98 protein-coding genes and 4 tRNA genes (1 of these 102 running past the window's edge) are annotated in these 115343 nt (G+C 73.5%); 57 read left to right on the top strand and 45 right to left on the bottom strand.

Features of this window, described 5'->3' with window-relative positions; genetic code table 11:
• Positions 1–69: 69 nt before the first annotated feature.
• Positions 70–143 (bottom strand) — tRNA-Met (locus tag ABZ721_RS19700).
• A gap of 74 nt (positions 144–217) precedes the next feature.
• On the bottom strand, positions 218–880 hold the full coding sequence (locus ABZ721_RS19705; RefSeq protein WP_358789908.1) for a nitroreductase family protein: 663 nt from the start codon (positions 878–880) through the stop codon (positions 218–220).
• 400 nt (positions 881–1280) lie between these two features.
• On the opposite strand from ABZ721_RS19705, the gene ABZ721_RS19710 reads away from it, so the two are divergent.
• The 5 genes from ABZ721_RS19710 to ABZ721_RS19730 all read left to right on the top strand — a co-directional run bounded on the left by ABZ721_RS19710 (position 1281) and on the right by ABZ721_RS19730 (position 6799).
• Positions 1281–2918, top strand: a complete 1638-nt coding sequence (locus tag ABZ721_RS19710) for an ABC-F family ATP-binding cassette domain-containing protein (RefSeq protein ID WP_358789909.1) — start codon at positions 1281–1283, stop codon at positions 2916–2918.
• A 43-nt stretch (positions 2919–2961) separates the two neighbouring features.
• Entirely contained in the window at positions 2962–3903 is a 942-nt protein-coding gene (locus ABZ721_RS19715; RefSeq protein ID WP_358789910.1) for a pseudouridine-5'-phosphate glycosidase, read from the top strand.
• Positions 3900–4793, top strand: coding sequence for a PfkB family carbohydrate kinase (locus tag ABZ721_RS19720; RefSeq protein WP_358789911.1), 894 nt, complete (start codon positions 3900–3902; stop codon positions 4791–4793). The genes ABZ721_RS19715 and ABZ721_RS19720 overlap by 4 nt, the downstream gene beginning before the upstream one ends.
• A gap of 111 nt (positions 4794–4904) precedes the next feature.
• Complete coding sequence (locus tag ABZ721_RS19725; protein WP_358789912.1) at positions 4905–5870, top strand: aldo/keto reductase; 966 nt, start codon at positions 4905–4907, stop codon at positions 5868–5870.
• A gap of 137 nt (positions 5871–6007) precedes the next feature.
• Entirely contained in the window at positions 6008–6799 is a 792-nt protein-coding gene (locus ABZ721_RS19730; RefSeq protein WP_358789913.1) for a VOC family protein, read from the top strand.
• 13 nt (positions 6800–6812) lie between these two features.
• On the opposite strand, the gene ABZ721_RS19735 is transcribed toward ABZ721_RS19730, so the two are convergent.
• The gene (locus ABZ721_RS19735; protein ID WP_358789914.1) at positions 6813–7313 is read right to left on the bottom strand and encodes a hypothetical protein; all 501 of its coding nucleotides are present in this window, start codon (positions 7311–7313) and stop codon (positions 6813–6815) included.
• 195 nt (positions 7314–7508) lie between these two features.
• On the opposite strand from ABZ721_RS19735, the gene ABZ721_RS19740 reads away from it, so the two are divergent.
• Positions 7509–8429, top strand: coding sequence for an aminoglycoside phosphotransferase (locus ABZ721_RS19740; protein ID WP_358789915.1), 921 nt, complete (start codon positions 7509–7511; stop codon positions 8427–8429).
• On the opposite strand, the gene ABZ721_RS19745 is transcribed toward ABZ721_RS19740, so the two are convergent.
• Positions 8391–8478, bottom strand: a tRNA-Leu gene (locus ABZ721_RS19745). The genes ABZ721_RS19740 and ABZ721_RS19745 overlap by 39 nt on opposite strands.
• 125 nt (positions 8479–8603) lie before the next feature.
• Here ABZ721_RS19745 and ABZ721_RS19750 point away from each other — a divergent pair.
• Complete coding sequence (locus tag ABZ721_RS19750; RefSeq protein WP_358789916.1) at positions 8604–9929, top strand: DUF2254 domain-containing protein; 1326 nt, start codon at positions 8604–8606, stop codon at positions 9927–9929.
• A 37-nt stretch (positions 9930–9966) separates the two neighbouring features.
• On the opposite strand, the gene ABZ721_RS19755 is transcribed toward ABZ721_RS19750, so the two are convergent.
• Both ABZ721_RS19755 and ABZ721_RS19760 read right to left on the bottom strand, forming a co-directional pair.
• Positions 9967–11505 (bottom strand): aldehyde dehydrogenase family protein, encoded by a 1539-nt coding sequence (locus ABZ721_RS19755; RefSeq protein ID WP_358789917.1) that lies wholly within the window; start codon positions 11503–11505, stop codon positions 9967–9969.
• 430 nt (positions 11506–11935) lie between these two features.
• On the bottom strand, positions 11936–12274 hold the full coding sequence (locus ABZ721_RS19760) for a chorismate mutase (RefSeq protein ID WP_358789918.1): 339 nt from the start codon (positions 12272–12274) through the stop codon (positions 11936–11938).
• A 115-nt stretch (positions 12275–12389) separates the two neighbouring features.
• Here ABZ721_RS19760 and fdhD point away from each other — a divergent pair, with 115 nt between their 5' ends.
• Complete coding sequence (fdhD, locus tag ABZ721_RS19765) at positions 12390–13238, top strand: formate dehydrogenase accessory sulfurtransferase FdhD (protein WP_358789919.1); 849 nt, start codon at positions 12390–12392, stop codon at positions 13236–13238.
• A 64-nt stretch (positions 13239–13302) separates the two neighbouring features.
• Positions 13303–14169, top strand: a complete 867-nt coding sequence (locus ABZ721_RS19770) for a thioesterase family protein (RefSeq protein ID WP_358789920.1) — start codon at positions 13303–13305, stop codon at positions 14167–14169.
• Positions 14170–14178: 9 nt separating this feature from the next.
• Here the strand turns inward: ABZ721_RS19770 and ABZ721_RS19775 are convergent, their stop codons facing one another.
• A complete protein-coding gene (locus ABZ721_RS19775; RefSeq protein ID WP_358789921.1) occupies positions 14179–15156 on the bottom strand; it encodes an Lrp/AsnC family transcriptional regulator in 978 nt (325 codons plus the stop codon).
• A 148-nt stretch (positions 15157–15304) separates the two neighbouring features.
• Between ABZ721_RS19775 and ABZ721_RS19780 the strand changes: the two genes are divergently transcribed.
• The 6 genes from ABZ721_RS19780 (at position 15305) to ABZ721_RS19805 (ending at position 24892) form a co-directional block, all read left to right on the top strand.
• Positions 15305–16885 (top strand): MFS transporter, encoded by a 1581-nt coding sequence (locus ABZ721_RS19780; RefSeq protein WP_358789922.1) that lies wholly within the window; start codon positions 15305–15307, stop codon positions 16883–16885.
• A gap of 216 nt (positions 16886–17101) precedes the next feature.
• Complete coding sequence (locus tag ABZ721_RS19785; RefSeq protein ID WP_358789923.1) at positions 17102–18925, top strand: long-chain fatty acid--CoA ligase; 1824 nt, start codon at positions 17102–17104, stop codon at positions 18923–18925.
• A 127-nt stretch (positions 18926–19052) separates the two neighbouring features.
• Positions 19053–20309, top strand: a complete 1257-nt coding sequence (locus ABZ721_RS19790) for an ABC transporter substrate-binding protein (protein ID WP_358789924.1) — start codon at positions 19053–19055, stop codon at positions 20307–20309.
• A 57-nt stretch (positions 20310–20366) separates the two neighbouring features.
• Positions 20367–23162 (top strand): ATP-binding cassette domain-containing protein, encoded by a 2796-nt coding sequence (locus tag ABZ721_RS19795; protein ID WP_358789925.1) that lies wholly within the window; start codon positions 20367–20369, stop codon positions 23160–23162.
• A complete protein-coding gene (locus ABZ721_RS19800; protein WP_358789926.1) occupies positions 23159–23932 on the top strand; it encodes an ABC transporter ATP-binding protein in 774 nt (257 codons plus the stop codon). The genes ABZ721_RS19795 and ABZ721_RS19800 overlap by 4 nt, the downstream gene beginning before the upstream one ends.
• A 174-nt stretch (positions 23933–24106) precedes the next feature.
• Entirely contained in the window at positions 24107–24892 is a 786-nt protein-coding gene (locus ABZ721_RS19805; protein WP_358790027.1) for an aldo/keto reductase, read from the top strand.
• A 73-nt stretch (positions 24893–24965) separates the two neighbouring features.
• On the opposite strand, the gene ABZ721_RS19810 is transcribed toward ABZ721_RS19805, so the two are convergent.
• The 4 genes from ABZ721_RS19810 to sph form a co-directional block, all read right to left on the bottom strand.
• Complete coding sequence (locus tag ABZ721_RS19810; protein ID WP_358789927.1) at positions 24966–25670, bottom strand: hypothetical protein; 705 nt, start codon at positions 25668–25670, stop codon at positions 24966–24968.
• Positions 25671–25778: 108 nt separating this feature from the next.
• The gene (locus ABZ721_RS19815) at positions 25779–27590 is read right to left on the bottom strand and encodes a hypothetical protein (RefSeq protein WP_358789928.1); all 1812 of its coding nucleotides are present in this window, start codon (positions 27588–27590) and stop codon (positions 25779–25781) included.
• Between the two features lie 10 nt (positions 27591–27600).
• Positions 27601–28662, bottom strand: a complete 1062-nt coding sequence (locus tag ABZ721_RS19820; protein ID WP_358789929.1) for a MoxR family ATPase — start codon at positions 28660–28662, stop codon at positions 27601–27603.
• A 128-nt stretch (positions 28663–28790) separates the two neighbouring features.
• A complete protein-coding gene (gene sph, locus ABZ721_RS19825; protein WP_358789930.1) occupies positions 28791–29789 on the bottom strand; it encodes a sphingomyelin phosphodiesterase in 999 nt (332 codons plus the stop codon).
• Positions 29790–29916: 127 nt separating this feature from the next.
• Here sph and ABZ721_RS19830 point away from each other — a divergent pair, with 127 nt between their 5' ends.
• The 11 genes from ABZ721_RS19830 to ABZ721_RS19880 all read left to right on the top strand — a co-directional run bounded on the left by ABZ721_RS19830 (position 29917) and on the right by ABZ721_RS19880 (position 39087).
• Positions 29917–30756: a hypothetical protein gene (locus ABZ721_RS19830; protein ID WP_358789931.1), complete on the top strand. Its 840-nt coding sequence runs from the start codon at positions 29917–29919 to the stop codon at positions 30754–30756.
• 151 nt (positions 30757–30907) lie between these two features.
• Positions 30908–31603, top strand: coding sequence for a triacylglycerol lipase (locus ABZ721_RS19835; protein WP_358789932.1), 696 nt, complete (start codon positions 30908–30910; stop codon positions 31601–31603).
• A 22-nt stretch (positions 31604–31625) separates the two neighbouring features.
• Entirely contained in the window at positions 31626–32357 is a 732-nt protein-coding gene (locus ABZ721_RS19840) for a class I SAM-dependent methyltransferase (RefSeq protein ID WP_358789933.1), read from the top strand.
• Between the two features lie 91 nt (positions 32358–32448).
• Positions 32449–33477, top strand: a complete 1029-nt coding sequence (locus ABZ721_RS19845) for a hypothetical protein (protein ID WP_358789934.1) — start codon at positions 32449–32451, stop codon at positions 33475–33477.
• Positions 33478–33574: 97 nt separating this feature from the next.
• Complete coding sequence (locus ABZ721_RS19850; protein WP_358790028.1) at positions 33575–34765, top strand: histidine kinase; 1191 nt, start codon at positions 33575–33577, stop codon at positions 34763–34765.
• Complete coding sequence (locus tag ABZ721_RS19855; RefSeq protein ID WP_358789935.1) at positions 34762–35409, top strand: response regulator transcription factor; 648 nt, start codon at positions 34762–34764, stop codon at positions 35407–35409. Before ABZ721_RS19850 ends, ABZ721_RS19855 begins: the two co-directional genes overlap by 4 nt.
• Positions 35410–35497: 88 nt before the next feature.
• A complete protein-coding gene (locus ABZ721_RS19860; protein WP_358789936.1) occupies positions 35498–36001 on the top strand; it encodes a GNAT family N-acetyltransferase in 504 nt (167 codons plus the stop codon).
• A 49-nt stretch (positions 36002–36050) separates the two neighbouring features.
• Complete coding sequence (locus ABZ721_RS19865) at positions 36051–36641, top strand: TetR/AcrR family transcriptional regulator (protein ID WP_358789937.1); 591 nt, start codon at positions 36051–36053, stop codon at positions 36639–36641.
• A gap of 89 nt (positions 36642–36730) precedes the next feature.
• Complete coding sequence (locus ABZ721_RS19870) at positions 36731–38191, top strand: MFS transporter (protein ID WP_358789938.1); 1461 nt, start codon at positions 36731–36733, stop codon at positions 38189–38191.
• The gene (locus ABZ721_RS19875) at positions 38188–38949 is read left to right on the top strand and encodes a glucose 1-dehydrogenase (RefSeq protein ID WP_358789939.1); all 762 of its coding nucleotides are present in this window, start codon (positions 38188–38190) and stop codon (positions 38947–38949) included. Before ABZ721_RS19870 ends, ABZ721_RS19875 begins: the two co-directional genes overlap by 4 nt.
• Positions 38950–38984: 35 nt before the next feature.
• Positions 38985–39087: transfer RNA gene (locus ABZ721_RS19880), tRNA-Arg, on the top strand.
• A 213-nt stretch (positions 39088–39300) separates the two neighbouring features.
• On the opposite strand, the gene ABZ721_RS19885 is transcribed toward ABZ721_RS19880, so the two are convergent.
• A tRNA-Trp gene (locus ABZ721_RS19885) sits at positions 39301–39374 on the bottom strand.
• Complete coding sequence (locus tag ABZ721_RS19890) at positions 39365–41455, bottom strand: phage holin family protein (protein WP_358790029.1); 2091 nt, start codon at positions 41453–41455, stop codon at positions 39365–39367. The genes ABZ721_RS19885 and ABZ721_RS19890 overlap by 10 nt, the downstream gene beginning before the upstream one ends.
• 242 nt (positions 41456–41697) lie before the next feature.
• Here ABZ721_RS19890 and ABZ721_RS19895 point away from each other — a divergent pair, with 242 nt between their 5' ends.
• Both ABZ721_RS19895 and ABZ721_RS19900 read left to right on the top strand, forming a co-directional pair.
• The gene (locus ABZ721_RS19895; protein WP_358789940.1) at positions 41698–42471 is read left to right on the top strand and encodes an MBL fold metallo-hydrolase; all 774 of its coding nucleotides are present in this window, start codon (positions 41698–41700) and stop codon (positions 42469–42471) included.
• Complete coding sequence (locus ABZ721_RS19900; protein ID WP_358789941.1) at positions 42468–43124, top strand: VTT domain-containing protein; 657 nt, start codon at positions 42468–42470, stop codon at positions 43122–43124. Before ABZ721_RS19895 ends, ABZ721_RS19900 begins: the two co-directional genes overlap by 4 nt.
• 69 nt (positions 43125–43193) lie before the next feature.
• Here ABZ721_RS19900 and ABZ721_RS19905 read toward each other — a convergent pair whose 3' ends face one another.
• From ABZ721_RS19905 to ABZ721_RS19915, 3 genes are all read right to left on the bottom strand, one after another.
• The gene (locus ABZ721_RS19905; RefSeq protein ID WP_358789942.1) at positions 43194–44207 is read right to left on the bottom strand and encodes an MBL fold metallo-hydrolase; all 1014 of its coding nucleotides are present in this window, start codon (positions 44205–44207) and stop codon (positions 43194–43196) included.
• A gap of 73 nt (positions 44208–44280) precedes the next feature.
• Entirely contained in the window at positions 44281–45453 is a 1173-nt protein-coding gene (locus tag ABZ721_RS19910) for a pyridoxal phosphate-dependent aminotransferase (protein WP_358789943.1), read from the bottom strand.
• A 173-nt stretch (positions 45454–45626) separates the two neighbouring features.
• The gene (locus ABZ721_RS19915; RefSeq protein ID WP_358789944.1) at positions 45627–46286 is read right to left on the bottom strand and encodes an HAD family hydrolase; all 660 of its coding nucleotides are present in this window, start codon (positions 46284–46286) and stop codon (positions 45627–45629) included.
• Positions 46287–46346: 60 nt separating this feature from the next.
• Here ABZ721_RS19915 and ABZ721_RS19920 point away from each other — a divergent pair, with 60 nt between their 5' ends.
• Positions 46347–47834, top strand: coding sequence for a phosphatase PAP2 family protein (locus tag ABZ721_RS19920; RefSeq protein ID WP_358789945.1), 1488 nt, complete (start codon positions 46347–46349; stop codon positions 47832–47834).
• A 76-nt stretch (positions 47835–47910) separates the two neighbouring features.
• Here ABZ721_RS19920 and ABZ721_RS19925 read toward each other — a convergent pair whose 3' ends face one another.
• Positions 47911–48363, bottom strand: a complete 453-nt coding sequence (locus ABZ721_RS19925) for an SseB family protein (protein WP_358789946.1) — start codon at positions 48361–48363, stop codon at positions 47911–47913.
• Positions 48364–48479: 116 nt separating this feature from the next.
• Between ABZ721_RS19925 and ABZ721_RS19930 the strand changes: the two genes are divergently transcribed.
• Entirely contained in the window at positions 48480–49082 is a 603-nt protein-coding gene (locus ABZ721_RS19930; protein WP_358789947.1) for a GNAT family protein, read from the top strand.
• 21 nt (positions 49083–49103) lie between these two features.
• Here ABZ721_RS19930 and ABZ721_RS19935 read toward each other — a convergent pair whose 3' ends face one another.
• On the bottom strand, positions 49104–50171 hold the full coding sequence (locus ABZ721_RS19935; protein ID WP_358789948.1) for an RNA ligase (ATP): 1068 nt from the start codon (positions 50169–50171) through the stop codon (positions 49104–49106).
• 136 nt (positions 50172–50307) lie between these two features.
• Here ABZ721_RS19935 and ABZ721_RS19940 point away from each other — a divergent pair, with 136 nt between their 5' ends.
• Positions 50308–51324 carry a 2-dehydropantoate 2-reductase N-terminal domain-containing protein gene (locus tag ABZ721_RS19940; protein ID WP_358789949.1) on the top strand — a complete coding sequence of 339 codons (1017 nt, stop codon included), beginning with the start codon at positions 50308–50310 and terminating at the stop codon, positions 51322–51324.
• Between the two features lies 1 nt (position 51325).
• Here ABZ721_RS19940 and ABZ721_RS19945 read toward each other — a convergent pair whose 3' ends face one another.
• Entirely contained in the window at positions 51326–53380 is a 2055-nt protein-coding gene (locus ABZ721_RS19945) for a DUF5107 domain-containing protein (RefSeq protein ID WP_358789950.1), read from the bottom strand.
• Positions 53381–53668: 288 nt separating this feature from the next.
• On the opposite strand from ABZ721_RS19945, the gene ABZ721_RS19950 reads away from it, so the two are divergent.
• A complete protein-coding gene (locus ABZ721_RS19950) occupies positions 53669–54082 on the top strand; it encodes an ankyrin repeat domain-containing protein (RefSeq protein ID WP_358789951.1) in 414 nt (137 codons plus the stop codon).
• Positions 54083–54151: 69 nt separating this feature from the next.
• Here ABZ721_RS19950 and alc read toward each other — a convergent pair whose 3' ends face one another.
• From alc to ABZ721_RS19970, 4 genes are all read right to left on the bottom strand, one after another.
• Positions 54152–55288, bottom strand: a complete 1137-nt coding sequence (alc, locus tag ABZ721_RS19955; protein ID WP_358789952.1) for an allantoicase — start codon at positions 55286–55288, stop codon at positions 54152–54154.
• 64 nt (positions 55289–55352) lie between these two features.
• Complete coding sequence (locus ABZ721_RS19960; RefSeq protein WP_358789953.1) at positions 55353–56300, bottom strand: LysR family transcriptional regulator; 948 nt, start codon at positions 56298–56300, stop codon at positions 55353–55355.
• A gap of 97 nt (positions 56301–56397) precedes the next feature.
• Positions 56398–57804: a DEAD/DEAH box helicase gene (locus tag ABZ721_RS19965; RefSeq protein WP_358789954.1), complete on the bottom strand. Its 1407-nt coding sequence runs from the start codon at positions 57802–57804 to the stop codon at positions 56398–56400.
• 158 nt (positions 57805–57962) lie between these two features.
• Entirely contained in the window at positions 57963–58166 is a 204-nt protein-coding gene (locus ABZ721_RS19970; RefSeq protein WP_069779708.1) for a cold-shock protein, read from the bottom strand.
• 333 nt (positions 58167–58499) lie between these two features.
• Here ABZ721_RS19970 and ABZ721_RS19975 point away from each other — a divergent pair, with 333 nt between their 5' ends.
• Positions 58500–59537 (top strand): alpha/beta hydrolase-fold protein, encoded by a 1038-nt coding sequence (locus ABZ721_RS19975; RefSeq protein WP_358789955.1) that lies wholly within the window; start codon positions 58500–58502, stop codon positions 59535–59537.
• 3 nt (positions 59538–59540) lie between these two features.
• Here ABZ721_RS19975 and ABZ721_RS19980 read toward each other — a convergent pair whose 3' ends face one another.
• A complete protein-coding gene (locus tag ABZ721_RS19980) occupies positions 59541–60503 on the bottom strand; it encodes a helix-turn-helix domain-containing protein (RefSeq protein ID WP_358789956.1) in 963 nt (320 codons plus the stop codon).
• Positions 60504–60600: 97 nt separating this feature from the next.
• Here ABZ721_RS19980 and ABZ721_RS19985 point away from each other — a divergent pair, with 97 nt between their 5' ends.
• Positions 60601–64833 (top strand): S8 family serine peptidase, encoded by a 4233-nt coding sequence (locus ABZ721_RS19985; RefSeq protein ID WP_358789957.1) that lies wholly within the window; start codon positions 60601–60603, stop codon positions 64831–64833.
• Positions 64834–64945: 112 nt separating this feature from the next.
• Here the strand turns inward: ABZ721_RS19985 and ligD are convergent, their stop codons facing one another.
• Entirely contained in the window at positions 64946–65956 is a 1011-nt protein-coding gene (gene ligD / locus ABZ721_RS19990; RefSeq protein ID WP_358789958.1) for a non-homologous end-joining DNA ligase, read from the bottom strand.
• Positions 65957–66049: 93 nt separating this feature from the next.
• Here ligD and ABZ721_RS19995 point away from each other — a divergent pair, with 93 nt between their 5' ends.
• Complete coding sequence (locus ABZ721_RS19995) at positions 66050–67117, top strand: ATP-dependent DNA ligase (RefSeq protein WP_358789959.1); 1068 nt, start codon at positions 66050–66052, stop codon at positions 67115–67117.
• A 15-nt stretch (positions 67118–67132) separates the two neighbouring features.
• Here the strand turns inward: ABZ721_RS19995 and ABZ721_RS20000 are convergent, their stop codons facing one another.
• Positions 67133–67930: an exodeoxyribonuclease III gene (locus ABZ721_RS20000; RefSeq protein ID WP_358789960.1), complete on the bottom strand. Its 798-nt coding sequence runs from the start codon at positions 67928–67930 to the stop codon at positions 67133–67135.
• Between the two features lie 156 nt (positions 67931–68086).
• On the opposite strand from ABZ721_RS20000, the gene ABZ721_RS20005 reads away from it, so the two are divergent.
• Positions 68087–68584, top strand: a complete 498-nt coding sequence (locus ABZ721_RS20005; RefSeq protein WP_358789961.1) for a GNAT family N-acetyltransferase — start codon at positions 68087–68089, stop codon at positions 68582–68584.
• 9 nt (positions 68585–68593) lie between these two features.
• On the opposite strand, the gene ABZ721_RS20010 is transcribed toward ABZ721_RS20005, so the two are convergent.
• From ABZ721_RS20010 to ABZ721_RS20020, 3 genes are all read right to left on the bottom strand, one after another.
• Positions 68594–68830 carry a DUF1049 domain-containing protein gene (locus ABZ721_RS20010; RefSeq protein WP_358789962.1) on the bottom strand — a complete coding sequence of 79 codons (237 nt, stop codon included), beginning with the start codon at positions 68828–68830 and terminating at the stop codon, positions 68594–68596.
• Between the two features lie 6 nt (positions 68831–68836).
• Entirely contained in the window at positions 68837–69817 is a 981-nt protein-coding gene (locus ABZ721_RS20015; RefSeq protein ID WP_358789963.1) for a helix-turn-helix transcriptional regulator, read from the bottom strand.
• An 82-nt stretch (positions 69818–69899) separates the two neighbouring features.
• Entirely contained in the window at positions 69900–70397 is a 498-nt protein-coding gene (locus ABZ721_RS20020) for a hypothetical protein (RefSeq protein ID WP_358789964.1), read from the bottom strand.
• 123 nt (positions 70398–70520) lie between these two features.
• Here ABZ721_RS20020 and ABZ721_RS20025 point away from each other — a divergent pair, with 123 nt between their 5' ends.
• The gene (locus ABZ721_RS20025) at positions 70521–71045 is read left to right on the top strand and encodes a DinB family protein (protein WP_358789965.1); all 525 of its coding nucleotides are present in this window, start codon (positions 70521–70523) and stop codon (positions 71043–71045) included.
• Here ABZ721_RS20025 and ABZ721_RS20030 read toward each other — a convergent pair.
• Positions 71032–72411: a glycosyltransferase family 87 protein gene (locus ABZ721_RS20030; protein ID WP_358789966.1), complete on the bottom strand. Its 1380-nt coding sequence runs from the start codon at positions 72409–72411 to the stop codon at positions 71032–71034. The genes ABZ721_RS20025 and ABZ721_RS20030 overlap by 14 nt on opposite strands.
• Before the next feature lie 114 nt (positions 72412–72525).
• On the opposite strand from ABZ721_RS20030, the gene ABZ721_RS20035 reads away from it, so the two are divergent.
• From ABZ721_RS20035 to ABZ721_RS20045, 3 genes are all read left to right on the top strand, one after another.
• Positions 72526–73755 (top strand): molybdopterin-dependent oxidoreductase, encoded by a 1230-nt coding sequence (locus ABZ721_RS20035; RefSeq protein WP_358789967.1) that lies wholly within the window; start codon positions 72526–72528, stop codon positions 73753–73755.
• Positions 73752–74171: a hypothetical protein gene (locus ABZ721_RS20040; RefSeq protein ID WP_358789968.1), complete on the top strand. Its 420-nt coding sequence runs from the start codon at positions 73752–73754 to the stop codon at positions 74169–74171. The genes ABZ721_RS20035 and ABZ721_RS20040 overlap by 4 nt, the downstream gene beginning before the upstream one ends.
• Before the next feature lie 80 nt (positions 74172–74251).
• Positions 74252–75121 carry an alpha/beta hydrolase gene (locus tag ABZ721_RS20045; protein ID WP_358789969.1) on the top strand — a complete coding sequence of 290 codons (870 nt, stop codon included), beginning with the start codon at positions 74252–74254 and terminating at the stop codon, positions 75119–75121.
• 22 nt (positions 75122–75143) lie between these two features.
• Here ABZ721_RS20045 and ABZ721_RS20050 read toward each other — a convergent pair whose 3' ends face one another.
• Genes ABZ721_RS20050 through ABZ721_RS20060 form a run of 3 tightly spaced genes read right to left on the bottom strand, consistent with a single transcriptional unit; the run spans position 75144 to position 77223 of the window.
• Positions 75144–75833, bottom strand: a complete 690-nt coding sequence (locus tag ABZ721_RS20050; protein ID WP_358789970.1) for a methyltransferase domain-containing protein — start codon at positions 75831–75833, stop codon at positions 75144–75146.
• Complete coding sequence (locus tag ABZ721_RS20055; RefSeq protein WP_358789971.1) at positions 75830–76513, bottom strand: DUF2064 domain-containing protein; 684 nt, start codon at positions 76511–76513, stop codon at positions 75830–75832. The genes ABZ721_RS20050 and ABZ721_RS20055 overlap by 4 nt, the downstream gene beginning before the upstream one ends.
• A complete protein-coding gene (locus ABZ721_RS20060) occupies positions 76510–77223 on the bottom strand; it encodes a glycosyltransferase family 2 protein (RefSeq protein WP_358789972.1) in 714 nt (237 codons plus the stop codon). The genes ABZ721_RS20055 and ABZ721_RS20060 overlap by 4 nt, the downstream gene beginning before the upstream one ends.
• A gap of 114 nt (positions 77224–77337) precedes the next feature.
• On the opposite strand from ABZ721_RS20060, the gene ABZ721_RS20065 reads away from it, so the two are divergent.
• Positions 77338–78090, top strand: a complete 753-nt coding sequence (locus ABZ721_RS20065; RefSeq protein WP_358789973.1) for a response regulator transcription factor — start codon at positions 77338–77340, stop codon at positions 78088–78090.
• The gene (locus tag ABZ721_RS20070; protein WP_358789974.1) at positions 78083–79195 is read left to right on the top strand and encodes a HAMP domain-containing sensor histidine kinase; all 1113 of its coding nucleotides are present in this window, start codon (positions 78083–78085) and stop codon (positions 79193–79195) included. The genes ABZ721_RS20065 and ABZ721_RS20070 overlap by 8 nt, the downstream gene beginning before the upstream one ends.
• 42 nt (positions 79196–79237) lie before the next feature.
• Here the strand turns inward: ABZ721_RS20070 and ABZ721_RS20075 are convergent, their stop codons facing one another.
• The 7 genes from ABZ721_RS20075 to ABZ721_RS20105 form a co-directional block, all read right to left on the bottom strand.
• Positions 79238–80317, bottom strand: coding sequence for an NAD-dependent epimerase/dehydratase family protein (locus tag ABZ721_RS20075; RefSeq protein WP_358789975.1), 1080 nt, complete (start codon positions 80315–80317; stop codon positions 79238–79240).
• A gap of 52 nt (positions 80318–80369) precedes the next feature.
• Positions 80370–81320 carry an LD-carboxypeptidase gene (locus tag ABZ721_RS20080; protein WP_358789976.1) on the bottom strand — a complete coding sequence of 317 codons (951 nt, stop codon included), beginning with the start codon at positions 81318–81320 and terminating at the stop codon, positions 80370–80372.
• Complete coding sequence (locus tag ABZ721_RS20085; protein ID WP_358789977.1) at positions 81317–83293, bottom strand: prolyl oligopeptidase family serine peptidase; 1977 nt, start codon at positions 83291–83293, stop codon at positions 81317–81319. Before ABZ721_RS20085 ends, ABZ721_RS20080 begins: the two co-directional genes overlap by 4 nt.
• Positions 83290–84648, bottom strand: coding sequence for a M20/M25/M40 family metallo-hydrolase (locus ABZ721_RS20090; protein WP_358789978.1), 1359 nt, complete (start codon positions 84646–84648; stop codon positions 83290–83292). The genes ABZ721_RS20085 and ABZ721_RS20090 overlap by 4 nt, the downstream gene beginning before the upstream one ends.
• Positions 84641–85474, bottom strand: coding sequence for a M55 family metallopeptidase (locus tag ABZ721_RS20095; protein ID WP_358789979.1), 834 nt, complete (start codon positions 85472–85474; stop codon positions 84641–84643). Before ABZ721_RS20095 ends, ABZ721_RS20090 begins: the two co-directional genes overlap by 8 nt.
• Positions 85475–85535: 61 nt before the next feature.
• Positions 85536–86285: a class I SAM-dependent methyltransferase gene (locus ABZ721_RS20100; protein WP_358789980.1), complete on the bottom strand. Its 750-nt coding sequence runs from the start codon at positions 86283–86285 to the stop codon at positions 85536–85538.
• Between the two features lie 121 nt (positions 86286–86406).
• Positions 86407–88866: a SpoIIE family protein phosphatase gene (locus tag ABZ721_RS20105; protein WP_358789981.1), complete on the bottom strand. Its 2460-nt coding sequence runs from the start codon at positions 88864–88866 to the stop codon at positions 86407–86409.
• Between the two features lie 281 nt (positions 88867–89147).
• Between ABZ721_RS20105 and ABZ721_RS20110 the strand changes: the two genes are divergently transcribed.
• Positions 89148–90800 carry an MFS transporter gene (locus ABZ721_RS20110; protein ID WP_358789982.1) on the top strand — a complete coding sequence of 551 codons (1653 nt, stop codon included), beginning with the start codon at positions 89148–89150 and terminating at the stop codon, positions 90798–90800.
• Between the two features lie 124 nt (positions 90801–90924).
• On the opposite strand, the gene ABZ721_RS20115 is transcribed toward ABZ721_RS20110, so the two are convergent.
• Positions 90925–93369: an MFS transporter gene (locus ABZ721_RS20115; RefSeq protein ID WP_358789983.1), complete on the bottom strand. Its 2445-nt coding sequence runs from the start codon at positions 93367–93369 to the stop codon at positions 90925–90927.
• A gap of 142 nt (positions 93370–93511) precedes the next feature.
• On the bottom strand, positions 93512–93961 hold the full coding sequence (locus ABZ721_RS20120; RefSeq protein WP_358789984.1) for an SRPBCC family protein: 450 nt from the start codon (positions 93959–93961) through the stop codon (positions 93512–93514).
• 102 nt (positions 93962–94063) lie between these two features.
• Between ABZ721_RS20120 and ABZ721_RS20125 the strand changes: the two genes are divergently transcribed.
• Together ABZ721_RS20125 and ABZ721_RS20130 are read left to right on the top strand one after the other, a co-directional pair.
• Entirely contained in the window at positions 94064–95089 is a 1026-nt protein-coding gene (locus ABZ721_RS20125) for an Rv2578c family radical SAM protein (RefSeq protein WP_358789985.1), read from the top strand.
• A 10-nt stretch (positions 95090–95099) separates the two neighbouring features.
• Positions 95100–95669, top strand: coding sequence for a GNAT family N-acetyltransferase (locus tag ABZ721_RS20130; protein ID WP_358789986.1), 570 nt, complete (start codon positions 95100–95102; stop codon positions 95667–95669).
• On the opposite strand, the gene ABZ721_RS20135 is transcribed toward ABZ721_RS20130, so the two are convergent.
• Positions 95594–96160 (bottom strand): adenylosuccinate lyase, encoded by a 567-nt coding sequence (locus ABZ721_RS20135; RefSeq protein WP_358789987.1) that lies wholly within the window; start codon positions 96158–96160, stop codon positions 95594–95596. The genes ABZ721_RS20130 and ABZ721_RS20135 overlap by 76 nt on opposite strands.
• 361 nt (positions 96161–96521) lie before the next feature.
• Here ABZ721_RS20135 and ABZ721_RS20140 point away from each other — a divergent pair, with 361 nt between their 5' ends.
• The 10 genes from ABZ721_RS20140 to ABZ721_RS20185 all read left to right on the top strand — a co-directional run bounded on the left by ABZ721_RS20140 (position 96522) and on the right by ABZ721_RS20185 (position 112018).
• Positions 96522–98336: a 3-hydroxybutyryl-CoA dehydrogenase gene (locus ABZ721_RS20140; protein ID WP_358789988.1), complete on the top strand. Its 1815-nt coding sequence runs from the start codon at positions 96522–96524 to the stop codon at positions 98334–98336.
• A 97-nt stretch (positions 98337–98433) separates the two neighbouring features.
• The gene (locus ABZ721_RS20145) at positions 98434–99246 is read left to right on the top strand and encodes a TetR family transcriptional regulator (RefSeq protein ID WP_358789989.1); all 813 of its coding nucleotides are present in this window, start codon (positions 98434–98436) and stop codon (positions 99244–99246) included.
• Positions 99247–99665: 419 nt separating this feature from the next.
• Positions 99666–101012 carry a crotonyl-CoA carboxylase/reductase gene (gene ccrA, locus ABZ721_RS20150; protein WP_358789990.1) on the top strand — a complete coding sequence of 449 codons (1347 nt, stop codon included), beginning with the start codon at positions 99666–99668 and terminating at the stop codon, positions 101010–101012.
• On the top strand, positions 101012–103009 hold the full coding sequence (locus ABZ721_RS20155) for a protein meaA (protein ID WP_358789991.1): 1998 nt from the start codon (positions 101012–101014) through the stop codon (positions 103007–103009). Before ccrA ends, ABZ721_RS20155 begins: the two co-directional genes overlap by 1 nt.
• A 2-nt stretch (positions 103010–103011) precedes the next feature.
• Positions 103012–103518, top strand: a complete 507-nt coding sequence (locus tag ABZ721_RS20160; protein WP_358790030.1) for a MaoC family dehydratase — start codon at positions 103012–103014, stop codon at positions 103516–103518.
• Between the two features lies 1 nt (position 103519).
• Positions 103520–104740, top strand: coding sequence for an acyl-CoA dehydrogenase family protein (locus ABZ721_RS20165; protein ID WP_358789992.1), 1221 nt, complete (start codon positions 103520–103522; stop codon positions 104738–104740).
• Positions 104741–104910: 170 nt separating this feature from the next.
• Positions 104911–105558 carry a phosphatidylserine decarboxylase gene (locus tag ABZ721_RS20170; protein ID WP_138355546.1) on the top strand — a complete coding sequence of 216 codons (648 nt, stop codon included), beginning with the start codon at positions 104911–104913 and terminating at the stop codon, positions 105556–105558.
• The gene (pssA, locus tag ABZ721_RS20175) at positions 105545–106387 is read left to right on the top strand and encodes a CDP-diacylglycerol--serine O-phosphatidyltransferase (protein ID WP_358789993.1); all 843 of its coding nucleotides are present in this window, start codon (positions 105545–105547) and stop codon (positions 106385–106387) included. The genes ABZ721_RS20170 and pssA overlap by 14 nt, the downstream gene beginning before the upstream one ends.
• A gap of 200 nt (positions 106388–106587) precedes the next feature.
• Complete coding sequence (locus ABZ721_RS20180; protein ID WP_358789994.1) at positions 106588–111246, top strand: RHS repeat-associated core domain-containing protein; 4659 nt, start codon at positions 106588–106590, stop codon at positions 111244–111246.
• A gap of 28 nt (positions 111247–111274) precedes the next feature.
• Positions 111275–112018 carry a hypothetical protein gene (locus ABZ721_RS20185; RefSeq protein ID WP_358789995.1) on the top strand — a complete coding sequence of 248 codons (744 nt, stop codon included), beginning with the start codon at positions 111275–111277 and terminating at the stop codon, positions 112016–112018.
• A gap of 105 nt (positions 112019–112123) precedes the next feature.
• On the opposite strand, the gene ABZ721_RS20190 is transcribed toward ABZ721_RS20185, so the two are convergent.
• The gene (locus tag ABZ721_RS20190; protein ID WP_358789996.1) at positions 112124–113281 is read right to left on the bottom strand and encodes a glycerate kinase; all 1158 of its coding nucleotides are present in this window, start codon (positions 113279–113281) and stop codon (positions 112124–112126) included.
• Positions 113282–113533: 252 nt separating this feature from the next.
• Between ABZ721_RS20190 and ABZ721_RS20195 the strand changes: the two genes are divergently transcribed.
• A complete protein-coding gene (locus ABZ721_RS20195; RefSeq protein WP_358789997.1) occupies positions 113534–114061 on the top strand; it encodes an N-acetyltransferase in 528 nt (175 codons plus the stop codon).
• Positions 114062–114071: 10 nt separating this feature from the next.
• Positions 114072–114629: an NUDIX hydrolase gene (locus ABZ721_RS20200; protein ID WP_358789998.1), complete on the top strand. Its 558-nt coding sequence runs from the start codon at positions 114072–114074 to the stop codon at positions 114627–114629.
• 59 nt (positions 114630–114688) lie between these two features.
• Here ABZ721_RS20200 and ABZ721_RS20205 read toward each other — a convergent pair whose 3' ends face one another.
• Positions 114689–115343 carry the 3' portion of a gamma-glutamyltransferase gene (locus ABZ721_RS20205; protein WP_358789999.1) on the bottom strand. Its footprint extends 1109 nt past the window's final position, so only the last 655 of its 1764 coding nucleotides appear in the window; its start codon lies off the right edge, out of view; its stop codon occupies positions 114689–114691.

Raw genomic sequence — 115343 nt, forward strand, 5'->3', positions numbered from 1 at the left:
TATAGGCGTGGCGGCGGCACTGAGATTCGGGCGTGCAGTGGGTGGGCCCCTGGGGGCCCGCCGTACAAGTAGCGGGGACAGGATTTGAACCTGCGACCTCTGGGTTATGAGCCCAGCGAGCTACCGAGCTGCTCCACCCCGCGTCGGTAAACCCAACCCTACGCGGTGGGGGACGCAGGACCAAATCAATACCGGGGCGTCCCGGCGGACCGGCGGCTCAGAGCCGGACCACGACCTGGTCGAGCTCCTTGCGGTGGATGTCGGGGACCCGGGCGTCCTCCGCCGGGTAGCCGACCGGGATGACGTACGAGGCGCGCTCCTCGGGAGGGCGGTCGCAGACGTCGTTCAGGAAGCGCATCGGGCTCGGGGTGTGGGTGAGGGTGGCCAGGCCCGCCTGGTGGAGCGAGGCCAGCAGCAGGCCGACGGCGATCCCCACCGACTCCTTGGTGTAGTACGGCCGCGGCGACTGCGGGCCCTTGTGCACCTCGAAGACGACGATGACGGCCGGCGCGCTCTCCAGGAACGGTTTGTGCCAGTCGGTGCCGATCGGAGCGAGCGCCGCCAGCCACTCCTCGGAGGCCCGGCGCTCGTAGAACTCGCGCTCCTCGGCCTCGGCCGCCTCGCGCAGGACCCGTTTGCGCTCCGGGTCGGTGAGCACGACGAACCGCCAGGGCTGCACGTTCGCCCCGCTCGGGGCGGTGGCCGCGGTGCGGATCGCCCATTCGACGACGCCCTGCGGAATGGGTCGGGAGGAGAAGTCCCGCACGGTCCGCCGGCTCGCCATGACCTCGTGGAAGGCCCTGCTGCGCGCCTCCGCCTCGTGGGCGGGGACCGTGTGGGGGTGGAGCGGCACCGTCGGGTAAGCGGAGTCGTCAACCATGCCCACACCTCAGCACATCACCCGCCACTGCGGAAGACGGCCTCGCGACGCAGCCGGCAGGGGGCTGGGCAGGAGCCGGCCGGGGGTCGGGCGAGGGCCGGGCAGGGGGCGGGCGAGGGCCGGGCAGGGGGCTCGATAAACGCGTTGCACGCCCGCAGCCGCAGGCGTACCGTCGTTCTCGGCCCTGTTGTCGTCGATCGGAGTAGGCCGTTGCTGGTGTGAGGTCATGAGACACCGCGCCCGTGGGTATGCCCGCGTGGCCCGAGTGCGACCTCGGCAGTGACCCGCCTCCCGTTCCGCCAGGGCGTCACCACCCAGCCATCTCCCCTTCGGGGTCGAGCCTCGTCGCGTTCCGGTGTCTCCGCAGTTGCCGTCCCATCACAGCAACCAGGAGGCCTCCATGGCATTCTCACCCCCTTCGGTCATCTGCACCCGCCTCTCCTTCGCCTGGCCCGACGGCACCGCCGTGCTCGACGACTTCGACTTCGCCGCCGGCCCCGGCCGCACCGGCCTGATCGGGCTCAACGGCTCGGGCAAGTCGACGCTGCTGCGGCTCATCGCCGGTGAACTGCGCCCGCTCGACGGCCAGGTGAAGGTCACCGGCGAGGTCGGCTACCTGCCGCAGAACGTCTCGCTCGACACGTCCGTCCGGGTCGACACAGCGCTGGGCATCGACGCGACCCGCGCCGCCCTGCACGCGATCGAGGACGGCGACGCGAGCGAGGAGCACTTCGCCACGGTCGGCGACGACTGGGACGTGGAGGAGCGCGCCCGCGCCACTCTCGACCAGCTCGGCCTCGGCCACATCACCCTGGACCGCACCATCGGCGAGGTCTCGGGCGGCGAGTCGGTCCTGCTGCGGCTGGCGGCCCTGCTGCTGCGCCGGCCCGACGTCCTGCTGCTCGACGAACCGACCAACAACCTGGACCTGGAGGCCCGGCAGCGCCTGCACGACGCGGTCGCGTCCTGGTCCGGGCTGCTGCTCGTGGTCAGCCACGACCGCGAGCTGCTGGAGCTGGTCGACCGGATCGCCGAGCTGCGCGGCGGCGAGACGCACTGGTACGGCGGGAACTTCTCGGCGTACGAGGAGGCGCTCGCCGTCGAGCAGGAGGCTGCCGAGCGGATGGTGCGGGCGGCCGGGACCGATGTGCGCCGGCAGAAGCGCGAGCTGACCGAGGCCCGGGTCAAGCTGGCCCGCAGGGCCCGCTACGGCCAGAAGATGTTCGACACCAAGCGCGAGCCGAAGATCGTGATGAACCAGCGCAGGCGCGACGCGCAGGTCTCGGCCGGCAAGCACCGCAACCTGCACACCGAGAAACTGGAGGAGGCGAAGGAGCGTCTGGACGAGGCCGTCGAGGCGGTCAGGGACGATGACGAGATCCGGATCGACCTGCCGCACACCGCCGTTCCCGCCGGCAGGACCGTACTGACCGTGCACGGGCTGGAGGCCCGCTACGGTGCCCGCGCCGAGCTGGAGGTGCGCGGCCCGGAGCGGATCGCGCTGCTGGGCCGCAACGGGGCGGGAAAGTCCACCCTGTTGCGGACGATCGCCGGGCAGATCGAGCCGGTGGCGGGCGAGGCGGTGGCGCACGTGCCGATGCGGTACCTGCCGCAGCGGCTCGACCTGCTCGACGACGAGCTGACGGTCGCGGGCAACGTCGCCCGCTTCGCGCCCGCCGCGACCGACAACCAGATCAGGGCGCGGTTGGCCCGCTTCCTCTTCCGGGGCGGGCGCGCGGACCAGCGGGTCGGCACGCTCTCGGGCGGCGAACGGTTCCGCGCGTCGCTCGCCGCGCTGATGCTCGCCGACCCCGCCCCGCAGCTGCTGATGCTCGACGAGCCGACGAACAACCTGGACCTGGCCAGCGTGCGCAGCCTCACCGCGGCCCTGGCCTCGTACCAGGGGGCGTTGATCGTGGCCGGCCACGACCTGCCGTTCCTGCGCGGTATCGGCATCACCCGCTGGGTGCGGCTGGACGGCGAGCTGACGGGCATCGATCCGCCCGCCACGGGCGCGGAATCGGAGAGGGAGGTGTGAGCCGAAGGGTTTGGGAACGCCGGCGGTCCGACAGGAATGAGAGATGGACCCTCGTACAGTCGTTCCTCCTTCGCTCTCCCTTGCGCTCTCCGACGAGGTGCGGGAGGCACTCGACCGGCGTGCGCCGGTGGTGGCCCTCGAATCGACGATCATCTCCCACGGCCTCCCGCGGCCCCGCAACCTGCGGGTGGCCGTGGAGCTGGAGGAGATCGTCCGCGCCGCGGGCGCCGTCCCGGCGACCGTCGCCGTCCTGGACGGGACCGCGCACATCGGGCTCGGCAAGGACCAGCTGGAGCGGGTGGCGAGCGACCAGGAGCTGCGCAAACTCGGCTACCGCGACCTCGCGCCGGCCCTGGCCACCGGTGCGAGCGGCGCGACGACGGTCTCCGGCACGGCGTTCCTGGCCGCCCGTGCCGGGATCCGGGTCTTCGCCACCGGCGGGCTGGGCGGGGTGCACCGCGACTGGGTCAGCCACCAGGACGAGTCCGCGGACCTGCGGCTGCTCGCCCGTACCCGCATCACGGTCGTCTGCGCGGGCGTGAAGTCGATCCTCGACGTACCGGCCACCCTGCAGCGGCTGGAGACCCTCGGCGTCGGCGTCGTCGGCTACCGCACCCGCACCTTCCCCGGCTTCTACCTGACGACGTCCGGCGAGCCGCTGGACTGGACGGTGCGGGAGCCCTCCGAGGTCGCCGCTGTCATGAGCGCCCAGGACGCGCTCGGCGGTCCGGGCGCCGCGCTGATCGTGGCCAACCCGGTGCCCGAGGCGCAGCAGCTCGACCCCGAGCTGCACCACCGCGTGCTCGACGCCGCCCACGCGGCGGCCCGCACCGCCGGGGTCACCGGGCAGGCGATCACGCCGTTCCTGCTCGCGTACTTCGCCGAGCACACCGGCGGCGCCTCCCTGGAGGCGAACCTGGCGGCGGTGCGGGGCAACGTCGAGCTCGCCTCCGCGATAGCCGCGCACTGGTCACGGTCCGCGTGACCGGGGCCGGTGCGGCCCTGCTGGTCATCGGGGACGTGGTCACCGACATCGTGGCCCTGCACCGCAAGCCGCTCGCGGCCGACACCGACACCTCCGCCCGGATCGCGGTCAGGCCCGGCGGCTCCGGCGCCAACACCGCCGCCTGGGCGGCCCGTTCGGGCGCCGACGTGCGGCTGCTGGCCCGCGCCGGGGCGGACTCCGCCGAGTGGCACCGCGACGTCCTGCGGCGCTGCGGGGTACGGCCGCATCTGCGCGTCGACCCGTCGCTGCCGACCGCCGTCGTCATCGCCCTGGTCGACGCGGCCGCGGAGCGCACGCTGGTCACCGACAGCGGCGCGAGCGTCCGGCTCGGCCCGGCGGACTGGGACCCGGCGCTGCTCGACGGAGCCGGCCGGCTGCACCTGTCCGGCTACCTGTTCTTCAACGAACCCGGCCGCGGGCTCGCCGCGCTCGCCATGGCCGAGGCCCGCGCCGCGCGGATCCCGGTGAGCGTCGACCCCGCCTCCACCGGCTTCATCCAGCAGCTCGGCGTCCGCCCCTTCCTGGACGCCGCCGCGGGCGCGGACCTACTGCTGCCGAACCTCGCCGAGGCCCGGCTGCTGACCGGCCTCGCCGACCCCGTGCGCGCCGCCGAGCGGTTGAGCGCCGCCCACGGCGTGGCGGTGGTGAAGCTGGGCGGCGCCGGGGCGCTGGTGGCGGAGCGCGGCACGCTCACCGCCCGCGTGCCCGGGGTCGCGGCCGACGCCGTCGACACCACGGGCGCCGGCGACGCCTTCGCCGGCGGCTTCCTGGCGGCGCGGCTCGCGGGCGCCGACCTGGCCGAGGCCGCCGCGGCGGGGTGCCGGACGGGCGCGACGGCGGTCGCCACCGTCGGCGGGCGGCCCGAATAATCGCGAGCCCCGCCCGCCGCGATACGGCAGGGTGATCATCGTCGGCGATCGCGCGGCGAACCGGTCGTCCGCCGGCGGCCGACTCCACAGCCATCCGAAGGAGCAGCGTCCATGCGCACCACCACTCTCGGCAGCAAGGGCCCCGAAGTCGGCGTCGTCGGACTCGGCTGCATGGGCATGACGCATGCCTACGACCCGAGCGGCCGGGACGACACGGTGTCCGTCGACGTCATCCGCCGCGCCCTGGACCTGGGGGTGACGCTGATCGACACCGCCGACGCCTACGGCCCCCACACCAACGAGGAGCTGGTCGGCCGCGCGCTGGCGGGCCGCCACCGGGAGCGCGCCGTCCTGGCCACCAAAGTGGGCCTGGTCGTGACCGGCACGGACGAGGGACGGCCGGTCTACGGGCGCGACGGACGCCCTGAGCACGTCAGGGCGTCGATCGACGCGAGCCTGCGCCGGCTGGGCACCGATCACGTCGACCTGTACCAGCTGCACCGCATCGACACCGAGGTCCCGGTCGAGGAGACCTGGGGCGCCCTCGCGGAGGCGGTGGCCGCGGGCAAGGCCCGCCGCATCGGCCTGTCCGAGGCGACGGTCGAGGAGATAGCGCGGGCGCACGCCGTCCACCCGGTCGCCTCCGTCCAGTCGGAGCTGTCGCTGTGGACCCGCGACGCGCTGGCGGACGTCCTGCCGTACTGCGAGCGCGAGGGCATCGCCTTCCTGCCCTTCTCCCCGCTGGGCCGCGGCTTCCTCGCCGGCCGCTTCGCCTCCTACGACGACCTGCCCGCCGACGACATGCGCCGCAACCTCCCCCGCTTCCAGCGGGAGGCCCTGGCCGCCAACCTCGCCATGGTCGGCACGGTCCGCACCATCGCCGAGCGCACCGGCTCCACCCCCGCCCAGGTCGCCCTCGCCTGGGTCCTCGCCCAGGGCCGCTACGTCGTCCCCATCCCGGGCACCAAGACCCCGAAGTACCTCGACGACAACGCGGGCGCCGCCGACCTCACCCTCTCCCCCGCCGACCTCACCGAACTGAACAACCTCCCGGCAGCCACGGGCACCCGCTACTGAACGTGCCGGGACGGTCGGAAGCGGGCACTTCCGTGCGTCCGATGGCGCTCCCGGCGGAGCGCGAGCAAGGTGGTCCGTAGAGGGGTTCACTCCCGCGCGGGCGCGCGCTCGCGCGGACCACCGCTGGGAGACGCACGATGTCCGAAGTCACCGCTCCTTATGAACCGGGTACACCATGCTGGGTCGACCTGATGGTTCCGGACCAGCAGGCCGCCCTGGACTTCTACCGTGACCTCTTCGGCTGGCAGGGCGAGATCGGCGCCGAGGAGTTCGGCGGCTACTCGATCTGCACGCTGAGAGGCAAGCCGGTCGCGGGGATCATGCAGGCGACGCCGATGGGCGACCAGCCCGCACCGCCACCGAACTGGACCACCTACTTCTGTACGGCGGACGCCGACGCCACGCAGGCCGCGATCACCGCGAACGGCGGCACCCTGATCGCACCCGCGATGGACGTCGGCGACACCGGCCGGATGCTGGTCGCCGTGGACCCGCAGGGCGCGGTCTTCGGGGCGTGGCAGCCGAAGGAGTTCGCCGGCGCCGAGATCGTCAACGAGCCCGGAGCGCTGGTCTGGAACCAGCTCAGCACCTCGGACCCGAAGGGCGCCGGCGTCTTCTACCAGGCGGTACTGGGCCTGGAGGCCGCCCCGATGCCGGAGATGCCGGAATTCACCGGCCTCCAGGTCAAGGGCCGCACCATCGGCGGCGTGCAGGGCATGGAGAACCTGCCGGAAGGCGTCCCGCCGCACTGGCTGGTGAACTTCTGCGTGGACGACGTCGACAGCACGACCGACGCACTGGTGCGCGCCGGCGGCTCGGTGATGGCGCCGCCCTTCGACATGGACAAGGTCGGCCGGATGGCAGTCCTCCAGGACCCGCAGGGCGCCGTCTTCGCCATCGTCGCCACCAACGAACCCGTCAGGCCCTGACCCACCGACCGCGCTACTCGGGCGCGGTCGCCGGCCGCAGTGCGCCGTCACGCACGTCCGCCCGCGCGTGACGGCGCAGCGGCACCCGGTGACCGGTGAGAGTCGGATGGGGCAGCGCCAGGAACCAGGCGACGGCGCCGTGGTCGAGGCCACGGATCTCAGCGGCCCGCCGGCAGTCGCACAGATCGTCCAGACCGACCACCCAGCGCGGCCGGGCGACGGCGGTGACGGCCTGCGCCCACGGCCGCGAGTCGGCGACGTCGTCGGCGTCGTCGGCGTGCAGGACGACGAGCCGCCGGGGTGAGATGACCGCGGAGAGCGTGTGGGTGATGGTGCTGCCCTCGGGCAGGAGCGCCACCGGTTCGCCGTCGAGATGGATGATGCCGACGAGTTCGATGTGCGGAATCCCGTGCCGCACCACCGCCAGCCGTCCGACCACGGACCGGGCCAGCACCTCCCGGCACTCCGATTCGGTCAGTTGCCCCTGCTCATGACGCCGTTCGGTGCCGATCATGCCTCGCCCCCCGGCAGAGCCTGAAGATCCCCACCGAGGTCCAGGGCCGGGACAACGCCCCCCACACCGGCAGAACCACAGCCACCGATATGAGGCGCCTTTTCACTTTCGTACGCCCCCAGCAACCTGGCAACCCACCGCCGGCTGCGGTAATGGAGGTGCGCTGGGTCAGGTGGGGTCGGCAGGATGGGTGGGGTGAGTGAGCTGCCGAATCGTGCGACGCCGTCCCGTGCCGTCCTCGATGCGTTCGGGGTGACGGGCACTCCCGTCCCGCTCGCCGGCGGGCAGGGGCAGAGCGTTCTCGTGGGTGGCTGGGTGTTCAAGCCGGCCGAGGGGGACGCGGACGAGATCGAGTGGGCTGCCGCCCTGTCCGAAAGGCTGCGGGCCGGTGCCGGGTTTCGGGTGCCTCCGCCGCTGCGGGCGCTCGACGGGCGGTGTGCGGTGGGCGGTTGGGCGGCGGGCAGGTTCCTCGGCGGTGAGCCTGGTCCGCGGGGGCGCTGGGCGGAGGTGCTGGCCGCCGGTCGGGCCTTTCATGCCGCGCTGCGGCAGGAGCCTCGGCCGGACTTCCTCGGTCGGCGGACCCACCCGTGGGCGGTGGCCGACCGCGTCGCCTGGGGCGAGCAGCACGTCGAGGTGATCGACGACCTCGCCGAACCGTACTCGGCGCTGCTGGAGCTGCGGCGCCCCGTGCGGCAGGACGCGGCGCAGCTCATCCACGGCGACCTCACCGGCAACGTACTCTTCACCGCGGACGACGCGCCCGCCGTGATCGACTTCTCGCCGTACTGGCGGCCCGCGGCGTTCGCCGAGGCCATCGTCATCGCCGACGGCCTGCTGTGGTTCGACCTTCCGCCCGGCCTGCTGAGAAGCGGCGACGACCATCCCGACTGGCAGCAGCTGCTGATCCGCGCACTGATCTTCCGGCTCGTCGCGCACAGCGAGAACGCGGGCCCGTCCGGACGGGCGCAGCCCGGCGAGCCGGAACGCTGTCGCCGGGCGACCGGAATCGTGATGCGGGGGACCGTACAACGCACGACGGTGCCGGCCGAAGATCGGCCGACACCGTCGGTTGAGCCATGGTGTCCGAGGGGGGACTTGAACCCCCACGCCCGATAAAGGGCACTAGCACCTCAAGCTAGCGCGTCTGCCATTCCGCCACCCGGACAGGGTGTGTGCCGAGGTTTCCCGCGGCGACATGGACAACGATACCAAGGAATCGGAGTGGTTCTCACCTGCATATGGGTGCCGGTTTTGGGGGGTGTGAGGGCGTAGGGTCCGGGTGTGAGCGATATGTCACCTTCGGTTACACGGCGTGAGAGTCGCAGGCCACGGGCGTTGTCGCCGTTGCGCGAGCATCTGCGGGATACGTTCTGGTTCGCGCCCGCCGTGGGGTTGGTCGGGGCGCTGCTGCTGGCGGTGGGTGTCGGCGGGCTGGACACCTGGCTGGTCGGGGCGCTGCAGGACGAGGGCGACTACGACTCCGTCACGTCGCTGATCAAGATCTCCGAGGACGCCAAGTCGGTCGTGACGACGGTCGGCTCGGCGATGCTGACGTTCATCGGGGTCGTCTTCAGCATCTCGCTGGTCGCGCTGCAGATGGCGAGCGGCCAGTTCTCGCCGCGGGTGGTGCGGCTGTACGTGCGCAGCCGGATCACCAAGGCGACGTTCGCGGTGTTCCTCGCGACGTTCCTGTTCTCGCTGGTGGGCCAGGCGGCGTACGACGGGGAGCAGGATCCGAAGCTGGTCACGAGCGTGCCGGTGTTCACGCTGCTGACCGCGGTGCTGCTGGTGATGATCAGCCTGGCGCTGTTCGTGGCGTATGTGAACGCCACGATCCGGCTCATGCGGATCGGCTACGTCATCGACCGGATCACCCGGGAGTCCTTCCAGGTGCTGGGGACGCATCCGCTGCGGTCCCCGGAGGCGGCGCTGCGGTTGCCAGCAGAGGTCTCGGTGATCACGCACCAGGGGCGGGCGGGGGTGCTGCGGGACGTGAACATCGCGCGGCTGGTGCGCATCGCGCGGCGGAGCGGGACGGTGCTGCGGCTGGTGCCGCGGATCGGGGACTTCGTGGTGCCGGGGACACCGCTGCTGACGGTGCACGGCCCGGGTGACAGAAGACTGCCGGTGCGGCTGCTGAGGTCCACGGTGTCGGTCGCGGTGGAGCGGACGTTCCACCAGGACCTGGGGTTCGGGCTGCGGCAGCTGGCGGACATCGGGCTGCGGGCGCTGTCGCCCGCCGTCAACGATCCGACAACGGCCGTGCAGTGCCTGGACCGGATCGTGCAGTTCCTCGCGGCGGTGGCGGACCGGCCGCTGGGCGCGGTGCACCACACCGACCGCTCGGGGGCGGTGCGGCTGGTGCAGGATCTGCCGTCCTGGAGCGACCTGGTGGATCTGGGGTTCACCGAGATCCGGCTGTGCGCGACGACCAGCCCGCAGGTCACCCGGCGGTTGCTGGCCGGGCTCGGCGACCTGCTGTCGCTCGTCCCGCCGGACCGGCGCCGGCCGCTGGAGCGGCACCGCGCGCTGGTCGAGCAGGCCGTGCAGCTGGCGGTGCCCGACGCGGCGGACCGCGAGTTCGCGCTGCTCGCCGACCACCAGGGGATCGGGTGACCGGCCCGGGCGCACCAGCGCCCGGGCCGGCCGGGGCTCAGCTGGGCTGCAGCCGGTAGTCCGGGAAGTTGCCGGGCAGCCGCTCGTCGGCCGGCCCCTGCGTGACGGAGCGGACCAGCAGTTCGCCGCCGACGAAGGCACCGCGCCAGGAGGCGCCGAAGCCGCCGAAGAGCTCCTCGCGGTCACCGCGCGAACGCGGCTTGTTGTGGCCGACCTTGAAGGCCCGGATCTGCGGGGAGAGCCGGGCGAAGGTCTCCTGGTCGTCGGTGGCCAGGGTCGCCACCAGCGCGCCGTTGCTGGCGTTCATGGCGGCCAGCAGCTCGGCCTCGGTGTCGACCAGGACGAGGGTGTCGACCGGGCCGAACGGCTCCGCGTGGTGCAGCGGCGACGTCGAGGGCGGGTTGAGCAGGGTGACCGGCGGCAGGTACGCGGAGGTGTCCTGGCCGGGCAGGAACCGCCCCTGGGTGATGGACCCGTGGTGCAGCGGGACCGCGCCCCGGCTGATCGCCTCGGAGACCAGGTCGCCGAGCTCCTTGGCCTTGGCCGCGTTGATCAGCGGCCCGAAGTCCAGCTCGGGCAGGTCGTCGTCGGGGTGCTCGACGGCCAGCGGGTGGCCGAAGGTGACGGCCTGGACGCCCGGCAGGTACGCGGTCAGGAACTGGTCGAACGTCTCGCGCTGCACGACGAACCGCGGGTAGGCGGTGCAGCGCTGCTTCGCGTAGTCGAAGGTCTTGCGGATGTGGCCGGTCAGGGTGGGCCAGTCGGTGTAGTTCCACACGCCCCAGGCGTTGAGGCCCTCCTGCTCCAGGATGTGCCGCTTGCCGAGGTCGGCGACGGAGGCGGCGACCCGCCCGCCCGCGTCACGGCCGCCGACGAAGGAGACCGCGCCGATCTCCGGGGCCCGGACCAGCGCCTCGGACAGCTCGCCGCCGCTGCCGCTGACCAGCGTGACGGGCAGGCCCTCACGGGCGGCCAGCGCGGTGGCGAGGGTCAGGCAGGCGAGGCCGCCGTCGGTGGGGGTCTTGGCGATGACGGCGTTGCCGGCGAGCGCCTGCACCAGCATGGCGTGGACCAGCACGCTCATCGGGTAGTTCCAGCTGGCGATGTTGCTGACGGGTCCGGGCAGCGGGGTACGGCCCTCGACCATCCGGTCGATCTCGTCGACGTACCAGCGCACGCCGTCGATGGCCCGGTCCACGTCCGCCTGGGCGAGCCGCCAGGGCTTGCCGATCTCCCAGACGAGCAGCAGCGCGAGCAGTTCACGGTGCTCGGTCAGCGCGTCCAGGGTGGCGCTCACCCGCGCCTTGCGGTCGGCGAGCGGCACCTCCCGCCACGCGCGGTGCTGGTCCAGCGAGGCCCGTACCGCGAGGTGGGCGCTGGCCGCGTCCAGCCGCGGGAGCGCGGCGAGGGGGGAGCCGTCGACGGGCGAGGTGGTCGGCAGCAGCCGGCCGTCCGCCTGCCAGCGGCCGTTCCAGTAGTTGAGTACGCGATCGTCGTGGAAAGCCTCCGGGGCGACCTCGACGCAACGCTGCCAGGCGTCGGACCAGGCCGTGCCGGGCTTGAGGATGAGGGTCATCAGTTCTCCGCTCGTTCGGGGCGGATCTCGCGCAGAACACCACCGCGCGTGTCGACGAGGCCGCGCACCACATCGGTATGGGGCGACCCTTGGTTGTCACGGAGCCGGATCAGACACGCCCGTAGATCGTCGGCGGGATCACCGAGAGCCGCACAGTCCTCGTGGTGCACCAGCTGGATTTCACTGGTCCCGCCTAGAATCTGACTCAAGCGCAGCGCGTGGAGGCGTCGCCATTGACGCATTCGCCCGCATTGCGGTGACATGGGCGGCGCCAGGCCGCAGTCCGGACATCGTCGGGACGCCCGGGCGGGCGTCCATGGCGCGACCCTAGCGACACGCGTTCCGAGAAGCTGCAACTTCGGGGTGAGTGGGGTGAACGCCACACCCGCGACGGTGAACGACGTCGGCGTCAGGGCGTCAGGCGTCGGCGTCAGGCGTCGGCGGAGCGGCCCGCGATCACTTTGTGGTGGCGCACGACCTCGCCGATGATGAAGTTCAGCATCTTCTCCGCGAAGGCCGGATCCAACCGCGCGTCCTCGGCCAGCTTCCGCAGCCGGGTGATCTGGGCGGCCTCGCGGGCCGGGTCGGCGGGCGGCAGGTCGTGCGCCGCCTTCAGCTCGCCCACCTGCTGGGTGCACTTGAACCGCTCGGCGAGCAGGTGCACCAGGGCAGCGTCCAGATTGTCGATGCTGCCGCGCAGGTACAGCAGTCGCGCTCTGACGTCCTCGTCCGCGATGAAGGTGCCCGAGGCGTTCGGCTGCTCGCTCATGTCTGCTCTCGCTCGGAATCGAGGATTTGGTTGCCCTCTACAGTCTACTGAAGACGACCTTCGCGGAAGACCGCGTCCGGTCAGCCAGTACGTACAGAACCGGGACTGATCAGCTATGGGACGGATCACCGAGCGCCGCCGCGTACTCCGCGTCAGGGACGGGGCGGCCGAGCACCGTGCCGACACCCTGGTGGCGGAGGAGCCACTGGAGATCCGGCTGAACGGCAAGGCGCTGGCCATCACCATGCGCACCCCCGGCGACGACTTCGCCCTCGCCGTGGGCTTCCTGGCGAGCGAGGGCGTCATCGGGCGCGCCGACCAGATCGCCAACATCGTGTACTGCGCGGGAGCGGTGGCGGACGGGTCCAACACCTACAACATCGTCGACGTCCGGCTGGCCGAGGGCGTCACCGTCCCCGACATCACGCTGGAGCGGAACGTCTACACCACGTCCTCGTGCGGCCTGTGCGGCAAGGCGAGCCTGGACGCGGTGCGCACCAACGCCCTGTGGAAGATCACCGACACTCCCCCGGTCCGGGTCGGCACGGATCTGCTGGCCGTCCTGCCCGACCGGCTCAGGGCGGCCCAGCAGGTCTTCGAGCGGACCGGCGGGCTGCACGCGGCCGCGCTGTTCACCACCGACGGCGAACTGGTGGACATCCGCGAGGACGTCGGCCGGCACAACGCCGTCGACAAGCTCGTCGGCCGGGCGCTGCAGCAGGACCTGCTGCCGCTGTCGGACCTGGTCCTGCTGGTCTCCGGACGCGCGTCCTTCGAGTTGGCGCAGAAGGCGGTGATGGCCGGGATCCCGGTGCTGGCCGCGGTCTCCGCCCCGTCGTCGCTGGCGGTGGACCTGGCGGACGAGGCCGGGCTGACCCTCGTCGGGTTCCTGCGCGGCACCTCCATGAACGTGTACGCGGGCGAGCACCGGATCGTCCTGCGGGGCGCGGGCGACGACGGGTGAACCGCGCCGCGTCCGGCGGACAGGCCCTACGCTGCGCGGTGTGACAGACCGGGGAACTGATCAGGTGTACGCATTCGACCGCGGGACCGCCGTGGCGGCGCGGGCCGGCGAGCCGTCCGTCTTCGACGCGGCGATCGACGGCGGCTGGCAGATCGGCAAGGGCATCAACGGCGGCCTGCTGCTGGCGCTCGCCGCCCGCGCGCTGGCCGCCGAACTCGGCGGCGGGCCGGACGGGCACACCGACCCGTTCTCCATCAGCGCCTACTACCTGTCCGCGTCGACCGCCGGTCCGGTGGAGCTGCGCACCGAGACCCTGCGGCGCGGCCGCTCCGTCTCGACGGGCGCGGTCTCGCTGCTGCAGGGCGGTGAGGAGCGGCTGCGGGCCCTCGCCACGTACGGCGACCTCGGCGACCACGCCGCCGGTGACGTCCGCACCACCGCCGCTCCCCCGGACCTCCCGCCGCCCGACCAGTGCGTCGGCGCGGAACTGACCTTTCCCTCCTCCGTCGCGGAGGCGGGGCTGCTCAGCCGGATCGACCTGCGGCTGGACCCGGCCACCGTCGGCTGGGCGTCGGGCGCGCCGTCCGGCCGGGGCCTCGTGCAGGGCTGGCTGCGGATGCCGGACGGCCGCGAGCCCGACCCGCTGCTGCTGCTCCTGGCGGCGGACGTGCTGCCCCCGGCCAGCTTCGACCTGGGCATCCTCGGCTGGGCCCCCACCTTGGAACTGACCGTGCACGTGCGCGCGAAGCCCGCTCCCGGCTGGCTGCGCGTCGTCCACTCGACCCGCAACTTCGCCGACGGCTACCTGGAGGAGGACGCCGAAGTGTGGGACTCCTCCGGCCGGTTGGTCGCCCAGTCCCGCCAGCTCGCCCGCGTCCGCGTCCGCGCCCGGAAGGACCGGAACGACCCGAAGGACCGGAAGGAGGCGTAGGGCGGCGGGTCAGCGGCGGCGCTCCTCGTACGCCAGGCTCTTGATGCGGCGGAGCGTCGGCGCGGTCTCGACGTGCTGGACGCCGTCCAGGGCGCCGATCCGCTCGCTGAGGTAGCGGTAGAGGTCGGCGGTGTCGCGGCACAGGACGACGGCGAAGATGTTCGACGGGCCGGTGGTGGCGCAGGCGAAGGCGACCTCGCCGTGCTCCGCGAGCGCCCGGCCGACGGCGGACAGGGCCGAGGGGCGCACGGTCAGCCAGAGCACGGCGTGCGCCAGGTAGCCGATCTGGTCCGCTTCGAACTGGACGTCGATGAAGAGCGCGCCGCTGCGCCGCAGTTGTTCGAGCCGCCGCTTGGCGGCCGACTCCGACAGGCCGGTGAGCTGCTGCAGTTCCGGGTAGGTGGCCCGGCCGTCCCGCCCCAGCGCGTCGATCAGCCGCTCGTCCTCGGCGTCGAGGGTGAGCGGCCCGGTGAACGGGTCCACGGGGGGCGGGGTGAGGGCCTCGACCTCGGCGGCGGTCAGCCCCTCGCCCTTGGCGAACCAGCCCAGCGGTCCGCCGTAGAAGGTGTGCAGCAGGCACAGCGCGCTGATCTCCAGGATCCGCGGCGTGCGCGGGAGCTTGCCGAGCAGCAGGGCCGTGTGGTCGTCGCGGGTGCGGGGCTCCGCGACGCAGAGCACTTCCGTGCCGCCCGAGGTCAGCCCGATCCACTTGGTGTCGGGCCGGCGGGCGAGCGCCCTGGCGATGGGGTCCGCCGCGTCGGGCGCGCAGCGCAGCCGCAGCAGCCAGCTGGTGCGGCCGAGCCGGGCGGCGTCGGCCACCCCGAGCACGCGCAGCCCGCCGTCGGCGTACAGCCTGCGGAAGCGCCGGGCGACCGTCTGGTCGGACACCCCGAGGACCGCGGCGATCCGGCTGAAGGGGGCCCGTCCGTCGAGTTGCAGCGCTTGGAGCAGCCTGAGGTCCAGCTCGTCGAAGGAAGGAGATTCCACCGCTCAAGCCCTCCTTGATGTCGAAAAGAGACGCTGGGTGCACCGTGACTGGTGGATACGTCCGCCACTGTCGATCGTAGGGCGGGTCACGGGGTCACCGGGCACCGGGCCGGGGAACCGAAGCGACCGAAGAGAACGAGGGATCACGATGCGCAAGTGGGGACCGCTGGTCGCGGTCTGTCTGGGTACGTTCATGCTGCTGCTCGACGTCACGATCGTGATCGTCGCCCTGCCCGACATCACCAGCTCGCTCGGCGCGTCCCTGTCGGACCTGCAATGGGTCATCGACATCTACGCGCTGGCGCTCGCCGCCCTGCTGATCGGCGCCGGTTCCGCGGCGGACGTGGTCGGCCGGCGCAAGATGTACGTCGCGGGCACGGTCGTGTTCGCGGGCGCCTCGCTCGCCTGCGGCCTGGCGCCGAACACCACGGTGCTGGTCGCGATGCGCGCGGTGCAGGGGATCGGCGCGGCCGCGATGTTCGCGACCACCCTGTCCCTGCTGGCCGCCGTCTACCAGGGCAAGGACCGGTCGGTGGCGCTCGGCGTGTGGGGCGCGGTCAGCGGCGGGGCGGCCGCGCTGGGCCCGATCGCGGGCGGCCTGCTCACCCAGGGGATCGACTGGCGCTGGATCTTCTTCGTCAACCTGCCGGTCAGCCTGGTCGCGGTGTGGCTGACGCTCAAGGTGGTCCCCGAGTCGCGGCGCGAGGGCGCCGGGCACCGCATCGACTGGGCGGGCACGGCCACCTTCACGCTCTTCGCGGGCCTGGCCACCTACGCGGCGATCCGGGCCGACGCGGTCGGCTGGGGCTCCGGGCGCACGGTCGTCACGCTGGCCGCCGCGGTACTGGCCCTCGGGCTGTTCGTCGCGGTCGAGCGCCGGTCGTCCCATCCCCTGCTCGACCTGGGCCTGTTCCGCAACGCCTCCTTCGTCGGGGTGATGATCGGCGCGCTGGCGCTGAACGCGGCCGCGTTCGGGTTCCTGCCGTACACCTCCCTGTGGCTGCAGACGCTGCTGGGCCTGAGCCCGGTCGTCGGCGGGCTGGTGCTGGTCCCGCTGGCGGCGGCCGGCTTCGTCACGGCGGCGCTCGGCGGCCGGTTCCTGCACGGCGCGCCGTACCGGCTGGTGATCGGGATCGGGCTGGTGCTGATCGGGCTGGGCGCGTTCGGGCAGAGCCTGCTGGACGCAGGCTCGGGGTGGGCCTCGCTGACCGCCGGGCTGCTGGTGGCCGGCGTCGGGGTCGGACTCGTCAACCCGGCGGTGGCGGGCGCGGCCCTCGCCTCCGTGCCGCCGCACCGCGCGGGCATGGCCAGCGGCGCGGTCAACACCTTCCGCCAGCTCGGGTACGCGCTCGGCGTGGCGGTCTTCGGCACCATCGTCGCCTCGCGGATGGAGACGTCGCTGAGCGGTACGGTGCCCGACGCGCACGGCACGGCGCGGGCGCTGGCCGGCGGCGGCGCGCAGGGCGTGCTGGGCCACACCCCGGAGGACCGGCGGGGGACGGTGGACCACGCGCTGCACGCGGCGTTCGCGTCCGGGCTGAACACGGCGGCCGTGGTGGCCGGCGTCGTCGCGGTGCTGGCGGGCATCGCCGTCCTGCTCCTCGTGCGGACCCCGGCGGCCCGGCCGGTGCTGCCCGCCCCGGCGGGCGCGGGCAGCGCCTCGGACGCCTCCTCGGGGCGGGGTTCGGGGGCCGTTCCCGTGGCCGCTCCCGCTGTAGAGCGGCGGTAACCGGTTGGCGCAGATTTGGTGGAGATCGGCTGGGCCGGACAACCTTCGGGGGTCCGGCCCTCGCCCGTACTCCCTTGCGGCTACCGGGAACCAGTGCCCTACCAGCACAAACGTCCGATACTACTGGTGCGTACCAACCCCTCCCGCCCCGTCGGCCGATCGGGTAGCTTACGGGCCGCCCGCCGGACAGAGGCCCCGGCGGCTCGAGGAGCACCAGTGCGCGAGTTCACCGTCCCCCCGATGGCCACGGCGCCCCAGGTCGGTGGACTGGCGGACGCGGTGTTCAACAACGCCGCGGACCACCCGGACCAGGTGGTGCTCGGCCGCCGGACGGACGGCCACTGGCACGACGTGACGGCGCTGGAGTTCCGCGACGAGGTGGTCGCCGTCGCGAAGGGCCTGCTCGCCAACGGGGTGCGCTTCGGCGACCGCGTCGGGATCATGTCGCGCACCCGCTACGAGTGGACCGTCTTCGACTTCGCGCTGTGGACGATCGGCGCCCAACCGGTCCCCGTGTACCCGACCTCCTCCCTCGACCAGGTGCGCTGGATGCTGCACGACTCGGGCGCGGTCGCCTGCGTCGTGGAGCACGAGGACCACGCGATGACGATCGGCGCCGCCGTCGACGAGCTGCCCCGGCTGAGCCGGCTGTGGCAGCTCGACGCGGGGTGCGTCGCGGAGCTGGCCGCGGCCGGCGCCCACATCGGCGACGAGGTGATCGACCGGCACCGGCTCGCGGTCACCCCGGACGCGACGGCCACCGTCATCTACACCTCGGGCACCACCGGCCGGCCCAAGGGCTGCGTCCTGAGCCACGGCAACTTCATGGCCGAGACGGACAACGTGGTGGCCCGCTGGGAGCCGGTCTTCGCCAACAAGCCCGGCGAGGAGCCGTCCACGCTGCTCTTCCTGCCGCTCGCGCACGTCTTCGGGCGGATGGTCGAGGTGGCGTGCGTCCGGCACCGGATCCGGCTCGGGCACCAGCCGAGCATGACCGCCGCCGACCTCATCCCCGACCTGGCCGTCTTCCGGCCGACGTTCGTGCTGGCCGTGCCGTACGTCTTCGAGAAGGTCTTCCAGGCGGCCCGCCGCACGGCGGAGGCGGCCGGGAAGCTCGGCCCGTTCGACAAGTCGGTGGAGATCGCGGTGCGGTACGCGGAGGCGATCGAGGCCAAGGCGTTCGGCACCGGGCACGGCCCCGGCGCCGCCCTGCGGATGCAGCACCAGATCTACGACAAGCTCGTCTACAGCAAGGTGCGCGACGCCCTCGGCGGCCGGGTGCGGCACGCGATCTCCGGCGGCTCGGCGATGGAGCGGCGGCTCGGGCTGTTCTTCAGCGGCGCGGGAGTGACGATCTACGAGGGGTACGGACTCACCGAGACCACCGCCGCCGCCACCGCCAACCCGCCGGAGCAGACCCGCTTCGGCACGGTCGGGCTCCCGGTGCCCGGCACCACCGTGCACATCGCGGAGGACGGCGAGATCTGGCTCAACGGCGGCCAGGTCTTCCAGGGGTACCTCAACAACCCGAAGGCCACCGCCGAGGTGCTCGGCGACGGCTGGCTGGCGACCGGCGACCTCGGCGCGCTCGACGGCGAGGGCTATCTGACGATCACCGGCCGCAAGAAGGAGATCCTGGTCACCAGCGGCGGCAAGAGCGTCTCGCCGAGTGTGCTGGAGGACCGGGTGCGGTCCCATCCGCTGATCGCGCAGTGCGTCGCGGTCGGCAACAACCGGCCGTTCATCGCCGCCCTGGTGACGCTGGACCCGGAGGCCGTCGGGCACTGGCTGACCATGCGCGGCAAGCCGAAGCTGCCGGACGAGGAACTGGTGCACGACCCGGACCTGGAGACCGAGATCCGGCGGGCGGTGGTCGCGGCCAACACCCTGGTCTCGCAGGCCGAGTCGATCCGCACGTTCCGGATCCTGGCCGCCCAGTTCTCCGAGGAGCGCGGACTGCTGACGCCGTCGCTGAAGCTCAAGCGCCGGGCGATCGAGAAGGCGTTCCCGGAGGAGATCGAGGCGCTCTACCGGGGCTGACCGCCGCCCGGGGCGAGGGGGCAGCTCGCATCTGATGGATCGTCACATGATGCGGGAATATTTATTGACGGACCGTCAGGTCCACCGCAGAATGCAGGAACTCATCCGGCTCCGGAGGGATCCTGACGTGTCGCGACCGATCCGCTTCCTCGCCGCAGCCGCGGCCTCGCTGCTGCTCGCCACCGCCTGCAACTCCGCCTCCACCAGCACCTCCCCGGAGGGCAAGGCCGGTGCGTCCGCCCGCGGGGTCACCGACGACTCGGTCACGGTCGGCGGCATCGTCTCCAAGACCTCGTCGAGCGGGTACAGCAAGGCCGACACCGACCTCGGGGCCAAGGCCCGCTTCCAGCGCGCCAACGACGAGGGCGGCGTCAACGGACGGAGGATCGACTACCTGGGCGCGGAGGACGACGGGCAGGACCCCAGCCGCAACCTGGCCGCCGCCCGCAAGCTCGTCCAGCAGGACAAGGTCTTCTCGGTCGTGCCGATGAGCTCGGTCACCTTCTCCGGCGCCGACTTCCTCAAGCAGCAGAACGTGCCGGTCTTCGGCTGGGGCACCCTGCCGGCCTTCTGCGGCCCCGCCACCACCTACGGCTTCAACGGCTGCCTGGTCCCCAGTCCCGGCGGCACCATCACCCAGTCCTGGCCCGAGGGCCTGGCCCAGGCGCTCGGCGGTGCCAAGGGACGCAGCGTCGCGCTGATCGCCGCCGACAGCGACGCCGGCAAGTTCGGCATCAGGACGTACACCCAGGGCTTCACGGCCGCCGGGTTCAAGGTGACGTACGCGAAGGCCTCGGTCCCGGCCGCCGCCGCGCCCAGCGACTGGTCCGCGTACACCGGAGAGATCCTGAGGAGCAACGGCGGCAAGGCGCCCGACGCGGTCGTCTCCGTCATGCAGACCCCGCAGAACATCGGCCTGTTCACCGCCCTCAAGCGCGCCGGGTTCCGCGGCGCGCTCTCCGACCCCACCGACTACGACCCCGGGCTGCTCGCCAAGGCCACCACCGCGCAGGCGCTCGACGGCGTCTACGTCCTGGTGCAGTTCGAGCCCTTCGAGTCGACGAGCCCGGCCATCGCGCAGTTCCTCAAGGACGTGCGCAAGGTCGGCGGCGCCGGCGTGCGCCCCAACCTCCACATGATGACCGGCTACCTGTCGGCCGACCTCTTCCTGGCCATCGCGAGGAAGACGGGCCGCGACCTGACCACCGCCACCTTCCAGAAGGCCGCCGACACGTTCTCGGACACCGGCAGCCCGGCGGGCGACCGGAGCTTCCCCAAGGGGCACACCCAGGGCTTCGGCTGCGGCAGCCTCGTGCGGCTCACGGGCGGGACGTACCAGGTCGCGGTGCCGTTCACGTGCTACCCCGCCATCCCCTTCAGATAGCCCCGCCCGGCAGGGGCGTCGTCGGACCGGCACGAGCGACCGCGGAAGGCAGTGGCCATGGGAGACCTGCTGGGCTTTGTCCTGAGCGGCCTGGTGTCGGGGGCGCTCTACGCGCTGCTGGCGACCGGGCTCGTCCTGTCGTACTCCGCCTCGGGCCTGTTCAACTTCGCGCACGGCGCGACCGCGTACCTGTGCGCGCTCGGCTACTACGAACTGCACTCCGGCTTCGGCCGGCCGGCCGTCCCGACGGCGCTGCTGCTGGTCGTGGTCGTCGCGCCGGCCACCGGGTGGGCGCTGGACCGGGCGATGTTCCGGAAGCTGGCGAAGGCCGGGGAGACCGCGCAGATCGTGGCGACCATCGGCCTGCTGGTCGCGCTCCCGGCGGCCGGGCTGTGGGCGGTGGAGTTGCTGCGGGACGCGGGGGTCTCCGTGCAGCCGGCCGAGAACCAGTTCGGGCTGCCCGGCGTCGGGCCGAGCCCGGCGGTGTCCTGGCAGCTCATGGACGGGGTGGGCGTCGACTCCGACCAGCTGATCACCTGGGTCACCACGGCCGTCGTCGCCCTCGGCCTGTGGCTGCTGCTCCGGCACACCACCCTCGGCCTGCGGCTGCGCGCGGCCGTCGACAACCGGTCGCTGACCGAACTGCGCGGGATCAGCGCCGACCGGCTGTCGTCGATCGCCTGGATGCTCTCCTCGGCGCTGGCGGGGCTGGCCGGGGTGCTCGCCACCCCGCTGCTCGGGCTGTCCGCGCACGACTACACGCTCTTCCTCTTCGTCTCCGCGACCGCGGCCGTCCTCGGCCGCTTCGCGTCGATCCCGCTGGCGTTCGCGGGCGGCCTCGCGCTCGGCGTGCTGCAGAACCTGGCCGCCGGCTACGCCTCCTTCGCGGACCGGATCACCGGGTTCCGTACCGCCGTTCCGTTCTTCCTCCTCTTCGCGGGGCTGCTGCTGATGGCCCGCAGGCAGCGCGCGGCGGGCACGGCGGCGGCGGACGTGACCACGCCCGACTACCTGGCGGGCGCGTCCTGGGCGCGGCGCTGGGGGCCGTGGGCGGCGGCCGCGGCCCTGCTCGCCACCGCCTTCTACACCGTCACCACGCCGTTCTGGAGCGGCCTGCTCACGCAGGGGCTGGCGATCTCCCTGGTCTTCGTCTCGTTCACCCTGGTCACCGGCCTCGGCGCGATGGTGAGTCTCGCGCAGGCCACGTTCGTGACCGGTGCCGCGCTGGTGGCCGGGCTGCTGATGAGCCACGGCTGGCCGTTCGTCGCGGCGGCGGCGGTCGGGACGTGCGCGGCGGCGGTGCTGGGCGCGCTGGTGGCGCTGCCCGCGCTGCGGCTGGGCGGGCGCAGCCTCGCCCTCGCCACCCTCGCGTTGGCGTTCCTCGCCGACCAGGTGCTGTTCCAGCTGGGGTGGCTGCGCAACGGCGACGCGGGCTGGTCGATCCCGCGCCCCGTTCTGGGGCCGGTCGACCTGGCCGACGACCGGGCGATGGGCGTCGCCCTGATCGTGCTGCTGTGCGCGGTCGTCGCGGCGATCGGCGCGCTGCGCACCTCGGCGACCGGCCGGGCGATCCTCGCGGTGCGGTCGGCGCCCGCCGCCGCGATGGCGTCGGGGGTCTCGGTGGTCCGGACGAAGCTGGTGCTCTTCGCCCTGTCGGCGGGGCTCGCGGGCTTCGGCGGCGTCATGTACGCCTCCTACAACACCCGGATCACCGCGACCGACTTCACCGCGCTGACCGGCCTGGTCTGGCTCGCGGTGGTCGTCGCCGCGGGGTTGCGCAGGCCGCAGTTCGCGGTGGTCGCCGGGCTGGTCTTCGCGGTCGTCCCGCACCTCTTCCAGAGCTACGTCACCGACTCCGCGCACCTGCCGGTCATCCTCTTCGGCCTGGCCGGACTCGCCCTCGCCAACGACCCGGACGGCTACTGCGCGGCGGTCTCCGTCCGGCTGCGCAGGCGGCGGGCGGAGCGGGCGGCACGGACGGAGCGTCAGGCGCGGGCGGAAGGCGGAGCCGCGGTGGTCCGGACCGTGCCGGACGTGCCCCGGCCCGCGGCCGCGCAGCGCGCCCCGCTGGCCCCGGTCCCCGCCGCCGGCGAGCCGCCCGCGCTGGAACTGCGCGGCGTGCACGCGGGATACGACGGCGGCTCCGTGCTGCGCGGGGTGGACCTGACCGTCAGGGCCGGGGAGATCCTGGCGCTGCTGGGCCCCAACGGCGCGGGCAAGAGCACCCTGTGCCGGGTCGCCGCCGGCCTCCTCGCCCCCGCGCACGGCACGGTGTGGACGCACGGCCGGGACGGCACCCGCGACGGCCCGGTGCGGCGGTCCCGCGACGGCGTGCTGCTCGCCCCCGAGGGCCGGGGGATCTTCCCGGCGCTGACCATCGAGGAGAACCTGGCGCTGTACCTGCCCGACCGGGCCGCGCGCGGACACGTCTACACACGCTTCCCGCAGCTCGCGGCGCGGCGCACGGTCCTGGCCGGGTCGCTGTCGGGCGGCGAGCAGCAGATGCTGGCGCTGGCCCCGCTGCTGCAGCGCCCGCCGAAGGTCCTGGTCGCCGACGAACCGTCGCTGGGGCTGGCCCCGCGCGTCGTCGACGAGGTCTTCGCCGTCCTCACCGAACTGCGCGCGGCGGGCACGGCGCTGCTGCTCGTCGAGGAGAAGGCGGCCGAGGTGCTCGGCCTCGCCGACACCGTCGCGTACCTGTCGTCCGGGCACGTGTCGTGGTGCGGCCCGCGCGCGGAGGTGGAGACCGACCGGCTCACCGAGGCGTACCTCGGCATCGCGGCGTCGGGCACGGGCCGGAAGGGTGCGGGCCGGGAGGGTGCGGACGTCGAGGGGGAGGTGGTCCAGCCGTGACCGGTGAGGTGCTGCGGGCGGACGGGATCGGCGTGCGGTTCGGCGGCGTCCGCGCCCTGGACGGGGTGGGCCTCGGCGTCCGGGAGGGCGAGGTCTGCGGGCTCATCGGCCCGAACGGCGCGGGCAAGACCACGTTCTTCGACGCCGTCTCCGGCATCCGCCGCCCCGACGAGGGCCGGGTGCTGCTCGACGGCCGGGACATCACCGGCCGCTCCCCCGTCTGGCGCGCCCGGCACGGGCTGCGCCGCACGTTCCAGCGCCAGCAGCTGTTCGGGCAGCTCACGGTCGCCGACAACCTCGTCGTCGCCCAGGAGTGGGACGGCGGAGGAGGCGGCCTCGCGGCCGATCTGGTGGCGGCCCCGTCCCGCCGGTCGCGGGAGCGGGCCCGCCGCTCACGGGCGGAGGCGGTGCTGCGCCAGTGCGGCCTGTACGACCTGCGCTCGGCCTACGCCGGAACGCTGCCGGTCGGCCAGGCCCGGATGGTCGAGGTCGCCCGCGCGCTGGCGGACCCGCCACGGGTGCTGCTGCTGGACGAGCCCGCGTCGGGGATGTCCGGCGAGGAGCGCGAGCAGCTCGCCGGCGTCGTGCGGCGGCTCGCCGCGCAGGAGGGCTGCGCGGTGCTGCTCGTCGAGCACAACGTGGCCTTCGTGATGGAGCTGTGCGCCCGGGTCGTCGTCCTGGACCTCGGCACGGTGCTCGCGCAGGGCACCCCCGCCGAGGTGCGGGCCGATCCGGCGGTACGCGACGCGTATCTGGGGACGACGGCCTGACCTCGGGCCTTCCCGGGCCTCCCCGGACACCCGGACGATCCGGAAACGTTTCCGGCGAGTGGGAATGGCGCATCCAGGGAGATGGTTGGAACAGAAATCCCCTGTACGTCAACGTTAGGATCGCCGCTCGTGAGCAGCAAGGTCCCCTTCATCACCCTCAACAACGGCGTCCGGATGCCGCAGCTCGGTTTCGGCGTGTGGCAGGTGCCGGACGACGAGGCGACAGCCGCAGTCTCCACCGCGCTGGAGGCCGGGTACCGCAGCATCGACACCGCCGCGATCTACGGCAACGAGGAGGGCACCGGCAAGGCGCTCGCCGCCTCCGGCGTGCCGCGCGAGGACCTCTTCGTCACGACGAAGCTGTGGAACTCCGAGCAGGGCTTCGACAAGACCCTCGCCGCCTTCGACGCGTCGCTGGCCAAGCTGGGCCTCGACCACGTCGACCTGTACCTGATCCACTGGCCGACGCCCGCCCGGGACCTGTACGCCGACACCTGGCGCGCCCTGGAGAAGATCTACGCGGACGGCCGCGCCAAGGCCATCGGCGTCTCCAACTTCAACCCGGAGCACCTGCGCCGCGTCCTCGCCGAGGGTTCGGTCGTCCCGGCCGTCAACCAGGTCGAGCTGCACCCGGACTTCGCCCAGGCGCCGCTGCGCGCCTTCCACGCCGAGCACGGCATCGCCACCGAGGCGTGGTCGCCGCTGGGCCAGGGCAAGGGCCTGCTGGACGAGCCGGTCATCGGCACCATCGCGGAGCGGCACGGCCGCACCCCCGCCCAGGTCGTGCTGCGCTGGCACCTCCAGCTCGGCAACGTCGTGATCCCCAAGTCCGTGACGCCGTCCCGGATCAGGGAGAACATCGACGTCTTCGACTTCGAGCTGTCCGACGCCGACCTGACGGAGCTGGCCGGCCTGGACGCGGGCAACCGCATCGGCTCGGACCCCGCGTCGGTCAACTGACCGCACGGCGTGACGGCATGACGCGTGACAGCACGGCGGCGGCATCCGCGGGACGGGTGCCGCCGCCGTCCTGTCACCCGCTGTCGAGAGTGAACGTCTGCCCCGCCCGGTAGGACCGGACGGTCGGCGACTCCCCCGCGCGCACCAGGTGGACGCGGCCCAGGCCGGACACCGCGCAGCGCGGGCCGTCCACCGTGAGCAGCGTGTTCTCGTCGATGGCGACGCCCACGGCGACATCGCCGCGGGCCACCGTCTCGACCAGGCGCGCCAGCGTCCCCCACTGGGCGGCGTGCGCCTCCACGGTGCACGGGACGAGGCCGAGCCCCGGCCGCAGGGTGATCTCGTCGAGGTCCTCGGCGGTCTCCTCCGGGCAGACAGGGATGCCGTCCGCCCGCCAGCCGCCGACCAGCGCCAGGTCCGCGGCGACGGCCGCGCCCGCCGAGAATCCCGCGTACGGGACCGGGGGCAGCCGGCGCGCGTGCGGGGCCAGCACGTCGCCGTAGGCGGGGGTCAGGCCGCCGCAGACCAGCAGCGCTGCCGCCGCGTCGAACGCGGCCGGGTCCAGCTCGCCGCCGGGCGGCACCAGGACGGGGTACGGCCGGCAGGGCGCCACGGCCCGCAGGGCCGCCTCGTACCGCCCGAAGTCCGCCGCCCCGACGCCCTCGTCGATCAGCAGGCAGGCCACGGCCGGGTCAGGCCCTGCCGCGGCGAGGAACGGCCCGTACACCAGGGACGCGGCCGCTTCGTCCCAGCCGCCGCCGATCAGATACGTCTCCATGCCGGCCGAGTCTGCCGCCCCGGCCCCCGGACCGCACCACTTTTCCCGGCCCGTGCGGCCACCTGTTCGCCCGTCCGGTCGCCCCTCCGTGCGCCCGCCCGGCGGCTGTCAGACCATCCGGAAGACCGGGCCCTTCGGCGTGAACGGCAGCACCGCGCCGCGCGGTACGAGGTAGGCGTGCTCGCGGCGCGGGCGCAGCACATCGCACTCGGCGTCGGTGATGATCAGGACCGGTGCGCCCGGCGGGAAGTCGTCCGCGCGGTGCAGCAGGTCCAGCGCGGGCTGGAGCACGGTGCCGCCGCGCCCGTGGACGCGGACCCGGCCGGCGATGTCCGCGACCGGGACGTACCCCGCGTCGTGCGCCGCCGCGTCGCACATGACGACGCGGGCGGCGGGCACGTCGCGGGCCGCGGCGTACGACGCGATGGCGCCCAGCGCCTTGCCGATCAGCGTGGTGCTCATCGACCCCGACGTGTCGAGGACGACCCCGAAGGTGCAGCGGGCCACCTCCTCGGGCGGGAAGTACCGCCCGGCGCGCGGGATGTCGGGCGTGGAGGACTGGCGCCGGGAGGGCCGGGCGTAGGAGCGGACCGGTTCGGGGCGGGGCACGTACTCGTCGAACCAGCGCGCGAGTTGGGCGTCCCAGGCCAGCGGCGGGTGGCTGAGCGCGTTGATCTCCTCCACGAGCCCGGCCGGCAGCAGCCCGCGCTCGCGCGCCGAGTGCAGGTCGAGGCCGCTCATCAGTCCCCGCCGGTAGAACTCGTCGAGGTCCACCCACTCGGCCGGCCGCGCGGGCCGGGGCAGCGGCTCGCCGAGGATGTCCCCCTTGCCCTTGCCGCGCAGCGTCGCCAGCCGCCGCATCCGGCGCAGGTCGGTGGCGATGCGGTCGTAGACCTCCTCGGCGGACAGGCCCGCCAGTTCGGGGTCGTGCAGCAGCCCGGCGGGCATCTCCCCGACGTTCATCTCGATCAGCCAGGCGTTGATGACGTAGTCGGCGGCGACGTTGAACAGGTACCGGTCGCGACCGCCGCAGCGCTCGCCGTGCCGCAGGGCGGCGTGCAGCATCTCGTGGCCGAGGATGAAGCGCCACTCCTCGTCCGCGTGCCGGATCAGCGGGTTGACGTAGATCTCGGCCGCCTCCGGGCTGACGGCGGCGACGGCGATGCCGTGCGCCCGGGCGAGTTCGGCGTCCGCGACGAGCGTCATGCCCGCGGCGATCCCGCCGAGCAGCGGGTACGACGACACGAACCAGTTGAGCGCGCGCTCCCAGGGCCGCTGCTCGATCCGGGCTCCGGTGAGGGTGTCGCGCCGGCCGCCCGCGACGTCCATCGCGGCCGAGACCGTACGGGTCAGGGCGTGCGCGAGGGCGTTGCTCCAGTCCGGCAGGGCGCCGCGCCAGGTGATCCACTCGGTGAGCACCTGGTCGGACTCGCCGGGGCCCGCGGTGCCGCAGTCGGCGTAGGCGGGCGGGATGCCGTCGCGGCGGAAGCGCTCGGCGAGCTTGTCCTCGTCGCCGTCCGGCCAGGTGCGCGGCAGATGGTCCGGCGCCTCGCCGACGGGCATGGTGGCCAGGAAGCGGTTGACGACGACGCAGCGCGCGGTGCGGTCGAAGACGTCGGGCTGCTCGCGCGGCCCGGTGGCGGCCGGCACATGGCCGAAGCCCAGGTGGAGCAGGCCGTGCGCGAGGGCCCAGGCCCACGTGGCGGGGTCCGCGCGGCGGTACGGGTGGGCGTGCACCGTGCCGTTGGAGGTGACCACCGTCAGGCCGTGCTCGGGGCGGAGGTCGCAGTCGGGCAGGCGGCAGAACGCCGCGTCGAGGGCGGACAGCGCGGGGTGCGCGGACACGATCGCGCACCCTTTCAGGTACGCCGCCTCGGCCAGCTCCCGCTGCTTGTCCGGGCGTTTGGCGCGGGCCTTCACCGGCGGGCCCTCATCGGCGCGCCTCGACCAGCCGCGGCATGTCGCGGGCGGCCTCGACGAGGAACCAGGCGGGCAGCACGGGGTTGCCGTCGAGGTCGTCCGCGATGACGGTCTGGGCGACCTCGACGGAGATCTCCGCGAGCTGCACGAGCAGCGCCTTGGAGCGGAAGGCCGTCTGCCGCACGGCCTCGGAGGCGTGCTCCTTGCGGTCCGGCAGCTCCTTGGCGAGCCGGCCGCGGAAGGCGTCGGCGAGGTAGTAGAGCAGGTCGCGGTCCTCCAGCCGGCGCGGCCAGGGGGCGTCGCCCTTGAGGATCGCGTCGATGCCGTAGGCGTTGCGGACGATCTTCGCGTAGCCGCAGAAGGAGACGGCGTGCGCGGGGGTCAGCGTCCCGTGCGTGATCACCTTGAGGGTGCCCTCGTCGAGCGTCGGGCCGAAGGAGTGCAGCGCGTCGGAGAGCATGTGCCACGAGCGCGGGGTGGAGAACGGCTCCTCGGTCTTCGGCGCCTTCGACCACAGGTGGTCGGGCCGGTCGGTGAGGTACTCCGTCACCCACGGGTGGATGCCGTTCTCGCCCGCCCACACCAGCCAGTCCTTCGCGGAGGCCTGCAGATGGACGTGGGTGAGGCGGTTGACGAGCGCGGAGGCGATGGGGCGGGCGAGCGCGTTGTCGGTGGAGCGGTTGCCCGCCCCGATGACGATGGAGCCCGCGGGCAGCTCGTAGGAGCCGATCCGGCGGTCCAGGATCAGCGAGTAGAACGCCTTCTGGACGTCGGGCGTCGCGGCGTTGAGCTCGTCGAGGAACAGGCAGTACGGCTCGTCGCGCGCGATGGCCTCGGGCGGGCAGAAGCGGGTGCGCCCGTCGTGGATCTGCGGGACGCCGATCAGGTCCTCGGGGGCCAGCTGCGTGCCCAGCAGCGACACGCACTCCAGGCCGAGCGACTCGGCGAAGGCCCTGACCAGAGAGGACTTGCCGATCCCGGGCGCGCCCCAGAGGAACACCGGACGCACGGTGGCGAGCCCGAGCAGCAGCTCGGGTATCCGGGTGGGCGTGACGGTGATGGCGGACTGCATGCTGCGGGCTCTCCGGGGGGTGGGTGGTGCGGCAGGTGTTCGGTCACCCAGCGTGACGGTCGGGGAAGGACCGCACAACTGGTTTTCCCGCTGCCGCACCCGCCCCGCGGTGCCCTCGGAGCCGTGGACTACACGTCGCCCGCGACCAGCGGGTAGTGGTCGGAGTAGTCGGTGTACGAGTACGTCGTGCCCCAGCTGGAGACCGACCACTTCGGGGAGTGCTCGTCGACGACGCGGTTGTTCCAGTGGGCCGGGCGGGCGTGGCCGTTGCGCAGCAGCGCGTGGTCCAGCCGCTGCGCCGGGTCGTCCGGGTAGCGGTCCCGGGCCACGGAGTTGGTGACGGGGTCGAAGCCGGCGGCCGGCCCGGGGTCGGCGTCGGGGGCCGCCGCGTCGAGGTCCGTGAGCAGGCCCGGGTACTCGGCGCCGTGCGCGTCGACGTTGAGGTCGCCGGCGATGACGACGGGTTCGGCGGCGGGGATGGCGCGGGCGTCGAGGAAGGCGTCGATCTCCCGGTCCTGGCCGCGCCGGATGCTCGCGGCCTCGCCCGCTCCGCAGGAGGAGTCGTCGGCCTGGGTGTGGGTGCCGACGATGTGCACGCGGGTGCCGTTCACGTTCAGGACGACGTACACGAAGCCCTTGTTGGAGTAGTTGTCGGCGCCGCACCCGTCCGCGTAGACGTGCTGCACCTTCTCCAGGATGGGCCACTTGCTGGCGACGGCGACCCCGCCGTCCTCCGGCGTCCAGGAGCTGTACGCCCCCTCGGTGCGGTCCCAGCCGCTGGTGGAGCGGCCGAGGACCGGCGTCTGGTACGGGTAGCGGCTCCTGACGTTGCCGAGCAGCCGGTCGGAGGCCGCGTTGTCGAACGCCTCCTGGAAGACGACGACATCGGCGTTCCGCACGTAGCCCGCGTCGGCGATCAGGTCGGCGCGCTGCAGCTGCCCCCAGTTCGGGTACAGGTTCCGCGACAGCATCATCACGTTGCTGGTCACCAGTCTGATCTGCGGAACCTGCGAGGCCTGCGCGCTCCGCACCGCGAACGCGGGCGTGGCTGCCGTGGCGGTGGTGGTGGCGGCGGTGCCGAGCAGGAGCACGGCGGCACAGGCGGTGGCGGCTCGGGCAAGTCTCACGGAACACTCCCGGTGAACGTGGGTGGAGAAGCAGCGGAAGCCTAGGGGGACTTGGTTACCGAAGGGTAGATACGTGCGCACATCCCGTCTACGATCTGCCCCCTGATGTCAATCTGACGGAGGATCAGTGACCACCAAGCCGCTTCGGGCCGTCGCCGCACTGGCCGGTGCCATCGCCCTCACCGCCGCCGCCACCGCGTCGGCCGCGTCCGCCGCCTCACCAGGGGGCTGGACCGAGTCCGGGACTTCGTACACCGGCTCCCTGACCGGCGGTGAGGGAGTCGCCAGCCGCGCCGACGGCTCGCTGCTCTACCGGGGCCTCGGATCGATCCCGCTCGCCCTGCGCGTCAAGGGCTGGAACCACATCGGCGACCCGGACATCGCCCAGGGCCACGTCTTCGACGCCTACCAGGGCGGCGACGGCGCGACGTCGAAGATGTACGCCGTCACCACGCCCGGCGGGCAGCGCTACGAGTACGTCCACCCGCTCGACCCCGGCGAGGCGCTCAACAACTCCTTCGCCGCCGTCTCCCCCGACGCCCAGTGGCTGGTCTCCGGCGAATGGGGCTCCCGCGACCGCCTCCAGGTCTTCCCCGCCCCCCTGCTCAACCCCGCCACCCCGCGCACCGGCGGCACGCTCCCGCAGGCCGGGCAGCTCACCTTGGACCGCGCGGTCGACAACATCCAGGGCTGCGACTTCGTCTCCGCCACCCGCCTGGTGTGCGTCTCCGACAACGACGCCAAGGACCTGCTGCAGATCGACCTCCCGCACGCCCTGGACGGCACCGCCGTCACCGGCCAGGTGACGACGCTGCTCCCATTGCCGAAGCGCAGCATCTGCTCGGGCACCTTCGAATCCGAGGGCATCGACTTCGACCCGCGCTCCGGGACGCTGCGCGCGGAGGTCGTCCAGCCGGGCGTCTGCGTGGTCTCCACGACGGTCTACTCCTACGCCCCCACCACGTAGGCAACGGCCGCGGCCCCGGCTGCGGCCCCGGCTGCGGCTCCGGCCGCGGCTCCGGCCGCGGTCCCGGCCGCGGTCCCGGCCGCGGTCCCGGTCGCGGTCCCGGCCACAGCCCCGGCACCGTCCCGTCCCCCCACTCCGTAGGAGGCAGTCCATGCGTCGCAGATCGACCGTGCTCCTGTCCGTGCTCGGCGCCCTGGCCCTGCTGCTCGGCGCGGCGCCCGCGTCGCCGGCCGCCCAGTCCGCCGGACCGCCCGCGCACCATCCGGTGATCTTCGTGCACGGCTACAACGCCGACCCCGGCGTGTGGGGCGGGATGACCGCCGACTTCAAGGCCGCCGGTTACACCGACGGCGAGTTGTTCAGCTGGGGCTACGACACCCACCAGTCGGTCAACGAGGTACTGGCCGGCCGCTTCGCCGCCTACGTCGACACCGTGCTGAGCAGCACCGGCGCCTCCCAGGTCGACCTGGTCGCGCACTCCTTCGGCAGCCTCGTCACCCGCTGGTACGTCGCGTTCCGCGGCGGCACGGCCACCGTCGACCACTGGGTCTCGCTCGGCGGCCCGAACCACGGCACCTACACCGCGTGGGCCTGCGCGCTCTGGGACCAGGCGTGCCGCGACATGACGCCCGGCTCGTACGTGCAGAAGCAGTTGGCGGCCGGGGACGAGACGCCGGGAGCCGTCGCGTACGCGACGTTCTGGTCGGAGTGCGACGAGGTCGTCAACCCGGACAGCAGCGTCGCGCTCAGTGGCGCCGTCAACACGGACGCCGGGTGCCTCGCCCACAATGACCTGCTGGGGGACGGCGCGGTATCGCAGGGAGTACGCGATTTCCTCGCCGGGTGATGACTCCCCGTAGGCTGCCGGTGTGCTGAACTACGACGTAGAAGCCGAACGGTACGACGCGACCCGTGGAGGCGTCCCCCGGGCGGAAGCCGCGGCCCGCGCCGTGCTCGACCTCGTGCCGGAAGGGGCCCGCACCCTGCTCGACGTCGGGTGCGGGACCGGTCTGGTGACCGAGCGGCTCGCCCGGCCGGGACTGCGGGTCCTCGGTGTCGACGCGTCGGCCGGCATGGCGTCGGTGGCCGCGGGCCGGGTCGGGCCCACGGTGGTGCTCGGCGACAGCAGGCGGCTGCCGTTCGCCACCGGCTCCCTGGACGCGGTCTGCGCCGTCTGGCTGCTGCACCTGCTGCCGGACGCGGCGGAGGTGGTCGCCGAGTGCGCGCGGGTGCTGCGGCCCGGCGGGGTGTTCGTCACCACCGTCGACAAGGACGCCGCGCACGCGGTGGACAGCGACGTCGACGCGCTGCTCGCCCCGCATGTCATCCCGGACGCCTACGACGAGGCCGCGGCCGTCGTCGGCTGGGCGGCGGGCCACGGGCTGCGCCCCGGGGCGGAGACCTCGTTCACCGGCCACGGCCAGGGCCGGTCACCGGCGCTGACGGTCGAGAAGATCCGCGCCGGGTACTTCGCCTCGGCCCTGGAGTTCAGCCCGCGCCAGGCGCAGGGTGTCATCGAGGGCCTGGGCGCGCTGCCGGACCAGCACACCCCGCGCGCCGACCCGGTCTACCGGCTGCTCACCCTGGACAAGGACGCCTGACGCTCCGCCGGGCGGGCATCCCCCGCACCGGGGATGCGGATCGTCCCACGGCCGGACGTGGCGGGCACGGGCGGCCGGGAGCGTGGACGGTATGGAAACCACCGTGCCCGCCCACCGCCCCGCGCCCGCCGCCGAGTCGCCGCGGACCCCGACCGCCCGCCGCGTGCTGCGGGCGGTGGCCGTCGCCGCCTGCGTCCCCTATCTGACGCTCAAGATCGCCTGGCTCTCCGGCAGCACCGTCGGCATCCCGCCCGGCAGTTCGCTGCGCGACCTCCTGCACGACCCCGCCTTCTACGCCGTCAACGTGCTGACCGTCGTGATGGACGTCGCCGTGGTCGTGCTCGCCGTCGCGCTGACCCGCCCGTGGGGCCGGCGCCTGCCGGCCTGGCCGCTGGTCCTGCCCGGCTGGATCGCGACGGGGCTGATCGCACCGATCCTCGTCGGCTTCCCGCTGGTGACCGCCGTCTCCCTGCTCACCGGCGGCCGGAGCACACCGGCCGCGGATCCGTGGCTGGACGAGTGGGTGTTCGGTGTCGTCTACACCGGGTTCGGCGTCCAGGGGCTGGCCCTGGGCACCCTGTTCACGCTCTACGCGAAGGACCGCTGGGGCGCGCTGCTGCGCGGCAGCGTCGCGGACCTCGCCGCGAGCCCCACCCGCCCCGTCCTGCGGATCACGGCGGTGGCGGCGGCCGTGGCCGCGCTGCTGCCCGTCGTCCTGCACACCGTCTGGGCCTGCGGCGGAAGCGTCGGCCTCAGCGCCGCGCGCGCCGCGGAACACACCGGCGGCACCGCCGTCGTCGAGGCCGACACCGCAGCGTTCACGGCGCTGGCGGCCGTCGGCATCCTGCTGGCCGCCTTCGGCCGGGGCACGATCCGGCTGGCGGTCCCGCTGGCGCTCGGCTGGACCGGCGGCGCGGCTACGGCGGCCTGGGGCGGGTGGATGCTGATGGCCGGGGCCGTCGCGCCCGACAGCACCGGAGATCCGGCGACGTCCCCGCTGATGGACCTGACCTACGCTGTCCAGATGCTCCTCGGGATGCTCGTCCTCGTCGCCGGCGCCCACCTGCTCGCCGAACGCGCCGCGACCGGCACCGCGGCGGGCGCCCTGCGGCGTGGCTGACCCGGCGCGGGGCGCGCTCCGCCGGTCCTGGGACGCGCTGTTGGGGCGGCGGGCGCGGCTCCGGTGGGTCCATCTGATCCTCGGCGGCGCGCTGCTGATGCCGTTCTACCTGCTGATGAACACCGCGCTGAACGTCGTCGCGCACGCCGACGAGGGCAGCGGCCACTGGATCGCCCAGCAGTTCGGCGCCTTCGCCCTCGCCCTGCCGCTCGCCGCGCTCGTCGCCGCCGCCTTCCCGCTCGTCCGCGATCTGGAGGGGTCGGCGGCGCGGGCGCTGGGCGCCGGCCCCGAGGGCGGGCCCACGCCCTCGCAGGACCGGACGGGGGCGGCGCGGGTCCGGACCGCCGGCTGGTTCGTGCTGCACGTCGGGCTCGGCGGGGTCGTCAGCGGGATGACCCTGGCCGTCCCGCCGGCTGCCGTGGTGCTGCTGGCGCTGCCGTTCTCCGCGCGGCTGCGCGCGACCGAACTGCCCTGGGCCCGCCCGCTCGGCGTGGGCCACCACGCCCTGACGCCCTTCGTCGGCGTGGCCCTGATCGCCCTGCTCGTCCTGGTCGCCCAGGGCGCGGCGCAGGTGCTGGCGCGCTGCGCGACCGGGTTGCTCGGGCCGACCCCCGCCGACCGGCTGGCCGCCGCCGAGCAGCGCACCGTACGGCTGGCGCTGCGCAACCGGCTGGCCCGCGAGCTGCACGACTCGGTCGGGCACGCGCTCAGCGCGGTGACCCTGCAGGCCGGTGCCGCCCGCAGGGTGCTGGACCGCGATCCGGAGTTCGCCCGGCAGGCGCTGGCCGCCATCGAGGAGACCACCCGGCGCGCGGTCGCGGAACTCGACGACGTGCTGGGCCTGCTGCGCGAGGACGGCGACGGCTCGACCGCTCCCCCGGGCCCCACCCTCGACGGCTCCGACGGCCAGGACGGCCTCGCCGCCCTGCTCGACCGGACGCGGGCGGCGGGCGTCCCGCTGGACGCGTCCGTCGACGGTGACCTCGGTGCGGTGCCGCCGGTGGTCTCCCGCGAGGCGTACCGGATCGTGCAGGAGGGCCTCAGCAACGCGCTGCGGCACGCGGGCCAGGTCCCGGTCGGACTGCGGATCACCGTGAAGGACGACGAGTTGGAGATCGAGATGGTCAACCCCATCGCGGTGCCGCCCGCGCGCCGGGCGGGCGGCGGACGCGGCCTGGTCGGCGTCGAGGAGCGGACGGCCGCGCTGCGCGGCCGGTTCGAGGCCGGAACCGACGGCCCGCGGTGGCGGCTGCGGGTCGCCCTGCCACTGGGGGCGGGGACCCGATGAAGCTGCGGATCGTCCTGGCCGACGACGAGCGGATGGTGCGCACGGCGCTGCGCGCGATCCTGGAGAACGAACCGGACCTGGAGGTCGTCGGCGAGGCCGCCACCGGCGCCGAGGCCGTCCCGCTGGTGCGCGAACTGCGGCCGGACGTCGTCCTGATGGACGTCCGCATGCCGGAGATCGACGGCATCCGCGCCACCGAGCAGCTGGTGCGCACCATGGCGGAGCCGCCGCACATCGTCGTCGTGACGACGTTCGAGAACGACGCCTACGTCTACGAGGCGCTGCGCGCCGGGGCCTCCGGCTTCCTACTCAAGCGCGCCGGGGCCGACCAGCTCGTCGACGCCGTGCGGCTGGTGGCCCGCGGCGACTGCCTGCTCTTCCCGGCGGCCGTGCGCACGCTCGCCGCCCGCTACGCGCCGGCCGACCCCTCGCGGGCGCTGCGCGACCGCCTCACCGAGCGCGAGGCGGAGGTGCTGCGCCTGATGGCGACGGGCCTTTCCAACGCGGAGATCGCCGGCCGGCTCGGCCTCGGATCCGAGACCGTCAAGACCCACGTCGCCCGCGTCCTGGCCAAACTCGGCGCCCGGGACCGCACCCAGGCCGTGATCGCCGCCTACGAGTGCGGCTTCGTCGTCCCTGGTTGAGGGGGCGGAGCGGGCGCAGGCGTCGGTCCGGTAACGACCCGGTCTCGATTCGGGGAACCAATGGCCGCCATTCTGCGTCATATTCAGCATGAATGATCTTCCTGTACGGATACGCCCTGCTGAGATGGACGACCTGGACGCGGTCGTGAGCATCCACACGGCGGCGTGCGCCGCGGCGCACCGCGAGGGCTCCGCTCCCGCCGAGGAGCTGGAGGCGCCGGGCGGTCTGCTCGCGCGGTTCAACGGATGGGCGCGGGCCATCCAGTTGCCCGGGAAGACGACCCTGATCGCCGAGGCCGACGGCGAGGTGGTCGGCGTGCTCTCCATGGAGTCGGACGCGCCCGGCACCGCGCTGGAGCTGTCGCAGATCCACGTGCGGCCCGGCCAGTGGCGGCGGGGCATCGGCGGCCGGCTGCACGCGGCGTACGTGCAGTCCCTGCGGGAGACCGGCGTGCTCACCGGGCTCGCGGGGGTATGGGAGCACAACGACCGGGCGCGGGCGTTCTACGCGGGGCTCGGGTGGCGGCCGGTCGGGACGGTGGAGACGGGCGGGGACGGGCTGCGCCGGCTGCGGCTGCGCCTCGAAGTCTGAGCCGGATCTTTCTTGACTGACCGTTCTCGATACAGGTAGCGTCATTCGCGTGGCCAGGACCAAGGAGTTCGATCCGGACGCCGCGCTGCAGTCGGCCCTCGAGCTGTTCTGGCGGCGCGGCTACGAGGCGACGTCGATGGCCGACCTCGTCGAGCACCTCGGCATCGCCCGCGCCAGCATCTACGGGACGTTCGGCAGCAAGCACGGGCTGTACGTCAGGGCGCTGGAGCGGTACGGGGAGCTCTGCGATCCGGCCCTGATGGAGGAACTGTCGCAGCCGGGACCCGCGCTGCCCGCCGTCCGCTCCGTCGTGACGCGCTTCGCGGAGGAGTCCGCCTGCGACGACCTGCGACGCGGCTGCTTCATCACCAACACCGCCGTCGAGCTGGCGCCGCACGACCAGGCCGCCGCGCGGCGCGTCGAGGCCAGCTGGGACTGGCTGGAGACGGCGCTCGCCTCGGCCCTCACCCGCGCGCGGGCCCAGGGGGAGCTGCCCGAGGGGCGCGATCCGCGGGCGCTGGCCCGGCTGCTGCTCGTCCTCATGCAGGGCATGCGGGTGGTCGGCAAGGCCGGCCAGGACCCGGCCCGCGTCAGGGACGCGGCAGCCCAGACCCTCTCCCTCCTGGACCTTCCCGACTAGGACCGCCGCCCCGACCCTCGGGCGGTCTTCCGTCTGCCCTTATTCGAGAATGATCGATCCAATATCAAGCCGGAAGGGCGCTGGGGGACATGTCGTCGAAGAACGGCTTCGCGCTGCTCGGAACCATCCAGGCCACCCTCATCTTCACCATCATGATCCTCATGGTGCCGCTCCCCCGGATCGCCCGGGAGTTCGGCCTCGACCCGTCCGGACTCCTGCTCCTGAGCACCGCGTACGGGCTCTCCTTCAGCGGACTGCTGCTCCTGGGCGGCCGGCTGGCCGACCGGCACGGCGGACGCCGGATGCTGACGGTCGGCCTGTCGGTCTTCGCCGCCGCCTCGGTGGCGGGCGCCCTGGCGCCCGGCGCCACCTCGCTGACGGCCTTCCGGTTCGTCCAGGGCCTCGGGGCCGCGCTGACCGCCCCGGCCGCGATGGCCCTGGTACGCCGGCTGTTCCCGACCCCCGCCGGCCATGACCGGGCCATGGCGACCTGGGGCGGCCTCTCGGTCCTCGGCGCGACCGCCGGAGGCCTGTTCTCCGGAGCCGTGACCACGTGGATCTCCTGGCGGGGCACGTTCCTCGTACCGGTGCTCGTCGCCCTGGCCGGGCTCGTCCTCGCCCCCCGGCTGCTGCCCGCCGACCCGCGCCGACCCGGTGCGCCACCGCCGCTGGACGTGGGCGGGGCCGTGACGGCGACCGCCGGGGTCACCGCGGCCGGCTACGGCCTGGTGGCCACCGGGGAACGCCCCTGGTCGTCGGCCGCCGTACTCGTCCCGCTGACCGCGGGCGTGCTGCTGCTCGCCGCGTTCGCGCTCGTCGAACGCCGGGCCCGCGAGCCGCTGCTGCCGCCCGGCTTCCTGCGCGACACCCGGCGGGCCACCGCGCTCGCGGCCATCATGGTGACCGCGGCGGGCACCGCCCTCACCTTCTACCTGCTCTCCCTGTACCTCCAGCAGGTGCGCGGCTGGTCGCCGCTGCGGACCTCCGCCGCCTTCGTTCCGTACGCCGCCGCCCTCGTCGGCTCCGGACGCGCCGCAGGACCGCTCATCGGGCGGTTCGGAGCCCGCGCCGTCACCGCGGGCGGCCTGGCAGTCGGGGCCGCCGGGCTGCTGCTGCTCGCCGGCCTCGACCCGCGGACCCCGTACGCCACGGGCCTGCTGCCCGGACTGCTCCTGCTGCCCGCCGGAGCGGGCGGGGCGTTCGCCGGCGCCACCGTGCTCGCCACCGCCGGAGTGCCGCGCCGACGGGCGGGGTTGGCGGCGGGCGTCATGAACACCGCCATGGAACTGGGGCCGACCGTCGGCCTCGCGGGGCTGATGTCCGTCGCCGCCATCCCCTCCACGCCCGTCGCCGGGTACGCGGCCGCCTTCGCCGCCGTCGGCGTCGGCTACGCGCTCACCGCCGCCGTCGCCGCGCTCGCCCTGCGACCGCGCCCCGACCCGGCCCCAGCCACCGCACCGAGCGCACCGAGCGCACCCGCTGCATCCGCTGCTCCCACCGCACCCACCGCACCCACCGCACCCACCACCATCAAGGAGTTGTCGTCATGACCGCACGCTTCACCGGCAGGACCGTCCTCGTCACCGGCGCCGGATCCGGTATCGGCCGGGGCATCGCCCTCGCCTTCGCCCGGGAGGGCGCCAGGGTCGCCGTCGCCGGGCGCACGGCGGAACCGCTGAAGGAGACGGTCGCGCTCATCGAGGCGGCGGGCGGCGAAGCCGTCGCCCTCACCGCCGACATCACGCGCTCGCAGGACGTGCGGCGGCTGGTCCAGGACACGGTGGCGCGCTTCGGCGGCCTCGACGTCGCCGTCAACAACGTCGGTGTCCTGACGACTCCGGCGCCGGTCGCCGACCTCTCCGAGGACGACTGGCGGTCGGGGCTCGACACCAACCTCACCGGCACCTGGCTCTCGATGAAGCACGAGATCACCCACATGCGCGCCCACGGCGGCGGCGCGATCGTCAACGTCGCCTCCAACCTCGGCGCCCACAGCCGCCGCCCGAACCTGGGCGCGTACGCGGCCGCCAAGGCCGCCGTCAGCGTGCTGACCCGCAACGCCGCCCTCGACCACATCGCCGACGGCGTGCGCATCAACGCGGTCAGCCCCGGGCCTGTCGACACCCCGATGTCCACCCGCCCCGGCGAGAGCGCCGCCGACAAGGCGGGCCGCATGGGGCGCGAGGTCCCGGCCGGCCGGGCCGGGTCCGTCGACGAGATCGCCGCCGCCGTGCTGTATCTCGCCTCCCCCGAGGCCGCGTTCACCGTCGGAGCCGACCTCGTCCTGGACGGCGGCATCACCGCCTGACTCCGCCGCGGCCCCACCGGAAAACGGGGCGACAGCGGCCGGTCATCCGCCTAGGCTGGCGCCGTCCAGGTGCGCAAGCAACGGTTGCTTCCCTTTCGGAGGACGTGGTCCCGGGTTCGACTCCCGGCCGGCGGCCCAGCCGTGGGTAGCTCAGTGGTAGAGCGCGTTGATGTCACCGTCGCGACATCTGATCTCTGGACACCCGAACGAACAGGCGCCCCTTCCCGCTCCGCGCGGCAAGGGGCGCTTCGCTGTCCGCATCCAGAGCCGCCGATGCGAGAAGGCGGCCGACGCCGAAGGGCGGCACCCGGAGTTCCGGGTGCCGCCCTTCGGGGTGAAGTGAGCGACGGGCAAGGGCGGCAGGGTTCGAACCTGCGACACCTGGTGTTGGAGACCAGTGCTCTGTCCAGCTGAGCTACGCCCCTTGGTGTTGGGGCAACTCTCCCGGTTCCGGCAGGTCCTGCGCAAAGGGATTTTCGTGGCCGAGCCAGCCGCGCAGCACGTCGTGCAGCGACTCGGCACCCGTCAGGGGGCCCTGCGGTTCCGGCAGCGTGCAGGGGAAGAGGAGGAACGGGCGGCTCTGGTCGCCGCCCAGGCCGCCGTGCGAGCCCGCCTGCTGCTCGAAGGCGTGGACGGCGCCGGTGGCCGGGTCGTAGGAGGAGTTGACCATCACGTCGGCGACGTGCGGGAAGCCGTCGGTGCGCCGGACCGTTTCCGCGGCACCCCTGCCGAACGGGGCGAGGGGGTCGGCGCCGCGGATGCGGCCGGTGTCGAGCTCGTGCTCCGCGCCGCCCGCGCCCAGCGCGAGCGGGCCCCGGACGGCGCTGCGGACGAGGACGAAGCCGATGCCCGGGTGGTCCACCAGGGTGCGCAGGAGCGTCGGGTAGCGCTCGTCGATCTCCTCGCGGGTGACGCGGCCCGGGAGGTCGGGGAAGGTGACGAGGCCGAGGTTGCCCGAGGCCAGGACCACCGGGTCGGAGGGCGGCCCGGCGCACTCCTTCTCCTCCTCCGGGTGCCGGCCCCGCTCGTCCCGGTACAGCGCGGTGCGGGCCGCCGTCCTGGCCTCGGCGCCGCTCACGCTGCGCCCGGCGCGGCGCGGGACGGGGAGGTCGCAGCCGGCGCGGACGAGTTCCTTCAGCGTCAGCCCGTACGCGTCGGCGAACGTCTGGCCGTAGCTCTGGCCGTGGTCGGAGAGGAGCACGATCCGGTACGGGCGGGGCGCGTAGCGGGCGGCGTCGGCGATGAGCCGGACCGAGGCGTCCAGCCGGTTCAGCACCTTGAAGGCGTCGCGGCTGCGCGGACCGGAGTGGTGGGCCACCTCGTCGTACGCGACGAGGTCCGCGTAGACCGCGGTGCGGCCGGCGAGCATGTCGCCGACCACGGCGGCGACCGCGACATCGCGTTCGACGACGGTCGCGAAGGCGCGCAGCAGCGGGTACAGGCCGCCGCGCTTGATCCGCGGGCGTTCCCGGCGCAGCCGGGACGCCGTCGACTCGGCGATCTCGCGACCGACCTCGGCCACGAAGGACCAGGCGGTGCGGACGGCGTTGGCGGGGTCGGAGAAGTACGCGAAGTAGCCGGACCGGGAGCGGCGGAACGTGCCGCGCCGGACCGCCGCCGACATCACCAGCGCCATCTGGTCCGCGCCGCCGCTGAACAGGTTGCCGCGGCTCGCGCCGTCCTCGGCGAGCAGCCCGCGCGAGCCGGTGCGCTCGATCGCCCGGCGTTCCAGCTCCGCCGCGCTGGAGGGCCGGTTGCAGACCATCAGCTGCCCGGTGTCCTTCTCGAACCAGCGGAAGGCGGGCACGTCGTGGTTGGACCCGTGCAGGATGCCGAGCTGGCTGGCGCCGGTCTGGCTGCTCCAGTCGGTGCGCCACGGCACCATCCGGTGGCTGCTGTCGAGCCACTCCGCGACGGTCTCCATCGCGGGCGGCCGGGTCCGGCCGCCGCGGTGCGAGGGGCGGACGGCCTCGCGCAGGACGTCGTGGCCGACGCCGTCGAGCTGGAGGAAGACCGTGCCGGGCACCTGCGGCCCCGCCTCGCCGCGCTCGGGCCGGCGGCGGCCGGCGAGCCGCGCGAGCCGCCGTCCGTACGCCTCGTCGTCCCGCACCGCGAGCGCGGTGCTGGTCGCCGACGACGTCGCCGACATCACGGCGGCGATCACGACGGCCGTGGCGGGTGTGATCTCGCCGTGCGGGGTGAAACGCAGGGCGATCAGCAGGAGCGACCCGTTGAGGAAGAAGACCAGCAGGCCCAGCACCAGCGCCGGGACGAGCAGCAGGGCGCGCACCAGCACGGGCCAGACCAGGGCGCTGAGCAGACCGAAGGCGCCCGCGCCGATCCCGGCGGTGACCGCCATCTGCGGCGGGTCGTCGCCGTCGGGCGACTGGATGCTGAAGTCGGGCAGGATGCCCGCCAGGGCCGCCAGCGTCGCCGCCGACACCGCCCAGACGATCACCACTCGCGCGACCGCCCGCCCAGCGGACCGCCACCGCCACCGCCGCAGCACGCCCGGCTCACCCCATGTCCTGTTCGCGGCCCGGTCCCCGGCGTCGCCGGGCCCGGGTGACTCCTGCACGCTGTCCACCCTGCCACAACGTCCTTCCGCCGCCGTCCGGGCCACCCCCGCACCGGCCGGGTGATCGGCATAGGGTCGGGGGCGGCGGACACGAGTACGGGTACGGGCGACAGGGCGGGTACGGGCGCCTGTGCGGGTACGGACGACAGTGCGGTGGAGGGACGGTTCCGGTGACGGTGGAGATCACGTGGTGGGGGCATGCCACGACGACCGTGCGGGACTCCGGCGTCCGCGTGCTGACCGACCCGCTGTTCGTGCGGCGCCTCGCGCACCTGCGGCGGCGGCGCGGGGCGGTGCCACCGCCCGAGGCGGCGGTCGCGGACGTCGCCGTCGTCTCCCATCTGCACGCCGACCACCTGCACCCCGCCTCGCTGGCCCGCCTCGCGCCCGGCACGCGCGTGCTGGTGCCGCGCGGCGCGCCCCGGGCCGTGCCGGGGCTGCGGCGGCTGCGGGGACTCGACCTGGTCGAGGTGACGGCGGGCGACGAGGTGCGGGTCGGCCCGCTGACCATCCGCGCGGTGCCCGCCGCGCACGACGGACGGCGGCTGCCGTACGGGCCGCACCACGTCGCGGCACTCGGCTACGTGGTGCACGGTGAGGCCAGGACGTACTTCGCCGGGGACACCGGGCTGTTCGACGACATGGCCGCCGAGGTCGGGCCCTGCGACACGGCGCTGCTGCCGGTCGGCGGCTGGGGTCCGTTCCTGGGCACCGGGCACCTGGACGCGGAACGGGCCGCGCAGGCGCTGGCGCGGCTCGCGCCCGCCGCGGCGGTGCCGATCCACTACGGCACCCTCTGGCCGGTGGGCATGGACGCGGTACGGCCGCACGAGTTCCACACCCCGGGCACCGAGTTCGTCCGGCAGGCGGCGCTGCTCGCCCCGGACGTGGCCGTGCACCGGCTGGAGCACGGCGAGAGCGTACGGCCGGCGGCGGCACGGTGATCCACTACCTCGCGGAGACCGCGCAGTCCTCGAACGCGCAGAGCACCCAGCAGGCGGTCGGCTATCCGACGCTCTTCCTGCTGGTGGTGCTCGGCTCGCTGGTGCCGGTGATCCCGACCGGGGCGCTGGTCAGCGGCGCCGCCGTGGTCGCGTTCCACCAGACCTCCCCGCTCGCGCTCGCGCTGGTCTTCGGGGTGGCGGCGCTGGCGGCCTTCCTCGGCGACGTCGGGCTGTACTGGCTCGGGCTGCGCGGCGTCCGCTCCAAGAACGGCTCGCGCCTGCTGCGCCGCCTGCAGAACCGGGCCGACCCGGAGCACCTGGCCAAGGCGCAGCGGCAGCTCGACCAGCACGGCGTGGCCGTGCTGGTGCTGTCCCGGCTGATCCCCGCGGGGCGCATCCCGGTGATGCTGGCCTGCCTGCTCGGCGAGCTGCCGCTGCGCCGTTTCGTGCGCGGGGACATCGCGGCCTGCCTGGCGTGGGCCGCCGCCTACCAGCTGATCGGGATCGTCGGCGGTTCGCTCTTCCCCGAGCCCTGGCAGGGCGTGGCGCTCGCTGTGGGCATCGCCTTCCTCGTCGCCGTGGTGCCCCAGGTGTGGCGCCGGGCGGGCGCCCGCAAGGCCGACCCGGCGACGGGTGACGCGGCCGACGGGTGACGTGACGGCAGGTGACGTGACGGCGGGTGACCCCCGCCGGGTGACCGGTCGACCGGGCCGGCGGTCCCGTCAGAGCGCGCGGCCGAGGACGCGCGAGGCTCCGACCGGCAGGTCCCACAGCCCTTCGCGGGGGCGGCCGGTGGCGGCCCAGGCCGCCCGCACCCGCGCCAGCGGTTCGAGCGGCGGCTCGGCCGAGAGCAGGAACGTCGCCCAGTGCATGGGGGCCATGGCGGCGGCGCCCACGTCCAGGCAGGCCTGGACGGCCTCCTCCGGGTCGGTGTGGACGGGGCTGAGCATCTCGCGCGGGTCGTACGCGCCGATCGGCAGCAGCGCCAGGTCGATGCCCGGGTGGACGCGGCCGATCTCGGTGAACCAGTGGCCGTAGCCGGTGTCCCCGGCGAAGTACACGCGCTGCCCGTTCCCGTCGGACAGCACCCAGCCGCCCCACAGCGAACGGCAGGTGTCGGTGAGGGTCCGCTTGCTCCAGTGGTGCGCGGGCACGAAGTCGAAGCGCACCCCGCCCAGTTCCGCCGCCTCCCACCAGTCGAGTTCGGTGACGTGCGTGAAGCCGCGGCGGCGGCACCAGGCGGCGAGTCCGGCGGGCACGAAGAGCGGGGTGTCGCGCGGCAGCCGCTTGAGGGTGGGGGCGTCGAGGTGGTCGTAGTGGTTGTGGCTGATGACGACCGCGTCGACGCGCGGCAGCGCCTCCCAGGCGACGCCCACCGGGGTGACGCGGGCCGGGGTGCCGAGGATCTTCTGCGACCAGACGGGGTCGGTGAGCACGGTGAGGCCGCCGATCCGCACCACCCAGCTGGCGTGCCCGGCCCAGGTCACGGCCACGGTGTCGGCGTCGACCTCCGGCAGCGGTCCCGGTTCCAGCGGCAGGTCCGGGAGGGTGGCGAGCGACGCGGCGCTGGGGCGCAGGCCGCCCTTGCGCAGGGTCCTGGCCATCTCGCGGACACCGGGGAGCGGGGCGGTGAGCCGGTCCGCGAAGGACCGCGGCCACACGCGGCGCTCACCGAGCGGACGTGGCTCGCCGAGCGGACGTGGCTCGGCGAGGGCGCGCTCCGTCTGATCTGTCATCGAGTCTCCCATCCGTGGGCGGCACGGGCAGCGGCGGGCGCGGTGGGACGCGCCCCCGTGGCCCGACCGTAGTTCAGCCGGCCGTCAGTTCGGTGAAGGCCGCCTCGAGTTCTGTCAACGCCTGGGCGACATGCGGCAGTTCCAGCGGGTCGGCCGCGCGCAGCGCGGCACGCCGCTGCTCGTCGGTGCCGCCGTGCAGCGCACCGGTGTCGATCCGGACCCGGAGCGCGGCCGGGTCGTCGCCGAACCGGTGGCCGCCGAGGACGCGCCTGCCGAGCCGCCGGGTGAGGTGGCGTTCGAGGGCGGGGGCGTCGGGAAGGTCGTGGGTGTCGTGCGAGGTCAGCTCGGCGTAGAGCTGGAAGCCCGCCTGGGGCGGGCGGCACAGCGCGCCGGCGGCGGTGACGGCCCGGCAGGCGCCGGCCCCGACGGCCGCGTGCAGCCGGTTCGCGGCGGCGTTGTGGGCGCGTACGTCGTCCGGTTCCGTCAGGGCGTACGCCGCCGCCGAGGCGACCGGTGCCGGCAGGAGGGCCCGCAGCTCGGCGCAGCGGTGCGTGACGCGCTCGCGCAGCGCGGTGCCCTCGTCGGAGTCCGGGAAGCGGGCGAGCGCCACCGGACAGCTCGGCGGCGCGAGGGTCGCGCCCAGGTCGTTGAGGACGATGGTCCGCTCGGGGAGCATCTCGGCGGGGCTGAGCAGGACCGTGGAGGGATCGTGGCGGGTGTCGCTGTACGTCTCGTCGGAGACGACGATCAGTCCTGCCTCGGCGGCCGCCTCGCAGCTCTCGCGCAGCAGCTCCGGCGAGGTGACGGTGCCGGTCGGGTCGTCCGCGGGCGACAGCAGCAGCACCCGCGGGTCCGCGCCCTCCGCCCGCGCCCGGCGGACGGCCTCCAGCAGCGCGAACGGGTCCGGCGCGCCCCCGCCCTCCGGCGGTGCCGGGACGGCGGACACCGAACGGCCGAGCAGCCGGGCGAGGGGCGCCTGCCAGGCGGCGGCCGGCCGGGCGAGCACCAGGCCGCCGCCGGTGGCGTCGAGGATCGCGAGCAGCAGTTGCTCGGCGCCGGGCGCGGCCACGACGCGCCCGGATTCGGTCGGCAGCCCGCGGCGCTTCCAGTACCCGGCGGCCGCCTGCCGCACCGCGGGACCGCCGCCGGCCGGCTCCACCCCGTCGCCCGCGAGGCGGGCGTTCCAGTACGCGGGAACGGGCAGCCCCGGATCGGGCCTGAGCTCGTACGGGGTCGTCCCCTGCATCGTGCCTCCGGTGCGTCAGTGGCTGCCGCCACCATCCCAGCCCGCGCACGCCCCGCACGAGCGCCATGCCCGCCCGCACCTCCACCCACCCGTTTGCCGGGGTGGAGGCGGGTGCGGGGGTGAGCGCCGGCGGGTGGGCGCCGGAACCAGTCGGCGGTGGTCGAGCGCCGGAACTACCGGGATCGGCCGGACAGCAGCCCCGGCAGGTCGCGCATCTCGTCGAAGACGACCGTCCCCGGACCTTCGAGCCAGGCCCGCGGGGTGAGCCCGCCGCAGTACCCGAAGGCGCGCATGCCCGCCGCACGGGCCGCCTCGACGCCGAAGTGGCTGTCCTCGACCACCACGCAGTGGGCCGGGTCCGCACCCAGCGTGCGGGCCGCGTGCAGGAACAGGTCCGGGGCCGGCTTGCCGCGCTCGACCTCGGTCGCGCTGAAGATCCGGCCGGCGAAGCGCGGGAGGAGGCCGGTGAGTTCGAGCGAGTACCGCAACCCGGGGTGGGTGTTGCTGGACGCGACGCAGGTGGGGGAGGCGATCAGGTCGAGCGCCTCGGTGATGCCGTCCACGGCGGTCAGCTCGGCGTCGAACGCCGCCCGGTACCAGGGCCGGTACCGCTCGTACCAGCCGTCCGGGAGCGGCTCGCCGAGGTGCTCCTCGATCGCGGCGGTCATGTCGAGGTGCGAGCGGCCCACGAAGCGCTCGACGATCTCGGCCTCGCCCATCGGCCAGCCGAGTTCGGCCAGCATCCTCGCGTCGACGCGGACGGCGAGGCGCTCGCTGTCGACCAGGACGCCGTCGCAGTCGAAGATCACCAGGTCTATTCGATCATCAGCCACCCGGGCATCCTAGGCGAGCGGGATGGTATCGAAACCCGCTGCGCGGGTAGCCGGTAGCGCATGAAGCATCGTGCCAGGGCCCACTCCTTGAAGATGTGGGACCACAAGCTGTTCCACCAGGTCGCCAGCCACAGCTGGCCCGGGGCCGAGCCGGTACTTCCGCGGCTGAGCCGCAGCGCCAACCACGGCCTGCTCTGGTTCGGGGTGGCCGCCGGCATCGCCGCGGTCGGCGGAAGGGACGGCCGCCGGGCGGCCCTGCGCGGGATCGGCTCCCTGGCGCTGGCCTCCGCGACGGTCAACACCGTCGGCAAGCGGGCGGTGCGCCGGGCGCGGCCGATAGTGGACGCCGTTCCGGTGATACGGCGTCTGCGGCACCAGCCCTTCACCACCTCCTTCCCCTCCGGCCACGCCGCCTCCGCCGCCGCCTTCGCGACCGGGGTCCTCATGGAGTCCGGCCGCTGGGGCACGGTCGTGGCACCGATCGCCGCCTCGGTGGCGTTCTCCCGGGTCTACACCGGGGTGCACTACCCGAGCGACGTGGTGGCCGGTGCGGCGTTCGGTATGGGCGCCGCCCTCGCGGTGCGGGCCCTCATCCCCACCTCCGACGGTTCGCCCGCCGACGTGGGCCCGGCCGTGAACGCCCCCTCGCTGCCGGAGGGGCGCGGGCTGTTCGTCGTGGTCAACGAACTCTCCGGGCCGCCCGCGCTGCTCAACCCGCCCGCCGAGCGGATCCGCACCGCCCTGCCGATGGCCGGGGTCGCGGAGCGCACCGAGGACGACGACCTCGCCGAGCTGCTGGAGAAGGCCGCCCAGCAGGCGATCGAGCACAACGGCGCGCTCGGCGTGTGCGGCGGCGACGGAACGGTCACGCTGGCCGCGTCGATCGCCATGCGCCACAGCCTCCCGCTGGTGGTCTTCCCGGGCGGGACGCGCAACCACTTCGCCCTCGACCTCGGCATCAACACGGTCGAGGACGCGGCCGTCGCCGTCATGGCGGGCACCGCGGCCGCCGTGGACATCGCGACGTACACCTCGTACGACACCCCGGGCGGCGCGGAGGCGGTCCCCTTCGTCAACACGTTCAGCATCGGCTCGTACCCCGAGCTGGTGCGCGTCCGCGAGCGCTGGTCGCGGCGGGTGGGCAGCTGGCCCGCGAGCGTCCTGGCGGCGGTGCACGTGCTGCGCACGTCCGAGCCGGTCGACGTCGAGATCAACGGGCGCCGCCGGTCGGTCTGGCTGATCTTCGCCGGGAACTGCGAGTACTCGAGCGTGGGGCTCGCGCCGGTGCGCCGCCGCGACCTGAACGACGGGATCCTGGACGTACGCATCGTCGACGGCGGCCCGTTCGCCCGGACGCGCCTGGTCGGGGCCGCCGTGACCGGCTTCCTCACCCGCTCGCCCGTGTACTCCGCCGCCAAGCTGCGCCGGCTGCGGATCCGCGGCCTGGGCGCGGGAAGCCATCTCGCGTACGACGGCGAGGTGGTCCCCGCACCCTCGGAACTGCTGCTCGGCAAGCTGCCCAGCGCGCTGGTGGTCTACCGGCCGTGAGCTGACGGAGCGGCGCCCGTCCGGCTGCTGACGTGCCGGCCGGGTCGGGCGTCTTGGCCAGGCCGGACGGGTCGGGTCAGGAGGCCGGGCCCGGTCCGGCGGCGGGCCCGGAGCCCGACAGGGCGGCCAGCGCCCGCACCCCGGGCCCCGCGATGCTCAGCGCGTCGGGTGAACCGGTGTCGATGGCGAGGGTCAGCTCGTCGGACGGCCAGCTGCCGGTGAGGGCGGACAGCGGCACCAGCCGGTAGCGCTGCATCCCCGGCAGCGCCTGGGCCATCCGCTCCTCGGAGGTGAACACCGGCACGAGCTTGACGCCGTCCTCCTGCTCGTACACCGGCAGCTGGATGCCCTGCGGTTCCGCGGGGTCCTGCGCGGCGTCGTCGGCTTCCCCGGGACCGCCCGGGACGGGAAGCAGCACGTCACTGAGGGCGAGGGTGCTGAGCGCGATCACGTTCTCGCCGCCCTTGGCGATCTCGTGGAGCGCTTGCTGCGCCGGGGGCAGGGCGCCATTGGAATGGATGTCGGTCATGGCTACGAGTCCTTTCGGCGACTGAAACTCCCGCGTACCCCACCTGGCGGCGGAACATGCGGTCCAGCATCCAAAACCGGCTGGCCGCGCCGAATCGGCTGTGGTTACGTGCGCACATGGTTGCCACTTCGCCCTCGCCCACCGTCCTGACCGGCCGTTTCGTCCGGCTCGAACCGCTCGGCCCGGAGCACGTGCCGGACCTGTTCGCCGCCGGAGGCGGTGACGAGGAGGTGTGGCGCTGGATGCCCGTCGAGCCGCCGCGCACGGAGGAGGAGCTGCGCGACCTGGCGGCCACGGTCAGCGCGAAGAGCCGGAAGACGGGCGGTGCCGCGTTCGCCGTGATCGAACTCGGCAGCGGGCGGGCGGTCGGCTGGACCACGCTCTCGGACGTGAGCACCGTCGACGAGCGGCTGGAGATCGGCTGGACCTGGTACGGCCGCGCCTACTGGCGCAGCCCGGTCAACACCGAGACGAAGCTGCTGCTGATGACCTACGTCTACGAGGAACTGGGCATGGGCCGCGTCATGTGGAAGACGGACCTGCTCAACACCCGCTCCCAGCAGGCGATCCTGCGGCTGGGCGCGCGGCGCGAGGGCGTCTGGCGCCGCCACCGGCTGCGGTCGGACGGCGTCACCTGGCGTGACAGCGTCTTCTTCTCGCTGCTCGCCGACGAGTGGCCGGACGCGAAGCGGCGGCTCCGCGCCCGGCTGGACGCCTGACGTCCTGCTCGATCGCCCGGCTCACTCGTACTCGGTGCCGCCCTTGCGGGTCAGGTAGGCGTCGCTGACGACCTTGGCGATGGCCCGGCCGCCGAGCACCGGGCTGTAACGGTCCTCGGCGGTCCGCACCACGACGCCCTCGCGCACGTGCAGGCCGCGCCCGGAGACCGTCTCCGCGCCCTGGGCCAGCTTCAGCGCCGTGTCCACATCGAAGGGACCGCTGAACAGGACCGGAACCAGCGGCACTTCGCCCTCCAGCAGCTCGTGCGGGTCGAGCCAGCGGACCTGCCCGTCGATCTCGGCCGACACGTCGAAGGCCGCGTAGGCGGGAGCGCCGTGCCGGCCGTCCTCGCCGTACCCGAGGTCCTGCACGCCGGCGCCGTAGACCTCACCGAAGATGCCGATCCGCGACGCGCCCAGCTGCGCGGCGAGCCGGGCGGCGACGGCGGGCAGGCCGTGGCCGCGCACGGCACGCCAGTACAGGTTGCCGTCGGCCTCCTGCAGCGCCAGCCGCTGCGAACCCAGCCCCTTGGAGGTGACCTGGACGCGCCCGGTGTACGCGAAGTAGCTGAGGCAGCAGGCGGTGCCGTGCAGCTTCTCGGTGATCACGACCGGGTCGCCGGGCGCGAAGATGTCCGGGTAGCGCTTGAGGTTCTCGATGTCGGTCCACGGCAGCAGATCCGGCGCGGCCTCCACGTCACCGCTCATCGACACCGGGATCGGCGGCACCCACTTCACGACGCCGAGCAGCTCCGCGAAGTCCGCCCCGTCGGCCGCCGCCCGCTCCAGATCCGTACCGGCCAGCGCCTGCGGCCGGCACACGATGCCCTGCGACAGCTCCCCGCGCAGCCGCACCGCCCGCACCCGGTCCGCCTTCGACCCGGCGAGCCGCCCGGTCAGCCCCAGCTCCGCGATGAGCGCCTCGGGCAGGACGGCCTGCTCGGGTATGTAGACCGCGAACTCCCCCGTCCGGTACACGCCCTTCGCCACGACCGCCCGGTAGAGCCCGACCTGCGCCAGCTCCAGTGCGTCCGCGTTCGGATGCTCGTGAATCGTCAACCGCTCGGCACTCACCCGCAACGTGGACATGCGGCAGCCCTCCCCCGTCGTCCGTCCCCAACAGCCCGCACCCCGCGAACCCGCCCCCACCTTCCCCGCTGCCCCACCCCCGCGGCCACCGATTTCCCGGCGGCGGAAGCCTTGACGGGTGTGCGAGTCTCGGGGGGTGCGATACATCATCATCGGCGCCGGGGCGATCGGCGGGACCATCGGCGGCAGGCTCTTCGAGAGCGGGCGGGATGTCGTTCTCGTCGCTCGGGGGGCGCACTACGAGGCGCTGCGGGACGAGGGGTTGCGGCTGGCGCTGCCCGGTGGGGCGCTGAAGCTGGCGGTGCCTGTCGTCGACGGGCCGGAGGCTCTTGAACTGCGGGCGGACGACGTGCTCGTCGTCGCCGTGAAGACGCAGGACAGCGTCGCGGCGCTGGACGCGTGGGCCGGGCGGCCGGTCGCGGGCGGGGGGACGGCGGGTGAGCGGCTGCCGGTGGTGTGCGCGCAGAACGGGGTCGCGGGCGAGCGGCTCGCGCTGCGGCGGTTCCGCCGGGTGTACGGCATGTGTGTCTGGCTGCCCGCCAGTTACCTGGAACCCGGGTCGATCGAGGCGTCGTGCACGCCGCTGACCGGCATCCTGCACATCGGGCGGTTCCCCTCGGGGAGTGACGCGTTGGCGGAGCGGATCGCCGCGGACCTCAAGGCGTCGGGATTCGACGCTCCCACCCCGTCCGACGTGATGCGCTGGAAGTACGGCAAGCTGCTCAAGAACCTCGCCAACGCCGTGGAGGCCACCTGCGGCCCGCTCGACGGCGACGACGCCGCGGCCGCCCGCGACCTGCTGGCCCGGGCTGTCGCGGAGGGCGAGGCGGTGCTGGACGCGGCCGGGATCGACCGGGCGAGCGAGGCCGAGCAGACCGCCGTGCGGGGTGACCGGGTGCGGCTCCAGACCCTCAACGGCGTCGCCCGCGGCGGCGGTTCGTCGTGGCAGAGCCTGACGCGCGGCACGGGTTCGATCGAGGCCGACTACCTCAACGGGGAGATCGTGCTGCTCGGCCGGACGACCGGTGTCGACACCCCGGTCAACGCCGTGCTCCAGCAGACCGCCAACGCCTTCGCCCGCGAGGGCCGCCGGCCCGGGGAGTCGACCATCCCCGAGCTGACGGCCCTCGTCGACTCCTACGGGCGAAGGTGACTCAGGTTCCGTCCGGCGGTTCGGCCGCCGGGCGCATCCGGTAGTCGTACGCCTCCGGCAGCGGATGCTCGGCGCGGGCCCGCCGCCGCACGTCGGCGGTCACCGGTCCGTCGCCGGCGATCAGCCGTTCCGCGACGGCGTACCAGGTGTCGCTGAGCGACTCCTCCGCCTCGCGGAGGTCGTCGACGACGAACCCGGCGTCGAAGACCGCCCGCGCGCCCGGCGCGTCGCCCCGGGCGAGCAGCACCTGCGCCCTCAGCAGCCGGAACCGGCCGCGCTCGGCGTGGCCCGGCACGTGGTCGTCCAGCACGAGCGCCGCGTCCTCGGCGCGGCCCACCGCGAGGAGCGCGGTGACGGCCTCCCGGGCGAGCCCGGCCGAGGCCGACCACCAGGCGTCGTCGTCGAGCACCTCGTGGTGGGCGAGGGCCGAGGCGGCCAGGAAGCGGTCCGCGGCGCGTTCGAGATGGCCGTCCTCCTGGTCCGCGACGGCCAGACAGCGCAGCACGGACCACGTCTCGCGCTGCGCGGCGGAGCGCTCCCAGCTCCTGATGGCCTGGGCGCGGTCGCCGGCGTGCCACTGGGCGACACCGAGGTAGTAGTCCCGGTACCACTCGTTCCCGGCGTAGGTGTCCGCGGCCTCCAGCAGCTCGCGCCACTCCGGCGCCACCAGCGCGGGGCCGGGCGGCGCGCCCTCCGCGGGCCGCGGGAACATGCCGGCGACCAGCAGCTCCAGCCAGGGCTTCTGCTGCGCGCCCAGGGTCGCGGGATCGAAGGGCGTCCCCGGCAGGTGGAAGCGCGCCCGCTCGACCTCCAGCGCTCCCCAGCCCGAGCCGGTGGCGATGACGTCCTTGGGCTCGGCGTCCGCGTGCGGCAGCCAGGCGGCGTAGGCCGCGTCGACATCCGCGCGCGGCAGGGCGCCCTCCAGCCGGTCCGCGACCTCGGCGCGCGCGGCGGCCCAGTCGTCGCCGTGGACGGCGGCCGGGTCGGCGGCGAGCGGACCGTAGGCCTCCAGCCAGGAGAACTCCGCGCCCGCCTCCATCGGGATGTGCTCCAGCTGCGTACGGGCCAGGCCCGCCTGGATCTCCAGGTAGCCGCCGGTGCCCGGCTCCGTCAGCCACTGCTGCCAGCGCCGGCCGCCGCGCCCGTTGCCCCAGAGGAAGAGCTTGCGGCCGCGCAGCCGGTCGGTCGAGGTCTGCACGAGCCCGTGCCCGGCCGCGTCGAGCGCGGTCACCCAGCGGCGGTCGCCGTCCGCCACTTCGTAGAAGTAGTCGGCGGGGTGTTCCGACCGGGTCGGGTACGTGATGTCCGTGCCGTCCCACTCGGGTACCGGAACGCGGCGCAGCGAGCGGGCGTAGCCGAAGTGCCACGCCTCGTCGGCGGGTGCGAGCACGCGGGTGCCGTCGGTCTCCGGGACGGCGATGTTGGACCACCAGTAGACCGGCACGGTGCGGTGGTGCGGGTTGCGGATCCTGACGCCGACGTAGAGGAAGTCGGAGTCCTCCGGCAGCCACATGTCCACCTGGAACGGCAGGTCGCGCAGCCGCTCCCACTCCCACAGCCGCAGCATCTCGCCGCCGTCGGGGGCGGGCAGCCGGGCGGCGTGCAGGGGCGCGCAGGTGAGGGTGGTGTGCCCGGTCGCCCCGAGGTTCCACTCCACCCCGCCGGAGAACCACGCCCCGGCCAGCCCGAAGTCGGCCGGCTGGACGACGGGGTTGCGGTAGAGCAGTTCGCGGCCGGTGGACTTCTGCACGAGGGAGTGCAGCCGCCCGCCGAGACCGGGCAGGACGGTGGCCCGCACCCGGTCGTTCTCGATGACGACGGCCTCGAAGTCGGCGGGGGCGCGCTCGCGGCCGTACCCGTCGTTCAGCCGTACCGGCAGGACGGAGTGCAGCGGCGCGTAACCGACCTGGCGTGCCATGTCGGCCGGGAGCCCGGCGCGTTCGCGCGGGTCGAGCCGGTGCACCTCGTCGAGGGCGCGCAGCGCGGGCAGCGGGTTCTCGGGGCCGATGGGGGCAGCCGGGATGGTCACAGCGGTACGTCGCACGGTCGTAGCCAAGGCCACCTCATCCAGTCACGCGGGGCCGCCGGGGAACAGGCGGCCGTCTGATGACCATGGAACAGGGTTACGGCCGTGCTGAACAGGCCCTGCCTCGGTCAGGGTTGGGCAAAGCCACCGCAAATCGGTCAGAAGATCGACTGGCGGGGGCGGTCCTGAGCGGACCTGGCGGGCAGTCGTCGGGCGCTCGGGGGACGCTCGGCGGGCGCTCGGTCGGCCCCGAATCGTCCGGAAGTCATGGCGTTCCATGACGGGCCCTGTGCGGTGATCGACACGTAGGGTGGTCGTATGACGGAAGCGAACCCCGACACCGAGCCCGCGCACGACCCCGAGGTGCTGCAGTTGGCCGGCCAGGTCTTCGATCTCGCCCGCGAGGGCGGAACGGCCACCCTCGCCGCGTACGTGGACGCCGGCGTCCCCGCCAACCTCACCAACGACCGCGGCGACAGCCTGATCATGCTCGCCGCCTATCACGGGCACGCCGACGCGGTCACCGCCCTGCTGCAGCGCGGCGCCGACCCGAACCGGGTCAACGACCGCGGTCAGACCCCGCTGGCCGGAGCGGTCTTCAAGGGTGCGGACGCTGTCATCCGCGCCCTGGTGGAGGGCGGCGCCGATCCGTCCGCCGGTACGCCCAGCGCCATCGACACGGCCCGCATGTTCGGCAAGGACGAGCTGCTGCGGCTCTTCGGAGCGCAGTAGGCGGAGTAGGCGCGGTGGACGCGACAGACGAGGCGGCGGCCGTCGCAGGAGCGACGGCCGCCGTTCCCGTCAGCTGATTTCCTCGGTGCGGGTGGTGAGGTGTTCCGCTCCCCGGGCGGTCAGCGAACCGTGCAGGCGCAGCCGGGAGATCCCCCCGTCGGGGAAGATGTCGATCCGCACCCGCGTCGCCGGAACCGGGTTCACCAGGAACCGGTGCACCGTGTCCGGCTGCAGCTTCGTGCGCGGCAGCAACTGCGTCCACTCATCCGACCCCTCGTCCTGCACGAACAGCGCCGCCCAGCCGGCCGCGTTGCCCTTCAAATACGCGGTGTCGATCTCCACCGCCCGGATCACACCCTGCGCCACCAACCGGTACCGCACCCAGTCATTGCCCTTGTCCCGCCGCCGCCGCGTCTCCCAGCCGTCATCCATCTTCCGCGACCGGCCCGGCAGGATCGTGTTCACCGGCGACGAGTAGAACCGGTCCGACGCGTCCTCCACCGTCCCGCCGTTCTCCAACGCCACCAGATCGAACGTCCCCAGCTCCGCCAGCCACCCCGGATCCGGCGCCACCTCACCAAACACCCGCAGCCGCGCTACCCCCCCATCCGGATGCTGGTTCAACCGCAGATGCGTGAACCGCCGCTCCACCTCCACGGTGAAGCCGTTCTCCGCGTGACCGCCCACCGCGGTACGCGGCACGATCGTCGTCCACTGCACCCCCTCCGCCAGCAGATCCTCCGCCGACGCGGACAGCGAATGCGCGGTCGCCTCCACCGACACCGACTGCGGGTAATTCCCCCGAAAATGCGCGGTGTCCACGACAACCCCCCGGATCACCCCGGGCGCCCCGAGCCGGATCAGCGCCCAGTCATGATCGGCGTCCACCGGATGCGGCTGATCGGTGCCCGCACCCCGGCGACGACGGGTCTCCCACCCGTCCATGATCTTGCCCTTGTGCCCGAAACGCTCCGGATCGAAATGCGCCGGCTCCGGCAGCAGCAGATTCTCCCGCTCCGCGAAGAACTCGTCGTTCGCCGCGATCACCCCCGCACCCAACCGCCGATCCGCCAGATCCACCAACCCCGTGAACGGCAACTCCGCCCGCCGGTAATCCGCATACGGATCACCCCCACCGAACGGCCGCGCATCACCGACGAACGAAGTGGAGGAAGGGACTGTGGGGTGGTTCTCAGATGTGGTCATGTCTCTACTCTGGGCCGGGAGCACCGTTCACGTCCATCGAAAGTTTGTGAACCATACCTTCAGTTCAACTGAACGTTCTCTGGGTGGCCGTCGACGCGGCGGCCGGCTCCCCGGACTCCTCCGCGACCTGCCGCAGGACCCGGATCACCCGCCTCAGCAGCGGCCCCTCCTCGGAACCGCTCCGCACCACGCCCACGACGTGGCGGCGCGGCCGGTCGGCGTCCAGCGGGCGGATCGCGACGTGCTGCCGCTCCCCCACCGTCGCCATCCGGGGCACCAGCGCGACCCCGAGGTCCGCGGCGACCATGGCGAGGATCGCCGACCAGTCGGTCGCCGCGTGCGCCTGCTCCGGCACGAACCCCGCGTCGGCGCAGGCCGCGAGGGTGATCTCGCGCCAGGGGCCGCTGCTTCCGAAGATCCACGGCTCCTGGGCGAGGTTCGCCAGGCGCAGGTCCGGGCGCGCCGCCCAGGAGTGGCCGACCGGAAGGGCCACGTCGAGCGGATCGGCGAGCAGCGCGATGCGGTGGAAGCGCGGATCGCGCGCCGAGGGCGCGTGCCCCGCCAGCGTCACCGCGAGGTCCACGTCGCCGGCCGCGAGCTGCTCGTAGACCTCGGCGGCCTCGGCCTGCCGGACGGACAGGGTGATGCGCGGGAAGTCCTGGCGCAGCAGCCGGGACGCGGGCACGACCAGCCGGGTGATGGCGGTGGCGATGGCGCCGACCCGCACCTCGCCCGCCTCGCCCTGCGTGTAGCCGTCCAGCTCGGCGCCCGCCCGCTCCAGCTGGGCGAAGACCACGTCGGCGTGGCGCAGCAGGACGTGGGCGGCCCCGGTCAGCCGGACGCCCCGGCCCTGCGCCTCGATCACCGGGGTGCCGGCCTGCTTGGAGAGCGCGGACAGCTGCTGCGAGACGGCCGACGGTGTCATCCGCAGCGCGGCGGCGGCAGCGGTGACCGTCCCCGTTTCCTGCAGAGCCCGGAGGATCAGCAGCTTCCTCAAATCCCAGTCCTTCATGAAGGCAGCCTAAACAGCCGCGGTCACAACGGAAGCGTTGCTGAGGACGTTGACGGAAACGTCGGCCGGGGCGTCGACGAGTCCGGGTGCGCGGCGGTTACGCGGCCGTGGGCCGGCGGCGCTGCGGGGGACGGCCGCCGCGGCTGCCGTACGCGGTGCGCCGCACCCGCTCGGGCGCCGGCGGCGCCGCGATGACGACCGGCACTCCCGACGGCTCCTGCGCGCCGGTGATGCGGGCGAGCTCGGCGTCCTCCGCCCGGACCTGGGTCGTCTGCGGGGTGATGCCGGCGTGCGACATCAGGCGTGCCATCTCGCGGCGCTGGTTGGGCAGCACCAGCGTGACGACGCTGCCGGACTCACCCGCACGGGCGGTGCGCCCGCCGCGGTGCAGGTAGTCCTTGTGGTCACTGGGCGGATCCACGTTGACGACCAGGTCCAGGTTGTCGACATGGATGCCGCGGGCGGCGACGTTGGTCGCGACCAGGACCGTCACCTGCCCGCTCTTGAACTGCTCCAGCGTCCGGTTGCGCTGCGGCTGCGACTTGCCGCCGTGCAGCGCGGCCGCCCGCACGCCGCTGGCCAGCAGGTCCCGGGTCAGCAGGTCCACGGCGTGCTTGGTGTCCAGGAACATCAGCACCCGGCCCTCGCGGGCTCCGATGCGCAGCGTCGTGGCCTGCTTGTCCGCGCCGGCCACGTGCAGGACGTGGTGCTCCATCGTGGTGATCGTGCCGGCCGAGGGATCCACCGAATGGACGACGGGATCGCTCAGGTACTGGCGGACCAGCCGGTCGACGTTGCGGTCCAGCGTGGCGGAGAACAGCATCCGCTGACCACCCGGGCGGACCTGGGCCAGCAGGGCGGTGACCTGTGGCATGAAGCCCATGTCGGCCATCTGGTCGGCTTCGTCGAGCACCGTGATGTCGACGTGGTCGAGCCGGCAGTCGCGGCGTTCGATCAGGTCCTTGAGCCGTCCGGGGGTCGCCACGACGATCTCGGCGCCGCCGCGCAGCACGCTCGCCTGGCGGCCGATCGACATCCCGCCGACCACCGTGGCCATCCGCAGCCGCAGCGAGCGGGCGTACGGGGTGAGCGCGTCGGTGACCTGCTGCGCCAGCTCGCGGGTCGGGACCAGCACCAGCGCGAGCGGCTGCCGCGGCTCCGCGCGCTTGCCCGCGGTGCGGGCGAGCAGCGCCAGGCCGAAGGCGAGGGTCTTGCCGGAGCCGGTGCGTCCACGGCCCAGCAGGTCCCGGCCGGCCAGCGAGTTCGGCAGCGTCGCGCCCTGGATGGGGAACGGGACCGTCACCCCTTCGCGGGTGAGCGTGTCGAGCAGCTCCGGCGGCATGTCCAGGTCCGCGAACGCCTCGACCGCGGGAAGGGACGGCGTGGTGCTGACGGGAAGCGCGAACTCGCCCGGCGGCGCCATGGGGCGCGGGCGCGGGGCGGACTGGCCGCGGGAATGCGAGGGGCGATTGCGCGGGGGAACGGAGCCGGAGGAGCGGTACAAAAGAAAGCCTTCCTCGGAACGGCACGTGTCCGGGAAGACTCCGCAAAATGAATACCGCGCGAAGAATCGCAAAAACGAGCCAGGGCGATACCGGAAAACAACGAATTGGGGCCCGCACCCTCAGGTGCGGGCCCCAACTACGTGGTGCGCGTCAAGCGTCAGGCGGGAACGATGTTCTCGGCCTGCGGGCCCTTCTGGCCCTGCGTGACGTCGAAGGTGACCTTCTGACCTTCCTGGAGCTCACGGAAGCCCTGGGTGGCGATGTTCGAGTAGTGGGCGAAGACGTCAGCGCCGCCACCGTCCTGCTCGATGAAGCCGAAACCCTTTTCCGCGTTGAACCACTTTACGGTGCCAGAAGCCATGTCAATCTCCTCAATAGGTGCAGAGCCGGAAATCTGCACTGCGCAGATTCCTCGTCGCCGCATTGTGCCCATCCGGAGATGACCGGTAAAAACAAGAGTGCGCCTGAGGGTTACATCCCGTCAGGCGCACACAAAGTTCATGGGTACCAAAACTGCAACTGGGATCAAGGTAGCACGGCTGCTGCTCGTGTGGGGGGTTACGCGGCCCTCTTCGGAGTGGCGCGCGGAGCCTCGCGCGGAGACCGCGCGCGTCGCGCGGGAACCAAAGCCGGCGGCCTGCTCTCCTAGGAGGTGCCTTTTGTCCTCGATCTCGTGTTCGGAGCAATTGCCCTCATGGATCCGCGTCCCCGGCGTCCCCGCCCCCTGCTCCTGCCCGCGGCCGCCGCGCTGCTCGCCCTCGCCGCGCTGGCGGGCTGCGGCTCCTCGGACAGCGGAGGCTCCCCCGCGGCGAACGACCGCCTCTCGGCCGGCACCACCGGCGGCGACGGCAAGGGCACGCCGGCGGCGCCGAGCCCGAAGCCGACGCCGTCGAAGGTGCTGATGCCGACCGGACCGAAGGCGGAGCTGAAACTGGCGCGGTCGACCAAAGCAGGGCCGATCATGGTCACCTCGGTGCACGGCGCGCGGTCCGGCGTCACCGGGAAGGTCTGGGTCTGGCTGCCCCCGGAGTACAGCGACCCCCGGTTCGCGACCTACGGGTTCCCCGTGGTGATGATGTACGCGGGCGGCCAGAGCAACGGCTACAACACCTGGACGGACCCGCAGCTGCCGATCCAGGAGGCGAACGTCCGGCTCAGCAAGCAGGGCAAGGCCCACCCGTTCATCATGATCATGCCGGTGCAGAACTTCAACTCCCGCGAGAACGCCGCCCTGGACTGCAGCGACATCCCCGGGCAGCCCAAGATGGGCACCTGGATGGCCAAGGACGTCCCCGACTTCGTGCGGGCGAACTTCCGCACCCTGCGCAGCCGCGACGGCTGGGGCGTCATGGGCGCCTCCACCGGCGGCTTCTGCAGCGCGAAGCTCGCCCTCCAGCACCCCGACGTCTTCAAGGCCGCCATCCCGATGGACGCCTACTTCGACCCGGACTCCCGCCTCTGGCGCGGCCACGAGGCGGACCGCCTCGCCAACAGCCCCAACACCCTCATCAAGCAGGGCCGGGCCGACGTCAGCATCCTCGCCACCGCGGGCAGCGCCGAGGCGTACGAGACCAACCTCGTCAAGACCTGGCTGAAGAAGGCGGTCGCGCCCGTCAAGACCGAGTACTACGAGCTGCCCGGCGGCCGGCACTACACCTCCGACTTCAAGAAGCTCATCCCCCGCGCCCTGACCTGGTTCACCGCCAAGCTCGCGGGCCCGACGGCCGGCTGAGGCTCACAGCCAGCCCCGGCGGGCGGCGATGGCGCCCGCCTGGAAGCGGTTGGCGGCGCCCAGCAGCTCGTGGAGGCGGCTGATGCGCCGCCGCATGGTGCGGACGGACCAGCCGAGCTGGCGGGCTATCGCCTCGTCCTTGAGACCGCTGACCAGCAGGGTGAGGACGAGCCGGTCCTCCTCGTCGAGCGGGTCGTCGGCGGGGGCGTTCAGCGGCAGCGCCTGCTTCCAGCACATCTCCCAGTAGTCGGTGAGGGCGTCGAGCAGCGTGGAGGGGCGGATCACCGCCGCCCGCACGTCGTTGAGGTCGAGCGAGAGCGGCATCAGGGCCAGCTTCCGATCGGCGATGGCGAGTTTGATCCGCAGCCCCGGCAGGACGCGGGCCTGCTCGCCGTGCCGGACCAGCTCGCGGATGTCGTCCAGCACGCCCGGCCACTCCAGCGCCTCGGGCGCGTAGACCGCCCGGTAGCGGACGCCCCGGCCGAGCGCCGTCGTCTCCACCGGGTTGGAGGTGGTCAGAGCGTACGGCGGACGGTCCAGCGTCATGACGTCCTCGTGCGCCTCCTGCTGCAGGCGCACGAACCAGCGGCCGAGGGCCTCGCTGCCGGTGGTGATCTCCACCTCGTCCTCGTCGGTCGCGCCGGTGCGCGCGGCGGCGAAGAGCCGGGACAGCTCGGCGGCGGCCGAGCGGACCCGTTCCAGGTCGTTGCTCCTGGCCCGCACCAGCGCCTCGACGGCGGCCTCCGGCTCGATCGCGGCGTACCGGCGGCGGGCGCCCGCGAGCCGGCCGACGAGCCCGTGGTCGCGGAGCCGGTCCAGCGCCCGGGCGACCCGCTCCGCCGAACAGCCCAGGTCCGCGGCGAGTTCGGCGGGCGCCGCCGTGCGCCGGGTCAGGACGGCGCGGTAGACGCGCTCGTCGAACGGATCGATGCCTGCCGCCGTGAGTTCCGGCGTCTCGGGAGTCATGGACGGATGGTGGCCCAGTTGTGCCAGCGGCAGCAATGGGCCACGGAGATTCGTTGTGCGGCGAGGGCCCGCACCACTAGGACCTTTACGTATGGCAATGAACTCACGAAGATCGCGTCATGCCGGTCTCGCCGCCGTCGTACTCGCCGGCACGCTGGCGGCCACACCGGGTGCCGCCACCGCGTCCACGCCCGACCCGTCGCAACGAGTGATCGTCGAGCTGTCCGGGAACGCCGCGGTCACCGCCGCGCCCGGTGGATCGCTGCTCGCCGCCCAGGCCGTCCCCGGCGTCGCCGCCGCCCGCCGGGCGATCGACGCCCGGCAGGAGACGTTCCTCGGCTCGGCGAGGCGCGCCGGGCTGCACCCCGCGTCGCCCCGCAAGCTCGGCCTGCTCATCGACGCCGTGGCGATGACGGTGCCCGGATCCGAGGTGGCCCGGCTGGCGCAGCTGCCGGGCGTCACCGCCGTGCTGCCCGACACCCGTGTGCTGGCCAAGACGGACGTGAGCGTGCCGCTGATCGGAGCGCCCGCCGTGTGGCAGCGCAAGGACCCCGCAGGCAGCCGCGTCACCGGCAAGGGGACCACCGTCGCGATCCTGGACAGCGGGGTGGACTACACCCACCCCGATCTGGGCGGCGCGCTGGGCAAGGGCCACAAGGTCGTCGGCGGGTACGACTTCGTCAACGGCGACGAGGACCCGATGGACGACAACGGCCACGGCACCCACGTCGCCGGGATCATCGCGGGGAAGGCTGCCGAGAAGGGCGGCATCACCGGCGTGGCACCCGACGCGAACCTGCTCGCCTACAAGGTGATGGACGCCGACGGCGCCGGCTACACGTCGGACATCATCGCCGGCATCGAGGCGGCGTCCGACCCGGCCGGCCCGCACCGCGCCGACGTGATCAACATGAGTCTCGGCGGCCCCGGCGACGGCACCGACCCGCTGGGCCGCGCCGCGACCGCGGCTGTGCGGGCCGGTGTCGTCGTGGTCGCCGCGGCCGGCAACGACGGGCCGGGCGCGGGTACGGTCAGCAGTCCGGGCACCGCCGACGGGGTGATCTCGGTCGGCGCGTCGACCAGCGGCGTCCGGCTGCCCAGCGCGTACCTGGCCGGCAAGAAGCCCGAGCTGATCCAGACCTACCGCGGCATCGTGTCGGCGAACCCGCCGGTGAACCCGGTCACCGCGCAGCTCGTCGATGTCGGCCAGGGCACCGAGGAGGACTGGCAGCGGGTCGGCGACGTGCGCGGGAAGATCCTGCGGGCGCAGTTCCTCGTCGCCTCCGAAGCCCGTGACCTGTCGGGCGACGCGCTGGAGTGGGCGCGGCAGGCGGAGAAGCGCGGCGCGATCGCGGTCCTCGCCGGGCTGCCCAAGAACGACGGCCCGGTGTTCGCCACCGGGGCGCCGGGAGCGGCGGGCTCCGTCCCGCAGCCCGAGGTGACCCCGGAGCCCGGTGTCGCCCAGGTGCCGGCGTCGCCCGCGCGGATCGACGCCTCCGGCGACTCGCTGCGCATGGACCACCTCGTGGTCATGGGCATCGACGCCACCCAGTACGCCGAGCTGACCACCCGGCTGGCCGCCGGGAAGGTCTCGGTGACGCTGCGCGGCACCGACACCACCGACCGGATCGCCTCGTTCTCGTCGCGCGGCCCGACCCCGGGATTCGGCCTCAAGCCCGACCTGGTCGCCCCCGGCGTGGAGATCCGCTCCACCATCCCCAAGGCGCTGTACGAGCCGGGGCAGTACCGCATGTCCGGTACGTCGATGGCGACCCCGCACGTCGCGGGCGCCGCGGCCCTGCTGCGCCAGCTCCACCCGGGCCAGGCACCGGCCGAGGTGCGGGCCGCGCTGGTCGGCACCGCGAAGCCGCTGAGCGGCAGCGGACCCACGACGCAGGGCTCGGGCCGGCTCGACGTGGCCGCGGCCGCCTCGGCCACCATCGGCGCCACCCCGTCGTCCGTGTCCTTCGGACTCGCCGACCTGTCCCGGCGCGACGTGGGCGGCACCGCGAAGGTGACGCTGCGGAACGCCGGCAGGCAGCCGGTCACGACCACGCTGCGGACCGAGGGACCGGCCACGGTCTCGCCGAAGCGGGTCACCGTGCCGGCCGGGGGGACCGCGACCGTCACGGTCTCGCTGAGCGTCGCCCGCCCGTCCACCGACACCGAGGTCGGCGGCCGCCTCACGGCGACGCCCGACCGGGGACCGGCGATCACGGTGCCCTACCTGCTCGCCGTCCGCCACCTGGCCGTGCAGGCCTCGCCCGACCCGAGCGACGGCCACTCGACCGTGCACATCGCCGCGCCGACCCGGCTGGCCGAACCGCCGGTCGTCACCGTCACCCCGCCGCGCGGCAAGGCCTTCGACGTCAAGTCCGTCCTCGACCCCGCCAGCGGCTACTACCGGGCCGAGGTGACCGGCAGCGTCGCCGGCGTCTACCGCGTCGCGGTGCGGGGCACCGCCGGCACCGGGCAGCGGCTCACCGGCACCAGCGCCTTCGAGGTCACTCCGGTCGACAGCCGCACCAACCGCTGGGAGCCCGTCGGGCCCAACAGCGAGGCCGGCTGGGTCGCCCTCTCGCCGAACCGGCCGGGCCAGGCCGTGCTCACCCAGTACCTGAAGGCGGCTCCCTGGCTGACCACCGACAACGGCGCCACCTGGCGCCAGTTGGGCCGGCTGCCGGTCGCGGACGGCACCGGGCCGCTGCTGGTCGACACGGAGAACGCCAACCGCTGGTGGTACGCCGTCAACAGCGTCCACGACGGCAGCCGCCGGGGCACGATCCTGCGCACCGACGACAACGGGCGGACCTGGCGGCAGCTCGCCGTCCCGGACGCCCGCGTCACGGCCTTCGCCGCCGACGAGAAGACCCGCACGCTGGTCGCGGTCGTCTCCGACGCGCTGCTGGTCAGCACCGACGCCGGCGACCACTGGACCACCTACCCGACCGGTGTCACCGGTGCCGTCACCGGCGCCTCCGTCACCGGCGACACCCTGTACCTGACGACGTTCCGCGGCGTCTGGGCCCGCTCCGGCATCGGCTCGGGCCACCCCGGCGCGGCCCGGCAGCTCTACGACGCGGGCGACCACAGCGTCGGCGGGCTGGCCGCCGACGCCTCGGTCGCGGCGGTGTACGTCCTGGGCACCGGCGTCGTCGGTTCCCACGACGGCGGGAAGACCTGGTCGACCCTGCTGCCGCTGGCGGAGGGCGGGCTCGACCTGACCGTCTCCGGCGACGACCTGTACCTGAGCACGCTGCTCGGCAGCGGGCGGCTCAGCCACGACCACGGGCGGACGTGGACCACGGTCGCGGGGCCGTCGAAGGCCGCGGTTCCGATGGACTACGACCGCTGGGGCGACGGTTCGGTCACCGTCTCCAGCGAGCAGGACGGCCTCTACCGGGGCACCGTGAACGGCACCGGCTACCGGCGGATCGGCGTCCAGGGCCTGACCGTCAACGACCTCGCGGTCAGCGGCGGCCACCTGCTCGCCGCCACGGACAGCGCGGTCTACCGCACCGCCCTTCCCGTCGCGAGCCCCGAGTGGGGCCGCTCGGGAGGAGAGGGCAGGGTCGGGGTCCGCGTCACCCAGCTCGCCGTGTCGGCCAAGGAGCCGAACGTGATCTGGAAGGTGCGCAGGACCGCGGTCGGCACGTTCGTCGTCCAGCGCAGCGCCGACGCGGGCGCCACCTGGCAGGAGCGCGGCACCTCGTCGGAGGTGCCGACCGCGCTCCTGGTGAACCCCGCCGACCCGAAGCGGGTGGTGGTCAGCTTCCGCAGCCTGCTGGGCCAGGGGCTGTTCGCCACCAGTGACGGCGGCGCGACGTGGAAGAACCTCTTCCACGAGCGGGCCTTCGACACCATCGCGGGCGACCCCGCCAATCCGCTGCGGCTGTGGCTCGGCAACTCCGCCGGCCTCTACCGGTCGGACGACGGCGGTGTGACCGTCACCAAGGTCGCCGACGGTCCGGTGACCGCCATCGACCTGGACGGCCGGCGGCTCGTCATCGGCGGCGAGAGCGTCCGGGTCAGCACCGACGGCGGGAAGACCTTCCGCACCGGTGACACCGGCGCCCTCGCGATCCACGTCTCCGACCTGCTGCGGGTCGGCGACACGCTCTACGCGGCCACCACCGGCTCCAGGGCCAGCGGCCTCCCGCAGGGCGGCCGCGGCGTGCTGCGCAGCACCGACCACGGCGCGAGCTGGCACAACATCTCCACCGGCCTGCAGAACACCGACGCGACCGAACTGGCCGCGACCCCGGACGGCCGCACGCTCTACGTCGGCACCGTCGACGGCGGCGTCCACCGCCTGACCCTGCACCGCTGACCACCCACCCCCACCCCACGGCCCGGCGCCCGGACGGCAACCCCGTCCGGACGCCGGGCCGCCGCGTTTTCCGGGGCGGCGTTGTCGCGGGCGGCGTTGTCGCGGGCGGCGGCTACGGTGACGGCTTGGCGCGGCTCGGTTGGACGCGTTTGGGTTCGCCGGCCATTTTGGGGTGTTCCGGCGGGTAGGGGAGGTCGCCCGCGCCGTGGTCGCGTTCGTCGCGGTCGGCGAGGTCGAGGGCCGGGGTGATGTCGAAGGCGTGGTCGTCCATGTCCGCGTGGAGGTCGCCGAGCTCCGCGTAGCGGGCCGGCATCGAGACGAGGTCGAAGTCGGTCGGCACGGCGGTGTCCAGCTCCTCCCAGCGCAGCGGCGCGGAGACCGGGGCGTGCGGGAACGGGCGGACGGAGTAGGCGGAGGCGATCGTGCGGTCGCGGGCCATCTGGTTGTAGTCGACGAAGATCTTCTCGCCGCGCTCCTCCTTCCACCACGCGGTCGTCACCCGCTCCGGCATCCGCCGCTCCAGCTCCCGCCCGATGGCGATGGTCGCGCGGCGGACCTGGGTGAAGGTCCACCGGGGCGCGATCGGGACGAAGACGTGCAGCCCGCGCCCGCCGGAGGTCTTGGGCCAGCCGCGCAGCCCGAGTCCGTCCAGCACGTCGCGCAGCTCGTGGGCGGCGCGCACCGCGTCGGCGTAGTCGGTGCCCGGCTGCGGGTCGAGGTCGATGCGCAGCTCGTCCGGGTGGTCGGTGTCCGCCCGGCGCACCGGCCACGGGTGGAACGTCAGGCAGCCCCGGTTCGCCGCCCACAGCACCGCGCCGACCTCGGTCGGGCAGGTCTCGTCGGCGAAGCGTCCGCTGGGGAAGGCGATGCGGGCCGTCGGCGTCCAGTCGGGCAGGTCCTTCGGGGCGCGCTTCTGGAAGAACGACTCCCCCGCGATGCCCTCGGGGAAGCGCTGCAGCGTCGTCGGGCGGTCGCGCAGCGCGCGCAGGGCGCCCTCGCCGACGGCCAGGTAGTAGTGGGCGAGGTCGAGCTTGGTGAGGTTCCGCTCGGGGAAGTACACCTTGTCCGGGTGCGTCACCCGCACCGTCCGCTCGCCGATCCGCAGCTCCACCGCTTCTGCCATGCCCTCACGCTAGGACCGCTTCCGGGCGCCCGCCTCCGGAGCGCGGCCGCGGCCAAAGAGGCGGCGCCGCGCGACCGGCCGCACAATCGGATCATGGACCTTCCCGTGATGCCGCCGGTCAGGCCGATGCTGGCGAAGGCGGCGGCGCGCATCCCGCCCGGGATGCAGTACGAGGCCAAGTGGGACGGGTTCCGTGCGATCGTGCACCGCGACGGCCCCGAGCTGGTGATCGGCAGCCGCAACGGCAAACCGCTCGGCCGGTACTTCCCCGAGCTGGCGGACGCGCTGCTGGAGCAGTTGCCGGAGCGCTGCGTGGTGGACGGCGAGATCATCGTCGTCTCCGGCGACCGGCTGGACTTCGACGCCCTCCAGGAGCGCATCCACCCCGCCGAGTCGCGGATCCGGCTGCTCGCCGAGCGCACCCCCGCCTCCTTCGTTGCCTTCGACCTGCTGGCCCTCGGTGACAGCGCGCTGCTGGACACCCCGCTGCGGGAGCGCCGGGCCGCCCTGGAGAAGGCCCTGGCGGACGTGGTGGCGCCGGTGCACGTCGCTCCGGTCACGATGGACCTGGCGGTGGCCGAGGAGTGGTTCAGCCGCTTCGAGGGCGCCGGGCTCGACGGCGTGGTCGCCAAGTCGCCCGAGCTGCTCTACCGCCCCGACCAGCGGCTGATGGTGAAGGTCAAGCACGAGCGCACCGCGGACTGCGTCCTGGCCGGCTACCGCGAGCACAAGAGCGGGCCCGTCATCGGCTCGCTGCTGCTCGGCCTGTACGACGCGTCCGGCCGGCTGCAGCACGTGGGCGCGTGCGCGTCCTTCCCCATGCGGCGCCGCGAGGAGCTGATGGCGGAGCTGGCCCCGCTCCGCATGGCCGCGGCGGACGAGCACCCGTGGGCGCGGTGGAAGAACGAGGAGGCGCACGCCACCGACCGGATGCCGGGCGCCCCCAGCCGGTGGAGCGGCGCCAAGAACCTGGAGTGGACGGCGCTGCGCCCCGAACGCGTCGTCGAGGTGGCCTACGACCACATGCAGGGCGACCGGTTCCGCCACACGACCCAGTTCCGCCGCTGGCGCGAGGACCGCGACCCGGAGAGCTGCACCTACGCCCAGCTGGACGAGCCGGTGAGCTACGACCTGGCCGACGTCCTCGCCTCCCCGGGCTGAGCGTCCCGACGCCGCTCAGAGGTCGAAGACCGCCGTCACCGGTGCGTGGTCGCTCCACCGCAGGTCGTGCGTCTCGGCCCGCTCCACCACGGCCGACACGGCCTTGTCCGCGAGGCCCGCCGTCGCGACGTGGTAGTCGATGCGCCAGCCCGCGTCGTTGTCGAAGGCCCGGCCGCGGTAGGACCACCAGGAGTAGGGGCCGGTGGTGTCGGGGTGGAGGCGGCGGATGACGTCGGTGTAGCCGCCCTGCTCGAAGACCTTGGTGAGCCAGGCGCGCTCCTCGGGGAGGAAGCCGGCGCTCTTCTGGTTGGTCTTCCAGTTCTTGAGGTCGGCCTCCTGGTGCGCGATGTTCCAGTCGCCGCAGACGAGCACCTCCCGGCCCTCGGCGGCGGCGCGGGCGCGGAGCTCCGTGAGGTGGACGAAGAACTCCGCCATGAAGCGTTCCTTCTCCGTCTGGCGCTCGGTGCCGACCTCGCCGGAAGGAAGGTAGAGGCTGGCGACGGTGACGCCCGGGAGGTCGATCTCGAGGTACCGGCCGGAGCCGTCGAACTCGTCGGAGCCGAATCCGACCTGCACGCGGGTCGGCTCGGTGCGGCTGTAGACCGAGACGCCGGCGCGGCCCTTGGCGGCGGCGGGGGCGTGGTACGCGGACCAGCCCGCGGGCTCGCGGACCTCCTCGGGGAGCTGCGCGGCCTCGGCGCGCACTTCCTGCAGACAGACCACGTCGGCGGCCGTGGCCCGCAGCCAGGGCAGGAAGCCCTTCTTGGCGGCGGCACGGAGCCCGTTGACATTCACGGTCGTCACAGTCAGCACGGCAAGCTCCCGAAGTGCGGATATCAGCGCAGCGCAGCCTACTCGACCAGCCGGTCCGCGGATCGCGCCCCGATACGGGCCCGGCACGGCAGGCCCCGCACGTCAGGTCCGCGGGCGGGCGCCGGAGCGGCGCGCGTACACCCGTACGATGCCGTGGTGGAGATTCGAATCATGCGCTACGACCACCCCGACGCGGTGAAGCTCAACGACCGGGTCCAGCTGGAGTACGTCGAGCGGTACGGCGACGGCGATATGACCCCGATGGACGCCGCGCAGTTCGACCCGCCCCGGGGCCTGTACCTGGTGGGGTACGTGGACGGGGAGCCGGTCGCCAGCGGCGGGTGGCGGGCGCAGGACGAGTCGCCGGAAGGGCACTCGGACGGCGACGCGGAGCTCAAGCGGATGTACGTCGTGGACGAGGCGCGCGGCCGGGGGCTGGCGCGGCGGATACTGGCCGAGCTGGAGGCGAGCGCCGCGGCGGCCGGCCGGACCCGGATGGTGCTGGAGACCGGTACGAAGCAGCCGGAGGCCATCGCGCTGTACACGTCGTGCGGCTACACCCCGGTGACGAAGTTCGGGCTGTACCGGCACGACGAGCTCAGCGTGTGCCTGGGCAAGCCGCTCGACGGGCCGACGCCGGTCAGCGGTGTGTGAGCCCCGGCGTCACTTCCGGCGGCGGAAGACGTAGGCCCCGCAGACCCCGCCGATCACGGCCACCCCGAGCAGGGCGAGCCACAGCGGCATCGTCACCTCGGGAATGATCAGCCGGATCTTGACCTGCCGGGTGTTCTCGAAGATGAAGACGAGACCGAGCACGGCCAGCGCGGCCACCGCGATCCGGCTCGGTGTGACGACTCCCTGGCCGGACGTCCCGCTTGATGTCGACTTGTCGGCTCTCACAGTGGGTCACCTGCTCTCCGGGTGACGGTCACCCCCTGCGTTCAGCATCGCCGCGTTCGGGTCCCGGGGGGCGGTCGGCTGCTCCGTTCGGGTGACGGCCCCCACGGTTCCCACAACACGATCGGCCCGCTCGGCTCCCAGAAAGGCCCCGGCCGCCAGCAGGCGCAGGGCCGCCTCGGAGGAGGAGCCCGGTGCGGCGCTGTACATCAGCATCCGGTGCCCCGAGTCGTCCGGGACCTGCAGCATCTCGAAGGAGAGTTCCAGCGGGCCGATCGTCGGGTGGTGGAACGACTTCGCACCGAAGGTGCAGCCGTTCACCGGGTGGCGCGACCACAGGGCGGCGAACTCGGGGCTCTTCATCGTCAGTTCACCGATCAGCTCGGCCAGCCGCCGGTCGTCGGCGTACTGCCCGGCGGCCAGCCGCAGCGAGGCGACCGCGCGGCGGGCCTCCTCGTCCCAGCGCGGGTACAGCTCGCGGGTGTGCGGGTCGAGGAAGAGCAGCCGCTGCAGATTGGGGCGGTCGGCGGGGCGGTCCGGGCTCTGCGCGTCGAGGTGCCCGGCGGTCAGGGCGTGCCCCAGCGGATTCCACGCCAGCACCTCGAAGCGCCGGTCCAGGACCACGACGGGCACCTCGCCCAGCGCGGCGATCAGCTGCCGCGTGCCGGGCCTGGCGCTGTCCGGTCGCTCCGGCGGGCGGCGCTTGGCGCGGCCGGGGCGCGCCAGGTTGCGCAGGTGGGTGCGCTCGTCCTCGGTCAGGCGCAGCGCGGCGGCGAGGGCGTCCAGCACCCCCTCCGAGGCGTTGTGGCTCTGGCCCTGCTCCAGGCGCGTGTAGTACGCGACGCTCACACCGGCGAGCTGCGACAGCTCCTCACGGCGCAGGCCCGGTACCCGGCGCCGGGCGCCGTAGGAGATCAGTCCGACGTCCTCCGGCCGCAGCCGGGCGCGCCGGGTGCGCAGGAATTCGCCGAGTTCCGCGGGTGTGTCCATGCGGACCAGTCTCCCCCGCCCGCGTGTTCACAGCCTGTCCCTGCCAGTAGCAGGCAGCGCCGCCGGGCGCGCCGCGCCGGCGTCAGGTGCGGCCCTCGCCGTCCTGGGCCTGCTCCAGCAGCGGGGCGGACTCCATCCAGCGGGCGCGCCGCACGGTGAAGCCGGAGCCCTTGTAGGCGTCGCAGACCTGCTTGTCGTCGTCGACGACCAACCGGATCTCGCGGGTGCGGGACAGCTTGCGCAACAGTTCCAGCTTGGTGACGCGGGCCGGCCTGCGGTCGTTGTCCGTCCGCATCCACACCTTCCCCGCCGGCAGCCCGTGGCGCTCCAGCCACTCGACCGTGTCGCGGCGGCAGCGCTCGGGCCGGCCGGTGACGTACTCGATGTCGCAGTCGGCGGCGGTCGCCAGGGCGAGCGCCACGCCCTCGGCCAGCGGGGCGTCGTCCACCGCGCCGGCGAAGAAGGCCGCCCAGTCCTTCGGCCGCCGTTCCAGATGGATCAGCCGGTGCCGGGTGTCGGCGAGGGTCCCGTCCAGGTCGAAGACCGCCAGCGGGCGGGCCGGGTGCGGTGTGTCGTTCACGTGTACCTCCGCGCGAACGATACCGCCCGGGTGAGCGCTGTCGCCCGCGCGACCGGTGTCCGCCGCGGTGACCTGCCCGGATAACGGAGTGCGGACGCCGCCTGCGGGGGTCATCATGTGCGGATGACTTGGACCGCACCCGAAGTACCGCGCAATGAACCGCCGATGGTCTCCGCCGAGCGCGCCTCCCTGGAGAGCTGGCTCGCCTACCACCGCGCGACCCTCCTCACGAAGTGCGCCGGCCTCACCGCCGAGCAGCTGGCCCTGCGGCCGGTGACGTCGTCGACCCTGTCACTCCTCGGGCTGGTGCGGCACATGGCGGAGGTGGAGCGCTGGTGGTTCCGCATCCTGTTCGACGGCCAGAAGGATCTCGACGACCTCTACTGTCCCGACGAGGATCCGGACGGTGACTTCGACCGGGCCGCCGCCGCGACCGCCGAGGCCGACTTCGCGGTGTTCGCGAGCGAGTGCGAACTCGCGGACCGGGCCGCCGCGGGACGCTCGCTCGACGAGACGTTCCCCCACCCGCGCCGCGGCGAACCGATCGACCTGCGGTGGGTCTACGTCCACATGATCGAGGAGTACGCGCGGCACAACGGCCACGCCGACCTGCTGCGCGAACTGACGGACGGCGTCACCGGCGAGTGACCCCCGCGACCTCACCCGCGCGGGTCACGGCCGGGTGGGACCGCTCCGCCGCACGGGCCCGCAGCACCGCTCCGGCCAGCACCGTCACCGCGGCGGTCCCGTAGGACCAGGACTGCAGCCAGGTGCCGTGGGTGCCCATGGCGTTGCCGATGTAGAGCACGGTGCCCGCGAGCGGCACGGCGAGCCACTCCCAGCGGCCGTCGAGCGCGACCAGCGCGACCACCAGCAGGGCGTACCAGTAGTACGAGGGCGAGGTCAGGAGCAGCGCGGTGCCGGTGACGAGCAGCGCGCCGCTCCACGGCCGGTCGGGGTCGCCGCGGCGCAGGACGTACAGCGCCGTCAGCGCGATCAGGACCACCGCGACCGGGGCGGCGGCGCTGTCCGGCAGGAACAGCCGCAGCAGCGCGAACCGGCGGACGCTGCCCGTCTCGTACCCCTCCTCCCGCAGATAGCCCGGCAGGTAGCCGAGGACGCCGATGCCGGAGGTCAGGACGTACGGCAGGTAGGCGAGCGCGATCACCAGGACGGCGGGCAGCAGGACGCGCGCGGCGTCGCGCGGACCGCGGCGGGCGAGGGCGCCCGGCAGCACGACCGCGGGCAGCAGCTTGACGGCGATGGCCGCGCCCAGCAGCGCGCCGCGGCGCGGTAGGACGGACGTGCCGAGCGCGAGGACGGTCAGCAGCACGCCGAGCGTGTCGACGTGCGCGTCGTTGACCGCCGCGAAGGACACCGCGGGGCACCAGGCCCACAGCGCCGCCCGCCGCGGGTCGCCGCGCCGCCGCAGGACCAGCAGCAGGGCCGCGCTGGTACCGACGGCCAGCAGCGCGCCCGCGATCTGCGTCGGCTTGTGGCGGGCGCCGTCGGGCGACAGCGCGTGCACGGCGAGGAACCAGCCCTCCGCCACCGGCGGATAGATGGTGTTCACGGCGGGGCGGTTGATGCGGGTGCAGTCCGTACCGGCCGTGCTCAGGTCCGGGCGGGGGCAGTCGGGGCCCGGCGGGAAGAGCCAGCGGTCGCGCAGCCCAGCCAGTTCCGGCGCGGCGGGCGGGTGGGCGTACGGGGAGATGCCCGCGGCCTGCACCCGGCCGTCCCAGGCGTAGCGGTACATGTCACTGCTGGTGCGCGGCGGCCCGCTGAGCGCGGCGAGCGACAGCGCGGCGCTGCCGGCCAGCACGAGGACCACGGCGGCGCGCACGGGCACCTTGCGGACGGCCCACGCGGCGGCGGCGAACAGCGCCCAGCCGGCCGCGTACCAGTACAGCAGGTGGCGCGGACGCGCCTCGGAACCTCCCGAGCGGATGGTGACGGCGACGACGGCGGTCAGCGCGGCGACGAGGACTGCGGTGCATACGGTGCGGACTCCCACACCGCCCACCGTGGCAGGCGCAGCCGCCGGAAAGGGCCGTGCCGGGCCCGGCGTCCGCAATCCGTAAGGAGTCCTTTCCCCTGTTGGGACCCGGTTCGGGGGTGTGATGGGAGCATGCAGAATCCATCGGACGGGGGCCACCCCCCGAAGCCTTCGGCCCCGCGGAGCCATCCGCGGCTCGCACTCCCCGACCCGCCGACCCGGCTGCGCCGCGGCCCGCTGCGCGAGGGGGCCTTCACCGGACGGCTGCACGACGCGCGGACGGCCACGGTCGTCGGGCGCGCGCTCGGGGCGGCCATCGCGGTCTGCTTCGTGACCGGCCTGATCAGCCACTACCTGCAGCACCCGCCGGGCTGGGCGGCGGACCGGTTGCCGAGCCGGCCCTCGTGGGGCTACCGGCTCACCCAGGGGCTGCACGTGGCGACCGGGATCGCGGCGATCCCGCTGGTGCTCGCGAAGCTGTGGACGGTCTATCCGCGGCTGTTCGCCTGGCCGCCGGCCCGGTCGGTGGGCAAGGCGCTGGAGCGGCTGTCCATCGCGGTGCTGGTCGGGACGGTGCTGCTGCAGTTGCTCAGCGGGCTGCTGAACACGCTGCAGTGGTACCCGTGGCCGTGGAACTTCGTGCCCGTGCACTGGGCGCTGGCCTGGGTCGCGATCGGCGCGCTGCTGCTGCACCTGGCGGTGAAGGCCCCGGTCATCGCGGAGCACTGGTCGCGGCGCTCGTCCGGCACCGTGCGGCTGCCCGTGGCGGACGGGCCCGACCGGCGGGCGTTCGTGCTGGGCGTCGGCGCGGCGGTCGGCGCGGTCACGCTGACGACCGTCGGGCAGTCCTTCACCCCGCTGAAGGACGTCGACCTGCTCGCGCCCCGCCATCCGGACCACGGCCCGCAGGGGCTGCCCGTCAACCGGACGGCAGCGGCGGCGGGGATCACCCCGGCGCGGCTGGCGGGCTGGCGGCTGCACGTCGCCGGGCCGCGGCCGTACGAGCTGACGCTGCCCGAACTGCGCGCCCTGCGGCAGCACGCCGCGCGGCTGCCGATCGCCTGCGTCGAGGGGTGGAGCAAGAGCGCGCACTGGGAGGGGGTGCGGGTGCGCGACCTGCTGGACCGGGCGGGCGCTCCGCCCGGGGCGACGGTCCGGGTGGTGTCGCTGCAACAGGGCGGCGCCTACTCGGTGATGGAGATGGGCGCCTCGTACGCGCGCGATCCGCTGACGCTGCTGGCGCTGGCGCTGAACGGCGCGCCGCTCTGCGCCGACCACGGCTTCCCGGCCCGGATCATCGCGCCGAACCGGCCCGGTGTGCTGCAGACGAAGTGGGTCTCCCGGCTGGAGGTGCTGGCATGAGGGCGCGCATCGTGCTGGGCGCGATGGGGGTCGCGGCAATGGCGTTCGGCGCCGTCCTGCTGTTCACGGACCGTCAGGTGCGGGCGCCGGTCGACGTGCTGGTCTGGCTGGCGGGCGCCATCGTGCTGCACGACGCGGTGCTGACGCCGGTGGTCCTGGCCGTCGGCGCGGCGCTGGCCCGGTGGCTGCCGCCGCACGTGCGGCGGCCGGTGCGCGGCGGGTTGATCACCGCCGCGTGCCTGACGGCCGTGGCCCTGCCGTTCCTGCTGCGGCCGAGCGCGACGGCCAACCCGTCGGTGCTGCCGCTGGACTACCCCCGCAACACCCTGGTCGTGCTGGGGGCGGTGGCCGCGCTCACCGCCCTGGCGGCGTGCGGAGCGGCGCTGCGCCGATTTCGCGCTCATCGCAAGAACTAATGGATAGAAGAGCTTTTAGCCATTAGCATGTGGGTGTCGGCGGAACGGTCCCGCCGGCACACACATCGGAGGCACGCGCGATGACGGCTCTGGAACTTCCCCGGGTGGCCCACCGTTTCGTCGACGTGGACGGAGTCCGCGTCTTCTACCGGGAGGCCGGCGACCCGTCCGCCCCGACCCTCCTGCTGCTGCACGGCTTCCCGTCCGCCTCGCACCAGTACCGGCGGCTGATCGACGCGCTCGGCGGCCAGTACCACCTGATCGCGCCCGACTACCCGGGCTTCGGGCACAGCGACGCGCCCGCCTCCCTCACCTACACCTTCGACCTGCTCGCCGACGTCGTGGAGGGCTTCTGCGAGGCCCTGGGCCTGCACCGCTTCACGCTCTACGCCTTCGACTTCGGCTCCCCCGTCGGCTTCCGCCTCGCCGAGCGCCACCCGCAGTGGATCGCGGGGCTCGTGGTGCAGAACGGCAACGCCTACGAGGAGGGGCTCAGCCCGACCGCCCGCGCCTTCGTGGCCGAGCGCCGCGAGACCGAGGGCTCCGAGGAGCGGCTGCGCGGGATGCTGACCCCCGACTTCACCCGCGCCCAGTACGAGGGCGGCACGACCGACGCGTCCGCCGTCGCCCCCGAGAGCTGGCTGCTCGACCAGCACTTCCTCGACCTGCCGGGGCGCGACGAGATCCAGCTCCAACTGGCGTACGACTACCGCGGCAACGTCGAGCGGTACCCGCGCTGGCAGGCCTGGCTGCGCAAGCACCAGCCGCCGACGCTGGTGCTGTGGGGGCGCCGCGACGCCCTCTTCGTGGAGGCCGGGGCGCACGCGTTCCTGCGCGACGTGCCGGACGCCGAGGTGCACTCCTTCGACACCGGGCACTTCGCGCTGGAGGAGTGCGTCGGCGAGATCGCCCCGCTGATCGCGGACTTCCTGGACCGTACGTGGGCGTGAGCCCGCACGGCCGCCGCCGGCCTCAGCAGCGCCACAGCTCCACGAAGTGGCGGCCGCCCACGGACCACTCCTCGACCGCCGTCCACCCCGCGCCGCCGGCGGCGCTCCGCAGCGCGGCGGCGCCCAGCCGCGCCCAGGGGAAGTCGCGGCCGTGCCGGCCCCGGCCGTCCTCCACCCGTACGGTGAACCGCTCGTCGACGTCGTAGGCCGCGGCCTCGACGAGCAACCGGCCGCCGGGGGCGACCAGTTCGCCGACCCGGGCGAGCAGCGCCCGCGGGTCGCCGCCGATGCCGACATTGCCGTCGATCAGCAGCGCCGTGCCCCAGCGGCCCTCGGCGGGCAGCCGGTCGAAGACCGACCGGCACAGCACCGCTCCCCCGCTGTCCCGGGTGCGGGCCACGGCCGCCGGGCTGACGTCCACGCCCAGCGCCGGCACCCCGGTGGCCGCGATCGCCGCCACCAGCCGGCCGGGCCCGCAGCCGATGTCGAGCACCGGGCCGCGCCGGCACCGGTACAGCAGCGCGGTGTCGGCGGCGTCCGGGGCCGCGCACCACCGCTCCACGTCCAGCGGCAGCAGCCAGCCGTCGGCCCGGCGCAGGAACAGCGGCCCGCGCCCGGAGCGGATCGCCTGCGCGTACGGGTCGTCGATCCACGGAGCCGGGTCGGCCGGCCGCTGCGCCATCGTCGCGGTCACGCCGTCCACGGGCGTCACCGGGCCGTCGTCCGGCCGGAGGCGGCCAGGCCCGGCGACGCACCGGTGCGCAGGGTCCGCAGCACCGCGGCGAAGCGGGACCCGGGCGCGAGCGCGGCGACCTCGGCGGCGTCGGCGGCGGTGTCGACGTCGCGCAGGCCCGGCAGGTCGCGGACCCGCAGCCCGGCGTCGGTGAGCCGGCGGCGCTGGATCGCGCCCGTCCGGTCCGTCGACATCGGCACCCCGGGGAAGAGCGCCGGGTCGGGGTCGGCGAGGCCGACCGCCCAGAAGCCGCCGTCCGCCGCCGGACCGAACCACGCGTCGCAGTCCAGCCACGCGTCGGGCCGCGACGCCGGCTCCAGCAGGGCCGGGGTGAGCTGCGGAGTGTCCATGCCGACCAGCAGCGTCGGACCGACGCAGCCCGCGAACGCGGCCGCCAGCCGTTCGTCCAGGCCACCGGGGGCCTGCGGGACGACGTCGAAGCCGGGCGGCAGCCAGCGGCCGGGGGCGCCGTCGAGCACCAGCACGCGCCGCCGGGCCGGGGTGCGCAGCACCGCGTCCAGGGTGTCGGCGAGCGCCGCCTCGGCCAGCGCGGCGGCCTGGCGCGGGGTGTACGGCGGGGTGAGCCGGGTCTTGACCCGCCCCGGTACCGGCTCCTTGGCGATCACCAGCAGCGTCGCCGTGCCGGGGGTGCCGGTCATCGGGCGGCCGGGGTGAGGGTCGGGGCGGTTGCCGGGCGGCGCAGGACCGCGCTCATGTCCTGGACCGCGTGCCAGGTGCCGCGCCAGGTGCCGGTCACCTTGGAGCGGCCGGTCCTGGGCGCGTACGGGACGTCGGTCTCGGCGATCCGCCAGCCCGTGTCGGCCGCGCGGACCAGCATCTCCAGCGGGTAGCCGGAGCGGCGGTCGGCCAGTTCCAGGCCGAGCAGCGCGCCGCGCCGGGCGGCCCGCATCGGGCCGAGGTCGTGCAGCCGCAAGCCGGTGCGGCGGCGCACGCGGCGGGCCAGTTCGAGGTTGGCGAGCCGGGCGTGCGGCGGCCAGGCGCCGCGGGTGGTCGGCCTGCGGCGGCCGAGCACCAGGTCGAGATCACCGCGCAGCACCGGGTCCGCGACGGAGGGCAGCAGGGCCGGGTCGAGCGAGGCGTCGCAGTCGCAGAAGCAGACGACGTCGGCGGTCGCGGCGAGCAGTCCCGCGTGGCAGGCGGCGCCGAAGCCGCGCAGCGGTTCGCGGACCACGGTCGCGCCGAGGGAGGCGGCCAGGTCGGCGGAGCCGTCGGTCGAGCCGTTGTCGACCACGATCGCCCGCCATCCGGACGGAATGCGCTCCAGCACCCAGGGCAGGGCGCCGGCCTCGTCCAGGCACGGCAGTACGACGTCGACGGGCGGTGTCGGTGGGTTGGTCACGCTCCTCACCCTACGAACCAGAAACCGACATTCCGGACTTTGGATCCTTACGAAACGCGGACGTCGGTGCCCCGCACCGCCACCCGGGAGCCCGTTCCGGCCCTCCGGTGCCAGACTCGGAGCGTGACCACCGAACCCGCACAGCGCCGCATCCTCGTCGTCGACGACGACCCGACCGTCGCCGAGGTCGTCGCGGGCTACCTCCTGCGCGCGGGCTTCCTCGTCGACCGGGCCGCCGACGGGCCCACGGCCGTGGCCCGCGCCGCCGCCGTCCGCCCCGACCTCGTCGTTCTCGACCTGATGCTGCCGGGCCTGGACGGGCTGGAGGTGTGCCGGCGGATACGCGAGCGCGGCCCCGTCCCGGTGGTGATGCTGACCGCGCGCGGCGACCAGGACGACCGGATCCTCGGACTGGAGGTCGGCGCGGACGACTACGTCACCAAGCCGTTCAGCCCGCGCGAGCTGGTGCTGCGCGTGGAGTCGGTGCTGCGCCGCGCCGGGACTCCGCCGCCGGACGGCCCCTGGCTGCGGTCCGGGCCGCTGGCGCTGGACCCGGCCGCCCGGCGCGCCACCCGCTCGGGCGCGGAACTCGCCCTGACGATCCGCGAGTTCGACCTGCTCGCGTTCTTCCTGCGGCACCCCGGACGGGTGCTCGGGCGCGAGGAGCTGATGCGGCGGGTGTGGGGGTGGGAGTTCGGCGACCTGTCGACCGTCACCGTGCACGTGCGGCGGCTGCGCGAGAAGATCGAGGACGATCCGGCCCGGCCGCGGCTGATCAGCACCGTCTGGGGCGTCGGCTACCGCTTCGACCCGCCGGACGCCCCGGCCGGCGCCGGTGCCGCGGCAGCTCCGGAAGCGGGGGCGCCCGATGCGTGACGTCCTGCTGATCGCGGCCTACGCGGCCGTCGGCGCCGCTGCCGCCGGGCTGCTCGGCGCGCTGGCGCTGCGGCTGCTGCGGAACCGGTCGGTGGCGCTGTCGCTGGCGGTGGTCGCCGCCGTCACGGTGGCCGCGATGCTCGCCGGCACCCTCTCGGTCGCCTGGGCGATGTTCCTGTCCTCGCACGACCTGGGCGTGGTCATCACCGTCTGCGCGATGGCCGCCGTCGTCTCGCTGGGCGTGAGCCTGCTGCTCGGCCGCAGCGTCGTCGCGGGCAGCCGCGCGCTGGCCACCGCCACCCGCGACTTCGGGGACAACGACACGTTCGCCGCGCCCGCGGGACCGCCCACCTCCGAACTCGCCGAGCTGGGCCGCGAACTGGCCGCGACCAGCGCGAAGCTCGCCGCTTCGCGGGAGCGCGAACGGGCGCTGGAGGCGTCCCGCCGGGAGCTGGTGGCCTGGATCTCGCACGATCTGCGCACCCCGCTCGCCGGGCTGCGCGCCATGGCCGAGGCGCTGGAGGACGGCATAGCCGAGGACCCGGCGCGCTACCACGCGCAGATCAGGGCCGAGGTGGACCGCCTGAGCGGCATGGTCGGCGACCTCTTCGAACTCTCCCGCATCCAGGCGGGCGTGCTGGCGCTGGCCCCGTCCCGGATGTCCGTCTACGACCTGGTGGGCGACGCCATCGCGGGCGCGGATCCGCTCGCCCGCGAGCACGGGGTGCGGCTGGTCGGCGACGGAGTCGAGTCCGTCCCGGTGGAGGTCGACGGCCGCGAGATGACGCGGGTGCTCGCCAACCTGCTCGCCAACGCCATCCACCGCACCCCGGCGGACGGGACGGTGGCGGTCTCCGCGCACCGCGAGGCCGACTCCGTGGTGCTGTCCGTCACCGACGGCTGCGGCGGCATCCCCGCCGCCGACCTGCCGCGGGTCTTCGACACCGGCTGGCGCGGCACCGGCGCCAGGACGCCTCCCGCGGGGGCCGGGCTCGGTCTCGCCATCGTGCGCGGCATCGTGGAGGCGCACGCGGGCCGCGCGGCCGTCAGCAACGTGCCGGGCGGCTGCCGCTTCGAGGTCGTCCTGCCGGCCGCCTCGGGCTGACCGCGGGGTGTCTCGCTCGCGACGGTCCGGTCGGGGCCGGCGTCAGGCCGGAGCGGGTGCGGGCGCTCCGCGCAGGGCGGCACGGGCGAAGTCGCGCATGCCGTCCGGGAAGGCGACGGCCGCTGTCCAGCCGAGGTCGGCGCGGATCCGCGCCGACGAGGCGGTGATGTGCCGGACGTCGCCGAGCCGGTACTCGCCCGTCGTGACGGGCGCGGGGCCGCCGGTGGCCGCCGCGAGGGCGGCGGCCATGTCGCCGACGGTGTGGACGGTCCCGCTGCCGACGTTGTACGTCCGCAGCCCGCCGGAGGGCCCGGCGGCCGACGCGCCGAGGGCGGCGGCGTTGGCCGCCGCGACATCGCGCACGTGCACGAAGTCCCGCCGCTGGCCGCCGTCCTCGAAGACGCGGGGCGCCTCGCCGCGCGCCAGGGCGGAGCGGAAGAGCGCGGCGACGCCCGCGTACGGGGTGTCGCGCGGCATGCCGGGGCCGTAGACGTTGTGGTAGCGCAGGGACACCGCCCGGCCGTCGGTCGCGCGGGCCCAGGCGGCGGCCAGGTGCTCCTGGGCGAGCTTGGTGGCCGCGTAGACGTTGCGCGGGTCGGCGGGGGCGTCCTCGGTGACGAGGCCGGGGGCGAGCGCGTCGCCGCAGTGCGGGCAGGGCGGCTCGAAACGGCCGGCGTCGAGGTCCGCGACCCGGCGCGGCCCCGGGCGCACGACGCCGTGCCGGGCGCAGGAGTACCGGCCCTCGCCGTAGACCACCATGGAGCCGGCCAGGACCAGCGACCGCACCGACGCGGCCGCCATCGCGGCCAGCAGCACGGCCGTGCCGTGGTCGTTGCAGCTGACGTACTCCGGCGCGTCGCGGAAGTCCTTGCCGAGTCCGACCATGGCGGCCTGATGGCACACCGTGTCCACCCCGCGCAGCGCGTCCCCGACGGCCGCGCGGTCCCGGACGTCGGCACGCCGCCAGTCCACTCCCGCCGGGAGGGCGGGCGGCTCGGCGCGCTCCCCGTGGGCCGCGGGCAGCAGCACGTCCAGGACGCGCACGTCGTGTCCGGCGTCGAGCAGGGCGGTGACGATGTGCGCGCCGATGAAGCCCGCGCCTCCGGTGACCAGTGTCAGCATGTTCCGAACGTACGGCCCGGGGCGGCTTCGGCGCGGTGACCCGGCCGGGATGTCAGCGGTCCGTAAGGAGTGCCGGGACCTCCATCGTCAGGGTGCGGGCGCCGGCGTCCAGGACGGCGGGCAGGCCGAGCGGGACGGTGATCGCGGAGTCGCAGTGCCCGAACCCCAGCTCCTCCACGATCGGCACCCCCAGCCCGCCGAGCCGGTCCAGCAGCAGCGGGCGCAGCGTGTCGTACGGGCCGCACTCCGCCCACGAGCCGAGGACGATGCCGGCGACGCCGTCCAGCCAGCCGGAGCGCAGCAGTTGGGTGAGGTAGCGGTCCAGCCGGTACGGCTCCTCGCCGACGTCCTCCAGCAGGAGGATCCCGCCCGCGGCGCCGGGCCGGGCGCCGGGGGTGCCGAGCTCGGCCGCGAGCAGGCAGAGCGTGCCGCCGAGGGTCCGGCCGCGGGCCCGGCCGGGGACCATGGTGCGGGCGGCGGGCGAGGTCAGGACCCGGACGGTCTCCGGTTCCATCAGGGTGTGGCGCAGGTGGTCCTGGGTGGGGCCGTCCTTGAGGAACGTGGCGGCGGCGGCCATCGGGCCGTGCACCGTGGCGAGCCCGAGGCGGGTGGCGAACGCCTCGTGCAGCACGGTGATGTCGCTGTACCCGACGAACGCCTTCGGCTCGGCGGCCCGCATCGCCTCCCAGTCCAGCAGGTCGACCATGCGCTGCACGCCGTAGCCGCCGCGCGCACAGATCACCGCGGCCACCGACGGGTCGCACCACGCCTGCTGCAGGTCCCGCGCCCGGTCGCGGTCCTCGCCCGCCAGGTAGCCCAGGTATGGGTGCGTGCGCAGGACGTGCGGCGCGACGACGGGGTCGAGGCCCCAGCCGCGCAGCAGGTCGACCCCGGCGTCGATCCTCTCGCGCGGGACCGGACCGCTGGGCGCGACGATCGCGACGCGGTCGCCGGGCACCAGTCGGCGGGCCCGCCGCAGGGGTTCCGGTACGGGCCGCGTCACGTGGTCAGCTCGAGTCGCGGCACGGCGGGCGGCACGAAGCCGAAGACCTGCCCGTAGAGGGAGAGTTCGGCCTCCAGGCAGGCGATGATCGTCTCCTGGCGGCGGAAGCCGTGGCCTTCGCCCTCGAAGGTGAGGTAGGCGTGCGGGATGCCGTGCCCGGCGATCTGCTCCAGGAAGCGCTCGCACTGGACGGGCGGGCAGATCACGTCGTCCAGCCCCTGCAGCAGCAGGAAGGGCGCGGTGACGCGGTCGGCGCGGTTGACCGGCGAGCGGTCGCGGTACCGGTCGGGGACCTCGGCGAGCGGTCCGACGAGGGACTCCAGGTACCGCGACTCGAAGTCGTGCGTCTCGCCGTTCGCCGACCAGCCGGTCAGGTCCAGGATCGGGAAGCTGATGGCGCCGCACGCGTACAGGTCCGTACTGGTGAGAGAGGCTCCGGTGGTCCAGCCGCCGGCGCTGCCGCCGCGGATCGCGAGCCGGGCGCCGTCCGCGGTGCCCTCCTCGACGAGCGCCCGCGCGACGGCGGCGCAGTCCTCGACGTCCACGACGCCCCACTGCTCGCGCAGCCGCTCGCGGTAGGCGCGGCCGTAGCCGGTGGAGCCGCCGTAGTTGACCTCGGCGACGCCGATGCCGCGCGAGGTGAAGTACGCGATCTCCACGTCGAGCACCATCGGGACCCTGCTGGTCGGGCCGCCGTGCACCCAGATCACGTACGGCGGCAGCTCCCCCGCCGGAGCCGCGGCCTCCGGGTTCCGCGGCGGGTACACGTAGGCGTGCACCTCGCGTCCGCCGGGCCCGGTGAAGGTCCGGGCGGTGGGGTCAGGCACATACGCGGGGTCGACGGTGTCCTGGTGGGCGCAGCCGATGACGCGGGCGTGCCCGGTGCGGGTGTCGAGTTCGACGATCTCCGACGAGGAGCGGGCGCTCGCCGCCACGTCCAGCACCCTGGTGCCGGAGGTGGCCAGGCCCGCGGCCCATTCCGTCCAGCGGCCGGGGACGTCGGCGAGTTCGCCGGTGGCGGGGTCGAGTATGGCGAGCCGCTGCGCCCCGACGCCGTGCAGGACAGCGAGGAGCCCCTCGCCGACGGGCGCGAACCAGCGGTAGCCGAGCTTCCACAGCGGACCGGCGAACTCCTCCTGGCGCGGGCAGAGGTTGACGGCCTCGCCGGTGCCCGGGTCGACCCGGTGCAGGTTCCACCAGCCCGTGCGGTCCGTGGCGGCGACCAGGGTGCCGCCCGGGGTCCACTCGGCCTGCGCGACCGACTCCTCGGGGCCGCCGATCAGGGTGCGGACGCCGGTAAAGGCGCCGTCCTGCCCGACCTGCGCGAGCTTGAGCTCCGTGCCGTCCCACGGCATCAGCGGGTGGTTCCAGGCGATCCAGACGGCCTGCCGCCCGTCCGGCGAGAGCCGGGGGCCGGTGACGAACCGGTCGGCGCCGTCGGTCAGCTCGCGGACGGCGCCGCGGTCGGCGGCGGCCGACCCGTCCAGCGGCACGGCGGCGATCACGCGCCGCACGTCGGAGGGTCCGTCCCCGGTGAACTCCTCCAGGACGCACCAGACCTCGCCCCGGTCCGGGTGGATCTGCGGGTCCACCCACCGCAGGCCGTCACCCACCGCCGAGACGGGCGTCAGCGGCAGCGGTTCGGCCCCCGGCCGGTAGGCGTACAGCCGCTGGTCGGCGAAGTCCACGAACACGATCAGCGGGCCGTCCGCCGCCGCGGTGCCGGCCCAGGGGCGGCCGCCGTACTCCATGACGCGGCTGCGGACGTTCCACGGCGCGGGCAGCGGGCGCTGCTCGCTGCCGTCCGCGAGCCGCCGGACCAGCGCGCGGCGGCCGCCCTCGGCGGGGCGCGGCTCGGTCCACCACACCTCGTCGCCGACGAAGCCCACGAACTCCGGGCTGCCGTCGTGCGACGCGGCCGTCACCGCGCCGATCGGCGACGGCCAGGCTCCGTACGGGACGTCCTGGGTCATGCCGGTCCCTTCCCTGCGGTGGAGGTCAGAAAGCGGTCGAGCACCCGGACGCCGAAGTGCAGTGCCTCGACCGGTACGCGTTCGTCCACTCCGTGGAAGAGCGCCTGGTAGTCGAAGCCCGGGGGCAGTTTCAGCGGGGAGAACCCGTAGCCGGTGATGCCGAGCCGGGAGAACTGCTTCGCGTCCGTGCCGCCCGACATGCAGTACGGGACGACGTGGGCCTCCGGGTCGAAGTGCTCCAGCGCCTCGCGCATCGCCGCGAACGTCGGCGAGTCCACCGGGGCCTGCAGCGGCACCCCCCGGTGGTAGAACTCCCAGTCGACGTCGGGGCCGGTGAGCCGGTCCATGGTCTCGGCGAACTCGGCCTCCCCGTCGGGCAGGATCCGGCCGTCCACATAGGCGGTCGCGGTCCCGGGGATGACGTTGACCTTGTACCCGGCCTGCAGCATCGTCGGGTTGGTGCTGTTGCGGACCGTCGGGCGGACGAGGGCCGCGGCCGGGCCGAGCCGGTCGAGCAGCGCGTCCACGTCGTCCAGGTCCGGGTCGATGCCGTGCAGCGTGGCGAGTTCGGTGAGCGAGGCGCGCACGGTGTCGATCAGGCGGACCGGCCACTCGTGTTCGCCGATCCGCGCGACGGCCGCGGCCAGCCGGCTCACCGCGTTCGCCGAGTTGACCTTGGAGCCGTGCCCGGCCTTGCCGTGCGCCGTCAGCCGCATCCAGGCGGTGCCGCGCTCGCCGGCCGCCACCGGGTACAGCCGCAGGCCGCCGCCCGCGTGGAAGGTGAAGGCGCCCGACTCGCTGATGCCCTCGGTACACCCCTCGAAGAGCCCGGGGTGCTGGTCCGTCAGGAAGCCGGCGCCGTAGGCGGCGCTGTCCTCCTCGTCCGCGGTGAAGGCGAGCACGACGTCCCGGGCCGGGCGGCGCCCGCTGCGGGCCATGGCCCGCACCGTGGCGAGCACCATCGCGTCCATGTTCTTCATGTCGATCGCGCCGCGGCCCCAGACCACCCCGTCGCGGATCTCACCGGAGAACGGGTGCACGCTCCAGTCGGCGGGCTCGGCCGGGACGACGTCCAGGTGGCCGTGGACCAGCAGGGCGTCGGCGGCGGAGTCGTCGCCCTCGATGCGGGCGACGACATTGGTCCGGCCGGGGGCGGACTCCAGGATCGTCGGCTCGATCCCGACCTCGGACAGCAGCGCGGCGACGTACTCGGCGGCGGGCCGCTCGTTGCCGTCGCCGCCGCCGCGGTTGGTCGTGTCGATCCGGATCAGGTCGGAGGTGAAGCGCACCACCTCGTCCAGCGCCTGCTGGTCCACCTCCTGGCCGACCACCTCGAACACCCCTTGCTCAGCCATACTGCTCCTCCACCGCTGCCGACACGAGCGTGGTCACCGCTTTGAAGGCGCGGATGCCCTCGTACATGGTCGGTGATGCGTAAGCGACACGACGTTCCCCGGTGAGCGCCACGCCGGGCACCACCGCGGCTGCCCCCGCGAGGTGGACGGCGTCGAACTCGACCTCGACGCGGAAGGGCCCGGCCCGCTCGGGCTCATGGCGCACCGCGAGCGCCGCGGCCTCTTTCGCCGCGGCCCGGATGTCGGCCGCGGTCCTGGCCGGCGGCCGGCAGACCGCGGCGTACCGCGACACGTACTCCTTGACCGCGACCGTCCGCGCCCGCGGGGCGTAGCCGCGCGCGTCCTCGCCGGTGCGGTCGTCGCCCGTCACCAGGACGACCGGCACCCCGTACTCGGCGACGACCAGCGCGTTGAGCCGGCCCTCGCTCGCCGGCTCGCCGTTGACCCACACGCCGGTGATCGAGTTGGCGAGGTAGGTGTGCGCGAGCACGCCCTCGGTGCCGGCGCCCGTGTGGTACCCGACGAAGGCGATGCCGTCCACGTCGCCGTGCTGCACGCCCTCGACCATCGACAGGTCCTTGTGCCGGCCGGTGAGCATCTCGGCCCGCTCGTCGAGCTGCTCCAGCAGCAGGTTGCGCATGGTCCAGTGCGCCTCGTTCACCAGGACCTGGTCGGCGCCGCCGTCGAAGAAGCCGGCGATCGCGGCATTCACGTCGGAGGTGAACATATGGCGGCAGCGCTGCCACTGCTCGCTCCCCGGCAGCACATCCGCGGGCCAGGTGACGCCGGTGGCGCCCTCCATGTCGGCCGAGATGAGGATCTTCATGCGAGGCAACGCTACGCGGTTTCGATCGACGCGTGCCAGGCCTGTGGACAACTACAGTGGTCTAGACCTCCTGGGACCCGGGCGGCGTCTGGGATCCGGCCGCCGCCACCAGCCAGTTCGACGGCAGTTCGATGCGCGTGCCGTCCGGCCGGAACTCCGTCGTCGCCAGCGGCTGCGCGCCGCGCGCCAGCAGGTCGAGACCCGCCGCCGCGAAGTAGCCGGGGACCGCCTCGTCGGCCACCTCGCCCGGTGTGAGGCCGTGCGAGAAGACCGCGCCCAGCTTGGCCGACGGGCCGCCGGGAGCCTGGGCCAGGCCCGCCAGGACGCCCTTCGCGGCCGCCGACGGTTCGACCGCGAACACCCGCCCCCGCCCGCCGAGCAGGATCGCGATGCTCTCCAGCAGCGGCTCCCGGTCCGCGGGCGCGCACTGGTGCAGCACACCGCGCATGTAGACGTTCGCGTCCCCGATCTCCCCGTGCAGCCGGCGCGCCGCGGCCGGGTCGGCGCCGTTGAGCTGCTGGTACTCGGCGATGCCGTGCGGGTCCGCGCGGCGCGCGAGGGCGATCGCCGCCTCGGACAGGTCCACCCCGACCACCCGGTCGTAGCGCTCCGCGAGGTACCGGGTCTGGGTGCCGTTGCCGCACCCCAGGTCGACGACCGGCAGCCCGGCGTCGAAGTACGGCTCGAAGAGCGGCACCTGCAGGGCGGCCGTGAGGGACGCGTCCGCGTCCCAGAAGACCGCACCGGCCGCCGGTGGCGCGTCGCGCCAGAAGCTCTCCCAGGCCTGCGTGTATGTGCCGGACACGTTCATTTCGGGACTCCCCAGGATGCGACCGAAACCTCGGTGACTCGGTGACTCGGTGGTGCGATGACGCGGCGACCCGGTGGTACGGCGGACCGGCGGACCGGCGCAGAACGGTTCCGCCGCCCCCTCAGCGCCGCCGTCGTGCCGCCGACCGCGGCAGCGTCTGCTCGAACCAGACCGTCTTGCCCCGCGCCGAACGGCTCGTACCCCACTGCCGCGCCAGCCGGCTCACGATGCGCATGCCCCGCCCGTACCCGTCCTCGGGGCCGGTGTTGAGCAGGACGGGGACCGAGTGGTCGTCGTCCGTCACCTCGCACAGCAGCGCGTCGGCCCGCACCAGGCGCAGCTCCACCTCCCTGGTGTCCGCGTGCCGGATCGCGTTGGTCACGAGCTCGCCGACCAGCAGCTCCGCGGTCTCCGAGGCCTCTTCCAGGCCCCATTCGCGCAGCGTCTCGCGGGTCAGCCGGCGGGCGTTCGCGGCCTCGCGCGGATCGCGGGCCAGCTGCCACGTCGCCACGTCGGAGCGCGGGATCCCGTTGAGCCGCGCCATCAGCAGCGCGACGTCGTCCTTGCGCCCGCCGCGCGGGTTGAGCGCGCGGATGATCGTGTCGCAGGCGTCGTCCATCGACGCCGCCGGGTGCGCGGCGCTCTCGCACAGCGCGGCCAACCCGGCGCCGATGTCCTGCCCGCGCACCTCGACCAGCCCGTCGGTGCACAGCACCAGCCGGTCGCCCGGCGCGACCCGCACCGTGACCGTCTCGAACGGGATGCCGCCCACCCCGATCGGCGCTCCGGTCGGCACGTCGAGCAGCTCGCTGCGCCCGTCGGCCGCCCGCACCAGCACCGGCGGGATGTGCCCGGCGTTGGAGATCACCAGCTCGGAGCCGATCGGGTCGTACACGGCGTACAGGCAGGTGGCCAGGTAGTGCTCGCCCAGGCGCTGCGCCAGGTCGTCCAGATTGCGCAGCAGTTGCGCGGGCGGCATGCCCATCGCCGCCATGGTCTGCACGGCGGTGCGCAGCTGGCCCATCATCGCGGCCGAGTTCAGCCCGTGCCCCATCACGTCGCCGACCACCAGCGCCAGCCGCGAGCCGGCCAGCTTGATCGTGTCGAACCAGTCGCCGCCGACCCGGCCCATCCGGGTCCCGGGCAGATAGCGGGTGGCCACGTCGCAGCCCGGCATCCGCGGGGTGATCTGCGGCAGCATGCTGTCCTGGAGGGTGTCCGCCACGTTCTCCTGGAACGTGTACATCCGCGCGTTGTCCAGCACCAGGCCGGCGCGGGCGGCGAACTCCGCGCCCGTCGCCCGGTCCATGTCGTTGAAGACCGGCCGGTCCTGGTGGCGCAGCAGGATCATGAAGCCGAGCACCACGTTGCGGGCCTTGAGCGGCACCACCAGCATCGACCGGTTGTTGATCAGCGGGCTGATGTCGCGCTTCTCGAACTGCGCGGCGATCGCGTTGCCCATCTCCTCGGAGATGCGCGGTATGAGCACCGGCTGCCCGCTGGTCATGCACTGGAAGAACGGGGTGTGCTCGGGGAACGGCATCGACTCGCCGACCGGCACCACGTCGTCCCAGCGCCCCGGCTCGTCGGTGTGCTCGACGGCCACCCGGTACCACATGGTGGTGACGTCCGGCGGCCCGTCCGGGAAGCCCTCGCCGGCGAGCACCTGCTCGCGCAGGTACGAGCCGGCGACGTCGGTGAAGCGGGGCACCACGGCCGCGCTGACCTCCTGGATCGTGCGGGCCAGGTCCAGCGAGGTGCCGATGCGGGCGCTGACCTCGTTGAGGAACTCCAGGTGCTCGCGCACCGCCGCGTACTCCAGGTCGGGCGCCAGGTCGGCCGGCGCGGCGGCCTGCGGGTCCACCTGGGCGGCCGCCGCGGCGGCGAGCCGCCTGGCCCGCCGCTCGTCGCGCCTGGGCACGCCCCAGTCCGGGGTGACCGGCACCCGGTCGTGCCGGCTGAACTCCAGCACCGGATAGCCCAGCTCCAGCACCTGGTAGACGATCCGGGCGCTCTCCGCCGGGTTCATGCTCGGCAGGATCTCGGGCAGCCGCTTGGCGAGCTGGTCGGCTCCGGCGAACTCGGTGTGCAGCGCGAATCCCGGTGCGATCCGTTCGAATTCCCCGGGTGTCATGTCCGCGGCCGATTCCTGGCCGGCCTCCGGCCGGGGATGCACCTGGCCCGCGTCGGCCGCCAGCACCAGCAGCCGCTCGGGCCCCGGTCCGACGAGCGGATAGGCCCACCACAGGACGTCCACCGGCCCGCCCGCGCGGTCCCCGCCGCCGTGGCAGTCGTCGAAGAGCCGGGCCCGGCCCGCGGTCGGGTACGCGGTCTCGCCGCTGAGCGACGCGTCCAGCTCGGGGCCGAAGTCGTCGGCACCGCCCTCGTCCGCGACCGCGCTGTCCAGGGCCCCGGAGACCGGGAGCAGGTCCACCGCGGGACGGCCGACGGCCTCCTCCCTGGAGCAGCCGAAGAGCTTGCGTGCACCGGTACTCCAGTGCGATACCAGTCCCGCGCCGTCCACGACGATCACCGCGAGGGGGATCCGTCCGGACAGCCCCGGAGCAGTGCGGCGGTCCATGGCTGGGTGGGCTCCTTCCCTGGGAGCCGCGTCACAGGACCGGTCCGGGACCCCCGCCCCGGCGCAAGATCTGCGGCACCTGTACCACCGTACGACCGGAGCGGGGTGCCGCGAAGGGCAATGCCCGAATCCAGGCGCACGCCCGCGCGAGAGCGCCCCCCGGACACGTGCTAGCGTCCTTTCTCTCTGTTCGAACTCCAGATCCGTGGTGCGAGTTCGACTCCGGCGGGGGTGGGGATCCAGCCGGAGCACGTAGGACCCGCGACTGGAAGAGAAAACTCTTGACCACCTGGGAGACCGCGGGCTGGGCCGCCGACAAGCGCCCCAAGTCCTTTCTCCGCCTGGCGGACCCGCGACGGCCCGTCGTGGCCGCGACGCTGTTCGCCGCCGTGCTGCACATCGTGTGGGCGCTGTTCCTGGCCAAGGACGCCGGGGACATGGCCGCCCAGTTCGCCTGGACGGACTTCATCCGCGAGCACCCGGACTCCGCCTACAACCTGTCCTGGTACGGCGGGATGCACCCCGCCTCGTACAGCATCCTGTCGCCGTACATCATGGCGTGGCTCGGGGTCCGTACGACCGCGGTGATCGCGGGCACACTCTCCGCGACCGTCGCCGCGCACCTGCTGATCCGCTACCGGATCCGGCGGCCCATGCTGCCCGCCCTGTGGACGGCGTTCGCCCTGTGGTGCGACGTGGCCTCGGGCCGGGTGACGTTCGCGCTGGGCATGCTCTTCGCGCTCGCCGCCACCGCGCTGGTGCTGCCCGAGACCGACCAGCGCACCTCGCGCATCGTCGGCGCCTCCGCGCTGGGCGCGCTCGCGACCATGTGCAGCCCGGTGGCCGGCCTCTTCATCGAGGTGCTGGCGGGCGCCCTGTTCCTGACCCAGCGGCGCAAGCACGCGTACATCCTGGCCGTGAGCCCGCCGATCGTGGTCGGCGGCACCTCGCTGCTCTTCCCCTTCTACGGGGTGCAGCCCTTCACCTGGTACTTCGCGGCGCTGCCGCTGGCCACCGCGGTCCTGGTGGCCTTCCTGGCGCCGAAGGCCTGGCGCACGCTGCGCACCGGCTCGTGGGTGTACGCCGCGGGCATAGCGCTGACCTGGGCGATCCCGTCGCCGATCGGCAGCAACGTGGAGCGGCTGTCGCTGCTCTTCGGCGGCACCGCGCTGCTCGCCGTCGCGGTCGGCCGCTCCGACCGGGGCCGCAAGACCCTCGTGATCTTCACGGCGTTCCTCGCCGTCGCCGTCTGGCAGGTCGCCAAACCCGTCACGGACCTGGTCAACACCGCCCCCGTGTCGGGGACCATCCAGCACGCCCAGGGCCTCATCGACGAGCTGGCCCGGGTCGGGGCCGACCGGGGCCGCGTCGAGGTCGTCCCGCTGCGCTCGCACTGGGAGGCGTCGGGGATAGCGCCCCACGTCAACCTGGCGCGCGGCTGGAACCGGCAGGCGGACGTCGAGCGGAACCCGCTCTTCTACGACGGCACCCTCACCCCGGCCACCTACCTGGCCTGGCTGCAGCACTGGGGCGTCGGCTACGTCGTCCTGCCGTCGGACGAACCGGACGGCGCGGCCGTCGCGGAGGCGAAGATCGTCGCGGCCGGGCACGACTGGCTGCAGCCGGTCTGGCAGGACGACCACTGGCGCCTGTACAGCGTGACCGGCGCCCAGCCGATGGCCGCGCCCCCGTCGATCGTCCGCCAGGCGGGCCCGGCCGAGCTGGTCGTCGAGGTTCCGACCGCGGGCCCCGTGCTGCTGCGCATCCCGTGGTCGCCGTGGCTCGGGATCGCCGGAGCGACCGACTCCGACCACGGCTGCCTGGCCCAGGACGGCGACTGGACGCGGCTCTACGCCCCGACCCCCGGCACGTACCGGATAGGCGGGCGCTACTCGCTGTCCCGCGGGACGCCCTGCAAGGACGACAAGGACTGACCCCGGGCGCCCCCGGCGCACGGCTCCCACGGTTTCCACGGCCCTCCCGGTGCTCCGGGAGGGCCGTGCCGCGTCCGCGCCCGCGTCCCCGTGAGCCCGCTGTCAGTCCTCGTGAGCCCCGCTGTCAGTCCTCGTGGCCCAGCTGCAGGTCGCGCTCGGTGCGACCGCCGCCCGCGACCTGCAGGACGGTGGCCACCGGCGGGTAGCCGGCGGCGATCACGGTGTACTCGCCGGCCGCCAGGTCGACGAAGCGGAAGTGCCCGTCGGCCCCCGTCGTCACCGAGTCGACCACGTTGCCCGCCGCGTCCAGCAGCGTGACCCGGGCGTCCTCGACCACCCGGCCGCCGGGCGCCCGTACGGTGCCGCGCAGCACCGCGCCCCCGGCCAGTTCGACGTCCTGCCGGCTCTCCCGGGCGGCCTGCACCGAGACCGGCAGCGCGGCCGGGCGGTAGGCCGGGGCGCTGGCGGCGAGCGTGTACTCGCCCGCCACCAGGTCGCTCAGCACGTAGCCGCCCTCGTGGGTGCTGCGGGTGCTGGAGACGACGTCGCCGCGGACGTCGGTGAGCGTCACGATGGCGTCGCGGACCGGGGTGCCGTCCGCGGTGCGGACCGTGCCGGCCAGCCGGCCGGCGCCGCCGAGCACCACGTCCAGCTCGACCGGCCGGTCGCCGACCGTCACGCTGACGGCCTGCGGCTGGTGGCCGCCGGCGGCCGCGATCAGCACGTAGCTGCCGGTGCCGGGGGTGCTCAGCGCGTACCGCCCGTCCTCGCCGGTCGCCCCCCGGCCGATCTGCCGGCCCGTGACGTCGATCAGGGTGAGCGCGGCCCGGCCCACCGACGTGCCGTCGGAGTGCTGGACGGTGCCGCAGACGGGGACTCCCCCGGCGTCGGCGGTCCGCACGGCACCCGCCCGGGCCGGGGGGACGGTGTCGGAGACGGGGCCGTACTGGGTCACCAGGGGTTTCTCCTTCAGGAGGAATGCGAGCAGGAAGCCGGCGACGAGCACCGGCACCAGGTAGAGGAAGATCCGCGGCATGGCGGCGGCGTACGCCTGCACGTACCCGTCGCGCAGCCCCGCGGGCAGGCCGCGCACCAGCTGCGGGGTGATCGACTGGGGGTCCGGCAGGTGCGCGCCGCGCGGTAGTTCCGCGGCCAGCTGGTCGGCCAGCCGGTTGGCGAAGAGCGTGCCGAAGACGGCGGCGCCGACGGAGCCGCCGATCTGCCGGAAGTAGTTGTTGGCGCTGGTCGCGGCGCCGATGTCGGTGGGGCGCACCGAGTTCTGCACCGCGAGCACCAGGACGGGCAGCACGAGGCCGATGCCGAGGCCGAGCACCGCCATGAAGGCGCTGTACTCGAGCCGGGACGTCTGCGCGTCCAGCAGGGACAGCAGCCACATGCCGACCGCGGAGAGCGCCCCGCCGAGCAGCGGGAAGACCTTGTAGCGGCCGGTCCTGCTGATCAGCTGGCCGGAGGCGACGGAGGCGAGGACGACGCCGAGCATCATCGGGAGCATCAGCAGCCCGGAGCCGGTGGCGCTGGCGCCGTCGACCATCTGCAGGAAGGTCGGCAGGTAACTGGCGGCGCCGAAGAGCGCGACGCCGACGGTCGCGCCGATCAGCGCGGTGACGTTGAAGACGCCGTCGCGGAAGAGCCGCAGCGGGATGACGGGTTCGGCCGCGAAGTGCTCGGTCACGACGAAGAGCGCGGCGCTGGCCAGCGCGCCGGCGCCGAGGCCGACGATCATCTCCGAGCGCCAGGCGTAGGTGGTGCCGCCCCAGCTGGTGAGCAGCACCAGGCAGGTGGAGCCGGCCGCGAGCAGCAGCGCGCCGAGCACGTCGAGCCGGGGCCGGATCGTCGGACGGGGCAGCCGCAGCACGACGCTGATCAGGGCGAGGGTGAACAGGCCGAACGGCACGTTGATGTAGAAGCACCAGCGCCAGCTGGTGTGGTCGGTGAAGAAGCCGCCGAGCAGCGGCCCGGCGACGGACGCCACCCCGTAGGCGGCGCCGATCAGGCCCATGTAGCGGCCGCGTTCGCGGGGCGGGACGATGTCCGCCATGATCGCCTGCACGCCGATCATGAGCCCGCCGCCGCCGACGCCCTGCACCGCGCGGAAAGCGATCAGCTGGTCCATGGTGCGCGAGGCACCGGCCAGCGCGGAGCCGACGACGAAGACGACGATCGCGAACTGGAAGACGCGCTTGCGGCCGAAGAGGTCACCGAGCTTGCCGTAGATCGGCAGGCCGATGGTGGACGCGAGCAGGTACGCGGTGACGGCCCAGGACATCTTCTCCAGGCCGTGCAGCTCGCCGACGATCTTCGGGAGCGCGGTCGCCACGATCATCTGGTCCAGCGCGGCGAGCAGCAGCGTGAGCATCAGGCCGAGGAAGACCAGCCGCACCCGGCGCGGGGTGAGGTCGGCGGGCGGGATGCCGGTGGCCGAACCGGACGGGCCGTCCTCGCCGGGCGGCGGGGCGGCGGCCGGTCCGGGACCGGTCGCCGCGTCGCCGTCCGGCGGACCGGCCCGCCCGGACCTCCCGGCCCGTTCGACCAGAGTGGTTCCGCCCACGTGCCGCTCCCCTCGTCGCGCCCGATCCGTCACTCAATCCCGCATTAGGCGACAACGACGAACAAGCGCGACGATTCTCCGAAGCGATGCAGAACCACCCGTATCAGTGAACGATCGAACCCGAAGAGGGCGTGGTGGACGGCTACTTCGCCGTCTCGACCTCGGCGGCGAGCTTCGCGAGCACCGCGTCGTAGATGCGCCCGAGACCCTTGGGTGCGAAGGTCCGCTCGAAGAAGCCGCCGACGCCGCCGGCGCCGTCCCACGTGGTGGTGGAGACGACCTTGGAGCGGCCGGTGCCCGCCGGGGTGACCGTCCACGTGGTGACCATCGACGAGTTGCGGTCCGCCTCGACCAGCTGTCCCGCGGTCGGCGCGGTGACGTCGAACAGGCAGTCGCGGATGCGCTTGCTGGTCGCCTGCAGCTTCCAGTGCACGAGCGTGCCGGCGCCATGGCCGCCCTCGCGCACCTCGTACTCGCTGAACTGCTCGGGGAGCAGCGTCTTCCTGGTGCCCGCGTAGTCCGCGAGCGCGTCGTACACGCGCTCCGCGTCCGCCTCGATGACCCGCTGGGTGGTGGCCTCGACCTGCGCCATTTCTTCTCCTCCGGTCCGTGCCCGCATGTGCCGGCCAAGCCAACCACACCCGCTAATCGAAATTATGTTCTATTATGCTGGAGAGCTACTGAGGAGGGCGTCATGCGCTGGGACAACCTGGGCCGCGACGAGGCCGCCACCACGCCCGCACTGTTCGGGACGGACGTGGTCACCCGGACCTTCGACACCCCCGAATTCCGCGGCATCACCTTCCACGAGGTACGGGCCCGTTCGATCGTGAACCGGGTGCCGGGCGCCTCGCAGATGCCGTTCGACTGGACGGTCAACCCGTACCGGGGTTGCAGTCACGCCTGCGTGTACTGCTTCGCCCGCAAGACCCACAGCTATCTCGACCTCGACACCGGGCTCGACTTCGACTCGCAGATCGTCGTCAAGGTGAACGCGGCCGACCTGCTGCGCAAGGAGCTCGCCGGGCCGCGCTGGCAGGGGCAGCACATCGCCATGGGCACCAATGTCGACTGCTACCAGCGGGCCGAGGGCCGCTACCGGCTGATGCCCGGCATCATCGGCGCGCTGCGCGACCACGCCAACCCCTTCTCGATCCTCACCAAGGGCTCGCTGATCCTGCGCGACCTGGACCTGCTGCGGCAGGCGGCCCGGGTCACCGAGGTCTCCACGGCGGTCTCCGTCGGCTTCCTCGACCGCGACCTGTGGCGCACGGTCGAACCCGGCACCCCCTCCCCGGCCAAGCGGCTGGAGGTCTGCCGGACGCTGAACGACAACGGCATCCGCTGCCACGTGCTGATGGCGCCGGTCCTGCCGTACCTCAGCGACTCCCCGGAGCAGCTGCGCGCCGCCGTCCGCGCCATCGCCGAGTCCGGGGGCACCTCCGTGACCCCGCTCGCGCTGCACCTGCGGCCGGGCGCCCGCGAGTGGTACATGGCGTGGCTGTCCGTGCACCACCCGCGGCTGCTCAGCCGCTACAAGTCGCTCTACGCGGACGGCTCGTACGCCCCGAAGTGGTACCAGCGGCGCATCACCCGCCAGGTGAACGAGTTCGCCACGGAGTTCGGCATCGGCCCGTCCCGCGGCGGCACCCTGCGCTCCGTCCCCGCGCCCGCGGCCCCGGCGGACGCCGAGGGCCCGACCCAGCTGTCGCTGCTCTAACCTCCTGTCCATGACGGAGGTTCGAGTGATGACGGGCGCCGACATCGACGCCGTCTCCGCGCTGCGGGTGCGGGGCTGGCAGAGCGCCTACGCGGGCATCGTGCCGCAGGGCTACCTCGACGCGATGTCGGCGCCGCAGGACGCGGCCCGGCGCCGCGAATGGTTCGCCGGCGACACCGGCCGGGTGGAGAACCTCGTGACGTCCGACGCGACCGGGGTCACCGGCTGGGCCGCGCACGGCCCGTACCGGGGCGAGGGCGCCGAGCCGGGCGACGGCGAGCTGTACGCGATCTACGTGCGGCCGGACCGGATCGGCACCGGCACCGGACGCGCGCTCATCGGCGCGGTGCGCGCCCGCGCGGCCGATCGCGGCTTCCCCCGCCTGCGGCTGTGGGTGCTGGCCGACAACGTCCGCGCCCGGCGCTTCTACGAGAAGGCGGGCTTCGTGGCCGACGGCGCGGAGCAGGAGGAGGAGTACGGCGACGTGTTCCTGCGCGAGGTCCGCTACGTGAGCGGCACGTCACCGGAGGGGCTGGAGGAGCCGGGGGCGTCGGAGGGGCCGGGGGCGTCCGGCTCGTAGCAGCCGATCCGCTCGAGGGCCGCGGTGGCGGCCTCGCGCAGCCTCGGGTGGGCGCGCGCGGCCCGCAGCACCGGGGCCGCCCGGGGGTCGCCGAGTTCGCCCAGGCCCTGCACGCAGGCGGGGACGGCCTCCCAGGCGAGGGTCCGCTCGGCCAGCAGCCGGTCCAGGGTCTCGATCAGCGCCGGGACGGACTCCGGGGCCCGCAGCCGTACCAGCAGCCGGATCGGCGGTACGGCGTAGGCGACCCGGAGCGGGTTGGTCGCGAGCGCCGCGGCGGCCCGCGCGGTGCGCGGGTCCCCCAGTTGGGCCAAGGCGCTTGCGGCGCTCTCGGCCCGGGCGGGCTCGCGGTAGTTGAGCAGCAGGGCGAGGGTCTCGAAGGCCCTGCGGTCGCCCGCCGCGGCCAGCGCCACGGCGGCGGCCTGTCGGGCGTCCAAGGGCTGTCCCGGTGCGGTGAGTACGCCGGCCAGTTCGTCGCGCGCTGCGGAATCCACCCGCCCAGCCTACGGCGCGCTCATCTGTACGCGGTACAGATCACATGGGCGGTGGTCTGGCGCGCAGGTTACTGGCCGGTTACCCTCGGACCAACGTGCACGGCAGCCTGGTGACGCAGTTGCCGCGCACGGCTCGGAGCGCACCACCCGTGGCGCTGCGAGCACGCACCACCACGCGGTACGCAGTAACTTCAGTAGCTTCACGTCGGTTCGGCACCATCGCGGCGCGGCCCCGGGACAGGGCCCGCCCTTCACCCCCCTGCGGGCATCCACCCCTTCTCCGTGGCCCGCGACTCCACCAACTCCTCAGCCGCGCGCGCCTGTCGGCAGCGTCGGTCTCCTCAGCATCTGGAGTTTCGCGATGGACCGTCCGTCCAGCAGCAGTCCCCTGCCATCCCTCGGTCTCCCCACCGTCGCCGTCGTCGGCCTCGGCACCATGGGCGCCGGCATCGCCGAGGTCATGGCCCGCGCGGGCCATGAGGTCATCGGCATCGACACCAGCGACGCCGCCGCCCGCGGGGCGGTCACGGCCCTGGACCGCTCCACCGCGCGCGCCGTGGAGCGCGGCCGGATCACCGAGGCCGAGCGCTCCGACACCCTCGCGCGCTTCCGCACCTTCCCCGACCTGCAGGCGGCCGCCGAGGCCGACCTCGTCATCGAGGTCGTCAACGAGCAGTTCGAGGCCAAGCAGGCGGTGTTCGAGGCGCTCGACCTGATCGTGAAGCCGGACGCCATCATCGCGACGGGCACGAACGCCCTGTCGGTGACCCGGCTGGCCTCGCACACCTCGCGCCCGGACCGCGTCCTCGGGCTGCACTTCTTCGCCCCGGCGCCCGCCATGAAACTGGTCGAGGTGGTCTCCACCGTCCTGACCTCGCCGGAGGCGACCGCCTCGGTGACGGCACTGGTGCGCGCGCTCGGCAAGGAGCCGGTCCCGGTCGGCGACCGGCCCGGCTTCATCGCCGACGGCCTGCTGTTCGGCTACCTCAACCAGGCCGCGGCGATGTACGAGTCGAAGTACGCGACCCGCGAGGACATCGACGCCGCCATGCGGCTCGGCTGCGGCCTGCCGATGGGCCCGCTGGCGCTGCTCGACCTGATCGGCATCGACACCGCGCAGACCGTCCTGGAGGCGATGTACGAGGCGTCCCACGACCGGCTGCACGCCCCGGCCCCGATCCTCGGCCAGCTGGCCGCGGCGGGCCTGTCGGGCCGCAAGTCCGGCCGCGGCTTCTACACCTACCAGGCCCCCGGCAGCGAGACCGTGGTCGCCGACGCCCTGACCCCCGACACCGCCGCGGCGGCCGGCGCCGCGGGCCGTGACGTGCGCAGCGTCGGCGTCGCCGGGTCCGGCACCATGGCGACGGGTATCGCCGAGGTGTTCGCGAAGGCCGGCTACGACGTCGTGCTGGCCGCCCGCTCCCAGGAGAAGGCCGACCAGGCGGTGGCCCGGCTCGCCAAGTCCCTGGACCGCTCGGTCGCCAAGGGCCGGCTCACGCAGGAGCAGCGCGACGCGGCCGTCGCCCGGGTGACGCCGGCCGGCTCGTACGACGCCTTCGGCGACGTGGACCTGGCCGTCGAGGCGGTCGCCGAGGACCTCGCCGTCAAGCAGGCGCTGTTCACCGCGCTGGACGAGGTGTGCAAGCCCGGCGCGGTGCTCGCCACCACGACCTCCTCGCTGCCCGTCATCGCCATCGCCCGCGCGACCGCCCGTCCGCGGGACGTGATCGGGATGCACTTCTTCAACCCGGCGCCCGCCATGAAGCTCGTCGAGGTGGTCCGTACCGTCCTGACCGGGGACGACGTGCACGCCACCGTCCGCGAGGTGTGCGCGAAGGTGCGCAAGCACGCGGTGGACTGCGGGGACCGGGCCGGGTTCATCGTCAACGCCCTGCTGTTCCCGTACCTGAACAACGCCGTGAAGATGGTCCAGGAGAACTACGCGACGGTCGCCGACATCGACACCGCGATGAAGCTCGGCGGCGGGTACCCGATGGGCCCGTTCGAGCTGCTGGACGTGGTCGGCCTGGACGTCTCCCTGGCGATCGAGCAGGTGCTGCACCGGGAGTTCCGCGACCCGGGCCTGGCGCCCTCGCCGCTGCTGGAGCACCTGGTGTCGGCGGGGTGCCTCGGCCGCAAGACGGGCCGCGGCTTCCGCGAGTATGCCCGGCGTTGATCATGAGGGCGGCTGGGGCGGCCTGCTCGGCCCGCGAGGGCCGTCCCGGCCGCCCCGCACGTCCCGCGCGGGCCCGGCCATGGAGTACGTTCCACGTATGGCCCAGCCCCTCAAGTCCGCGACGAAGTCCACCGCAGAAGGCCCCGCGCCGGCGACGGCGAACGGCCGCCGTGCCGCGGCCCAGCGCCACCGCGTGCGCCAGGACCTCGCCGCGTCCGCGATGCACCTGTTCGCGTCCCGGGGGTACGAGGCGACGACCGTGGACGACATCGCGGCGGCGGCCGGGGTGGCCCGCCGGACGTTCTTCCGGCACTTCCGGTCCAAGGAAGAGGCCATCTTCCCGGACCACGACGACACCCTGGTGCGGGTGCAGGCCGTCCTGGACTCCGCGGAGCCCCAGGAGCACCCGCTGGACACCGTCTGCCGCGGGATCACCGAGGTCCTGCGGATGTACGCGGAGTCGCCCGAGGTCTCCGTGGAGCGGTACCGCCTGACGCGCGAGGTGCCGACGCTGCGCGAGCGCGAGATCGCCTCCGTGGCGCGCTACGAGCGGCTCTTCACCCGCTACCTGCTGGGTCACTTCGACGAGTCGGCGCACCATGACGGCGACGACGACCCGCTGCTCGCCGAGGTCGCCGCCTCCGCGGTGGTGGCCGCGCACAACCATGTGCTGCGGCGCTGGCTGCGGGCCGGCGGCAAGGGGGACGTGGAGGCGCAGCTCGACCACGCCTTCGACGTGATCAAGGTGACGTTCGGCACCGGCATAGGGGTCGGCCGCCCCACCGGGGCCCCCGAGGCGCCCGTCGCGGCGGTCTCGCGGACCGGCGAGGTCGTGGTCACGGTGGCGCGTACCGACGCCTCTCCCGCCGAAGTGATGCGGATCATCGAGAAGGCGCTGCGGGGCGGCTGACCGCCCGCCCAGCCCCCTCAGAGCAACCGTGCAGCGGCCGTCCGGGCGATCCGGGCGGCCGCTGTTGCTCGTTTGTGGCGCCGGGATGACACTTGAGAGAAATTGTTGGCACGCAGTGTCTTTACGAGTGGCACCGCGTGCCATAACGTTGGGGGCACCTCCCAGCGTCAGCTGGGGGAGTGTCCGGGCGGGCGGCCGCATATCCCACGCACGCCGTCTGTCCCCAAAGGCCCGGACGCCTGCGTCACAGGCACCCCCGGATCCGTCCGGGGAAACACCGCGCCACCGCGCGGGCCGTTTCCACCCGTGCGACCGTCACGGGAGCAGTACCCCCGCCGAACCGACGGCACCAGTCACCCGTCAGCCCTCGCCGACGTTCCCTCAAGCCTTTCTACGTCGCGCTTCGCCGGAGGCACCCCGTGAAGGAAATTCTGGACGCGATCCTCGCGTCGGACAGCTCGGACAGCTCGGCCGCCGACTTCGCGGCCCTGCCGCTGCCGGAGTCCTACCGCGCCATCACCGTCCACAAGGACGAGGCCGAGATGTTCCGCGGCCTGGACAGCCGTGACAAGGACCCGCGCAAGTCCCTGCACCTGGACGACGTGCCGGTCCCCGAACTCGGTCCCGGCGAGGCCCTCGTCGCCGTCATGGCCAGCTCGGTGAATTACAACTCCGTGTGGACCTCGATCTTCGAGCCGGTCTCCACGTTCTCGTTCCTGGAGCGGTACGGGAAGCTCTCGCCGCTGACCAAGCGGCACGACCTGCCCTACCACGTCATCGGCTCCGACCTCGCGGGCGTCGTGCTGCGCACCGGCCCCGGCGTCAACGCCTGGAAGCCGGGCGACAAGGTCGTCGCGCACTGCCTCTCGGTCGAGCTGGAGTCCTCCGACGGCCACAACGACACGATGCTCGACCCCGAGCAGCGCATCTGGGGCTTCGAGACCAACTTCGGCGGCCTCGCCGAGATCGCGCTCGTCAAGTCCAACCAGCTGATGCCCAAGCCCGCCCACCTCAGCTGGGAGGAGGCCGCCTCCCCCGGGCTGGTCAACTCCACCGCCTACCGCCAGCTGGTGTCCCGCAACGGCGCCGGCATGAAGCAGGGCGACAACGTGCTGATCTGGGGCGCCTCCGGCGGCCTCGGCTCCTACGCCACCCAGTTCGCGCTGGCCGGCGGCGCCAACCCGATCTGCGTGGTCTCCAGCGACAAGAAGGCCGACATCTGCCGGGCGATGGGCGCCGAGGCGATCATCGACCGCAACGCCGAGGGCTACAAGTTCTGGTCCGACGAGCACACCCAGGACCCGCGCGAGTGGAAGCGGTTCGGCAAGCGGATCCGCGAGCTGACCGGCGGCGAGGACGTGGACATCGTCTTCGAGCACCCGGGCCGCGAGACCTTCGGCGCCAGCGTGTACGTCACCCGCAAGGGCGGCACGATCGTCACCTGCGCCTCGACCTCGGGCTACACCCACGAGTACGACAACCGGTACCTGTGGATGTCGCTCAAGAGGATCGTCGGCTCGCACTTCGCCAACTACCGCGAGGCGTGGGAGGCGAACCGGCTGGTCGCCAAGGGCAAGATCCACCCGACGCTGTCGCGGACGTACACCCTGGAGGAGACCGGCCAGGCCGCGTACGACGTGCACCGCAACCTCCACCAGGGCAAGGTCGGCGTCCTGGCGCTGTCCCCGCAGGAGGGCCTGGGCGTCACCGACCACGAGATGCGTGCGAAGCACCTGCCGGCGATCAACCGCTTCCGGAACATCTGATGACGCGGCGCGAGAAGGACCGTCCGTGGCTCATGCGGACGTACGCCGGCCACTCCACCGCCGAGGCGTCCAACGAGCTGTACAAGAACAACCTCGCGAAGGGGCAGACCGGCCTGTCCGTCGCGTTCGACCTGCCGACCCAGACCGGCTACGACCCGGACCACATCCTCGCCCGCGGCGAGGTCGGCCGGGTCGGCGTCCCGGTCTCGCACATCGGTGACATGCGGCGGCTGTTCCAGGACATCCCCCTGGAGGGGATGAACACCTCCATGACCATCAACGCCACCGCCATGTGGCTGCTGGCGATGTACCAGGTGGTCGCCGAGGAGCAGGGCGCGGACATCACCAAGCTGCAGGGGACGACGCAGAACGACATCGTCAAGGAGTACCTGTCGCGCGGGACGCACGTCTTCCCGCCCGGCCCGTCGCTGCGGCTGACCACCGACATGATCACGTACACGGTCAACAACATCCCCAAGTGGAACCCGATCAACATCTGCAGCTACCACCTGCAGGAGGCCGGGGCCACGCCGGTCCAGGAGATCGCCTTCGCGATGTCCACCGCGATCGCCGTCCTGGACGCGGTCTTCGCGTCCGGGCAGATCCCGCAGGACCGCCGCGGCGAGGTGGTCGCCCGCATCTCGTTCTTCGTCAACGCGGGCGTCCGCTTCATCGAGGAGATGTGCAAGATGCGGGCCTTCGGCCGCCTCTGGGACACCGTCACCCGGGAGCGGTACGGCATCGAGAACGCCAAGCAGCGCCGTTTCCGCTACGGCGTGCAGGTCAACTCGCTCGGCCTGACCGAGGCCCAGCCGGAGAACAACGTCCAGCGCATCGTCCTGGAGATGCTGGCCGTCACCCTCTCCAAGGACGCCCGCGCCCGCGCCGTGCAGCTCCCCGCCTGGAACGAGGCGCTGGGCCTGCCCCGGCCCTGGGACCAGCAGTGGAGCCTGCGCATCCAGCAGGTGCTCGCGCACGAGAGCGACCTGCTGGAGTACGAGGACATCTTCGAGGGCAGCCATGTCGTCGAGGCGAAGGTCGCCGAGCTGATCGGCGAGGTGACCGCCGAGATGGAGCGCATCGAGAAGATGGGCGGCGCCATGGCCGCCGTCGAGTCCGGCTACCTGAAGTCGGCGCTGGTCTCGTCGCACGCCGAGCGCCGCGCGCGCATCGAGTCGGGCGAGGAGAAGATCGTCGGCGTCAACTCGTACCAGGGCACCGAGCCCAGCCCGCTCACCGCCGACCTCGACACCGCCATCATGACCGTCGACCCGGCCAACGAGGCGCGCGTCGTCGCCGCGCTGCACTCCTGGCGGGACGACCGCGACGAGCAGCGCGCCCAGGAGTCGGTGGCGGCGCTGAAGGCCGCGGCGGCGGGCAGCGAGAACCTGATGGCGGCGACGCTGGCGTGCGTACGCGCCGGTGTGACGACCGGCGAGTGGTCCTGGGCGCTGCGGGACGTCTTCGGCGAGTTCCGCGCCCCCACGGGCGTCAGCAGCGCCCCGGTGGCGGTCACCGCCGAGGCCGGCACCCCGCTGGCCGAGGTGCGCCGCAAGGTCGCCGCGACGGCCGCGGAGCTCGGCAGCGGCAAGCTGCGGCTGCTGGTCGGCAAGCCGGGCCTGGACGGGCACTCCAACGGTGCCGAGCAGATCGCCGTACGGGCCCGCGACGCGGGCTTCGAGGTGGTCTACCAGGGCATCCGGCTCACCCCCGAGCAGATCGTCTCCGCGGCCGTGGCCGAGGATGTGCACTGCGTGGGCCTGTCGATCCTGTCGGGTTCGCACGCGGCGCTGGTGCCGGACGTGCTGGAGCGGCTGCGCGGGGCCGGCGTGGACGACGTGCCCGTGATCGCCGGTGGGATCATCCCCCCGGCGGACGCCGCGGCACTGCGTGCCGCCGGCGTGGCGGCGGTGTTCACCCCGAAGGACTTCGGCATCACTGAGATCATCGGCCGGATCGTGGACGAGATCCGGCTCGCGAACAAGTTGGAGGTATGACGGTGCAGTTCGGTCGCACTTACGAGGAGTTCGAGGTCGGTGCCGTCTACAAGCACTGGCCCGGAAAGACGGTCACCGAGTACGACGACCACCTCTTCTGCCTCCTCACGATGAACCACCACCCGCTCCACATGGACGCGAACTACGCCGAGAACACCACCGACTTCGGCAAGAACGTCGTGGTGGGGAACTACATCTACTCCCTGCTGCTGGGCATGTCCGTGCCGGACGTGTCGGGCAAGGCCATCGCCAACCTGGAGGTCGAGTCGCTCAAGCACGTGGCGCCGACGTTCCACGGCGACACGATCTACGGCCAGACCACCGTCCTGGACAAGTGGCCGTCCAAGTCGAAGGACGACCGCGGCATCGTCCACGTCGAGACCAAGGGCTACAAGCAGGACGGCACCCTGGTGTGCGTCTTCCGCCGCAAGGTCATGGTCCCCACCGCCACGTACATCAAGGAACGCGGCGGCGAGCAGCCCGGCCGCCCCGACCTGCAGGAGAACTGACATGTCTCGTCTCGCTCAGACCGACGGGCTGACCGACATCCAGCGGGAGATCCTCTCCACCGTCCGCAGCTTCGTGGACAAGGAGATCCTCCCGGTCGCCACGGAGCTCGAACACCGCGACGAGTACCCCACCGAAATCGTTGAGGGCCTCAAGGAACTTGGCATCTTCGGGCTGATGATTCCCGAGGAGTACGGGGGCCTTGGTGAGTCTCTTCTCACATACGCCCTCACCGTCGAGGAGATTGCCCGCGGCTGGATGAGTGTGTCCGGAATTATCAACACTCACTTCATCGTCGCCTACATGCTCAAGCAGCACGGCACGCAGGAGCAGAAGGAGTACTTCCTGCCCCGGATGGCCGCCGGCGAAGTGCGCGGCGCCTTCTCGATGTCCGAGCCCGGACTGGGCTCCGACGTCTCCGCGATCCGCACCAAGGGCGTCCGCGACGGCGACGACTACGTCGTCAACGGCCAGAAGATGTGGCTGACGAACGGCGGCTCGTCCAACCTCGTGGCGGTGCTCTGCAAGACCGACGAGGGCCTGTCCCCGGAGGAGGCGGCCGCCAAGCCGCACCGGTCGATGACGACCTTCCTCATCGAGAAGGAGCCGGGCTTCGGCCCGAACCCGACGGTCCCCGGCCTCACCGTGCCCGGCAAGATCGAGAAAATGGGCTACAAGGGCGTCGACACGACCGAGCTGATCCTGGAGGACGTCCGGGTCCCGGCGAACCGCGTTCTCGGAGGTCAGAGCGGTCGCGGCTTCTACCAGATGATGGACGGCGTCGAGGTCGGGCGGGTCAACGTGGCGGCGCGCGGCTGCGGAGTCGCACAGCGCGCGTTCGAGCTCGGGATCTCCTACGCGCAACAACGCCACACCTTCGGCAAGCCGATCATCGAGCACCAGGCGATCTCCTTCAAGCTCGCCGAGATGGCGACGAAGGTGGAGGCCGCCCACACGATGATGGTGAACGCCGCGCGCAAGAAGGACTCGGGCCAGCGCAACGACCTCGAGGCCGGCATGGCGAAGTACCTGGCCTCGGAGTACTGCAAGGAGGTCGTCGAGGACGCCTTCCGCATCCACGGCGGGTACGGCTTCTCGAAGGAGTACGAGATCGAGCGCCTCTACCGGGAGGCCCCGATGCTGCTCATCGGTGAAGGTACCGCTGAGATCCAGAAAATGATCATTGGCCGCAGGCTGCTGGAGGAGTATCGTATTCAGGGCTGAATGTCCTGATATAAGCGATATATTCGAGGTGAAGGTCACACCGAGTCATCGCGTACCGGCCATCGACTCGCCCTCGCGCTTGCCGAGTTGTGGGTGCCACCCGATACCATCTTGGTAAAGCCGCCGTCCCCAGAACCATCTTGCGGCATCCTCCGCTACGAAGGTCTTCCATGCCCCACAGCCATTCCTCTGCACCTCGCGGCCGGGTCCGCCTCGCGCGCGGAGCGTCGCCGTGGCTCCTCCCGACCGTCGCCGCTGCGGCCGTCAGCCTCACCCGAGCCCGCCGCTCCGGGCGCTGGGCGACCGTGGCCGTACCCACCACCGCCCTGGCCGCGGGCATGCTGTGGTTCTTCCGTGACCCTGAGCGAGAGATCGCTCAGGGCCGGGTGATCTCACCGGCCGACGGCGTGGTGCAGAGCATCATGCCGTGGAAGGACGGGCGCACCCGCGTCGCGATCTTCATGAGCCCACTGAACGTCCATGTGAACCGTGCACCGCTCGCGGGCACCGTCACCTCCGTGGAACACATCCCCGGCGGTTTCGTCCCGGCGTTCAACAAGGAGAGCGAGAACAACGAACGCGTTGTCTGGCACTTCGACACCGAACTCGGCGACATCGAGATGGTGCAGATCGCCGGCGCGGTGGCCCGCCGTATCGTTCCTTACGTGCCCTCGGGCACCAAGGTCGAGCAGGGCGAGCGCATCGGACTGATCCGCTTCGGCTCCCGCGTCGACATCTACCTCCCCGAGGGCGTCCTGCCCGACGTCGAGGTCGGACAGACCACCATGGCTGGGGTGACTCGTCTTGACCGTGATTGATCCCGATACTCAGGCTCCCTGGGTGACCGAGCTGGAGGAAGAGGTCGACGACCTCCCCCTCTCCACGCGGCTGTCCATCGCGGACACGCTCACTCTCGGTAACGCCATCTGCGGATTCATGGCCGTGTACTTCACGACCACCGGCGTGCTGGTGCCGCACCTCATGGGCACCGCCGACGGCGGCATGGCGCGGCACAACGCCGCGACGGCCGTGACGCTGATGCTGATGGCGTCCGTCTTCGACCTCCTGGACGGGCTGGTGGCGCGCAAGCTCCGCAGTTCCGCGATGGGCGCCGAGCTGGACAACCTGTCGGACCTGATCAGCTTCGGCCTCGCACCGGCCTACTTCGTGGTGGTGTGGGGGCTGGTCGCGGACGACGCGCACGGCCGGGTCTCGGCGGTCGCCGCCGTCGTGGTCCTGCTCGCCGTGGTCCTCAGACTCGCGCGCTTCTCCTGCACCACGGTGCGGGACGGGGTCTTCCAGGGCATGCCGAGCCCCTTCGGCGCGATGACGGTCGTCTCCGTCGTCCTGCTGGAGCTGCCGTTCATCCCGACGCTGCTGGCGATCGTGGGCGTGGCGTGGCTGATGATGAGCCGCGTCGAGTACCCCAAGCCCCGCGGTCGGCTCGCGCTGATCACGCTGGCCTGGATCTTCATCAGCATGGGCTGCCTGGCGGCCTGGACGCTGGACGTACCGGGCGGGCACCTGCTGCTCCAGACCGGCGCGGCGCTGCAGATCCTCGCGGCGGCGGTCATCCCGTGCTTCGCGACGACGCGCCGGGTGAACACGTTCCGCAACAACCGCCGCGAGGCGCGCGCCGAGCAGTGACGGTGCCGCCGCCCCGCGCGGCGCGACAACCGAAGACACCGAAGGGCCCCGGGCGATCCGCCCGGGGCCCTTCGCGTGCGTGATGGGGGCGGTGGTGCCGGAGTAACAGGTTGTCAACAAACGGGGTCCCCCTGGCGTCCCCCCTGGGTGGGCGATGCGAGAATCGAGCCGAAGTTGATCACTCGTGGGGGAGCTGGACGGTGGCGAATCGGCCGACGGATTGGCATGTGCTGGACCTGGACCGGGATCCGGTCCCGGGCGACCCCTACGAGGTCAAGGAGCTGGCCCGCAAGCTGGGCGACTTCGCGGACGACGTCTCCTCGGCGCTCCGCTCCGTCAAGGGCCTGAGCGGCAACAACGCGGTGCAGGACTGGGCGGGTCTGGCCGCCGACGCGTACCGGGAGCAGTTCGGTGATCTGCCGGGTGAGCTGACGAAGCTGGAGAAGTCCTACCGGCTGGCGTCGGGCGCCCTGGAGGCGTACTGGCCGAAGCTGGAGACCGCGCAGGCGGACGCCGACCGGGCGCTGGCCCAGGGCCGGACCGCCCGCCAGGACCTCGACGCCGCCAAGACCACCCAGGGCAACGCGAACGACTGGGTGAAGCGGGCGGGCGACAAGTCCAAGGAGTACCAGGCCGACCCCAAGCCGGGCGTGGAGCCGCCGTCGGCGGAGGAGGTCCGGACCGCCACCCGCAACGCGCTGGACGCGTCGAACGCCCAGAAGTCCGCCAACGCAGCCGTCCACGAGGCGCAGCAGCGCCTGGACGCGGCGAAGGAGCTGGCCGCCCAGGCCGCCCACCTGCGCGACACCGCTGCCAGCACCGCCGAGCACGCCCTGCACGAGGCCTCCGACGCCGGGATCAAGAACAAGCACTGGTGGGAGAAGGCGGTCGACTGGGTCGCCGACCACTGGGACGAGATCGTCGCCGTCTGCAAGGTCATCGTCGCCGTGCTCGGCATCATCGTGCTGATCATCGGCGGCCCGCTGGCCTGGCTGGTGCTGGCGGCGGCGCTGGTCGTGCTCGCCGACACCCTCATCAAGTACGCGCAAGGAAAAGCCAGCCTCTGGGACGTGGCCTTCGCCGCCCTGGACTGCATCCCCATGTTCAAGGGCCTGACCACCCTCGGCGGCCTCGCCAAGATGGCGAAGAGCCTGCCCGCGCTCCTCAAGAGCGGCAAGGCGCTGGAGAACATCGCCAACAGCGTCCGCAAGGGCGGCCAGGCGTTCAAGGACGTCTTCACCTCGCTGCGCCGGGGCGCGAAGGACGACATCGCGGCAGGCAAGCCGTTCTCCGGGCGCTGCAAGGGCGGCGACCCCATCGACATGATCTCCGGCGAGATGCTGCTGGCCGACCGGGACGTCGCGCTGGCCGGGATCCTCACGCTGCTGCTGACCCGCACCCACGTGTCGTCCTACCGCACCGGCCGCTGGTTCGGCCCGTCCTGGTCCTCCACCCTCGACCAGCGGCTGGAGGCGGACGGCGACGGCCTGGTCTTCGCCGCCGACGACGCGATGATGCTGGTCTACCCGGTGCCGCGGCCCGGCGGGCCGATCATGCCGACGCGCGGTCCGCGCTGGCCCCTGGAGTGGGACGGGACACCCGAGGGCGAGATCCGGATCACCGATCCGGCTTCGGGGATCGTCCGGCACTTCACGCCGGTCGACTCCCCCACCGGCGCGCCCGCCGGGCTGATGTCGCTCGGGCTGACCGCGATATCGGACGCCAACGGCAACCGGATCGACATCGAGCGCGCGGCCGACGGGACCCCGCTCGCCGTCCGCCACAGCGGCGGCTACCACCTCGCCGTCGACACCTTCGACCGCCGCATCACCGCCCTGCGCCTGCTGGGCACGGAGGACGGCCCCGAGGGCACCGTCCTGCGGCGGTACGGCTACAGCGTCAACGGCGACCTCACCGAGGTCACCGACGCGCTGGGCAACACCGAGCGGCTGGAGTACGACGCGGACGGCCGGGTCGTCCGGCGCACCGACCGCGCCGGCCGCTGGTACGGCTGGGAGTACGACCCGGCGGACCGCTGCGTCAGCGGCGTGGGCCAGGACGGCTACCTGAGCTGCTCGATCACCTACGACGACGAGGCCCGCAGCACCGTCTACACCAACTCGCTCGGCCACAGCACGACGTACCGCTACAACGAGCGGATGCAGCTGGTCTCGTCGACCAACGCGCTCGGCGAGACGCTGGTCAACGAGTGGGACGAGTTCGACCGCCTGGTGGCCCAGACCGACGCCCTGGGCGCGACCACCCGCTACGCGTACGACGAGGAGGGCGACATCGTCGCGGCGGTCCGCCCGGACGGCGCCTCCACCGGCGCGGTCTACGACGAGCGCCGGCGACTGGTGCGGGCGGTCGAGCCGGACGGCACGGCCTGGCTGCACACCTACGACGACGCGGGCAACGTGACGTCCACCGTCAATCCGGCGGGCGGCCGGACCGAGTACGCGTACGACGCGGTCGGCGCCCTGGCGGCCGTCACCGACGCCATGGGACGCACCAGCCGGTCCAGGAACAACGCCGCGGGGCTGCCCGTGGAGTTCACCGACGCCCGGGGAGCGGTCAGCACCATCGAGCGCGACCCCTTCGGCCGGGTCAGCACCTTCACCGACCCGCTCGGGCAGGTCACCCGCTTCGGGTGGACCGCCGAGGGCCGCCCGGTATGGCGCGAGCAGGGCACCGGCGAGAGCGAGTTCTGGGAGTGGGACGGCGAGGGGCACCTCGTCTCGCACATCGACGCCGTCGGGCGCACGGCGAGCTTCACCGTCGGCCCCTTCGGTGTGGCGACGGCCCGCGAGCTCGCCGACGGAAGCCGGTACGACTACGCCTTCGACAGCGAACTGAATCTGCTGACCGTGACCGACCCGCGGCAGCGGGTCTGGCGGTACTCCTACGACGCGGCGAACCGCGTCCGGTCGGAGACCGACTTCTCCGGCCGCGTCCTGCGCTACGAACTGGACGCGATGGGCGAGCTCATCGCCCGCACCAACGCCGCGGGCGAGACCATCCGGTTCGGGCGGGACGTGTTCGGCCGCACGGTCGAGACGCACTACGACGGCCACACCGCCCGCCTCACCTACGACATCAGCGGCAACATCGTCCGGGAGACCGGCCCCGGCATCACCGTCGAGCGGGAGTACGACGCCGCGGGCGCGCTGCTGTGGGAGAGCGTCAACGGCAGGACCACCACGTACGCGTACGACGTCCTGGGCCGCAGGACCCGGCGGCGCACGCCCACCGGGGTCGAGTCCACCTGGACCTACGACGGTGTCGGCAGCCCGACCGCGCTGGAGACGGCCGGCCACCGCATGACGTTCGGCTACGACGAGGCGCTGCAGGAGACGCACCGCGGCCTGCCGGGCGGCGTGTCGCTCACCCAGTCCTGGGACCCGGCGGGCCGGATCAGCGAGCAGCGGCTCGACCGGGCGGCGGAGCCGCTCCAGCAGCGCGCGTACACCTACCGGCCGGACGGCGTCCCGACGTCGGTCGCCGAGCTGACCTCGGGCACCCGCCGCTTCACCCTGGACCCGGCGAACCGGGTCTCGGCGGTCGACGCGCGCGGGTGGACCGAGCGGTACTCGTACGACCCCGCGGGCAACATGACGCGGGCCGAGACCCCCGGAGCGGACGGCGAGGAGGCGGTCCGGGCGTTCGCCGGCAACCGCATCCGGCGCAGCGGGCGCACCACCTTCGAGCACGACGCGGAGGGCCGCATCGTGCGCAGCGTCCACCGGCTGCTCAACGGGCAGAGCCGGGTGCGCACCTTCACCTGGAACAGCCAGAGCCAGCTGGTGGCGACGACCACCCCCGACGGGGCCCGCTGGCAGTACACCTACGACCCCGCGGGCCGCCGGACGGCGAAGGCGCGCGTGGACGCGGGCGGCGCGCCGGTCGAGCAGACGGTCTTCGTCTGGGACGGCGCCCGGCTGATCGAGCAGATCAGCGCCGACGGCCGGTCCACCTCCTGGGACTACAAGCCGAGCAGCTTCCTGCCGGTGGCGCAGTTGGACCGCGCCGGTACGGACGCCCGCTTCCACGCCGTCGTCACCGACCTGACGGGGGCGCCCGCCGAGCTCGTGTCGGCCGACGGGGAGCTGGCGTGGAGCCGGCGGACCACGCTGTGGGGAGCCCCGCTGCCCCCGCAGGCGCTGGGGGGCGGCGACGGCGGCGTCGACTGCCCGCTGCGCTTCCCCGGCCAGTACGCCGACGAGGAGACCGGCTGGCACTACAACTACCAGCGGTACTACGACCCGCGGACCGGCCAGTACGTCACGCCCGACCCGCTGGGCCTGACCGCGGGGCCGAACGACACCGCGTACGTGCCGAACCCGTTCACCCTGACCGACCCGCTCGGGCTGCACTGGCAGGACCCCAACAACGGCAACAAGTTCGGCCGCGACCCCAGCCTGCCGCCGAAGACCGACGAGGGGCCCAAGTACACCCGCAACAACCAGTACGGCACGGAGTACCGCCAGTCCACGCACGACCACATGACGGAGCACTACACGGACGAGGGCCGGACGCAGGGCCGGGCGCCGCTCGACGCCGACGGCAAGCGCATCCCGCGCGAGGACCTGAACTGGTACGACGGCCAGGGCAGGAAGATCTGGGACCCGAACGCCGAGAACCCCAAGCCGTTCCACAAAACGGTAACGTACGAGCACCTGGACCCCGTGGTGGACCACTGGAACCGGGAGGGGCGCTTCACCGACAAGGCGACGCGCAAGGACTTCTACAACAACACGGACCATATGGAGCCGATGGGCGCGAAGGAGAACTCGCGCGGGGGCGGCAAGATGACGGCCACGTACAGTCAGGAAGTCGGACCGGGATACTCGTGCACCTGACCCTCCTGCACCCGACCAAGGAGATTTCATGGACATCCGGGAAGTAGTCACCGGCTTCCGCGGCGCGACACCGCTGGAGGGCCTGGAGGACGCCTGGACGTGGGCGCCCGCGCCCCGCCTGGACTTCGCGGGGGCGCTCTCCGCGGACGGCAAGCGGCTGCTGCAGCTGAACGCGCGCGACTCGTTCGACAAGGACCTCGCCGTCGCGACGCTGGCCTTCGCCCGCGCCCACGAGGACGAGATCGTCGCGCGCAATCCGTACTTCGGCGCGTTGGAGGGCTTCCGGGCACCCGGCGGGCGGGCCTTCGACTCGGTCCTGCTGGTCGCCCCCGAGGTGCACCAGTTCTACGACTACGACCGGCCCGAGCTGACGCCGTTCGTCCGGCTGGCCTTCCCGGCGTACGCGGTGGAGTTCGCCGGCGACGAGACGCTGGACGAGGCGATCACCCGCTTCGACCTGATGCGGCCGAACAACCTCGGGCGCGACCCGCTGCCCTTCCTCAAGATGCGGTTCGCCAACACCAGGACGCAGGGCCGCAGCACCAACAAGGGCCGGGGCTTCACCGATCCCCGCAACCTGGAGAGCGAGCTGCGGCAGCTGGAGGGCGCGGACGGGAGCTTCGTCGAGTTCGAGAACCGGCACCGCCACGTCTGGCGTGTCGAGTGGCACGGCGCGTACTACCTCGCGGAGTGGGACACCCAGGACGGCGAGCCCCGGGAGATCACGCTCGACGAGCTGCTGGAGTTCTCGGCGGCGCGCCTGCGGGACTGACGCGCGGAGCCGACGGGGCGGGCCGGAGTCCTTCCGGCCCGCCCTCGGCGTGTCGCGGGCGCGTGGCGCGTGGCACGTTCTGTGCGCCCGGCGCGTCCGGTGCCGCTAGTGCGCCAGGAAGTCCCGGGCCAGGGCCTGGGCGACGCGCTCCAGCAGGGGCCCGGCCTGGGCCATGCAGACGGCCGGGTCCGGCTCGATGTCGGTCAGGGCGTAGGCGCGGCGGATGCCGGCCCCGCCCAGAGCGCCGGGGGCCAGCGCGAGCCGGCCGCAGACGGCGACGACGTCCAGGTTGCGGGCGCGGGCGGCCTGCGCGACACCGACCGGGGCCTTGCCGTGCAGCGTCTGCTCGTCGAGCGAGCCCTCACCGGTGATCACGAAGTCGGCGCGGTCGAGCGCCTCGGCGAAGCCCAGCACCTCCAGCATGACGTCGATGCCGGGCCGGAAGGCCGCGTCGAGGCCGACCAGCGCCCCGTAGCCGATACCGCCCGCGGCGCCGGCTCCCGGCGCCTCGGCGGCGTCGGCCGCGACGGATCCGCGGGCCGCGGTGAGCACCTCGACGAACCGCCCGAGGGCGGCGTCGAGCGTGGCCACGTCCTGCTCGGAAGCGCCCTTCTGCGGACCGTAGACGGCCGCGGCGCCCTTCGGGCCGAGCAGCGGGTTGTCGACGTCGCTGGCGAGCACCACCTCGGTGTCGGCCAGCCGCGCGTCGAGCCCGGACAGGTCTGCGGTGGCGAGGGCGGCCAGCGCCCCGCCGCCGGGTCCGACCGGCGCTCCGTCCGCGTCCAGCAGCCGGGCGCCGAGCGCGACCAGCATGCCCGCGCCGCCGTCGTTGGTGGCGCTGCCGCCGACGCCGAGCACGATGGTGCGCGCGCCGTCGTCCAGTGCGGCGCGCAGCAGCTCGCCGGTGCCGAGCGTGGTGGCCGTGAGCGGCTCGAAGACGCCCTCCGGCAGGTGCCGCAGGCCGGAGGCCTCGGCCATCTCGACCACGGCGGTGGTGTCGCGCACGGCGTACGTGGCCGTCACCGGCTCGCCCAGCGGCCCGGTCACCCGCAGCTCGCGGCGTTCGAAGCCGGCCGCGACGGCCGCCTCTACGGTGCCGTCACCGCCGTCGGCGACCGGCACCGACTCGACGGTCAGCCCCGGCACCACGTGCAGCAGGCCGGCCGTGACGTGCTCGGCGACCTGCACCGCGGTCAGCGATCCCTTGAACTTGTCGGCGGCGATCAGTACGCGCCCCGTCGTGTGTCGTGAAGCGTCGGACACGTTTACTCCCCATCCGATACAGAACGTCGCGCCGTTCGGACCTTATCCCGCCATCGGCCGCGTGCCCATGGCCGCCCCGGTGCGCCGCCCTGTCACCTCAGGAGTTTCACCGACATAGCGGGGCGTTTCGTGACGGTCTGCGGCCCGTGGGGCAGCGCGCCCGCCGGACGGGACCGCGACACGCCCGTCCCCCGCACCCGGCCGCCGCATATTCGTTTGCGGCCGTCCGGCGGGGTGCGGCACAGTGCGCCGGTGCTGATCCGACGGGAACGACCCACCGACATCGACGTCATCCGTGACGTGACCACCGCCGCGTTCGCCAGGCCCGGGCAGGCCGACGGCTCCGTCGAGGCCTCGCTGGTCGACCGGCTGCGGGCGGACGACGCCTGGCTCCCCGAGCTGTCGCTCGTCGCGACGGACGGCGAGGACCGGGTGATCGGGCACGTGCTGGCGACCCGCGCGCACGTCGCCGGGACGCCCGTGCTCGCGATCGGCCCGCTGTCGGTGGCCCCCGGCCACCAGGGGGCCGGGGTCGGCAAGGCGCTGATGCACACCGCCCTCGGCGCCTGCGACGCGCTGGGCGCGCCGCTGGTGGTCCTGCTCGGCAACCCCCGCTACTACGAGCGGTTCGGTTTCCGCCTCGCCGAGGAGTACGGGATCACCCCGGCGGTGCCCGAGTGGCGGCCGCACTTCCAGGCCAGGACGCTGTCCGGCTACGATCCGGCCGATCCGGCCCTGCGTGGCGCGTTCGCGTACGCGGCGCCCTTCGACGACGTGTGAGCCGCGTAGGTTGGGGTCCGTGACCCAGGACTACGCCTCATACATCGCCGGCCTGCCGAAGATCCTCGCGGGAGCGGCGATGCTCTTCCGGGACGGGGCCGGCCGCGTGCTGCTCGTGGATCCCAACTACCGCGAGGGCGAGCGGAAGTGGATCCTGCCCGGCGGCACGGTGGAGTCGGACCGCGACGAGTCGCCCCGGCAGGGCGCGCGCCGCGAGGCCGCCGAGGAGATCGGTCTGGACATCGAGCCGGGCGCGCTGCTCGCCGTCGACTGGGTGACCCGCGCCGGCCGGCCGCCGCTGGTGCTGTACCTGTACGACGGCGGCGTGCTGGGCGGGGAGCAGCTCGGGGCGATCCAGTTGCAGAAGGAGGAGCTGGACGCCTGGAACCTCGTCCCGCTCGACCAGATCGACATGTTCGCCGCCCCCGGCATCGAACGCCGGATCCGCGCCGGGTTCGCCGCCCTGATGGCCGGGAGCGGACCCGTCGAGCTGGAGGACGGCCACCGGGTCGGCCCGCCGCCGGCGGTGGACCACACCGGCCGGACCGGCCGGCGACCGGGCGCGTAGTCCCTCGGCGGACGGGTGCGCGGCCGGCCGGCTGATCCGTCACCGATCCGCCGGGCCCGTCAGCGGCCGACCGCGTACCCCTGCATGCCGCGCGGGTTGGCTGCCGCCGAGAGCACCCCGGTCCCGGGGTCGCGGGCGACCGCGCAGAGCCGGCCCTCCGTCCAGGGGCCGCCGACCGTCACCCGGTGCCCGCGCCGGCGCAGTTCGCCGATGGACCGCTCGCCGAGGCGGGACTCGACGGTGACGCTGCCGGGCCGCATGACCCGGGGATGGAACGAACCGGGGAAGCTGTCGGTGTGCCAGCCGGGCGCGTCGATCGCCTCCTGCAGGCCGAGCCCGCCCAGGGCGACGGCCAGGAAGAAGTGCAGCGACCACTGGTCCTGCTGGTCGCCGCCCGGGGTGCCGAACGCGAGGACGGGCTCGCCGTCGCGCAGCGCCATCGACGGTGACAGCGTCGTGCGCGGGCGGCGTCCCGGCGTCAGGGAGTTGGGCAGCCCCTCCTCCAGCCACGCCATCTGCAGCCGCGTGCCGAGCGGGAAGCCGAGTTCGGGAACGAGCGGGCTGGACTGAAGCCAGCCGCCGCTGGGGGTGGCGGCGACCATGTTGCCCCAGCGGTCGACCACGTCCAGATGGCAGGTGTCGCCGCGGGTGCGGCCGTCGGCGGCGACCGTGGGTTCGCCCGTGCCGGGCGCGCCGGGCGCGGCGTCGAGGGCG

It is taken from the genome of Streptomyces sp. NPDC006733, assembly GCF_040636125.1.
Classification (GTDB): Bacteria; Actinomycetota; Actinomycetes; order Streptomycetales; family Streptomycetaceae; genus Actinacidiphila.

Excerpts from the sequence above, each read along its gene's own strand:
- ABZ721_RS19730 (WP_358789913.1), top strand. The coding sequence starts at position 6,008 with ATGTCCGAAGTCACCGCTCCTTATGAACCGGGTACACCATGCTGGGTC.
- ABZ721_RS20125 (WP_358789985.1), top strand. The coding sequence starts at position 94,064 with ATGCGCTGGGACAACCTGGGCCGCGACGAGGCCGCCACCACGCCCGCA.
- ABZ721_RS19725 (WP_358789912.1), top strand. The coding sequence starts at position 4,905 with ATGCGCACCACCACTCTCGGCAGCAAGGGCCCCGAAGTCGGCGTCGTC.
- ABZ721_RS20070 (WP_358789974.1), top strand. The coding sequence starts at position 78,083 with ATGCGTGACGTCCTGCTGATCGCGGCCTACGCGGCCGTCGGCGCCGCT.
- ABZ721_RS20120 (WP_358789984.1), bottom strand. The coding sequence starts at position 93,961 with ATGGCGCAGGTCGAGGCCACCACCCAGCGGGTCATCGAGGCGGACGCG.
- ABZ721_RS19705 (WP_358789908.1), bottom strand. The coding sequence starts at position 880 with ATGGTTGACGACTCCGCTTACCCGACGGTGCCGCTCCACCCCCACACG.
- ABZ721_RS20090 (WP_358789978.1), bottom strand. The coding sequence starts at position 84,648 with ATGGCTGAGCAAGGGGTGTTCGAGGTGGTCGGCCAGGAGGTGGACCAG.
- ABZ721_RS20145 (WP_358789989.1), top strand. The coding sequence starts at position 98,434 with ATGGCCCAGCCCCTCAAGTCCGCGACGAAGTCCACCGCAGAAGGCCCC.
- ABZ721_RS19710 (WP_358789909.1), top strand. The coding sequence starts at position 1,281 with ATGGCATTCTCACCCCCTTCGGTCATCTGCACCCGCCTCTCCTTCGCC.
- ABZ721_RS19760 (WP_358789918.1), bottom strand. The coding sequence starts at position 12,274 with ATGAGCGAGCAGCCGAACGCCTCGGGCACCTTCATCGCGGACGAGGAC.
- ABZ721_RS19850 (WP_358790028.1), top strand. The coding sequence starts at position 33,575 with ATGCCGTTCTACCTGCTGATGAACACCGCGCTGAACGTCGTCGCGCAC.
- ABZ721_RS19905 (WP_358789942.1), bottom strand. The coding sequence starts at position 44,207 with ATGACAGATCAGACGGAGCGCGCCCTCGCCGAGCCACGTCCGCTCGGC.
- ABZ721_RS19930 (WP_358789947.1), top strand. The coding sequence starts at position 48,480 with ATGGTTGCCACTTCGCCCTCGCCCACCGTCCTGACCGGCCGTTTCGTC.
- ABZ721_RS19820 (WP_358789929.1), bottom strand. The coding sequence starts at position 28,662 with ATGCAGTCCGCCATCACCGTCACGCCCACCCGGATACCCGAGCTGCTG.
- ABZ721_RS19855 (WP_358789935.1), top strand. The coding sequence starts at position 34,762 with ATGAAGCTGCGGATCGTCCTGGCCGACGACGAGCGGATGGTGCGCACG.
- ABZ721_RS19925 (WP_358789946.1), bottom strand. The coding sequence starts at position 48,363 with ATGACCGACATCCATTCCAATGGCGCCCTGCCCCCGGCGCAGCAAGCG.
- ABZ721_RS20105 (WP_358789981.1), bottom strand. The coding sequence starts at position 88,866 with ATGGACCGCCGCACTGCTCCGGGGCTGTCCGGACGGATCCCCCTCGCG.
- ABZ721_RS20015 (WP_358789963.1), bottom strand. The coding sequence starts at position 69,817 with ATGGACACACCCGCGGAACTCGGCGAATTCCTGCGCACCCGGCGCGCC.
- ABZ721_RS19910 (WP_358789943.1), bottom strand. The coding sequence starts at position 45,453 with ATGCAGGGGACGACCCCGTACGAGCTCAGGCCCGATCCGGGGCTGCCC.
- ABZ721_RS20130 (WP_358789986.1), top strand. The coding sequence starts at position 95,100 with ATGACGGAGGTTCGAGTGATGACGGGCGCCGACATCGACGCCGTCTCC.
- ABZ721_RS20025 (WP_358789965.1), top strand. The coding sequence starts at position 70,521 with ATGACTTGGACCGCACCCGAAGTACCGCGCAATGAACCGCCGATGGTC.
- ABZ721_RS19750 (WP_358789916.1), top strand. The coding sequence starts at position 8,604 with ATGTCACCTTCGGTTACACGGCGTGAGAGTCGCAGGCCACGGGCGTTG.
- ABZ721_RS20045 (WP_358789969.1), top strand. The coding sequence starts at position 74,252 with ATGACGGCTCTGGAACTTCCCCGGGTGGCCCACCGTTTCGTCGACGTG.
- ABZ721_RS19870 (WP_358789938.1), top strand. The coding sequence starts at position 36,731 with ATGTCGTCGAAGAACGGCTTCGCGCTGCTCGGAACCATCCAGGCCACC.
- ABZ721_RS20040 (WP_358789968.1), top strand. The coding sequence starts at position 73,752 with ATGAGGGCGCGCATCGTGCTGGGCGCGATGGGGGTCGCGGCAATGGCG.
- ABZ721_RS20165 (WP_358789992.1), top strand. The coding sequence starts at position 103,520 with ATGTCTCGTCTCGCTCAGACCGACGGGCTGACCGACATCCAGCGGGAG.
- ABZ721_RS19780 (WP_358789922.1), top strand. The coding sequence starts at position 15,305 with ATGCGCAAGTGGGGACCGCTGGTCGCGGTCTGTCTGGGTACGTTCATG.
- ABZ721_RS20035 (WP_358789967.1), top strand. The coding sequence starts at position 72,526 with ATGCAGAATCCATCGGACGGGGGCCACCCCCCGAAGCCTTCGGCCCCG.
- ABZ721_RS19805 (WP_358790027.1), top strand. The coding sequence starts at position 24,107 with ATGCCGCAGCTCGGTTTCGGCGTGTGGCAGGTGCCGGACGACGAGGCG.
- ABZ721_RS19810 (WP_358789927.1), bottom strand. The coding sequence starts at position 25,670 with ATGGAGACGTATCTGATCGGCGGCGGCTGGGACGAAGCGGCCGCGTCC.
- alc (WP_358789952.1), bottom strand. The coding sequence starts at position 55,288 with ATGACCACATCTGAGAACCACCCCACAGTCCCTTCCTCCACTTCGTTC.
- ABZ721_RS19975 (WP_358789955.1), top strand. The coding sequence starts at position 58,500 with ATGGATCCGCGTCCCCGGCGTCCCCGCCCCCTGCTCCTGCCCGCGGCC.
- ABZ721_RS20100 (WP_358789980.1), bottom strand. The coding sequence starts at position 86,285 with ATGAACGTGTCCGGCACATACACGCAGGCCTGGGAGAGCTTCTGGCGC.
- ABZ721_RS20075 (WP_358789975.1), bottom strand. The coding sequence starts at position 80,317 with ATGCTGACACTGGTCACCGGAGGCGCGGGCTTCATCGGCGCGCACATC.
- ABZ721_RS20155 (WP_358789991.1), top strand. The coding sequence starts at position 101,012 with ATGACGCGGCGCGAGAAGGACCGTCCGTGGCTCATGCGGACGTACGCC.
- ligD (WP_358789958.1), bottom strand. The coding sequence starts at position 65,956 with ATGGCAGAAGCGGTGGAGCTGCGGATCGGCGAGCGGACGGTGCGGGTG.
- ABZ721_RS19735 (WP_358789914.1), bottom strand. The coding sequence starts at position 7,313 with ATGATCGGCACCGAACGGCGTCATGAGCAGGGGCAACTGACCGAATCG.
- ABZ721_RS19875 (WP_358789939.1), top strand. The coding sequence starts at position 38,188 with ATGACCGCACGCTTCACCGGCAGGACCGTCCTCGTCACCGGCGCCGGA.
- ABZ721_RS19950 (WP_358789951.1), top strand. The coding sequence starts at position 53,669 with ATGACGGAAGCGAACCCCGACACCGAGCCCGCGCACGACCCCGAGGTG.
- ABZ721_RS19970 (WP_069779708.1), bottom strand. The coding sequence starts at position 58,166 with ATGGCTTCTGGCACCGTAAAGTGGTTCAACGCGGAAAAGGGTTTCGGC.
- ABZ721_RS19935 (WP_358789948.1), bottom strand. The coding sequence starts at position 50,171 with ATGTCCACGTTGCGGGTGAGTGCCGAGCGGTTGACGATTCACGAGCAT.
- ABZ721_RS20055 (WP_358789971.1), bottom strand. The coding sequence starts at position 76,513 with ATGACCGGCACCCCCGGCACGGCGACGCTGCTGGTGATCGCCAAGGAG.
- ABZ721_RS20170 (WP_138355546.1), top strand. The coding sequence starts at position 104,911 with ATGCCCCACAGCCATTCCTCTGCACCTCGCGGCCGGGTCCGCCTCGCG.
- ABZ721_RS19995 (WP_358789959.1), top strand. The coding sequence starts at position 66,050 with ATGGACCTTCCCGTGATGCCGCCGGTCAGGCCGATGCTGGCGAAGGCG.
- ABZ721_RS19795 (WP_358789925.1), top strand. The coding sequence starts at position 20,367 with ATGGGAGACCTGCTGGGCTTTGTCCTGAGCGGCCTGGTGTCGGGGGCG.
- ABZ721_RS19835 (WP_358789932.1), top strand. The coding sequence starts at position 30,908 with ATGCGTCGCAGATCGACCGTGCTCCTGTCCGTGCTCGGCGCCCTGGCC.
- ABZ721_RS20140 (WP_358789988.1), top strand. The coding sequence starts at position 96,522 with ATGGACCGTCCGTCCAGCAGCAGTCCCCTGCCATCCCTCGGTCTCCCC.
- ABZ721_RS19860 (WP_358789936.1), top strand. The coding sequence starts at position 35,498 with ATGAATGATCTTCCTGTACGGATACGCCCTGCTGAGATGGACGACCTG.
- fdhD (WP_358789919.1), top strand. The coding sequence starts at position 12,390 with ATGGGACGGATCACCGAGCGCCGCCGCGTACTCCGCGTCAGGGACGGG.
- ABZ721_RS20085 (WP_358789977.1), bottom strand. The coding sequence starts at position 83,293 with ATGACCCAGGACGTCCCGTACGGAGCCTGGCCGTCGCCGATCGGCGCG.
- ABZ721_RS20185 (WP_358789995.1), top strand. The coding sequence starts at position 111,275 with ATGGACATCCGGGAAGTAGTCACCGGCTTCCGCGGCGCGACACCGCTG.
- ABZ721_RS19985 (WP_358789957.1), top strand. The coding sequence starts at position 60,601 with ATGAACTCACGAAGATCGCGTCATGCCGGTCTCGCCGCCGTCGTACTC.
- ABZ721_RS19715 (WP_358789910.1), top strand. The coding sequence starts at position 2,962 with ATGGACCCTCGTACAGTCGTTCCTCCTTCGCTCTCCCTTGCGCTCTCC.
- ABZ721_RS19920 (WP_358789945.1), top strand. The coding sequence starts at position 46,347 with ATGAAGCATCGTGCCAGGGCCCACTCCTTGAAGATGTGGGACCACAAG.
- ABZ721_RS19980 (WP_358789956.1), bottom strand. The coding sequence starts at position 60,503 with ATGACTCCCGAGACGCCGGAACTCACGGCGGCAGGCATCGATCCGTTC.
- ABZ721_RS19845 (WP_358789934.1), top strand. The coding sequence starts at position 32,449 with ATGGAAACCACCGTGCCCGCCCACCGCCCCGCGCCCGCCGCCGAGTCG.
- ABZ721_RS19960 (WP_358789953.1), bottom strand. The coding sequence starts at position 56,300 with ATGAAGGACTGGGATTTGAGGAAGCTGCTGATCCTCCGGGCTCTGCAG.
- ABZ721_RS20095 (WP_358789979.1), bottom strand. The coding sequence starts at position 85,474 with ATGAAGATCCTCATCTCGGCCGACATGGAGGGCGCCACCGGCGTCACC.
- ABZ721_RS19755 (WP_358789917.1), bottom strand. The coding sequence starts at position 11,505 with ATGACCCTCATCCTCAAGCCCGGCACGGCCTGGTCCGACGCCTGGCAG.